Below are 84057 nucleotides of genomic sequence, written 5' to 3'. Positions count from 1 at the left end.
GATATCTACAACGTGGAGCGGCCGCATCATGCGTTGAAATACAGAACCCCCGATGCAGTGCATCGGGGGTTCTGAGTGGAGAAATGCTAGCCGAAAATGTGTAAACCTATTTCAGGACTAGACACTGTTTTTTACGGCTGACCAGAATCGCATGAGAGGTTCAGTTGTTGTTTGTCGATGGAGATTATGGCCTGCCGGTGATCGTTGAGTCTATTAAGCCCCCTCCCTGCTGTTGTTTCACCAGTGGATCAGTCCTACGTCACCTTGTCGGCGTGATGCCCTGCATCTTCAGCCAGAATGCCTCCTGACAGGGATTGTGGAACAGCTTGCGTGACGGCGTGATGGGCATGTGGCTGGTGACAACTCGATAGCTTATCCAGCATTCGGCGCACAGCTGTTCTGAGGGGACCTGGTCCTGCTCTCTCTGATGACAGATGACGACCCCATTGGCGAACCAATAGGTGGTTTGCTGGTGCTGGATCAGGGTGCCACTCTCGTCATTCTCGCTATAGTGCTCACTCTGCTGATGAGTGATGGTTGCTGGCCCAGGTTGCCGATGGATGGCCTTGATATAGGTAATGAGCTGATTCATTGCTGTTCTTGCTTGTGACGGGAGTGGTGGTGTGGGAACGCAGGTCGCAGATGCCGCGAGCTTAGCGCTCGGCGCCGCTGGCGGCAATCCCGACCGGACGGCAGGGTGGCAGGCATGAAGGAGGAAGGTGATGGGGATCCCCAGCAACAAGGCCGGGCTGCTGCTCGCCATCGACACGAATTTTGGCAAGCTGCTCAAGGCGTTGCAGGCCGTCCCCGAGAGCCGGGTGCAGGAGCTGGTGATGGAGGTGCACAGCAAGAGCACCTCCATGAGCGTGGCCAATCTCTGTATTTTCACTACTCATTCCTGTACGCATAACAAGTTCCGGTCCATATCTGGTCCGCTTGGTAAAGCTATGCTTGGGGTGAATGGTGTCACTCGGATGAGTAGATAACAGCGTTCGCCGTCAGGCCATTTCTCCGGTCGCCAGCTCCGGTCTTTGCCGCTGCGCGCATTGGCTATGGTAAGAGCGGAGACAAGACCGGAGAGACGCAATCAGAGGGGATGGCAGACAAGAGCAAGCGCAGACGGCAACCCTGATGCCAAAAGTCACCGAAGCAGAGTTGACCGGATATGTTCAGTGGTGGTCTGGGGGATATCCGGTCGCTTCAATTTTATTTTGGAGGATCAAATTCTATTTCAAACTCTCCTAGTTCTACGCCATTAATTCGAGGAGTTCCTTTTAGGCGAATACGGTAGCCTTTGTAAATGCCGTAACCAATTAATACCGCTATAAGAGACGCGATTAAAGCAATAAGACCAACACTCCCAATAACAGAGGCGCATCTTGCTGTGCATAAAGGGGTGATCGAAGATGCTGACACTTCACCAACGTTCGAGCAGTTTTTAAGGCGCTTCCACAGCTTCGAGTCCACCTCAAGCTTATGGTCAATGAAGCGCACAATAACCTTGTTCTTGTCTTTAATCAGTTCATCCAATCGGTTGTAGAAAGCATCGGTTTCCTCGTATTCCATATAGCGACATTGCATTGCAGTTTCTGATACGTTCATAGCTTAGGGTCCTGTATGGGGCTAAGTCGTAAAGTATCAGTATCTATCTGTTATTCAAACACATATTAAAACCATGTTCATCCAGAACATCAGGCCCTGAGCTAACCACTCAGGGCCTTTTTCATATCCACGATTTAAAGGACAGAGCATGTTTATTCACCAGATTTTGCGAAAACAAGTAGCCGCGATCAGCATCAAGCCAATGAGAGACGGCAGCATTGATTTCACGGTAAAGGGCAGCACCAAGGGAGCAATTAAGGGGGCTATCACCGGAGCTGGCGTAGGTGCCAAAGGCGGTATCCCAGGAGCCGTCGCAGGCACCATCATTGGCGGCACTATCGGCTACATCACCGGCCCAGCAGACTGAGGAGGGAATCGCCATGGACGAGTTCATTCAAGAAGGGAAATACGCTTCCCACGAGACGCTAAAGGGTTATGCCTACAGCTGGCAGACGTTGAGCTTGTTGATGCAGGAGGTCATCACGAATGGAATGTATGTTCCTGAGCTCCTGCCAGATGAAAATCAGCCTGTGCTGCTGGTCGTGATCAAAGAGGCGACCGTCCTCAAGGCCAAGTCCCTGCACAGCGAAGCGCCTGAAGTATTGATTTCGATAGCATCCCATACCGGCGAGTTAGTCAGGGATGACGACAACGGTTACTACGCTGACTATTGGCGGTTAGCAGCGGGAACGATCAAGCTGATCGACTGCGCAGAAGATGCCGTGTTCTGGCTGCCTCTCCCAGAAGTGGAAGCATGGGAGCCCTATCGCTTCACTGGGTACGGTACACCGTTCGATGCCCTGTCAGCTCCACTCCCTGTATTCCAGCATTTGGCTTTCGTTCTAAAACCTGAACAGGCACAGCCCGACTTGGGCACCACCATCTACCTGAAATCCACTATCTGATTTACCCGAGGATCCCAATATGAACAGCAAGACCAACAAGCAAGCTGCCAGCCTGCAGAGCAATGACCAGCCCGAGAACAAGGCAAGCGATAAACCCGCGCTACCTGCCAAGGTTATCTTGACCAGTGGTGTCGCCATGTTGCTCTCGCCAGGCTCAACTACCACTGTGGGCTATGAGATAGGCCATGAACCTGAACAGTCTGAGCTGTTGATCCGTCTGACCGGCAGCAGTGGCGGTGGCCTCTGTTCCAAGGAGTGGTTCGGCTTGGCGCAAGTCGTCGATCTGCTGAACGAGCAACAGCCGGACAAGGCATTTACCTCTGGCCTGTTCAAGGTGATCTGGCACTTCAAAGGTAGTAGCAATAATGCGGGGTTCCTGGCTGCCGTACTACGCCATCTGGAATTGACCAAGGCAGCACCGGAAGTACGGTTCGGACATTTGATTACGGGCAAGCATACCGAGTGGTTTGATAGCCTCAAGACCAAGCTGCCAACCAACTAACCCACATCGACAGCCCGCTCTATTCCATCACTCGAATCCCCACCTTTCACTTCAAGAGAACCAAACATGAAACCTACCCTCGTTATCACGGGCTTGCCTGTGAGGATAAGTCACGACCTGCAAACGCTACTGGAGCAGGCCATCAGTTCAGCGCTGGAGGATTTTCCAGACGAGATCCCGGATGGCTCCACACCTGCAGCCCTGACCCTCAACTACCGAGATCCTGACTACAGCGCAACAACTGGTGGCTATCACCCTGTCGAGATCCGCCTTGAACGCTGGGATGACGGTTGGCATCTGCGCTACGTCACCGACTTTGCCTATGTGGGCCAAGGCTGGTCCACCGAGTTGGCCAAGGAGTTGGATTTCGATTTCAGCATGAGTGAGTACACCCATTCGTTGATGGGTGAAATGTCACTGGCAGAGGTGAATGAATGGTTTGACGTCTGGCAACAGAGCTTTTGCTGCTATGCCCAGATGGACGTATTCGCCCTGGCGGTGACGCCAGACTGACGCCCAAGACCGGATATAGACCGGAAAGCCGTTGGCCGCGAGCTGGTAAACCATCAGCGGCTAACATCACCACCAACAGATAAATCAGTACCACCAGAACGGCACAGGGATCCGACCTCCCTGTGCTGTTTTTTCTTGGGGCAATGCCAGCCCCCGCTCACACCAGTTAACAGGAGTTCAACTATGTCAGATCTCCCATCTCGTTTTCGCTTCACCCAAAAGGCGATTGAAGCGCTGCCACCCAATCCCGCAAATGCAAAATCCACGGAGGCCGAATACAGCGACACCCAGATCTCGGGGCTCAAATGCTTGGTGGGGAAAGGGGAGGGCAATAAGAAGTTCCTGATGCGGTACCTGTGGCATGGCCGCAAGCGGGCTATTGCCATAGGCCGCTTTCCAGACGTAGACCTGAACACGGCCAGAGAGATTGCCACAGACTATAAACGACTGCTGTCACAGGGCATCGACCCCAAGCAATTGAAGGAGGATAAACGGCAAGAGCTCACGTTGCATGAGCTGTTCCAACTGTATTACCTGCCTTATGCCAAGCACCATAAACGTTCTTGGCAGAACGACGAGCAGCGATTCCGGGATCACCTGCAACCGGCGCTGGGCTCTCGGCTGTTATCGGAAATCAATCTGGAGCAAGGGCAAGCATTGCAAACCAGCCTGATGAGCCAGTGCAAGCCAGCGACCAATAACCGGATCACCACGTTGCTCAAGGCGATCCTGACGTGGAGTGTGCGGATGGGGTATCTGGAGCAGAACCCCTTGGTCTATCTGAAGACGCTCCCCGAGAACAACCAGCGAACCCGATTCCTAGATAAGGCTGAGATCCGGCGCTTGTTCATGGCAGCGGATGCTGATGAGAACCGCTATGCAGGGCAGTACGTGAAATTGCTGTTGCTGACGGGCCTGCGCAAAGATGAGTTGAGGCTTGCCAAGTGGGAGCACATCGACAAGGTGCATCAGACGCTGTTCATACCGCACACCAAGAATGGCAAGAGCCGGATCCTGCATATGAATCACATGGCAATGCAGGTTTTGCAGGATACGCCGGTGATAGCGGGAAACGCCTACCTGTTCCCAGGGCAGAAGCCGGGGCAACCACTGAACAACGTCACCAAGCCATTTAATCGGATGCTGAAACGAGCACAAATCGAAGGGCAAGTATGTATTCATACCTGCCGCCATTCGGTGGCTGCGTTGATTGTCTCCAGCGGTGGCACCTTGTATGACGTACAGGCACAGTTGGGCCATTCAAGCAGCCAGTCCAGTCAGCGGTATGCACATCTACACGCCAGCAGATTGCGCCACACCAGTGCACAAGTAGCGAACTGCGTGGAGCAAGCGTTGATCTCTCCAGGTGTTGTCAAAGTGGAGCCGCTTGCGTTGCAACGGGCAGGATAAGCAAGCGAATGCAGGGCGTAGCCCAGTGGCATCGTTGCCTAACTCGCCAGCCTTTGTCTCGGGGGCTGGCGAGTTTTTTGGGCGTGATGGATGTGGCTGTCTCTGGAGAGGCCGAGGTTCTCTGCGTGGCTGAGGAGAGTGGTATGTCGGGGTATACGGGCTGTGCCCGTGGGGCATCAACACATGGCAAGGTAGTTATGGGGATGAAAAGACAAACAAAAATCTAACACTGACTGCCCGGAGGGTGCTCGGCTGTACCAACCCGACAAGGCAGCGGAACGAGGTCTAGTTAGTCAGGCAAGAGGAGATAGCCAAGCCCGTTTCTGAAGCAAAGAAGCAGGAGCCACAGACATGGGCAACGCCATCGAGCCCAAACACCATGGCCCAGAGCAGCAATGCCACACAGTCCTTCTCACAGGGGAGGGAGGGGGCAATAGTTACTCTACCCCAACGTGGATAGGACACCACCCCAGCACTTCATGCGGGGCATGGCCGCCGAAAATCCGAGTCTGCGCGAGCCCCCCATTTTTGCGCATTTTGGGGCAGCCTCTGGCCTCGAACGGTGATCTGTCGCTGGTCATTCTCAGACAGGAAGAGAGGCCGGAGAACCTTGGTTATTAGCAATCGTCACTGAACCTTGCGCACGCAGAGCCACCCGTTTATCAATCTAAAGCAGGATCCCGCTCGCATTATCGGCGTTGCTGCTCCCGTCCAAGTGGGCCGGGGAAAATGCAAAAGCTCGGCCACCAATGCCAACTCTGCTTACCCGTGCCCCCCTCTGTCGTGAAAATCCAAGTCGACACGCCCTGTCGGGCACCTCCGTGACACTTGGATACCTTTGACAACGATGCTCCCCTGGATGGCAGAACACGACACCTTAGCCCAGCGCCTCGGCGTGATCCTGACCAAGCTCAATCACGGACAGCGGTTGGTGATCTCCGAACTGGCTCATGAGTTCAACGTCTCACCACGCACCATACAACGGGATCTGAACGTCAGACTGGCTTACTTGCCATTGGAGCGTGAGGGGCAGACCTATTGGCTTGACCCATCCTATTTCGGTAGAGCATCGACTCCCGCGATCCTTCGGCTGTGTGAGCAAGTTGGGGCCAAGGCGCTGTTCCCGGACGATCACGACGCTCTGCTCAAGCAATGGCTCAACCCCAATGGGTCCCCCGTGTTCGTTCTGTCAGGATTTCAACTCGATGAAGATGACAACCACCACCAATGGTTAAAGCCGCTTGCCAAAGCGATCAGCCAACAGCTCAAAGCCAGGCTGACTTGGGTTGGTGAGCAAACAGAACAAGAGGTTGTGCCATATCGCTTGGTCAATAAGCGGGGCCGCTGGTACTTGGCAGGTGTATCCACGGAAGCACCGTTTATTGAGCCCCTATCCCGAATATCGCTCATCAGGCTGACGGAGGCAGCAGCCACTATCGCAGAACCTCAGCAACAGATACTCCAACGGTTGATCGAGCAAGAGGCCATCCCATCCCATGAAGTCGTTATCAAGGCGGCTTCACCCATCGCCCACGAATTCAAGCTCAGGAACATCCTGCCCGAGCAGGCACTGATCCGAGAACTGGAAGACGGCAGCATCTTGTTGGCAAGCAGGGTATTCGATGGTGCTCAGCTGCTACCCGTGATCAAAACGTATCTGCCGCATCTTGAAGTGATCAGCCCTGCGGGGATCCAGGCTCTGGTCAAGCGTGACCTCAAGACCCTGCTCAGTCGGATGTAAGCCAAATTTCACGTCATTTATTTCAAACCCCGACACCACCTGTCGAGGCCAATCACCACTATCTGTAGTTCAACCAACAAGGAGCAAAACCATGGGATCTCCCACGATAACTACGCTATCTGACCTCGTTCTACGCAGTCATGACGATTATGAGACAGTCTTCGAGCATGTAGCCGCTCACTTGCAAGCAGAGGGTGGCACCATCAAGAAAGTTGATAGGGCCAAGGGAGAGTTGGAAGCATCCTGGAAGTACGGGGTTAACCCGTTTGGCCAACGGGTCACAGTGCATTTCAGCTCACCAGAGGAAGGGATTGTTGAGCTATCGCTGACCGGCTCTTTCGTTGATGCCATTGATACCTTCGGTACGGCCAAGAAGAAAGCCAAAGCGATAGCTGCGGTGATACCCAACCCAATCGATGTGACGGCATGGCCTATTCGTGAACCTTCACCGACACAAACACCAGTCCAATCAGCACCAGCGGGAGGCACCGTTCACCATCGGGGGAAGCGGAAGGTCTTGATGGCCATCTTGATGTTCTTTGGGGGCGGTTTGGGCCTACACAAGTTCTACACCGGCAACTGGGGCTGGGGTCTGATCTATTTGGCTGCCTGCACAACTGGGATCCCCGTTTTACTGTCGGTCATTGAGTTCATCCGTGTGCTCTGCCTTACCCAAGAAGAGTTCGATAAACGCTACAACTATCAAGCAGTGAGGGCATTCCAATGGGTATGGTAAGGGTAAAGAGTCTCGTTCTGGCGGCCAGTGTTTCACTGCTGATGGTCCCTGCTGCTCAAGCTGGATTGCTCAGCAAATGGGACGAGCTGACCGTGAAAGAGGGCGAACTGGATAGCTGCCCAGGCGTGACCTTGGAGCAGCAGGCCGAGAGCTTCTTCAAAGATCCCGATTGGTCGGCAGGTAAAGCCGCCGATGGTCGCAAGTTGGTCAATGTGAGTGGCACATTCACATATGGGGATAGACCTGTACGGGGCATGCTTCAGATGTGGGTTCAAGGTGAGGAATTCAGCGTGGAGGCACTGGAGATAAACGGTCAGCCACAGTCGGAGATCATGATAGATGCACTGCTGAGCAAGATGTGTGAGGCAGCACAGAGCCAGCAGCCCACAGGGCTTCAGGAGTCGGCTCAAGCTCGCGCTGATCTACCATTTGTCGGCAAGCGGCGCTTCAACTTCTCGGGGGGTAGTGGTACCACCAAGTTCATCACGATCCAGAGTAACGGCCATACTGTTGTTGAGAGTTGCGGCTCGGAATGCAGTACTGATTTTGAAGGACCATTCACTAACCCGCTCAAGTCGCGGTACGGGGTCTATCGAGTCGAGGCCAAGCGGATTTTCGAGCTCGACGAGAAGGGGCGGAGCAAGACCTGCCAGAAGGAGCTGGGAGAGCCAAGAGATACAAGGTGCAGCGTCGAGCTGTATGTCGCTCAGTAAGAAGATCAGGCGGGAGCAATCCCGCCTTACTTTTTTCCAGCGTCAGGGCTGCAGTTGAGGTGGAATGAACAGGGGCATGTGCGCGGGATGACAGCTGGAGCAAGAGGCCAGAGCAGATTGCACAGCTCAGATGCCCAAATAGAGAAGAAGGATTGGACCACGAGAAGGACCACGAAAAGATAAACATATTAGTAACATTGGTGTCCCGGAGGGAGCTGGACCCAGCTAGGCAGGAAGGCAAGGCCAGTCAGAGCCAAGTCTGGCTGTCAGATAGGAAACCAAGTGAGTTTTGGCAATTGTGGGGAACCAGCAGGCAACGCTGATAGGGAATGCTGGAGGGGGAATATTGCGATAGCCCAGTTGCAATAGGTACTCAGAGTTAGCATTAGGCGGGCCAAGGCCCTGGTGTGAGAGGGTGGGGCTCCCTCACACCCCCACGGTCATATAACACCATCCAGTCAACCCATGACCCGCATGAACTCCCGAAATGCGCACCTGCGCGTTGCCCCATTTTCGCGCCATTTCAGAGCAATTTATGGCTCCGGTCGGAGCAAATTGGGCCGTTTTGCCCTCTCTACGAGGGGAGCGGCAGAGCTATGAACATTTGGTGTCATTACTCAATTTTTTCAGCGAGGGGGAGCGACCTTGTTATCACCATCATGCGAGTCGTTGCCGTTATCGAGGTGGTGAGACCGGGGTACCACTCAAGGCCAAACTAATGGAGCAGATTCAGGGATGTGCGCAAGAGACGGTGAGAAAATTCAAATTCAATCAACAGATTATAAAGGGGGTAGGAGTTCAGTGGGGGTGGGTGAGCGGATCACACGCTACATCGACGCGATCACCCACCCCTTCCATGATGCAGTTGTCACGATCTGGTTTATTGCTATCAGACGTGAGCAGTCATGGAGGTAACACTGATGCCAATGTTGTTATCTGGATTATTACATTCAGGATGGACAGGCATGTGAGCCCATTTGATGCCACAGTCTGCATCCGGCGTTTGCCATCAGGGTGGTGTACAGGTTGAACATGCTCCTCGCGAATGAAGTGATACTCATCAGTTGCTCATGGTAGGGATGGGGCGGTGGATCTGCCCCATCCCATATTCAGTAGCTACCCCTTGGCTGCCCGCGCGGGGTTCAGCCCCTATGAAACTGCGCAGAACATGTTTTTTGCGCATGGCTAGCTCGTAAATTTTTTTGATGTGTGGCTTGACGACCCAGCCGTCATCACTTACCTTGAGCCCCGTAACCGCGTAGAGGCGCTACAACACAGCAGTAATCCTCTTTTCTTGCGTACTCTTCGCAATCAGGGTTCTCCGTGTCACAGCTTACATCGATATCAAATGTTCCGTTTTGATAACCGCCTTGTCACCTGACAGGGTTCTTTGTAAGCAAGTGCACCAAAGGAGGACCTAATATGTCCCACCGCACAAAAAAGCCCAGTAGTACCAAATTGACCAAGAAAACTGCGTCAGCTACAAGCTGCCTGGCCATGGTTGGTACAGACCTACTCGACCTCAATCTTATCGCATATGTCAGACGATTCAGGTCGCTCTACGATGCCCCTGTGACCTCTGAAGAGGCCCGTCTGCCCAAATATTCTGTTGGCGTTTATGGTTTTGATGACCAGATACTCGTCCATGCGAGGCAGGTTGATGGGGATGAGCAACAACAATTCCTCGACAATCTTCGCTCTGGCTTCGAGTCCCACGGGTTGCTAGACCGGTACATAGCCCTCCCAGAAGGTAGCCTGATCTGGCCTAGTCTGATCAAGCGGGTTAATCATGGTCCAGTTGGTCGTGGTCACGTTGTTCGTTTTTTCGGTACCGACCCCGATGAGGCTTTAGTTGTTTGCCTGCTTGGCTCTGAGGCTGCTGCTGAAGAGTTATTCAGATCGCTGGCCAGCAGATCGGCATCTTCCACGAAGTAACCCCCCCGTCCCCCCCTCTGATTGCTTAGCACGCTTCTTGTCGTGAGGGGGGGCTTTTGTCTTTTAAAAAGGATATTCCATGTTTGAAATAACACGGGTTGAGGGCGTTGTTGCTGACGAGCTTGTGCCAGAGAACGTTCCTTTCAATATCGTTGCCGATGGTGAATTACCCAAACGAAGTAAGGTCTCAATAGCAGTCGCTGGTGGAGATGACTTGTGGATTGGCTTGGATTCTGAATGGGTGCGCCAAGGCGACCGTAACACCGTCCTGAGTTATCAGGTCCATTGCATCAACTCGTCAGGGCAAGCACTTAGCCTGATCTATTACCCTGCACCCGGCAAACGTGACAGCTTCGAGGACCTGATCTCTTGCGCTGTTCAAGATTGTCGAGCAAAAAAACTGATCAAAAAATGGCCCAGACGGATCATCATTTGTGCCCATTTCATACGTGCCGACATGAGCTCGTTTGAGTCTTTTTGGGCTATTAAGGGACGGCTGACGGGGCAAGGTGGCAGCGTAGTCGGTCAAATTATTTCAGATAGCGGTTATGGAGTAGATGAAACCGCTGAACGTAAGCGCCGTGCGCCGCTAAAGCCCGTCATTCTGCGTGATCGCTACCGTAAGCCCCAACAGTCGATCATTCAATTTGTCGACACCCTCTTCTTATCACCCAACAAATCGCCGCTGACAGCGCTGGGCGCAATGCTTGGTTTGCCCAAAGTGGAAATACCTGATGGCTTCAGTATCGAACGCATGGACGAGCTCTTAGCTGGCAACAAGGAAGCGTTTGAACGATATGCTCTGCGGGATGCTGAGATTGCTGTGCGCTATGCCTTGAAGGTACGCGATTTTCTTGGTAGACAGTTTGGCTTGCAGAAGCTTCCCAGGTCATTGGGGGCTGTCGGTGTTTCTGTATTTCGGCGATTACTCAAAGACGCAGACATCGACTACATGACGGCCTTCGGGCTTGAGATCGCCAAGTTGGAGCGGTGGAATGCCGGTACAGGGAAGGTCACGACAACGGCGGTGAAACGCCCCTCTCCTGCTCGTGGACTGTATGAGGATCTCGCCATCCGCTGCTACCACGGTGGTCGTAATGAATCATTCATGATGGGACCTACCCCGATAGGGGATTGGTATGACTGGGACTTGAAGGGTGCTTACACCACGGGGCTCTGTGACCTGTTGGTGCCTGACTACGCCAACATGCATACGAGCTCTGACCCTCAAGATTTTATCGGTCACGTCATGGGCTTTGCTTATGTCGAGTTCGTTTTCCCAACGGGCACACGCTTTCCTTGCTTGCCTGTCCGATCTGAACAATATGGGCTGCGCTTTCCTTTATCAGGGTTGGCGTATGTCACCGCACCTGAAATCGAGTTGGCGTTATCCATGGGGGCTACCATCGCAATCAAGCACGGTGTCATTGTGCCTTGGGTTGCGGGTAGTCAGCCCTTGTTCGAAGATTTCACAAGGCTTATCCAGCGGTTACGTCGCGAGTACCCAAAAAAGAGCCTTGAGGAGGTGATGGTTAAGGAGGTAGGGAACTCGCTTTATGGAAAGCTGGCCCAGGGGCTGAGTGGCAAAAACGCGTTCGATACTGCTACAGGTTTGAGCAAGAAGATCGGCCCCTCGGCTGTGACCAATCCCTACATGGCGGCTCATACAACGGGCCTGATCCGGGCTGTGTGTGGTGAGCTTCTTCACCGGATCCCCTCACATCGCATGGTGGTATCGGTCACTACCGATGGTTTCCTCACTGATGCCCCTTTGGAGGAGCTCGACCAGACGGGCCCCCTGTGTCGTCGTTATCAGGCTTTATGTCAGCGGTTGCATGGTGATGAGAGTGGTGAACCCGTGCCGATGCTGGAATTGAAGCACCATGCTCGCCAGATTGTGTCTATCAAAACGCGGGGGCAATGCACCGCTATCCAAGGTGATACGCCCCCTGTGCTGGCTAAAGCTGGCGTTAAGTGCGCGGGAGCGACAGAGGAGCAGAACGCATGGATCCTGAGACTCTACCTTGACCGTGAGCCGGGACAGAAGATCGACGCCAGTCACCTGATCTCGCTTCGGGAGCAGTGGCTGACGGAAAGCGACCTGATCGAAATCAAGAAGCAGATCAGGCTGCCCTACGAGTTCGACCAGAAGCGGCAGCTGGTGAACCCACGGATGGTTGAGGTTGCCGGTGAAACGCATATTGCTTGCGATACGTTGCCTTGGGGCGATGCTGGCATGGCGGATCATTGCCGTGCCCGTTTCGATGGATGGCGAGAGACCAACTGCCTCAAGACCATGGAAGACTGGGCTAGTTGGGAGGACTACTACGAATCTGCGCTGGCCCTGCAAGGTTCCAAGATGCGGGTCTACGAGGATGGCTCGCTCGGTATCTTGACCCGCATTCTGACCCGCTCACTGGTGCAGAAGAAATGGTTCCGTCATAGCATGGTTAACCGTGAGATAGCAGCCTTGTTGACGTCTGTGGGACTGTCAGTGACGGTCGACACCTGCAAGAACTGTAAGCGGGCCACTCTCTACGAGCATGTTGTACCCGTTACTGACAAGGTGCTGAAGGTGCTGGCTCTGCTGCTACGGCAGCTCCCTGGCTATCCGTTAGCCCCTTTGTTTAAACCTGAGCGCTTGGCTGAGGCTACACGTCGTCTGAAGGAGTTGGAGGTGACCCATGGCTGAACTTCAATATGGTCCACAGATCCTGCTGGAAGCGCAGGCCCTGTATCAAGCCATGAAGGCTGACAAAACCAGCTACAACCCGCGTGCCATCTCTGAACTGATCGAGCAGTATATGCCCAGCCTAGTGGACACTCCTCGTTTTCGGCGTGAGGTATCATCTTTGCTGTTGCAGCGCACTGGGTGGGGCCGAAGGGTCTTCATCAACTTGTTTTTTGACTTGATCTCTGAACACTTCGGGATAGATGCACCTCATGATGTGGCACCGGTCAGTCAATGGGTTGCTGCACCGGCTCCTCCGTTGATAGCGATGGTAGATCATGGAGTCCTTGACCTTGACTTTGATGATCTGGAGATCACATCGCTATCTGGTGCTTCTGACTCATCCCCCTGGGACTGATTAACCGCTGAACCTTATGACAACGCCACAGCTACTCGCTGCGGCGTTCTTTTTTGCTCTCTTCATCGTGCTTTCACTTACCGGCTATTGCGCGCATTCAGGCGTATGCGCCACATCAACATCTTGAATGATCCACTAGATCAAGCTGTTATGGCTCGGGGCGATAGGCCCGATGGGGTGGTATGCGAGACAGCCGCTACCCCAGAAAGCGCATACCTCCCCTAACCTGATATTCGTCTATCGCTCCTGATTACTTTTGTAGCGCCATCCTAACGTTCTTCGCATGCTGTGTCCGATGCATTCAATCATGTTGTCATCACCGCATAAGGTTCAGTCAGGTTCAATATTGATGCCGCTCGGCTGTATGACATTGGTGAAGGTTGGCGAATGATTCTACCTAGAGCGATATGTTGCTCACTTTGCAGATGAAATGACTATCTGCGCAAGTTTTGCTAGTGCAAGCACTGGCTTTGAGCCAAAAAGCTGCTCGTGGATATACGCCTAACGTGTCGTAATGGCGATAAGCAGTTGATAATTAACAGATAAAAAAAGTGGCATGGTCGCTGCTAGAGGTTGAGTCGAGTGCTATCTCATTTAACCAACTTACTTAGGAGCATACACATGCCAACTCCATGTTATATCAGCATCGAAGGTAAAACTCAGGGCAACATCACTGCCGCCGCCTTCACCTCCGATTCCGTCGGCAACATCTTCGTGCAGGGCCATGAAGACGAGATGCTGGTACAAGAGTTCCAACACGTTGTGACCGTACCGACTGACCCGCAATCCGGTCAACCGGCTGGCCAGCGTGTCCACAAGCCGTTCAAATTCACCGTTGCCCTGAACAAGGCCGTGCCGCTGATGTACAACGCCCTGGCCTCCGGTGAAATGCTGCCGAAAGTGACCCTGAAGTGGTATCGCACTTCCGTGGAAGGCAAGCAGGAGCACTTTTTCTCTACCGTGCTGACCGATGCCACCATCGTCGATATCGACTGCCAGATGCCCCACTGCCAGGATCCTGCGAAGTCTGACTTCACCCAGCTTATCCAGGTCTCTCTTGCTTACCGCAAGATTGACTGGGAGCACACTGTTGCCGGCACCTCCGGTTCTGACGACTGGCGTGCCCCTAGCGAGGCATAAGCCTCACTTACCTTGCTATTCCTTGTATGTAATCTCGTATGTTGTGGCCGGTGAGCACCGGCCTTTTATCCCGTCATTTCTCCGGTCGGTCTTTGGCTGCCGGAGCTTTTATGTTTTGCCATCCCCCTGCCCAAAAATTGGTGTCGTGGTAGTGAATGCGGAGTGATGGCAAAGCAATAAGGGGTGTCCTGTTATGCAGACACAATCAATGTCTTACCTGTCATATTACTTATCTTTGGTTGCCACATATGAACCGGAGAGGGCGGTAGCGTGGTGTTTTAACAGGTTTCAGGCCGCGTTTGGAGAGGTACTAGGGAGATATCATGGCTAATCAGACCGGATTGCAGTTCACCGTCAAAGTAGGGGCGCTGCCTGATGCGACGTTTGTGGTGGCGAGTTTCGAGCTTAATGAAGGGTTGAATAGTCCATTTAACCTGAACCTCGAGCTGGCTAGTGCGCAGAGCGATATCGATTTTGGTGCTGTGCTGGACCAACCGTGTGAGCTAATGGTGTGGTATGAAGGTTCGTTGCAACGCCGCCTGAGCGGCGTGGTAGCGCAATTTGCTCAGGGCGATACCGGGTTTCGTCGTACCCGATACAGCATGGCGGTCAAGCCTGCACTGTGGCGGCTCTCTCTACGTACCAATGCCCGTATCTTCCAAGCGCAGAAGCCCGAAGAAATTCTCTCTATCTTGCTGCAAGAGCACGGCATCACCGATTATGCCTTTGCGCTGAAAAACGAACATGCGCAGCGGGAGTACTGTGTGCAGTACCGTGAGAGCGATCTGGCCTTTGTGAATCGTCTTGCAGCAGAAGAAGGTATGTTCTACTTCCATGAGTTTGAAGCAGGTAAGCACCGAGTGGTATTTGCTGATGACGCCGCTGCTCTGCAAGAAGGGCCTGATCTCTTTTTTAATCTGGCCAATCAAGGGTTACAGCAGGGCGCTTTTGTGCGCCGATTTCATTATCAAGAAGCAGTGCGTCCGGCAGAGGTGGAGCTCAAAGACTACAGCTTCAAGACACCAGCTTATGGCCTGTCTCACAAGAAGATGGGGAGCGATCTGGCCCATCAGCGTGATACCTACCAGCACTTCGACTACCCAGGTCGCTTCAAGCAGGACCCGAGCGGCAAGGCGTTTGCCCAGCATCGGCTGGATGCACTGCGAGCAGATGCCGTTACGGGGAGTGGGCGTTCTACAGAAGCGGCCTTGATGCCGGGGCTGAGTTTCACGCTGTCAGAGCATCCTGCTCCTGCGCTCAATATCGTCTGGCAAGTCGTGCATGTCACCCACACCGGCAAGCAGCCCCAAGCATTGGAAGAGGAGGGAGGCAGTGAGCCTACCGTGTACTACAACGATTTTGGGGTGGTGAAGGCCAGTACTACCTGGCGTGCACAGATGCCCCACAAGCCCCTGGTCGACGGGTCGCAGATTGCCCTTGTGGTGGGGCCTGCCGGGGAAGAAATATATTGCGACAAATATGGTCGGATAAAGCTGCAGTTTCCCTGGGACAGATACGGTGCCAGTGATGAACACAGCTCTTGCTGGGTGAGGGTCGGCCAGGCTTGGGCCGGTGGTGGCTATGGCATGATGGCCATTCCACGAATAGGCCATGAGGTCATTGTCTCATTCCTCGAAGGGGACCCCGACCAGCCCATCGTCATTGGCCGAACTTATCACGCGACCAGCCTTCCTCCTGAAGGGTTGCCTGCCAATAAAACCCGCATGTCACTGCGCAGCAACACCCACAAAGGCAAAGGCTTTAACGAGCTGCGCTTCGAAGACAAAGCGGGTCAGGAAGAGGTGTTTATCCATGCCCAGCACGATATGAATACAGTGGTGCTCAACAACCGCTCAACCTCTGTTAATGCCAATCATGGGGAGCAGGTGGGGGGGAGCCAGACTGTCGCAGTTCAGGGTAACCAGACGGTGTCAGTCAAGTTGGACCAAGTGACCGAGGTGCAAGGAGAGCAGACGATAGCGGTCACCAAGAATCGCAGCACCATGGTCAATGACAATGAGTCACTGCAGGTGAAGAACAATATTGCCATCCAATCGCAGGATGGGGACATTCTCATTGCCACTGCAGGTGGTTATATCGCCATCGACAAAGACGGCAACATCTCTATTACCGGCAAGGGCCTGGTTTTGAATGGCACCCGCATTGATTTGAATTAAGGATGTGACATGTATCAGATGAATGAAGGTGCGCTGTTGATACCGCAGCAGTGGCGTGATGAGTCCCTCCATGTGTTTGTATTGCCGGGAGACACCGTCAATCTAGTGGTCAATCGCTCACCGTTCGAGTTTGGATTAGCGCCAGAGACAGTCTATCAACAGACGCTTTCGCAATTTGCGGCTCACCTCAAGGGATATCAGGAATTGGCGAGTTGGGAGGTGCAGCTGGATGGGCAAGTCGCACCAGCTATCGAGTACACCTGGCGCTCAACGGAGGGACCGATGCACCAGGTCGTGGTGATGCAGGTCAGGGGCACGTTGCTGCTGACCTTTACCATCACGGCAGCCGGTACCCTGCAAGACGAGCAGAAACAAGCCTTGCTTGACGTGATTGCCACCTTTAAAGCTGCGAGCTAAGGGAGGGCGCATGCTTGGCGATATCTTAACGCGGGTAGCGCGAGTCGGCGCTATGCATGCGGGGAACCGCCCCTCCCCGCCAGCTGACAGACCCAAACCTGGTGAGGGCAAGCCCCCCACATCACCTGGCAAAATGATTAAGCACAAAAGCTTTTTGGGGGCGTTGGCGGGGGCGATAGCCGGTGCCTTGGTGGCGGCGGCGGTCTTTGCTGTGGCCGCTGCTGTGGTAACGGCGGCTGTTGCATTGACGGGTGTGACTGGTGGGATGGGGCTGGCGTTGGTGGTGGGGGTCGCCAAGCTTGGACTGGGCATTGCTGCCACCATAGGAGCGGGGGACCTTATCGCCAAGGTGTCTGGGAGCGTCTCAGGCATGGTAGATAGCGCTTCCCCGTCCTTCGGCCCGGTCGCCACTGGTTCGGCCAATGTGTTTGCCGAAGGGCTGCCGGTCTCCCGTGCGCTGGTTGATACAGTCGCATGCACCAAACACTCGGTTCCGCCCATCATTGCGCAAGGCAGTGAGTCTGTTTTTGTCAACGACAGCCCTGCCGCGCGAGTAGATGACCAGACGGCCTGTGGCGCCACCATCAAAGAGGGGGCTTCCACCGTGTTCTTTGGCTCAGGTCAGGGAACGTACGCAGAAATAGCAGATGAGTTCAGTTGGTGGGAAAAGGGGCTGCTGATTGCGGTCGAGTTTCTGGTGCCGCCCAGTCGCGGTATGTTCAAGGGGATAGGCAAGCTTTTTACCAAGGGACCGCGCGCAGTATTGCGGGGGGCATTGGTTGGGGCCAAAGTGGCGGTGCGCAAGTTCAAGCGTACTGCGCTTCGCTGTATGAGTCAGGGGTTCAAAAATAACAAAGGGCTGGCTCGTTTCAAGGAAGCCGCCAAGGGGTTTCTTAAGGACCCTGTTTATATCCCCAGTGGTGAGGTGATTGAATCCCGGCTGGATATTGCGCTTGGCCAAACGCTGCCCTTGTGCTTTGAGCGCACCTACCGCACTGCATCTGCCCATACGGGTCTGCTTGGGTTGGGGTGGCATGACAGCTGGAGTGAAGTCGCCAGCGTCAGTCAGCAGGGTCTCGACACGGTCGTGACTATCACCCTGGCACAGGGCTATGACATTGATTTCACTTTCCATCGAGACGTGACCTGCGTCTATTGCCCGCACTATCCCCAATTTACCCTGACGCGAACCGAGCACGGCTTTCTGCTGTGGGACAGAGACAGCCAGCAGACCCGTCACTTTACCCATCAGCAGGGTGCATTGCGACACCTCAGTGGCGTATCGGACAGTCATGGTAATCGCATTGAACTGGTGCGCGACCAGGCAGGCAAACTCAGCCGGGTGCGCCACAGCGATGGCATCGAGCTGGCGCTGGCTTGGCAAGATGGCTATCTGCAGCAGATTGTCCGGGTAGATGGAGGCCAGCAGACACGCTTGGCCAATTATACTCAAAACCGCACCGGTCAACTGGTCGAGGCGGATGCCAGCCATCACTACCACCTGTTTTACGAATACGACAGCCTGGGGCGTCTGACGCGTTGGCATGATAACGACCAGACCTGGGCGCGTTATGAATATGACGCGCAAGGGCGCTGCGTCTATACCACCTGTGCCGATGGCATGCTCACCGCGAGGTTTGACTATCAGCCAGGCAAGGTTGTCATGACTGACGGGTTGGGTCGCCACGAGTATGAGCTTAACGAGCTCGACCTGGTGAGCGCTATTCGTTCCCCCCTCGGGCATGTTACCCGCTTTGACTACGACGAATTTGGTAACCTGCTGCGGGAGATTTCCCCTGCGGGGCGGGTGGTCGAGTTTGACTACCTGAATGACACTGGGCTGGTGACTCGCTTTGTCGACGGTAGCGGCCACGCCTGGCACTACGAGTATGATGACCAGCAGCGGTTGTGCGCAGTCACTGACCCGCTTGGGCGCAGCTGGCAGTGGCGCTTTGATGAGGCAGGCAACCCCGACAGACTGACCGGCCCGGATGCCAGCGAAGTGCATTTTAGCTGGAACCGTCATGGGCTGCTGACGGCGGTGAGCGACCAAAGTGGCAAGGTGCAAACGCGCCTGCAGTATGACCACCGCCAGCGCCTGCTCAGCCAGACTGATGCCGAGGGGCGCACCGAGCAGTGGCGCTATGATGGCCAAGACCGGGTTGCCCAGTGGCAACGTGCCGACGGTGCTCGCTATCAGTTAGGCTATCGCCGCCCCAGCTGGCAACTGCCAGAGCAGCTCAAACGGCCTGATGAGGTAGAAGAGCAGCGGCATTACGACCGTCACAAAAACCTGACCGACTATGTCGATGGTAATGGCCAGCACTGGCGCCAACGCTTCGGTGCCTTTGACCTGCTCCTTGAGCGCACCGATGCTAGTGGCCGCAGTTGGTGCTATCAATACGACCGCGATACCCAACAGCTGATAAAGGTCACTGGGCCAGACCAGCAGGTGTGGCAGTGGTGGCTCGATAACGATGGCCGGGTGGTGCGCGAGCAAGACATGGCGGGCACCCTCACCCACTACCGCTATGACGAAGATGGTCACTGCATCGAAGTCCGCAATGGCGAAGGTCAGGCTCGTCACTTCCTGTTTGATGGCCGGGGTTTGCTGCTACGAGAAACCAGTGACGATGACACCATTCATTATCACTACGACGGTGCTGGCAGGCTGCTGGAAGTGTCATCCAACTCCAGCCATTTGTGCTTTGAATATGACACCCGCGACCGGGTGGTACGTGAAGAGCAAAACGGCGCCACCATCAGTCGCAGCTATGATGAGCAGGCCCGCACCCTGACCCGAACCCTGAGCTGGCCTGAGGGGCACCAAGAGAGTAAGGAAGACGAACCGGCCCCACTGACCACCACCTTTACCGTCAACAACGTCGGCGAATTGACCCGTGTTGGCTTGCCTGATGGGGCCGAGCTGACCCTGGGTCACGACCTGGCTGGCCGGGAGGCGCAGCGCCAGGGCGGTGCTTTTGGTCTGAAGCAAGAGTATGACGCACTGGGCCAACTCACCCGTGCCCAAAGCGGTCAATTGCAAGAGGGGCGCTTGCTGGCGGGGCTCACCCGCGAATACGGTTATGACCGTGCTGGCAACCTGATTGGTGAACGGCGGGGACGCGAGGCGCAGGGCTATCGGCTTGATGCCTGTGGCCGGGTGCTGGAAACCCTCAGCCAGCATCCCAGCTCCGGTCGCCAACGGGAGGCGCAATTTAGCTACACCCGTCAGGGCTTGCCATTAACCGACGGCGAGCACACCCAATGGCAGCAAGGGCGGGTCAGTCAGCGCGGTGATATCTACTACGACTATGACAAGGCGGGCAGGCTTATCAGCAAACGCCAGCTGCGTCCGGGCTTTCGGCCCGAGCAGTGGCACTACCGCTGGGACAGTCGTAACCAGCTTAGGGTAGTCACCACCCCTGACGGGCATAACTGGTTTTACCGCTACGACCCGTTTGGCCGGCGTATCAGCAAACGTTGTGAGCAGAGTGGCGAAGAGGTGCGTTACCTGTGGGATGGTGACCAGATAGCCGAGGTTCGTCATTTCAAGCAGGGACAACTCCAAGCCCGCCGCCACTGGGTCTGGCGCGGCTGGGAATTGCTGGTGCAGCAACGTCAAACGGTGCAGGCACAACCCGCTCTCCAAGCTTGTGCCCCAACGGCCTACATCGAGCAAGGCCCGCAAGCCGCTGCCGAAAGTTGGCAGACCGACTTTGCGGTCAGCCAGCAAAATGGCGAACTGCTGGGGCTATATAACCCGCAGGGAGAGCTGCACTGGCAACCGGCGAAAGCCTCACTGTGGGGCCTGCGGTTAAGCAAGCATGCCGACATCCGTGACCCCGGTTTGGCATTCGCGGGCCAACTGCGTGACGACGAGAGCGGTCTCTGCTATAACCGTTTTCGGTACTACGACCCGCAAGGGGCCTGTTATATCTCTCCCGATCCAATAGGGATCTTGGGCGGGGAAAATAACTATGGGTATGTGCCTAATCCGGTGAATTGGATTGATCCATTTGGGTTGGCGAAGTGTAAGGGACTACCATCCAGTCGTAAGGCTGGAGGTACAGGTGCAAAGTATGACTCTGCGAATGGCCAAGGATTGTATGTATTACATGACGGGAAGAATATTTTATATGTTGGACGAGGAGATGCCGCGTCCCGTTTGAATATTCACGCAAGCACCCCCGGAAAGTCTCACTTGGATCAAATGACTATATTTGATAACAACTTGACCAAAGCTGAAGCTAAGTACTTGGAACAAAAGATCATGGACCTTAATGGTGGCGCCCAATCTACAAGTCAGAAAACTAATTTGCTTAATAAGATTAACTCTTATAGTCCAAACAACCCTAATGCTAGTATATATGATATTGCTGGTCAAAGTAGTAGCTGGGGTAATACAATATTAGATGATGCTCTTTCTATCTTGAGAGGTAATGGTTTATGAAAATAAAATATAGAGAGGGTGACATTTTTGTCATCCCCTTAAGCAATAGTAACTATGCCATTTGTCAGGTTGTTTTTTCACCAAAAAAGAAGTTTAAAAATATAATTTCTTTTTGCGTGCTTTCTATTCAAAATGATAGTTTATTTGTCAATGATGGTCTTTTACCCCCCATCTATGTTGAAAAATTCGGCAAAAAAACACAAGTTTTATTTACTGGAAACCAAAATATTAGTAACGGGATGTGGAAAATAATTGACCATGTTAATTTAACTGAAGAAAAAGAAAAGTTGAAAATATTTAATTATGCAGGTGGTTTGTATAAAGGCGAGGAAGAGATTAGGCGTATTCCTGTTTCTGAGTATCCCAATTACTTAACAATGGGTGTGTCAGGTTTTGAATTGGTGGATAACATATTGACCGCCGCCAGTTCGACTATGGCGGACGGGGCCTGCTGATACGCGAACGCTGTGATGAGGGCACCACCCACTATCACTACGACGCCGCTGGCCGCTGGCCGTTTGACGGATGCCATCGGTGAGACCCATCTGCATTTTGAGTACGATGTCCGTGACCGCGTGGTGAGTGAAAACCAGCAGGGGGCCACCCTCACTCGCCACTACGATGATCCGGCGTAGACCCTCACCCGTACCCTGACGTGGAACCACACGGAAAAGCAAGAAGAGCACCCAGCGGAGAAGCAAGAAGAGGCCGATCAGCAAGGCCCTGCCCCACTCACCACCACCTTTGGCTTTAACGCCCTTGGCGAGCTGACCCACGTTAGCTTGCCTGATGGTGCCGAGCTAACACTGGGCCACGACCTAGTTGGCCGTGAGACTCAGCGCAAGTGCGGCGCCTTTGCCCTGCGCCAAGAGTACGATGCCTTGGGCCAGCTCACCCGCGCCCAAAGTGGTCAGCTGCAAGAGGGACGCTTGCTGGCGGGGCTGACCCGCGAATACGGTTATGACCGGGCGGGCCAAATTGGTGGGTGTCCCAGATTTTCCCCTTCAAAAAATTGGATTTGATATATTTGGAAGCTAAAGGGGATACTATATGGATTGGAAGGAATTTGAAGATGAGTGTTTTGATATCACACTAAGCCTAGTCAATGGCTTGGTTTTTGAAAATAAAGATGATGTAATTTATGCCTTATGTTTATATACCGACAGTAGTGCCATGACTGTGTCACTTAGTGCTAACTCTGAGAAATGTTTTTTCAAATCAATAAATACTAATGAAGACAATGATGATGAGATGAAGAACTACTACAGATGGGCTTTTTCTGAGTGGCTTTATGATGCATATGGAGCAAGTAAATTTTCGGGGGTTAGTAATACTCTAAGAGGCGATACATTGCGAGATATTGATTTTAACTCTTTTTTAAAAAATCTAATCTCCACCTTGATACAGGTTCTTTGCAGAATTAGAGATGAGAAGATTAACGATCTTGATAAGACGGTTTTCTTTGTCTCAATTACAGATGACGACGATTCAGAGGCTATTGAGAATAGCTCAGCAAAAATAATAAATAGTGACATAGTTTGTCGTAAATTCATATCTAGATATGACTGAGCTTCAGATTTATACGTTGTCTTATATATACCTCTTATGTTAGGTTAAAACATGGTGCTTCACGAAGCGAAGCACCATGTTTTAATAAACTCCCCTTCAGTTAGACAATGAGGCGTATCACTGGGTCTGGCGGGGTTGGGAATTGCTGGTGCAGCAGCGTCAGATGACACAAGCTGGCGCGGTGAGTCTGCCTCATACTTCCACTGTCTATATCGAACAAGGCCTGCAAGCCGCCGCCGAAAGTTGGCAGACTGACTTTGCGGTCAGCCAGCAAAACGGTGAACTGCTGGGGCTCTATAACCCGCAAGGGGAACTGCACTGGCAACCGGCAAAAACCAGTCTGTGGGGCCAGCGGTTAAGCAACCATGCCGATAACCGTGACCCCGGTCTGGCATTTGCAGGCCAACTGCGTGACGATGAGAGCGGACTTTGTTATAACCGTTTTCGGTACTACGACCCGCAAGGGGCCTGTTATATCTCTCCCGACCCGATAGGGGTACTGGGCGGTGAGAATAACTATGGGTATGTGCCTAATCCAGTGAACTGGGTTGATCCGCTTGGGTTGGCGGGGTGCGGTGCTAATGAGCCGTTCATATTCTTTAATAAAACGCACAAGGATTCATTACCAAAACCAAAAGGAACTGGCCCTAACGGCGGTCGTTTACAATCGCACCATGGTTTACAACAAGAATGGGCGATCCATAATTTATCAGGGCATGGTTATAACCCTAAGTTAGCACCATCAATCACATTAGAAACAGGTAAAGGATTGCCACACACTGGCATTTCCAATGCTCAAAATATGCGACGAGATCTTCGTGTTGCTAACGGTAATGGCAAATGGTCTTCTTCTCTCCAAGATGAACTGGGGAATATATCATCTGACTTGAAGTCTGCTGGCTTTAATAGTGACACAATACAGAAAGTTCTTGAACAACAGTATAAAATGCTAGATAAGCTAAACGTTCCCTACGATAGGATTAATTTTTTATGACCACTAATTTTTTTAACTTGAATGAAAGGTATAGTTTAGATGCTTATAAGCCTGCATCTACAGTCGATGATATCATTGCACTTCATAATTACTTCTCTGGCATTGATATACCGCAAGAATATATAGATTTTATAACTCAATTAACTGAGGCGGAAATATTAATTCTTGATGAGTCGTATGTACGAATATGGAGTGCGATAGGCTGTATAGAAATGAACTCGGCATGCAATATACAAAAATATATTCCCGGCTCTATAGCTATCGGTGATAATGAAGGTGGCAAGGTTGTTTTTTATGCTAACGGTAAGGAGGGCTTTGGGCTTTATAAAGTGGGGTTCGGTGATTTAGATATTAACGCTGCTGAGTGGATATCCCCCTCTTTAGTTAGTTTTCTTATCGATGGAATTGGGGCTGATTTATTTATATAGAATAATGAGTGAAGTTCAATATCATATCTCGAATATTGGGCTAAACCATAGTTTGGCGCTGAACAAAGTGAGGCCCAACGTCTGCCGAGGCAACATCCCGCTGCGACCGGATAGGCAACCTGATTGGCGAACGGCGCGGGCGCGAGGCGCAGGGCTATCGGCTTGATGACTGTGGCCGGGTGCTGGAGGTCCTCAAGCCCAGCTTTATGTCCGCCATCCGATTGTGCAGAAGGATGATTAGACATCCCGTAAGTTGGCAGCTCTTAATCCAATATTGAAATGAAAAATAATATTCTTATATATATTGATAGTGAACTGTCTAATCCTTGTTTTTTTGATTTTTTAAAAAAAATAAGTATTGATGACGTATTGGACTCACGAGATGCAGATCCTTTTGATGCTCTGTGGATGGAAAATTTCAATAGATTGGAGGCAATTACCTTTTCCAAAGAAGATGTTGAGTTTGTAAATAGACTTCGGGAAAAGTCATTTAAGAACTCTTTTAGGGTTATTAATGATTCTGAAATATCATCCAGAATATCAGATGATATTGAATTGATAGCAAAGGATATGATAATTGGGAATATAAATGAATGGCCAGTGACCAATCTCTGGGCTTCTTATAAGAAGGGTGAGTTCCCGATATAATCTCGTAAGTTGGGGGGGGGCAAACAAGTCTCTGTGGTTCGGGCAGCTGCTGCTTGATTTGGGAAACAACGCCGGGAAAACCTATCGCAATACTGGGACACATGCATGTCTGCCCAAAGTTGAACCAGGGCCTGTCCCACATGTTGGGGGCCCAATTATTGATGCTGGACAGGCTATTGTCACCATTAACGGTGTCCCTGTTGCTGTTGTTGGTGGTAAAGCATCATGTACAGGTGTTGGTGCATCAGATGGGTTGGTTTCGGGGTCATCTATCTTTACCATCCAGGGAAAACCAGTTGTCAGAATGGGAGATGGATGTGCTCATGGTAGAAAAGTTGTGCAGGGTTGGCCGACGATAACCTCTGATTGATTGGCGATACTTTAATTATACAGGTGCTTTTTTATGAAAAAGATCTATCTCAATACTCTGCTTATATCTCTCACTCTATTTTCTGCTCTGGTTAAAAGTGAGGAACCTCAGTGGCTGGAAGGTGTGTATGTCAATGAAGATCATGACGCGCTAGCAAAATCGTTGACCTTTTGTAAGGCGGGGATGGCTCTTTATGATTTTATTAATGCAGGGTATGTTGTTGAAGGAGAAGGGGATGATAGGGTTATTACACTCTATTCCAATGGAGCATTTAAGCTAAAGGTTGCAGAAAATGGAAAAGTTTTGATGCCTGATGATGATTTCACAAAGCAGTGGCTGACAAAAAGTCGTCTTAAACTCGACGCAACACAACCGTATGAATGTAAACCTGGCTTCTGATTATCCTTGCACTGTTTGTACAGATCTCGTTATATCCTGAATCGTGAATTGCTAGGGAAGGAACCGTATCAGCTTTGTGTCCATCAGGCAGTCGTGTAGCATATCTAGTGCCCCATCCGTCACTTTTTCACTCTGCGAAGATTTTCCCCATGACACATAAAGCCTTATGGCTGGCAGTGGCAGCCAGCATGCTTGTAGCCTGCTCTGCCACGACACCACGCACTGACGCCGAGTTATCCCAAGCCGCAAAGCAGGGCGATGGCCGAGCCCAGTATGAGCTGGCTAAACGTCTGGCGAACCAGCCCGATTACCCCAATGCCATGCACTGGATGCAGCAGGCTACAGAGCAGTCAGGGCCCCTGGCCGCCGATCAGAAGATCCGGGCTAACGCTGCTTGGCAAGTGGGTGACTGGTATCAGGCTGGGCTCGGGGAGCCCAAAAATCCAGTGCTGGCCACTCAGTGGTGGCAGCGCTCGGCACGTCTTGGCAACAACAATGCCAGCTATCGGCTGGGACTGATGTGTCAGGAGCTGCATCGAGGCAAACTTGTTAGTGAATGTCTCGATTGGTTTGAGCAGGCTGCCAAACGGGATCATACCGGGGCGCAGTTGATCCTGGCCAAGTGGTACAGCCAACAACCGGGTGCAGATGCGGATGCCATCAAGTGGCTCGAGAAGGCTGCAGAGCTTGGTAACCGCGATGCCCAGTACCTGTTGGGCGAGCGTTATGAGCAAGGCCGAGGGGTAGCCAAACGGCCAGACCTGGCTCAACGCTGGAATGAGAAGGCTGCGGCTCAGCAGCAACCGGACGCCTTGTGGCAGCAAGCTAAACAGGCAGCACCTACTGATGCTTTTGCGGCCTATCAACGAGCAGCTAGTGCTGGTTCTGCCGAGGCTGAACTCTGGCTCGGCATAGCTTATCTGGCGGGAGAAAAGGTCCCCGCAGACCTTGCCTTGGGTCGTTACTGGCTGGAGTTGGCAGCCGGTCACGGTTCCCATGAGGCTGAGTACCAACTGAGCTTGCAGCAGGTAGACCAGGAGCAGCAGATCCACTGGTTAACGCTGGCTGCTGACGGTGGCGTAACCAAGGCACGGTTTGAGTTGGCGCAATTGCAGCAGGATCAAGGGGCACTGGAGCAAGCGAGGGCCAGCTATGCGAAGGCTGCCCAGCAAGGACACACTGCAGCGCAGTACGCCTACGGCGAAATGTTGCGTTTGGGGCAAGGAGGCAAAGAGGACTACGCACAAGCTATCAAGCAGTATCGCTTGGCAGCCCAACAAGGTGACCGCATGGCCCAATACCGGATGGGGACACTACGTGAGGAAGGTCTGGGGGCGCCGCGCAACCGAGTACATGCCTACGCCTGGTTATCCATGGCCGCCACAGAAGGGATGTCTGAAGCAGTACAGGCCCGTGACGAGCTGGAGGCTGCGATGACCAAACCGGAAGTAAAACAGGCTCAAAAGCTGTCGGAACACTGGTTCAGTAAGATCTCATCATCGGTCCGAAAAAGCTAAAAAGGAACAGAGGGGAAGGCACCACAGAGTGGCCGTTTCCTCCATCAATGTTGGGTGTCGGCACCCGATTGCTCGAACTACTTTAAAGTATCTGTGCAGTTGGTAGAACCGCGCACTATTCACTCTGATTTATTGATGCTTATGATGGGGCTTGGTGGCAAAGAAGTGAGCTCTTTGCCCTTGGGTTAGTCTCAGATTGGGCTCATCTCATGAGGTTGCTGAGCGTGGCTTCGATTGAAGTGAGCAATCAGACTGGGTGCCTTTGCCTGTTTTTCACGGCCGTAACTGTGCTCGTCTCGCTATCAATCCCCATGGTCAGCCAACAGATGGTTTGCCGGTGCCGGATCATGGTGTCGTGCTCATCATGCTCGCTATAGTGCTTACATCTTCGGATATGTGTAGCTGTAATTCCGCTCCCGGTAACGGGGTGGGGACGAGGGTGGAGGAGAAGAGCTATGGGGATCCCCCAAGACAAGGCCGAGCTGCTGCTCGCCATCGACACGAATTTTGGCAAGCTGAGCAAGGCGTTGCAGGCGGTACCCGAGAACCGGGCACAGGAGCTGGCCATGGAAGGGCACAGCAAGGGCACCAGTATGAGTGTGGCCAATCTGGTGGCCTACCTCATCGGCTGGAATGAGTTGGTGATCAAGTGGATAGAGCGGGATGCGGCGGGCTTGCCGGTAGATTTTCCCGAGACGGGCTTTAAGTGGAACGAGCTGGGCAGGCTGGCCCAAAAGTTCTATCGGGATTATGAGGTGCTTGCCTATCCGGTACTGCTGGCCCGGCTGATGGCGGCCAGGGCCCGCATCGTCGAGCTGATCGTGACGCGCAGTGACGATGAGCTGTATGGTCGCCCCTGGTATGAGCAGTGGCCCCTGGGGCGGATGATCCAGTTCAATACCGCTTCTCTCTACCACAATGCCAACGGGCGATTGCGCAAGTGGTTGAAGGGGAACTGCATTCGGGTATGAATGTTCCCGGTGTTGCAGATGGCGATGCTGGCTGAGGCGGCCCGTATTCTTTCGCTGACTTGCCCCGGTTGTTATACTCCCGCCCCTCAATTTTCCCGGGTGCCGGGTTTATCTTCCCCCTGGCGTGAGGCGGCTTGCCGTGCTGCCTTGTCTGGCAAGCGGGTGTTTCCTCCTGAGCTCAGTCGCCAGTTCGGCGGGCTGTTCATCCGGATATCACCGGAGTCCTTGTTGCGAGACGAGGGCTCCGGCGTCACGAGTTCAATAATAAAAACAACGATTCACACAGAGACAGTCATCAGGATTGGTATGGAAAATCAAGCAGTTAAAGATTCACATGCAGCACAAAACTCCCTTCGCCGCTGGCTGGAGCCGGTACTGGTACTGGCCATTCTGGGCAGCCTGTTCGGTTACCTCGGCAGCCTGATGGGGCTCTCCGCCCTGGTCAACACCCTGTTCAATACGGCCCATCAGCTGCTGCTCAATACTGTGCTCTTCATCATGGGGATTACAGTGCTATCCGGGGCGCTGAGCCAGCTGCTCAGCGAGTTCGGAGTGATCCGCCTGCTGGAGGTGCTGCTGGCGCCACTGATGAAGCCCATCTTCCGTCTGCCGGGCCGCACCGCCCTGGCGGCTCTGATGACGTTCTTTTCCGATAACCCGGCGGTGATCAGCCTCGCCAAGGACAGTCGCTTTCGCAAGGGCTTCACCCCCTGGCAACTGGTGTCTCTGACCAACTTCGGGACGGCTTTTGGCATGGGGCTGATCGTGGTGACCTTCATGGCCACCCTGCAACTGCCGAGCGGCGAATCCACTGCCAGTGCGGCTTTGATAGGTCTGCTCGGCGCCCTCATCGGCTCAGTGGTCTCGACCCGGCTGATGCAGCGCATGATCAGGCCGCTGGTGGGGGAGACCCTGATTGATGACGAAGTGGTGAGCGTGGGCGCCAAGCCCGGGCTGAGTCAGGAAGCGGCTCCCACCTGGCTCCGGGTGCTCAATGCCCTGCTCGATGGTGGCAAGTCCGGGGTGGAGCTCGGCATGGCGGTGATCCCGGGTGTGCTCATCATCAGTACCTTCGTCATGTTGCTGACCTTTGGTCCTGGCGACAAGGGCTATACCGGCGAGGCCTTCCAGGGGGTGGCACTGCTGCCCGTGCTGGCGGCCAAGGTGGGCTGGTTGTTCGAGATGCTGTTCGGTTTTACCCATGCCGAGCTGGTGGCCTTCCCCGTAACTTCGCTGGGAGCGGTCGGGGCCGCCATGTCGCTGGTGCCTCCTTTCATCGGCAAGGGTTGGATCACCGGCAACGAGGTGGCGGTATTCACCGCCATGGGCATGTGCTGGAGCGGCTTTCTGAGTACTCACACCGCCATGCTGGATGCGCTCGGTTATCGCCATCTCACCTCCCGCGCCATAGTGGCTCATACCATAGGTGGTCTCTGCGCAGGTGTGGCGGCCCATCAGCTCTACCTGCTGCTGGGCTGAGTCGGGTTCAGATAACAAAAGAGGCTCTTCGGAGCCTCTTTGCATTTCTCGTTGCGATCACGCTGGCAGCATCGAGACGGCCAGCCCGGCGTTGTGCTCACTCGACATGGCCAATGACGGTTTGTTCTATCACGGCTCCGGGCATCATCTGTTGTATGCCTTCAATCAGCTTGTTCCCGGCTGCTTGCAAAGCTTCCAGGGGCATTTCGGGCAAGCTCTCCAGAATGAACCACATCATGCTCGATTCCACACTGAGCCTGGTCCTGACCCCCTGTCTCCAGTTCCAGCGTCGGCACGTCACCCCCTTGTCATCCCGCCATACCACTTCGCCGGGTTCTGGAGATTCATGAGCCACTTCGCCGCCCTTCATTGTGTCGAATAGCTCGCTGCCATCGGCAACTACCAACCTTGGTATCCCTTCATAGGTAGTCAGGTTTTCGCCCCCGACCGGTATGGCGTACTCAATGCTGATGGCGTTATAGAGGTCAACGACAGGATCGATACTCGGCAGGCTGCCATCACGGGCTACCCGTTTTCTCAGGGCTTCGGCAGAGCAGGGAGTGCGCTGTGGTTTGGCGCCAAACTTTCTAAAGAGGTCCGCCCAGGCAGAGAGGTGTGCATCGGCCCAGGGTGCATCTTCTCTGGCCATGGCAAGAGAGGCTTGTTCCAGAGCCCGCGTCCCCACAGCGGGGTCTGCAATGGCAGCCGCCTGGACAGTGACACTCAAGGCCCGGAATCCGGGAGCCATATCGGTCACTTCAGGGGTGATTAACGGCTTGAACAACGGCATAGCGACTCCAGGGAATTCATTGATAGAGACGACATTTGATGTCTCGATGGCGCATGGCATCAGCCACATCAAACTCAATTTGAGAGCCATCTTGCTTGGGCGATGGCAATAAGAAAATTTACAAAATCTTAAGGCCAATAAGGATTTGGAATGACAAGCAGCCCGTCAGTGAACGATTGGCATGGGATCTCGATCCAGAAGGAAGCTCTGTCTTTTCGTTGATCTCTCGCGAAATGGGATGAGCCGCTCAGGGGCGCTATCTCTGGTGCTGCTGAACAACATCAACAACAAGGGCGCCGAGGCGCCCGTTTGCTTGAGTGTCAGACTGACGACATTACAGATTGCCCGGTTTGGGAATGGGGATGCCGAGCAGCAAGTTATCCATCATGCCGACCATGCGGCCGAGCTCGGGTTTGGTGATGGTGTCATTGGCCCCCAGCTGCAATGCCTTCTGGCGGTTGTCATCACTCATCAGCGACGAGAACATTATGATGGGGGTGGTCTTGAAGGCGGGGGTGTCCCGCAGCCGTTTGAGCAGGTGCATGCCATCCATGCGGGGCATTTCGACGTCTGTGATGATGCCGCTGACAAACTCGGACACTGGTATCTTCTCCTCCTGTGACAGGCGGTCAAACTCCGTCAGCATCTCCAGCCCTTCTCCTCCGTCCTTGGCCGTCACCACGTTGTAGCCAGCGGTGCGCAACGTGGTCTCTATCATCTTGCGGATGAAGGCCGAGTCGTCGACCACCAGAATGCTCTTGGCTTGGCGCAGTGCCATCATGCGATCGTCGATGATGACCTTGCGATCCTGGGTCACATCGTATTTCTCCATGCTGAGCTCTGGGTTGATGTCGGCGATGATCTTCTCGAAGTCGAGGATCATGATGAGGTTGCCATCGCGTCTGACCACGGCGACCACGCAGTCATTCTCGCCCGCTTCCAGAAACTGGCTGGGGGATTCCACATCCTCCCAGGAGACTCTATGGATCCTGCTGACGCTGTCGATGAGAAAACCGTTCGCCATCTTGTTGAAGTCGGTGACGATAACCACTTTGTTGCTGTTGTCCGGGTTGGTGCGGATCCCGAGCCAGCCCGCCAGATCCACAAGGGGGATCAGCCGTTCACGCAGCGAGAAGACCCCGACCATGTGGCGCTGGGCATTGGGGTAGTCGGTAGTTTCCGGTACCCGGATCACCTCGCGCACTTTGGCGACGTTGATACCGTAATAGGCAATCTTCTCCCTGCCATCGGGCAGATGCTTTTTGAGATGAAACTCGATGATTTCGAGCTCGTTGGTCCCGCTCTCGGTCAGGATGGATTTACGCTCTTCCCCGTTTTTGGACATCATGGCGACTCTCGTGCTTCTGGTTGCGCTTGCAGCACCGGCTGCGGTTTTCCCTCAGTATAGGAATGGATCCGTCCACACCGGAGAGATCCATACAACATAACCCTCATAACTGCTTGATCCCGCAAGTAGGAAGGCACGTAACAGCTTAACAGGGAAACAAAGATGCGATGGAGAAGACCATCACACTCACCACAAACAGGAGCGGAGCATGACAGAGGCTGTGGTTGTGATAGGGGCAGGGGGCGGAATCGGGCAGGCACTGGTGGCGCACTGGCTGGCGGCAGGAGCCAACCCAGTCATTGCGGTCAGCCGACAGCAAGCTCCCGTCGGGTTTGATGATCCCCGCTTGCATTGGCTGCCCTGCGATTACAGCGATCAGCAGATGAGCCGCTGCGTCAGCCATATTGCCGGACTGGCTCCCGGTTTGCGCTATCTGGTGATCTGCAATGGCGTTTTGCATCAGGGGGAGATCAAGCCGGAAAAACGGCTGGAAGCGCTCAATGTCGAGGCCATGACCCGCCTCTACCAGACCAATGCCTTGCTGCCGCTGCGCTGGATCAACCAGCTGCTCCCGCTGTTTGGCACCTCACCTTGTACCCTGGCGGTGCTTAGTGCCCGAGTCGGCAGCATTGGTGACAACCGCGCTGGTGGTTGGTATGGCTATCGCGCTGCCAAGGCCGCTCTCAATATGTTGCTCAAGTGCGCGTCCATCGAGCTCGCCCGGCGAGCCCCGGGCGTCAAGCTGCTGGCGTTTCATCCGGGCACTGTGGATACCCAGCTCTCGCGCCCGTTTCACGCCAATGTGCCGGCCGGCAGTTTGCAGACGCCAGAGCAGGTAGCTCGCCATCTGGTGAGTTTGATAGCGCGACTTGTGCCTGACGGCGAACTCAGCTATCTCGACTGGCAGGGCAAGACTCTCGAGTGGTAGAGGTATCCAACAGGCGAGCCAGCAGGGTTCGCAGCGCCTTGATGATGGCCGGCTTGCCCGCCAGTTGCAGGCTGGCAGCCAGTCGACTCCATTCCGCATATTGCCAGATGGTGGCGATCAGCAGCTGGCACTCGCTTGGCGTCAGGGAGGCCAGTCGCGGCAGATTGCCTGTCAGCCAGCACTGTAGAGTGGATTGGCACAGCTCGAACGGCTTGTGGTGATGGGCGAAGCAATCAAGCTCATCCCGTTCAAACTCATCCAGCTCAGGCACGGCCAGCTCTTGTCCCTTCACACATTGCCACACCAGTTCGGGATCCAGCTCTTTCAACTCCCCGGCCAGCAGGGTAGGTAGCTGTTGTACGAAGCGCTGGCGCCACAGGTCCAGCTCGGCTTGCCACTCGGGTTTCAACGCCTTGAGCAGCAGGGCGGCATGGCTGCCGCTGGCGGCATCCCGCTGCAAACCGATGCGCAGTGTCACCAGCCCGGCCTTGCGCCAGAAGGGCAACAAGTCGGCGCTGGCCGAGAAAGCGGAGCCGAGATAATCGAGCCCTTCCTCCCGGTAGTAGTCCTCCAGCTGGCCGAGCAGTCGTGAGCCGAGCCCGTGGCGATGCAGCGCTGGGTGGATGGCGATGCGCATCACCCGGGCGTAGCTGTGTCCCCCGGCTGTCTTGAAACCTGCGTGGGCAAGCAGGGACTGGGGCAGCAGATGGCCGCGCGGGCGCCGTCGGCCCGCCCAGATAGCCTCGGCGAGTTCGGGGGCGATATTGCCCTCCCGCGCTACCAGCGCGACCCCCAGCAGGTTCTGCGCCTGTTCCAGCAGGTGGATGTCGAGATCCGGACTCTCCAGCAGAGATCTCAGGTCGCTCGGCGTGGTCTGGTAGTGGGCCAGCACCAGCAGGCCGAATACTTGATTCAGCAGTGCCTCATCGGTGGCCAGCGTCCCTTGCCCGATCAGCCGCCAGCTCGGGTTGGTCGGCGGTTGGGGAGCATCTACCTCGGTATTGAGGCCAAGGAGACGAAACACCAGCGGTTCCAGCGGGTCGCGAGTGCTCCAGCGGATGGGCTCGGCCAGGTGGATCTCCTGCCAATCCGGTGTCTGGCGGTCAAGCACTCGCTTGAAACGCAGGTGAAAGCCGCGCCCCGTTCCCTCGTAGCCGTGTTCCGTGGTGGCGAAGACGATGCGACTGTGGCGGGCCAGCATGGCCTCCAGCAGCGGCGTAGGGATGGCGGCGGCTTCATCCACCAGCAACAGATCGGGTTGCAGCGCCTCATGTACCAGTCGATCCGGTGAACAGAACTCTAGGCCCACAAGCTGCTCTTGGGTGGTATCGAGCGCCCGGGCGGCGTGGGCGAACAGGGTGGCGACAGTGGCCTGAGAGGGTGCCGTCACCACTATCTTCAGGTCGGGTTGCTGGCGCAGCAGCGCAGCGGCGGCGAGGCCCAGCAGGCTGCTCTTGCCGCGTCCCCGATCGGCGCTCAGCACCAGGGGGCGGCGGCGATGGCCGTGCAATACCCTGTGGATGGCGGGCAGAGCAAGAGCCTGATCGTCACTCAATGACCGTTGGGGCCCAATCGGTTGCCAAGGCTGTGGGCAAACTGGTGGAGCCAGAGAAAGAGCAGGATCGCCTTCCAGTAGCCGCACCAGCCGTGCGATAAAGCCGTGACTCGCACGGCTTGCCTCCTCCGGCTGGGCCACCAATCTGATCCGGTCGGGATCCGGCCATGCTGGCCACAGCTCTCTGGGCGGTGTCAGCAGCAGCAGCAGGCCGCCCGCCCGCAGTGTGCCTGCCAGGGCGCCAAAGGCGTCGGGATGAAAGCCGCTGAAAGCGTTGAAGACCAGCGTGTCGCACTCCTGACCCAGCCGTTGCAGCGCCTTGGCGGCGTGAACGGGCCCGTGGTGGGCGGGGCCTTCCCCCAGCCAGAAGATGGCACCGTCCAGCAGCGGCTCGGTACGGACGATGCAATCAGCCTCATCCCCTTCCAGCCAGATCAGTCGCCGCTCGCCAGCATGGGCCAGGGTCTGGCGCAGGGCTTTCACCTCGGCAGGGCTCATGAGGCTGAACTGTCGCCCGCTTTGACGCGAGGTTCAAACATGCGATCCCCTGTCTGGTCGATAAAGGTATGAGCCTTTTGCACCATGAAACGCTCCGCATCGGCTGGGTTGGCAAACAGATCGGATCGGATAAATCGATGGGTTTGCAGTATGCCATCCATCTCTTTGGTGATACGGCCCGCCAACCGGTACTGACCCCCTTCCGCCATGGGCTCTGGATAGATGAGATAACCGGCGTATTCGCTGGGAGTGACGTCGACGGCCTGGGCTGGTTGGCCCCCGAACAGCGCTGTGAACAGTTTCTTGAGCATGATGTTTTCCTCTGTGACAGAGGCATTGTCCCCAAGGGGCTGATGGCTGGCAAGCGGGGGATCTTATTACTAATTGTTATTTGCACTACGAACCATTCTCATTTAGATTTCATGGCATTCCAGCATGAGGTAAACATTATGTACGTCTGTTTGTGCCGTGGCATCACAGATACCCAGATCCGCAAGGCGGTACAGGCAGGCAAGAGCGAGTTTCGTCAACTCAAACAGTCGCTGGAGGTAGGTGCCCAGTGTGGCAAGTGCGTGCGCATGACCATGGAGATCATCGCCGCCGAACTCGACAAGGCAGAGCTGGAAACGGCCCCGCTCTACTACGAAGTGGCCTGACCTAGACCCTGGCGTTTTCCAACCCGACCCGGCAGCAGGGTCACCCTTCCTTTCAGGCGAGCAGGCTCGCCAGACCTCTTGTTGTCACTTTTCTGGACTAAGCTCTAACGATCGAAGCCTCAGGCACGAACCAAGGAGCAGAGTCGATGAAAGGAGATCCCAAGATCATTGCCCACCTCAACAAGGTGCTGGCCAATGAGCTGATTGCCATCAACCAATACTTCCTGCATGCCCGCATCTACGATGACTGGGGCCTCAAGGCGCTCGGGCACAAGGAGTATCACGAGTCCATCGATGAGATGAAGCACGCCGACGAGCTGGTCAAACGGGTGTTGTTTCTGGAAGGGCTGCCCAACTTGCAGGATCTGGGCAAGCTGCGCATCGGTGAGACGGTGGAGGAGATGCTGCGCTGTGATTTGTCGCTGGAGATGGACGCCATCCCTGACCTGAAAGTGGCCATCGCCTATGCCGAGTCGGTGCAGGACTATATCAGCCGTGACCTGTTCCAGGACATTCTGGAAGATGAAGAGGAGCACGTAGACTGGCTTGAGACCCAGCTCGATCTCATCGATCGCATCGGGCTGGAGAACTATCAGCAGTCACAGCTGCATCACGGCTCATCCTGAATAGTTATGGCATGAAAAGCTGACTTAAAAACCCGCCAAGGCGGGTTTTTTCATATCCGTTGCATAGCTTTTCATCCGGTTTATCCATATGAAAAATAAGCTTATTTTTGTTAGTCAGGTCGCAAAAATATGTTGAGCAGATGTGCACTATTGGAACCCCTATCGGGGGCACACAATAACAACAGGTTAAAGGACTACACCATGCACTTCTTGCCCAACAAGCTTGCGCTGGCTTGCGCCATCGCACTCTCTCTCGCTGCCTGCAATGACAACAGCTCCAACGCGCCGGCGGATCCCGCCGCTACAAAGGCATCCCTGATGCAAATCATGGACGAAGCCCAGCGTGCGAGTCAGGCGCTGGACCCTTACGGATTTGCCATTGATGCGCCAGGGATCGCCCAGCGCAAGGCGCTCGACGGTTCGCTGCTCACCCGGCTGGATGCCATGGACCCGAGCGTGTTGAGCGAGCGGGACCGACTGTTCTACGACATGATCCGCTGGGATTTGCAGATCAACCTGGCGGGCTACGAGCTGCCTCAATCCCAGATCCCGATCCATCACTTCCGCAATCGGGTGGTGGATCTGGCCGATGAGGTCGGGGCTGCGCCCGCCAGCGGCAAGGCCGCCCGCACAATCAGCAGCGGCTTCGATTACTTCGAGCAGAGCTCGGCCGAGCGAGTCGCGCCGGGAGATGCAGCCTGGCGGCGTGATCTGGACCGTACACCTGCGGGGACGGTTGTAGCCACGCGGGCGAAGGCGGTGACGGCACCGCTGGCCTGGTATCAGGAACACCTCACCTGGCTCAAGGCCTACGACGCCTATCTGGCCGAAGTGAAGCATCAGTTCGAGCTGGGCAGCACCCAGGGCAACACTTTGCCGAATGAGCTGGTGGACAGGCTGCTGGCCCAGCTCGACAGCAAGCTGGACGGTGAAGCCATCTCCGGTGCCTACCTCGGCTGGCAACAGCTGCCAGGGGAGGCCGATGAGGCACTGCGCACCGATTACAAGGCGGTGCTGGACAGCATCAACGGCCGCTATCTGGCACTGCGGGACTATCTGGATTATCAGCATGGCGGCGCTTATGCGGTGCGTCTTGGCAGCGGTGAGTGTGACGATGGTTTCTGCGGCATGACCAATGGCCGTGACTGGTATCGCTGGTTGCTGAAGAAGCACACCACCACCGAGATGACGCCGGAGCAGGTGCATGCGCTGGGGCTGAGCGAGGTGGAGCGGATCTTCGGCGCCATGGTCAAGGTGTGTCATACCGTCGGCAAGTGCGACAGCGAGGAGGTAGCCCAGAGCAAGCAAAGCGGCCAGATCTATGACTTCTTCCGCTATCTCAACGAGCCGGCCTTCTTCTACCAGAATCCGCTGGCTGTCTGGTCTGCCGGTTTGAATCCGAGCAATGCGGCAGGGGCGGCGTTGAGTGAGCCACAACAGCAGGCGCTGGCCGAACATGAGCGGGCACTGCGGGAGTACAACGCCTTCAAGAGCAAGGCAGCGCTGGTGTTGCCGGATTTCTTCGATGCCGAGCGCACCATCCCCAAACTGGATTACGAGGTGGTGCCTGTTTCCTATGAGGATGCGCCCTATGGCGGCGTTGCCTGGTATCAGGACGGCAACCCGCAGACCGGTCGCAAGGGGCAGTTCTTCCTCAATACCTACTATCCCTATGGTTTGCAGAGCTGGAACATCAGCACCCTGCTGGCCCATGAGGCGGCGCCTGGCCACCACTTCCAGATCACCATAGCCCAGGAGCTGGCGGCCAAGGATCCCGACTTCCCGCAGTATGTGGCGAACGCTTCCTATACCGCCTATGCGGAGGGCTGGGCGCTCTACACCGAATACCTGGCGGATCACGACATGGGGCTCTATCAGGGGCGCGGCCTCTACGATCCGGCCGTGGGCGATGTGAAGGTCGAGGGCTCGTCTGCGTTCAACAACCAGCTGCAGTATTTCGGGCGCCTCAACGAGGAGATGCTCAGGGCCATGCGGCTGGTGGTGGATACCGGCATTCACTGGTATGGCTGGAGCCACGACAAGGCCGTCAATTACATGCAGGAGAATTCGGCGTTGGGGGCGGGAGACATAGGATCAGAGGTGCCGCGCTACATGGCCTATACCGGTCAGGCCACGTCTTACAAGGCGGGTCAGCTGGCGCTGATCCGGATGCGCGAATCCGCCGAGCAGGCCCTTGGCAGCCAGTTTGACCTCAAGGCCTTCCACCACCATGTACTGGAATACGGCATGTTGCCCATCTCTGTGCTGGAGCAGAAGAACCGGCAGTGGATTGAACAGTCGAAGTGATCACAGTTACGGCGCCCGGCAAGGCAGCGGGCGCCGCTTTCGATTAGGATACGGCTCTATTTCCATCACAATGCTACGGATGATTTACATGGAACTGATTGCACGTGAGATGGCCCCCCACAAGCGGGTGGCGCTGGTGGCTCACGACAACATGAAGACCCCTTTACTGAACTGGGTGATGCGCCGCAAGGAGGAGCTCAAACTCCACCATCTCTATGCGACCGGCACCACGGGCACCATGCTCGGCAAGCAGGCGCAACTGCCCATTACCTGCCTCTTCTCCGGCCCCATGGGCGGTGACCAGCAGCTCGGTGCCCTGATTGCCGAAGGCAAGATAGACGTGCTGATCTTCTTCTGGGATCCCCTCAATGCGGTACCTCACGATCCGGATGTGAAAGCGCTGCTGCGCCTCGCTGCGGTATGGAACATTCCAGTTGCCACCAACGAGGCGACTGCAGATTTCATCATGGACTGCCCCCATATGCGGCAGGCATTCAGCGTACAGATCCCGGATTATGCCGGCTATTTGAAAGCCAGAACTGAATAAGAGCAGATCCGCCAATCTGTGCTGGTTACTTGAAAGCCAGGACCGAATAAAAACAAACAGATATAACAGATAGCAAAGAGCCGGACACAGTCCGGCTCTTTTATTTGAAAGATGGCAGCAAGTTAACGCTGGAACCCCTTCTGGGCGAATTTGGGTCTGGCGCTCATGATCTGCTCCACCTGCTCGTCGCTCATCTTGCCGCGGGAGAGGCCCAGCACCTTGTAGGTGAGCAGCGGCCGTGCCGGCAGGGCAATCATCAGTGCCCGGATCTGGTTCTCGTCCTCTTTCTCCCGTACCGGCTTGCCATAGGCGTAGGTGAGTACGCCGGCATCCATCAGGTTTTTGACGGCAGGCTCGGTGATCGGCAAATTTATGACGCTTTTGCGTTGCAGCACGAACTCGCGCAGTACCGCTTTCTCGTTGAAGTCGAGGAAAGCAATCATCTGGGCCAGCAGATCCTGTTGGCGGCGGGACTGCCACTCTTCACAGGCCCACTCCCAGGCAATCAGAAATGCCTGACTGCAGAAGTAGGAGATGGCGATCAGCATGCCGACCCCGAGCCAAGCCGCGTGGAGCGTAGCCCACTGGCTGACTGCACCTTTCATCAGACCGGCCGGAAACAGCAATATGATGCTGCAGCAGAGTAACAACCAGACCATGAGCCAGTTGAGGCGGTTCAGTTGATAGAAATGTTGGATCCACCGTTTCATCGTTCATCCTTCCCAAACTATTGTGGACAGTAATCAACTCATAGCAATCGTTGTGCCAAGGCGTGGATACCGGGGGAAAGCGTGGAGATCCGGACGGAGAAATCGAGGGTACTGACCGAGTGGCGAGTTACATTCCCTTACAACTTACTGAGCTAATGATCATTAGTTTGCCTTGTGAGCAGGCCACCGGTTTGGTAAAAAGCCCGCACTGTCATTGGGGAGTAGCAACCCGCCCGTGATCCGGGCAGGGCTCATGTCAACATTCTTGGATCTTCCGATCCATGGCATGGGCGGCGATAGCATCTATCGCTCTGCAAGACCTTTGGCCTCGATACGCAAGCCAGCCGGGCGAGCCGTATCGGGTCCATCGGTTGTTCTGCTCGCCTGGCGGTTGCCTATTATGTTGATCACCCTGCTGTTATTTCTGCTCTCTGCCGTCACCATCTACCTGGCCTGCGAATATTTCGTCAACGGTATCGAATGGACCGGCCATCACTTCAAGTTCTCCCAGAGTGCCACCGGCTCCCTGCTGGCAGCCCTGGGTACGGCCTTGCCCGAATGCATCGTCACCCTGACCGCCTTGCTGATGGGGGATGCTCCCGCCCAGCAACAGATTGGGATTGGCGCCGCCCTCGGTGGTCCTCTGGTTCTCGCCACCATAGGCTATGCCGCCGTCGGCGTGACCCTGCTGCTGTGCATGAGCCGTGCCCATCGAGTCATCGACGGCGAGGTGCAGCGCGAGATAGGTCGGGATCAAGCCTGGTTTGTCGGTATCTTCCTGGTGGCTGTTGCCCTCGGCATGGTGGCTTTCACCGGCAAGGCCTGGCTGGCGCCGCTGTTCGTGCTGGTTTATCTGGTCTATGTGCGGCGCGAGCTGAAGCAGACCGACAGCCACGAGGTCGAGTTGCCCGAGCCCCTCAAGCTGGATCCCGAGGCAGAGATCCCGGCGCTCGGCAAGGTGCTGCTGCAGACCCTGGTGGCGCTGGTGGTGGTGGCGCTGGCTGCCCAGCTGTTTGTGCATCAGCTGGAGAGCATGGGCGAGCTGTTTGGTCTCTCCCCCGTATTGGCGGCCTTGCTGCTGAGCCCGGTGGCGACCGAGATGCCGGAGCTGATGAACGTGCTGATCTGGGTGCGGCAGGGCAAGAGCCGGCTGGCGCTGGCCAATATCTCAGGCGCCATGATGATCCAGGGCACGATCCCCAAGGCATTCTGCCTGCTGTTTACCCCCTGGTTGCTGGACAGCACCATGATGGTTTCCTCGCTGGTGACCCTGCTGGCGGTGGTACTGCTGTGGTGGGGCTTCAGCCGTGCGCAGATGACGGCGGGCAGGCTGGCCTGGGTTGGGCTGGTCTATCTCGGTTTTTGTGGCTGGCTGGTGGTGAGCTGACGGTGCGCTCTATGTGAAGATGACGCCATGAGAAAGGGCAGGATTCCATCCTGCCCTTTTTATTGTCATCAAAATATCTCAGCTGATGCTGAGCCCCGGGATCAGAACTGCTGGAACCAGCGCTGGATCTGGGCCGGATCCTTGCTCTGGGTCAGGGAGAGCATCAGCAGGATGCGTGCCTTCTGCGGGTTCAGGGTGCCGGCTGCCACGAAGCCGTACTTGGCATCGTCGATCTCGGCATCCAGGGTGGTGGCGCCGGTCGGTACGCGGGCGGAACGCACCACGCGGATGCCGTCCTTGCTCGCCTTGGCCAGGGTATCGAACAGTGTGTGGTAGAGGTTGCCGTTGCCCACGCCAGCGCTGACGATACCGTCAAACTTGGCATCCACCATGGCCTTGGCCGGCAGATCGGTGGCGTTGGCATAGCTGTAAACGATGCCCACTTGCGGCAGCTTGTCGAGCTTGCTCACGTCGAATGGTGTCTTGCTTGTGTGCAGACGTGCCGGTGTGCGCTGATAGTCGATTTTGCCGTTGTGGATGTAACCCAGCGGGCCGAAGTTGGGGGCGGCAAAGGTCTGCACCCCTGTGGTGTTGGTCTTGGTGACGTCGCGGGCATCCAGCACTGTATCGTTCATGGCGACCATGACGCCACGGCCCTTGGAGCTGGGGTCGGAGGCGGTGACCACGGCGTTATACAGATTCAGCGGGCCATCGGCACTCATGGCGGTGGAGGGGCGCATGGCACCGACCAGCACCACAGGCTTGTCGCTTTTGACGGTGAGGTTGAGGAAGTAGGCCGTCTCTTCCATGGTGTCGGTGCCGTGGGTGATGACGATGCCATCCACGTCATCCTTGGCCAGCAGCTCGTTGACTCGCTTGGCCAGGGTCAGCCATACCTCGTCGTTCATGTCCTGGGAGCCGATCTTGACCACCTGCTCCCCCTGCACGTCGGCCACGTTTTTCATCTCGGGCACGGCGGAGATCAGGGTTTCGATGGCCACCTTGCCTGCTTCATAGTTGGATTGGGTGGCGGACTGTCCCGCTCCGGCTATGGTGCCACCGGTAGCCAGGATATGAACCTGTGGCAGGGCCATGGCCATCGGAGAGAGGGTCAGGCCAAGTACGGTTGCGATCAGGGTCTTGCGGATAGGGAGAGTCATGCTGCAAATCCTTCTGAGTGATAAAAATTGCAGCAAGTTTGCGCTTTCTGTTGAGGAGGTCTGTGATGACTCTCACCAAAAAACAGCTGGGTACAGAATTTTAACCTGATTTATACCTCTATAGAGATAATTTAACTCGCCAGGAAGCCTTTGGCTTCAATCAGGGCGATCAGCTCCGCCTTGCTCAGATCGCTTTCGATGACGGCCTTGCTGCTGGCGAAATCCACCTGGGCCTGGCTAACAGCGCTCTGGGCCAGCAGGGCGTTTTGCAGGCTGGCGGCGCAGCCACCACAGGACATGCCGGAAATGGTGAGTTCGATGGTCATGGGATCACTCCTCTGTTGATGTGCAGCCAGCCTAAAGCTGCCGCCCGCAGCAAGGTCAAGCCCTAGCGAGCCACCACGGATTCACGCACCATCAGACGACCATGGAACTTCTGTTGCTCGTCGGCGGGGCGCAGGCTCTGCGTCAATTGGGCTTGCAGCACGCGCACACTCTCCTGTGCCAAGCGTTCGCTCGGATATTCGATGCAGGTCAGCGGGGGCGTCAGCTGATCTGCCAGGGCCGATCCTTCCAGGCTGATGACGGAGACATCCTGAGGAATATTGAGGTTGAATTCGCGCAGCAGACGCATGGCATCGGCTGCCTGGGCATCTTGCTGCACCACCAGTGCGGTAAAGGGCAGATAGCGGTTGAGCAAGCCGAGCAACGCCTGCTGGTTGTCGGTACCATCGATCACCAGCTGACTGTTGTAGGGCAGGGATTGCTGCTGAAGTGCCTGCTGATAACCCTGGATGGCACTCTTGCCGGCTGGGGATAGTTTGTCATCCAGCATCAGCACCATCTGACGATGGCCTTTGCCAAGTAAAAAGCGGCAGGCGCTCTCGGTGGCGAAGGTCAGGTCGTAGCAGAGATTGAGGTTGCTCGAATCACTCACCCCATCCAGCTGAAGGAGGCGCTCGTCCTGGTTCATTGACTGCTTGGCACCGATCACCAGCACGCCATCACAACGGCCGCCCAGCAGTTCGTCTACTGCCAGCTGTTGTTGCTGCGCCTCGTCGGCAAAGCGCACCAGCATGCTCTTGCCCGCCTTGGCCAGCGCCCCTTCCAGCAGCGGCAGCATGCTGGCCAGACGGTTGCCGAGCTGGGGGGTGAGAATGATGCCGATGCAGTCCGTCGCCTGAGTCGCCAGCGATCGGGCCGTGGCATTGGGGCGGAAGTTCAGTTGTTCTGCGGCTTGCAGCACAGCCAGCCGACTCTCTTCACGCACGCCGCGGGAGCCGCTCAAGACGCGGGAAACGGTGGCTTTTGATACATTCGCGAGGCGCGACACATCGGTAATATTGGCCATGGCTTCATCAACGGTAACCGGTTAACAGAAGTTCATCCTAACATAGGCCGATACCACCCGGTAAGGTTTGCCTGTTGGGCAGAATGGAAAAGGGTGGCCATCGCCACCCTCTGCCATCTCTGACCCCGTCCATCAGAAGAAGTATTTGAAACGGACCCGGCCGCCGTAACGATCTATGTTGTCCTCTTCGTTGCTGTCGACATTCAGCTGTGACCAATAGGCACCCAGGTAGATGTCAAAGTTGTTCAGATCCAGCACCTTGGGGATCTTGTAGGAGGCATAGACGGTGTTGATGGTGTGCTTGCCGACCATCTTGCCGAAATTGGCGCTGGCATTGCCCAGGTTGGCGCTGCTGATGTCGTTGATGGCGTAGATGTAACCCAGACCGGCGTTGTGCCAGAGCAGGTTGGCGCCCAGGGTTGTATCGGTTTCAGCTTCGGCATCCATGCGGGCGGCATTGACGTTGACCGTCAGGGCATCCTGGGTCCAGCTGGTGGTGAGGCCATAGCCCATGCGGTCGGAAACGGAGACATCATCCGTGGTGACGATGGCATCGTTGATTGCGTTGCCCTCGGCACCCAGCGCTACTTTCAGGTTTTCACCTTTCCAGGCGATGACAGGGCGGACTATGACGGAGTCCTTGGCCTTGGTCAGCGCATAGCCGTGGTACTGCTGGCCTGCGAACAGATTGGTGCGATCCCCCAGCAGGGTGGAGAGTTCCAGATACCAGTTGCCTGCCTCCTTGTTGAGCAGCAGCTGGCCGCCCTTGCCAGCCCGGCCACGGCCCTCTTTGAGCATGTAAACGTAACCATTGCCATCGGAGTAGAGGTCGTTGGCGCTATCCCCCGAGTGTTCGACAAAGATGTCCTGTCCCAGCGGGAACATGTCATAGGCCTCGAAACGACCCACCTTCATCCCCCAGTTGCTGCGCTGGCCGAACCCAAGATATGCATCATCGGCACCGGCACCGCCATTGGTGCCTATGGTGGGCTGGATCTGGATCTGGCCATAGCGGCCATCTTCGAGCTCTCGTACGCCGACGAAGTTCAGCAGCAGGCGACCATCCTCATCCCAGCGATCGGTGCGGGTTTCGCTGGTCTGCCCCAGCACATTGCCACGGGTGGTGTTGGAGGCATTGAGGTTGATCTCCGCATCTCCCCCCAGGCTGAGCCGGCCGAAATCCGTATTGGTTTCGACCACGGCACTGACCATGAAAGGAGCGCTCAGGGCCAGGATGGCAAGGAGCTGGACGGACAGGTTTGTCAGTTTCATTATTATCATTCCTTGAGTTTTATGATTTTGATATATAAGCGTTTATTTATTTGTCTCTCCAAAGAGAGGGCAAATTCGGTCATGCCTGCCCCCCATCGGCCAGGCAATGCGGGATTGGGGATCATGGATTGTTCAGTAGAGGGCCAGGGTGGGTGGCCGCGCTCGACTCAGGGTCTACATCGACAGTCAGGTGCAACGGCGATGGCGCACTGTGGACGATACCCGCCTTGTGCCGGGGGAATCATATTGCCCATGTGGCAATCCCTTCGGCGCAGCGTGGCAGCCAGGCTGCGCCTCGCACGCCACTGCTGTCACCATGGCGGGCGGGCACTATGGGGGTGATGCACCCATCCGAAAACAGATAGGGATCCAGCGCCCGGGGCAGGTCTCGGTAGAGGAGGTCGATGTTGGAGAGACCGCCTCCCAGTACTATGACATCCGGGTCCAGTACGTTGATAAGGCTTGCCACGCTGCGGGCCAGAGCCTGGATGAAGTGGCCATAATGGGCCAGCGCCTGGTGGTCTCCCTCTGCGGCTGCCGTGATGATCCCCCGAGGCGAGAGGCTGCGGCCATGGCGTTCGACAAAGCGGCCCGCAAACCCAGTGCCCGAGATGAAGCGCTCGATGCAGTTATGGCGGCCGCAGTAGCAGGGCTGGCTTGGGCCATCCTGTGCCGGGTCATAGCCGGGCAAGGGGTTGTGTCCCCATTCGCCTGTGATGGCGTTGGGCCCGACGATAAGCTGGCGATTGACCACCAGACCGCCGCCACACCCGGTCCCCAGTATGATGCCAAACACCAGTCGTCCTGCGTCGCCTGCGCCGTCGACGGCTTCTGACAAGGTGAAGCAGTCGGCATCATTGGCCAGCCAGACAGGTTGGCCCAGCACCCGCGTCAGATCCCCCTTGAGATCCTGCCCGTTGAGAAACAGGCAGTTGGCATTCTTGATGCGGCCGGTTTGCGGGCTGATCGCCCCGGGCAGTCCTATGCCGATGGTGAAGGTGCCGTCCAGCTCCTGGCGGATCTCGTTCACCAGGTCGGTGATGGCGGCAAGAAAATCGCGGTACCCTGTAGTCGGGGTCGCAATGCGTTTGCACAGCAGGCTGACACCCTGGCTATCGAGCAATTGAGCCTCGATTTTGGTGCCGCCGATGTCGAGTCCGAGTCGCAACATGGTTATCTTCCTCAGGCGGCCAGCTTGCGATGCAGCTCAATGAGCTCGGTGACCAGCTCCTTGGCGAGCATGGCGGTCATCAGGTGATCCTGGGCATGCACCAGGATCAGCTTGACCGGGATCTTGCCTTCCCCTTCATCCGCTTCAATCAGCCTGGTCTGCACCGCGTGAGCGGCGTTGGCGGCCTCACCGGCCTGGCGCAGCAGATCGTCGGCTTCGGCAAACTGGCCTGCCTTGGCTTGGCGCAGCGCTTCAAAGCAGAGGCTGCGGCTCATGCCGGCATTGATGATAAGACCCATCACTGTCTCTTCCAGATCGAACATATACGCTCCTTGGTCATGAGTGCCGGCCCCTTGTGCCGGCGCAGTGTCTTTAGCGGTCTCGTGACGAGACCATCAGTTGAAGCCGTGTTCGCGGGCTGCGGTCGCAAACCACTGACCGCTCTTCTTGATGCGTCGGGTCTGGCTCTCCAGCTCCAGTTCGATAAAGCCGTAGCGGTTCTTGTAGGCGTTGCTCCACGACCAGTTGTCGATGAAGGTCCAGAGGTGATAACCCCGGCACTGACAGCCTTCTTCCAGCGCCTTGTGCAACCAGATGAGGTGATCCCGTATAAAGCCGATGCGGTAGTCATCCTGGATCTGGCCATCCGGCCCCTTGAACTTGGCCTCGCCTTCGACCCCCATGCCGTTCTCCGAGATGTAGCTCGGGATGTTGCCGTAGTGGTCGCGCAAGTTGACGAGGATGTCGTAGATCCCCTGTTCGTAGATCTCCCAGCCCCGGTGCGGGTTCATCTTGCGACCCGGCATCTCGTAGTAGTCGAAGAACCACTCCGGCATGAAGGGGCTGGCAGGGTTGACCGCATTGCTGCGGGCCTTGACCCGGCGCGGCTGGTAATAGTTGATCCCCAGCAGGTCGATCTTGCCTGCTGCCAACAGTGCCTGATCTCCCGCTTCGCAGGCGGGCAGCTGGTCATACTCCTTGAGCAGTGACACCAGTTCGGCCGGGTACTCTCCCTTGACCGCCGGATCCAGGAAGCTGCGGTTGAACATCAGATCGGCAATGTTGGCCGCCTTCAGATCCGCCGGATGCTGCGAGCGCGGATAGGAGGGCGTCAGGTTGAGAATGATGCCGATCTGGCCATCCTGGCCGAGGGCACGGTAACGCTGCACTGCCATGGCATGGGCCAGCATGGTGTGATAGGCCACTGTGGCGGCGCGGCGAAAATCTACCACGTTCGGGTAGTGGAAGTCGTAGAGGTAACCTCCCTCCACCGGCACTATGGGTTCGTTGAAAGTGAACCAGTGCTTGACCTTGTGACCGAACAATCTGAAGCAGGTCTCGGCAAATTCGGCGTAGGCTGCGACCACCTCCCGACTCTCCCAGCCCCCCAGTGACTGCATGCTCATCGGCATGTCGAAGTGGAACAAGCAGATGAAGGGCTCGATCCCCTCGGCCTTGAGTTCGTCGAGCATGGCGTCATAGAAAGCCACTGCTTCCGGATTGGGCTCTCCCCGCCCTGCCGGGATCAGCCGTGCCCAGGCAATGGAGGTGCGAAAGCTGTTGTGACCGAGCTGGCGCAGCAAGCGAACATCGTCGCGAAAATATTCATAGAAACCGGAGGTCTGAGCTGGGCCAATCTGCTGGTGAAAGCGGTTGGGGGCCTGTTCAAACCAGTGATCCCAGATGGTCGGGGCCTTGCCACCCTGCAGGCTGGCGCCTTCGGCTTGTGCGGCTGAGGAGGCGCTGCCCCACCAGAACGTTTCAGGAAAACGGTATTGCATCTCGTGTTACTCCAATCTTGAAAAAGAGGCCGCCAGGCGGCCCCGGCAGGCAATCAACGGCTGGTGGCGACCGCCAGCGTCGGCGCTTCCTCGTTCTTTTCTTGCTCTTCCTGCTTGAGCAGGGTGCGCTCATAGGCTTTCAGGAAGGGGTAATACATGGCCGCGGCAGAGCACATGCAAAGCAGGCTCAACCCCATGGGGCTGATGGCCCAGTTGGCGGCCCAGGAGGCACCGATGGGGCCCGGTGTAGTCCAGGGGGTGAGGGAGACCACCCGTTCCACCAGACCGAAATCCAGGGCAAACCAGGCCAGGGTGGCGTTGATCATGGGCACCAGGATGAAGGGCAGGAAGAACACGGGGTTCATGACGATGGGCGCACCGAACAGTATGGGTTCGTTGATGTTGAACAGGCCCGGCACTACACCCATCTTGCCGATGGATCTCAGGTGCGCTGCCTTGCTGCGCAGCAGCAGGAAGGCCAGTGGCAGAGTGGAACCGACGCCACCGATCAGCAGGTAGTGATCCCAGAAGCCCTGCAGGAAGATGTGGGGCAAGGCTTCACCTGCCGCCATGGCGGTCTGGTTATTGGCCAGATTGGCCATCCAGAACGGGTTCATGATGCCGGTGACGATGAGGGCGCCGTGGATCCCGGCGAACCAGAGTACCTGGCACACCAGCACAGCCAGCAACATGGCAGGCAGGGAGTCGGAGGCAGCGACCAGCGGCTTGACCAGCGACATGATGGCTTCCGGCAATATCATGCCGGTGCTGTTTTCCAGCAGCAGGTTGAGGGGATGCAGGGTCAGGATGATCACCAGCACGGGGATCAGCACCTCGAACGAGCGGGCAACACCGGTTGGTACCTGGGGGGGCAGCTTGATGGTGATGTTGTTGCGTTTGAGGAAGGCGTACACCTCAGCCGCATAGATGGCGGTGATCAGGGCCGTGAAGATCCCCTGACCGGAGAAGTACTGCATGGAGATGGCGCCATCCTTGACGGGGGCGGCTACCAGCATGAAGGACATCAGGCAGAGCAGGCCTGTGGTGACAGGGTCGAGCCCGTTCTGACGGGCCAGACTGGCACCTATTCCCACCGAGATGAACAGGGTCATCAGGCCCATGCTTAGCTGGAATGGGAGCAGCAACTGGGCTTGGTAGGTGGACGAGAAGTCGAGCCAGGCGCGGGCAAATCCCCACTGGGTCTGGGGTGAGAAGGGGGGGAAGATGAACACCAGCATGAAGCTGCCGACGATCATGAAGGGCAGAGCTGCGATGAAGCCATCACGGATGGCCTGCACATATTTTTGCTGGCCAATTCGCCCGGCCAGCGGACTGACCCGGTTCTCTATGGTACTGACAAAGCGTTCGTATAGGGTGTTCATGAAGGTTTCCTTGTGACATTCACTGGTTGGGGCCTGCGCATCAGCGGATGAGAGAGAGGGCGTGGTCGAGGACCTTGTCACCACGCTGCATGCCGTAATCCATCATGTTGATGGTCTCGACCGGCACGCCGTGAGCCGCCGCTCGCTGCTGCAGTTCGGCCTGCATGTATTTGACCTGTGGCCCCAGCAGCACCACCTGGTAGTGAGGCATCTGCAGATCGAACTCTGCCGCACCGAAGGCTTGTATCTCGGCGCTCACCCCCCGCTTGTCCGCTTCCTCTTTCATCTTCTTGACCAGCAGGCTGGTCGACATGCCCGAGGAGCAGCACAACATGATTTTTTTCATTTCCAGATTCTCCAGTCGTTCGTAACGGATGGCGCATTCTGGATCGATGGATTTAATTTGGAAACCGGTTTCCGTATCATGTCCGTATATGTGTGAACAGGATCGGTAATTTGGGGTTGAAAGCAGTGGAAAATGTGAGCTAGGTAAAGAAACGGCAAAATGGTTGCGGATACTACGGAAACAAAACCACAAAGCCGTCAAAATGGCGTCCAAGCCTCAAGATGACAGGGGCCAACACACAGCGAAGGGACGGAAAATCGAGTGATGAATCTGCAATGGATGGCAATGCTGGTCGGCATGATCGAGCAGCGCATGGTACCGTTTGCCAATTGGTTGACCCGCAGTCGCCATGTGCTCTCATTGCGCGATGGTTTTCAGTTGGCCATGCCTTTCGTCATCGTCGGCAGCCTGCTGGTGCCCATACTGTTTCCCCCCATCGCCCCCGATACCCCCCACGCATTCGGCCAGTGGCTGCACTGGCTGGCCCATGAGCTGCACCCTTTCCTGTTTCCCGTCTATTCCCACACTCTTGGGCTGGTGGCACTGATCATTGCGTTTGGGGCGGCCTCAAGCCTGGCAAAGGCATACGAAATGCCGGAGCGACTGTGCGGCCTGGGGGGGTGCATGGCGTTTTTGATGTTGATCGACTTTCGTTCGCTGCAACCCGGGGTGTTTGGCTATCTGGGTGGGGCAGGGATTTTCACGGCCTTGCTGATGGCGTTCTATTCGGTGGAGGTGACCCGCTTCTTCTATCGGCGTGGCTGGTATATCCATATGCCGGACGAGGTGCCAGTGATGACGAGGCGGGGGTTCCAGCTGATAGTGCCTCTGCTGTTCACCATGCTCTCCCTCAGCCTGATGCGACTCTGGTTGCTGCAGCAGTTCGGGATCAGTCTGCCGGATTTCATGGCTTCCCTGTTCCGGCCATTGATAGTCGGGGCCGACACCTTGCCAGCCCTGCTGATCACCTTGCTGATTGCCCATCTGCTCTGGTTTATGGGGATCCATGGGGCCCTGATAGTGACAGGTTTGCTGTCACCTTTCTGGATGGCCGGCGTGAGTGCCAATCAGGCGGCCTTGATGGCGGGGGAGCCCTTGCCTCATATTTTCCTGCAAGGGTTCTGGGACTATTACCTGCTGATCGGGGGGATTGGGACTACCTTGCCACTGGTGTTTATGGCCATGCGCAGTCGCTCTCACTCGATTCAGTCGGTGGGCAAACTGGGGTTCATCCCGTCCCTGTTCAATATCAATGAGCCACTGCTGTTTGGCTTTCCCATCATCATGAACCCGCTGTTCTTTTTGCCGTTCATCAGCGTGCCGCTGATCAATGCTGTGCTGGCCTGGCAGTTGACCCAGTGGGGTTTTCTAGACCGCTTCATCGCCTTGTTGCCCTGGTCGATGCCCTCGCCGCTGGGGGCCGCATGGGCGGCCAATGGCAGCTGGAGCAATGGCCTTATGAGTCTGGTCTGTATCCTCAACAGCTATGTACTCTATCGCCCCTTCTTTCTGGCCCACGAGAAGATGGTGCTGGAGCAAGAACATGAAAGAGCCTGACCAAATGGATTACCCCATCAACCCCAGATAGTTCATCAGGGCGGCGCCCAGGCTGGTGGTGATGAGCGAGCCCAGCGTGGTGGTGGCTATGATGTTGGCGGCCAGTGCGCTGTCGCCCCCCATGGCGCGGGTCATCACATAGCTGGCGGCAGCAGTGGGGGTGGAACTTATCAAAAACAGTATGCCGAGGGCCTGCTGGCTGAAGCCCAGCGCCCAGGCCCCCAGCACCAGCAACAAGGGAATGCAGAACAACCGGTTGACGGTGGCCCAGCCGGTCAGCATGGCGCCGCCGCGCAGGGCTTTGAGATTGAGACTGGCGCCGGTGCAGAGTAGGGCCAGTGGCAGTGTCATGTTGGCGAAGTAGTTGCCCGTCGTGATGACCAGCTGGGGCAACTCAATGCCGAGCAGGCCAAATGGCATGGCCGAGAGGATGGCGATGATGAGAGGGTTTTTGGCGATCCCGTTAAGAATGGGTTTGATCCCTTTGCCGCCTCCCAGACTGCGGGTGAGGGTGATGACGGCCAGGATGTTGTAGAGCACGGTTACCGAGCCCACCAGCAGGGCGGCGGCGCCGATCCCCTCCGGCCCGTAAGCGTTTTGCACATAGGCCAGCCCCATGATCCCCATGTTGCCGCGAAAGCTGCCCTGCACGAATATGCCGCGCTGACGTCGCTCAGTGATGAAGCGGGCCGCCAGTGCCTCAAGGATCAGAAAGCCGGTGAGGGTGCCGAGCAAGCCGTAGACGATGAGCCAGGGGCTCGGCATGGTGGAAAAATCGGTGCGCACCATGCTGAGAAACAGCAGGGCCGGCAGTGTGACCTGAAACACCAGGCGGGAAGCGGATTCGACGAAGCTGTCTGGCAGCAGACCCAGCTGCTTTAGCCAGATGCCGAGCAGCAGTACCACGCAGATGGGGCCCGTGATGGAGAGGGAGAAGTGCAGACTTGCCAACAGATCCATGATGCGCGTCCTGTGCGATGGCGAGCGGCACGACGTTCGCCGGGGCAAAAAAGGCATTCTAACGCCATGGGCTTGTATTCACAGGGCTTAATCACAACAATGTGGGCAATTCCACCGCCGAGCCCCCTGTGAGCCAATTCATGGACAAGAAACTGACCATCCTCGATATCGCCCGCCTCTCGGGTGTCGGCAAGTCGACCGTCTCCCGGGTGCTCAATCAGGATCCCAAGGTGAAGCAGGCGACCCGCGAGCGGGTGGAGCAGGTCATCGCCGAGCACGGCTTCGTGCCGAGCAAGTCGGCCCGGGCCATGCGCAGCCAGAGCCAGCAGGTGGTGGGGATCATCGTCTCGCGCCTCGATTCCAGCTCGGAGAATCAGGCGGTGCGTGGCATGCTGGAAACCCTCTACCAGCGCGGCTATGACGCCGTGCTGATGGAGAGCAAGTTTTCTCCCGCCAAGGTGCAGGAGCATCTGGCTGTGCTGGAGCGGCGCGGGGTGGATGGCATCATTCTCTTTGCCTTCAACGATCTGGACTACGACGCTATGGCACCGCTCAAGGACAAACTGGTGCTGGTGGCGCGCGAATATCCCGGTTTCTCCTCTGTCTGTTTCGACGATGGGGGGGCGGTGCGCACCATGCTGGCAGAGCTGGCGACCCGTGGAGTAGGCGATATCGCCTATCTGGGGGTGGATACCTCGGATCTCACCACGGGTCAGCGCCGGCTCGATGCCTATCTCGGCTACTGCGCCGAACAGGGATTGAGCCCGCGCAGTGCCCTCGGTGATCTCAGCCTGCAAAGCGGCTACCGGCTGGCTGCCGACTTGCTTACCTCCACCACCCAGGCGCTGGTCTGCGCCAGTGACACCCTCGCCATAGGTGCAGCAAAATACTTGCAAGAACAAGGGCGTAGCGAAGTGCTGGTGACCGGCCTTGGCAACAACCCCATGCTCAGTTTTCTCTTTCCCAATGCCCTTAGCCTAGATCTTGGCTACAAAAGGGCAGGGGAGCAGGCGGCCCGCCAGCTGCTCGGCCAGATTGAGCAGGGCCGCTGTCCGCTGGCGACCATAGCCCCTTGCCACACACTGTGAGCCCCATCACTTAGCCCTGCACAAAAAACACGCTTTTTGTGATGTTGACCACGAAATGGGAACGTTCCCATTTCGGTCTGTTCAAATTGGCTGCATGCTAAATGGGAACGATACCAAAAACGCTCCGGCCGACAGACTGGCCCAAAAGGGCGAGGCAGACCAATATCAATGGAGTCACAGAGGGAAGACTCATGTCCAAGATCAACGCACAGCAGCTTGCCACCCTGATCGACAAGATCGGCGGCAAGGAGAACATCGCCACCGTCAGCCACTGCTTGACCCGATTGCGCTTCGTCCTGAACGATCCGGCGAAAGCAGACAGCAAGGCCATCGAGACCATACCGGCGGTAAAGGGTTGTTTCACCAATGCTGGCCAGTTCCAGGTGGTGATCGGCAACGAGGTGGATGACTGGTACAAGGCGCTCACCGAGGAGATTGGTGTCAGCGGTGGCAGCAAGGATGCCGCCAAGCTGGCTGCCCGTCAGAACATGAATCCGCTGGAGCGCGGCATCTCCCACCTGGCGGAGATCTTCGTGCCTTTGTTGCCCGCCATCATCACAGGCGGTTTGATCCTGGGTTTTCGCAACGTCATCGGCGACATCAAGATGTTCGACGACGGGACCCACACTCTGGTCGAGATCAGCCAGTTTTGGGCTCAGGTGCACGCCTTCCTCTGGCTGCTGGGTGAGGCCATCTTCCATTTCCTGCCGGTGGGCGTCTGCTGGTCCGCGGTCAAGAAGATGGGCGGCTCCGAGATCCTCGGTATTGTGCTGGGTATCACCCTGGTCTCGCCGCAGCTGATGAATGCCTATGGCATCGGCCAGCAGACCCCGGAAGTGTGGGACTTCGGCCTCTTTGTCATCCAGAAGGTGGGTTATCAGGCCCAGGTCATTCCGGCGCTGCTGGCGGGGGTATTCCTTGCCTGGGTTGAAACCAACCTCAAGCGCATCATTCCGGCGTATCTCTATCTGGTGATAGTGCCCTTTATCTCCCTGCTGCTGGCGGTGATAGTGGCGCACGCCTTTATCGGCCCCTTCGGTCGCTGGATTGGTGACGGTGTCGGCTTTGCCGCCAAGGCCGCCATGACCGGCTCCTTCGCGCCCATTGGTGCCGCCCTGTTCGGCTTCCTCTATGCGCCCCTGGTCATCACCGGCATCCACCACACCACCAACGCGGTGGACTTGCAGCTGATGCAGAGCATGGGTGGCACCCCGATATGGCCGCTGATCGCCCTGTCCAATATCGCCCAGGCATCTGCCGTCGTAGGGATCATCCTCATCAGCCGCAAGGAGAACGAGCGGGAGATCTCCGTGCCTGCCGCTATCTCGGCTTACCTGGGGGTGACAGAACCGGCCATGTACGGCATCAACCTCAAGTACAAGTTCCCCATGCTGTGCGCCATGGTGGGCTCGAGCTGCGCGGCCCTCATCTGCGGCTTCGCCGGTGTGATGGCCAACGGCATAGGGGTAGGGGGCCTGCCGGGTATCCTCTCCATCCAGCCGCAATACTGGGCCATCTACGCCATCGCCATGCTGGTGGCGATAGTGGTGCCCCTGGTGCTGACCCTGCTGGTCTACAAGCGTCAACAGGCCTCGGGCAAACTGGCTCAAGCCATCGCTTGAGTGCACTCATCAGGGCGGCCTCGCAAGGGGCCGCCCTCTCCATTTTTTATTCGAGACAAGAGAAAGACCCATGAGCCAAACTCCCTGGTGGCAGAGCGCCGTGATTTACCAGATCTACCCCAAGAGCTTTCAGGATTCGGGTGCCCGTGGCACCGGCGATCTCAAGGGGATCATGGCCCGCCTCGATTATCTCAAGACCCTGGGGGTCGATGCCCTCTGGCTGACCCCGGTTTATGTTTCCCCCCAGGTGGATAACGGCTATGACATTGCCGATTACTACCAGATTGATCCCGCCTACGGCACCATGGCCGATTTCGAGGCGCTGCTGGCGGCAGCCCATGCCCGTGACATTCGTATCGTGATGGACATAGTCGTCAACCACACCTCCACCGAGCACGCCTGGTTCAAATCGGCGCTGGGGGATAAAAACAGCCCCTACCGCGACTACTACATCTGGAAAGATCCGGTGGATGGTTGTGTGCCGAACAACTGGCAATCCAAGTTTGGTGGCAGTGCATGGGAGCTGGATGCCGCCACCGGCCAGTACTATCTGCACCTGTTTGCCCGCGAGCAGGCGGATCTCAACTGGGAAAACCCGGCGGTGCGCGCCGAGGTCAAAAACATCATTCACTTCTGGGCCGGCAAGGGGGTTGATGGCTTCCGCCTTGATGTCATCAACCTGATTTCCAAGGATCAGACTTTCCCGAACGACGACGTGGGCGATGGCCGCCGCTTCTATACCGACGGGCCGCGCATCCACGAATTCCTGCAGGATGTGAGCCGCGACGTATTCGCCCCGGTCGGCGCCATGACGGTGGGTGAGATGTCCTCCACTTCGCTGGCGCACTGCCAGCGCTACGGTGCCCTTGATGGCTCCGAACTCTCCATGGTGTTCAACTTCCACCACCTCAAGGTGGATTACCCCAACGGCGACAAATGGACCAAGGCGCCGTTCGATTTTCTCGAACTCAAGCGTATCTTCAACCATTGGCAGAGCGGCATGCACGGCAAGGGCTGGTCGGCCCTGTTCTGGTGCAACCACGATCAGCCGCGCATCGTCTCCCGCTTCGGGGACGAGGGCGAGCATCGCGTTGCTGCCGCCAAGATGCTGGCCAGCACGCTGCACGGGCTGCAGGGCACCCCCTACATCTATCAGGGGGAGGAGATTGGCATGACCAACCCCGGTTATCAGAGCATTGATGACTATCAGGATGTGGAGAGCCGCAATATCTTCGCCATCAAGCAAGCCGAAGGCATGAACGAAGCCGAGATCCTCGCCATTCTCGGTGCCAAGTCTCGCGACAACTCCCGTACACCCATGCAGTGGAGCACAGCCCTCAATGCCGGCTTCACCCAAGGTTCGCCCTGGCTCAGGCCCGCTGCCAATTACACCGAGATAAACGCCGAAGCGGCACTGGCCGATCAGGGCTCAGTGTTCTGGCACTACCGGAATCTGATCGCGCTTCGCAAGGCGCATCCCATCTTTACGCAGGGGGATTATCAGGAGCAGTTGCCAGGCCATCAGCGCATCTGGGCCTATACCCGCAGTGCCAAGGGTCAGACCCTGCTGGTGGTAAGCAATTTCTACGGTGAGCCTGTGGCCTTCGACTTGCCGCAAGATCTGCAAGAGAGGGAAGGCCGTCTGCTGCTTGGCAACTACCCCGATAGCCCGGCAATGCCGCAATCTTGTATGCTGCGTCCCTATGAATCTCTGATCTGGCTGGTGGCGTAGGTGGTGAGCGAGGTGATGGCAAAAGCAATGGCCCCGGTGCACGGCACCGAGTGGCAAAAGATGGTGGCGGGTCAGCCCTATGATGCGGGCGATCCCGAGCTCAAGGCGGCGCGTGAGCGCTGTCGTTTCCTTTATTACACCTTCAACACCAGTTGGCAGGAGAAACCGGCGCGGGATGTGCTGCTGCGGGAACTGCTCGGCAGCCGGGGCAATGTGTGTGCTATCAACCCGCCTTTCTTCTGCGACTATGGCGCCAATATCCATGTGGGGGAGAACTTCTACGCCAACGTCAACTGCACCATCCTCGACGTGTGCGAGGTGCATATCGGCGACAACGTGCTGTTGGCCCCCGGGGTGCAGATCTACACCGCCGCTCACCCCGTTGCCCTTGTCCCTCGGGTGGCGGGGGTCGAGTTTGGCAAACCAGTGCGCATAGGCAACAACGTCTGGGTCGGCGGCAGCACAGTTATCTGCCCCGGTGTCACCATAGGGGATAACAGCGTGATCGGCGCAGGCTCAGTGGTCACCAGAGACATTCCGGCCAATGTGGTTGCCGTCGGCAATCCTTGCAGGGTCTTGCGGCCCATGACGGCAGAGGAGCTGGCGGGCATCTAAATATCAAGGGGCAGGGGATCCTGCCCTTTATGCAGGAAGTTTCCCCCTCATCCCGGTTCTTATCCCCTCCGAAGTTCAGTGTCAGTTGCACCGTGAGCTGTATCTGAACCTGTGATTTACATCACTGTCAGTTTTTTTGAACATCTAGGCCAGTTTATCTCGCTAACAAAGGTGGGCAGAGGTGTTTAATATTCACTCAACGCTTAGGCAGGAACGCCAGGTGGCCAAATAACAGGTTGTTTCAGGCGATGACACCAGAAACCAGAATGTCAGACGTCGGTGAAAGAACTACATACTATTTGAATAACCTCTTGCAAGGATGCATTGATTCAGGCCGAACCGGCCTTGGCAATGACACAAAAACCAAGAGAGTGAATGAACATGAAAAACGTAATCAAGATGCTGGCCGTTGCAGGCCTGATGACTGCCGGTTTTGCTCAGGCTTCCGTTCCCGCTGACTTCAACGCTGCACCGGGCGTGCTGTTTGTGAACTGGCATGCAACCGCCGCTGTGGATGGCAAAACCAACCCCATGCTGGAAGTGCGCAATGAGTCAGGGGATGTGGTGGCTTCCGTTCACGCCAATCTGATGGGCACCCAGCAGGTACGTATTCCGAGCCGCACTCAGGGCAACCTGACCGTCAGCCTGGGTGAGCAGAGCAGCGACTACCGCATCCCGTTCGGTATCGGCAGCGGCAAGCAGCGCTAAGCCGAGCCACATCAGCCGCGGTTTCTACCCCTGAAAACTGTCCAGACACAACAAAGGCGCCCTGAGGCGCCTTTGTTGTTTGTTGTGTGGATCAGCGGGAGCTGGCCGCTTCGATGACGGGAACCCGGTTCACCGCTTTGCCCAGATAGGCGAGGGTGATGGTCACTATGATGCAGGTGAAGCTGAGCCACATGTAGGGCAGGTAGTCGAGGGTCGCCACCCCCAGTACCCCGGCCATGAAGATACCGTTGTCGCTCCAGGGCACCATGCCGCAGGTGAGGGTACCGCCGAACTCGGCGTTGCGGGAGAGGTTCTTGCGTGCCAGTCCCAGCCGGTCGTAGTTCTTGGCCATGATCTTGGGAGTCAGGATCAGTGACACATACATGGCCGAACCGAATACGTTGGCCAGGAAGGCGGTGCCTATGGTGTGGCTGGTCAGGCTGCCGACACTGTTGATGCGCTTCTCGAAGGCATTGGCGATCACTTCCAGAATACCTACCTTCTCCAGCAGGCCACCAAAGCCCAGACCGAAGATGATGACGGCGACCGAACCCAGCATGGATTCCATGCCGCCGCGCCCTAGTATGTTGTCGATAAAGCCGATGCCTGAGGTAATGGGGAAGGGACTGTAGGCGGAATGCATCGCCTTGACCGGATCCATGTCCTGGAACGCTATGGCCCAGACAAGCCCCAGCAGAGCGCCGAAACTGATCACCGGGAAGGCGGGTTTGCGGTTGGCGAGCAGACCCAGTACCAGTACGACCGGCACTACGGCCAGCGGGGTGATGTTGAACTGGTTGTCGAGCGCCTCCATCACCAGATTGACCTGCTCTAGGCTGACGTTGCCCGAATACTGCATGCCGACCACGGTAAATAGTGCGGCCGTAATGATGTAGGAGAGCAGGCTGATGGGCAGCATCCCCTTGATGTGTTCTACCACGTCGACATTGGACATGGTGGAGGCCAGTACCACTGAGTCGGAGAGGGGGGAGAGCTTGTCACCGAAGTAGACACCGGAGAGCACGGCACCCGCCACCAGTGGCGCAGGGACGCCAAGACTGTGGCCTATCCCCATCATGGCGATGCCGGCGGTGGCGGCAGAGCCCCAGGAGGTACCGGTGGCAAGCGAGGTGAGGGAGCAGATGATCAGCGTTGCCAGCAGGAAGATGGACGGGTGTATTACCTTGAGGCCGAAGTAGATGATGCTGGGGACTATACCGCCTGCGATCCAGGTGCCGACCAGGGCGCCGACGGAGACCAGGATCAGGATGGCCCCCATCCCTTTGGAGACACCGTCAACGGCGGCTTGCTCCAGGGATTTGTAATCATGACCCAGCTTGATGCCGAGCCCCATGATGACGAACCAGGCGATGAACAGTGCCAACTGAATTGGCAGGTCCAGTACGCTGGTGAACGAGAATGCCAGGGCCAGGAAAATGGCCAGACAGCCAAATACCTGCAACATGCCCGGTAATCGAATTTGGTTTTGCTGGTTTTGCATAGATGCTTCCTAAACTCTTGCTCGCCAAGGTCGGTCCCTCTCGTCCTGTGGATACCTGTATCCCGAGGGGCCAACCCAAAAGAGGCCGCAATCTACCACAAACCTAGGGGGGCAAATCCCAACTGATTTAGCAAAAATGCAATTTTGATTGAAAAAATTACAAATTAGTTGATCTCATAACCTGTATTTGAGCGCTCTATTGGCCCGAATGTGACATTCGACACCGATAGCAAAGTCTGATTGCATACTCATAAAATACAAATGATAATCGTTATCAAGTGATGCAAGAGGATATATCACCATGATCTGGATCGTGAGAGTCGTGCTGCTGGTCGGACTGCTGGCCGTGCTGGGCTGGGGTCAGGAAAAGGAGTACGGCATCTGGAGTCTGGGTTTTGTGCTGGCTGCCTGGGTCATGCTGGAACCCAGGCTGAGACCTGTCCTGATACTGCTGCCGGTGGCCGGGATGACAGGCATAGCGGCTTTGCTCTGGCAGCAATCCTGGTTATGACTGGGCTGCGGGGGCGTTCTTGACCTTCTCTTGCGCCTGTTTAAGCGATGCGATGACGTTGTTTTCCATCTCGGTGCGCTTGGCGTCGGTCAGGAAGTAGATCATGTCGACATCGTGGCGAATATAGTGGGAAGGCAGCTGGTTCAGGGTCAGGCAGCAGAGATCGGCCATTTGCTCGCTGTTCAGTTTCTGATTCAGCCCCTGCTTTTCGATCTCCTTGAGCACCAGATGTTCATAGAAGTTGTGAATATCGGTATCCAGTATCATATGTGCTCCTTGGCATGACGATGGGCGGTAAGTTGTCAAAAGCATAGTCATAACAAGGAGTAAAAACAAAAGGCCCATCACTCTCGTGATGGGCCTTTTATATAAGGAATGGTGCGAAGAGAGGGACTCGAACCCTCACATCCGTGGGACACTAACACCTGAAGCTAGCGCGTCTACCAATTCCGCCACCTTCGCACACTGATTTTCTCCAGCTGGTTTTTAAATGCGGTTGGAACGCATTGCTCTGTTTTTACATGTCAGAATCATGGTGCGAAGAGAGGGACTCGAACCCTCACACCCGGGGGGCACTAACACCTGAAGCTAGCGCGTCTACCAATTCCGCCACCTTCGCACATTGTGTTACCAGTTTTGATTTACATGCTGTCTGGAGAAGCATGGTGCGAAGAGAGGGACTCGAACCCTCACATCCGTGGGACACTAACACCTGAAGCTAGCGCGTCTACCAATTCCGCCACCTTCGCACATTGTGTTACCAGTTTTGATTTACATGCTGTCTGGAGAAGCATGGTGCGAAGAGAGGGACTCGAACCCTCACACCCGGGGGGCACTAACACCTGAAGCTAGCGCGTCTACCAATTCCGCCACCTTCGCACATTCGGGTTTTCCAGTTGGATTTACATGCTGCTGAATCAGCATGGCAGTATTGGTGCGAAGAGAGGGACTCGAACCCTCACATCCGTGGGACACTAACACCTGAAGCTAGCGCGTCTACCAATTCCGCCACCTTCGCATCACTGCGGTGGGGGATTCTATAGAGTTTTGGATGAGCGTCAACAGCCAAAGGGGACTTTTTTCGCTGTTGACGTTCAAAGCAGCATCAAGGGCACAAAAGTTCAGCAATGAGCATCACTGCCGGGCCAGTGCATCCTGATACATCTGCTCGTATTGAGTGACCGAATCCGGCCAGTTGAAGCGGGTATTCATGGCATTGCGCTGTACCTGGGCAAACCGCTCGGGATCCTGCAGGTAATAGAGCAGGCTGCGGCGCATGGCATCGAGCAGGATATTGGCGGTTGGATCGTTGAAACAGAAGCCGGTGGCATGCTCGGGTTCCGCATCCCAGTCCACGACAGTGTCCTTGAGGCCACCGACGGCCCGTACCAGCGGCAAGGTGCCGTAGGCGAGGCTGTACATCTGGTTGAGGCCGCAAGGCTCGAACAGAGAGGGCATCAGGAAGAAGTCGGCGCCCGCTTCCACCAGATGGGCCAGTCTGTCGTCATAGGTGTTGAGGAAGGCGAGCTTGTCCGGGTATCGCTGTGCCGTGGCCTGCAACTGGGCGGCGAGGGAGGGATCACCCGACCCCACTATCACCACCTGCACCTTGTGATGCAGGAACTTGTCCAGCACGGGTAGCAGCAGGTGTACCCCTTTCTGCTCGGTCAGGCGGCACACCATGCCGTAGATGGGCAAGTCCGTGACCGGCAGGCCCGCTTCCCGCTGCAGCGTCTGTTTGCAGACCCGTTTGCCAGCGAGGTTGTCCACGTCGTAGGTGGCGGGCAGGAAGTCGTCAAATGCCGGATCCCAATCCTTATAGTCACAGCCATTGAGAATGCCGCGCAAGTCGGCAGCGCGCTGCTGGAAGATATTGGCCATGCCGTGGGCGCCCAGGTGGGTCAGCAATTCACTGGCATAGTTGGGACTGACCGCATTGATCTTGTCGGCATAGAGCACACCGCATTTGAGCAGATTGACGTGACCATAGTCGTAGCTGATGCGCTGTTCATAGTCAGCAATTTCGGGCATGGCCCAGAACTGCTCCCGACCGAATACCCCTTGAAAGGCTGCATTGTGAATGCTGATCACGCTGCGGGTGTGCTGGAAGAAGGGGTTGTGAGCATGGCGGGTCTTGAGCAGCAGCGGCAGCAGACCTGTATGCCAGTCGTTGCAGTGCACTATCTCGGGGGCGAAGTCCAGCTGCTCGCAGGCATGCAGGGCTGCGGCCGAGAAGAAGGCGAACCGCTCACCGTTGTCGCCATAGGCCTGGTTGTTCTCGGCGTAGAGCTGGGGCCGATCGAAATATTGCGGGCAGTCGATCAGATAGACACAGACCCCTTCCAGCGCCATCTGGTAGATGCGATAGCCGATGTCCGGCAGTCCCGGATGGGTTGGCAACCAGCGAGAGGCGATCAGTCTGGCCTCATCACGGCGCTTGATCGTCTTGTAGAAGGGCAAGATGATCCTGACGTCATGGCCCTTCTGGGCCAGATACAATGGCAGGGCTCTGGCTACATCTGCCAGGCCCCCGGTCTTCACAAGCCCCTCAACTTCCGAGGCAACAAACAGGATTTTCAGTGGGTTAATAGCCAACTCTTGCTCCCTTAGGTACCACGACGATACCGCCTTCGGATACGGTAAATCTCTCTCTGTCATGGTCCAGATTTTCACCGATCACGGTGCCGGGTGCAATTTCAACGTTCTTGTCAATGATGGCGCGCCTGATGGAGCAACCTTCGCCTATCTTCACATCCCCGAGCAACACTGACTCGCTGATGTGGCTGCAGGGGCCTATGTTGCAGCGAAATCCCAGTATGGAGCGCTGGATCTGGCTGCCCTGAATGAAGCAGCCGCCGGAGATCAAGGAGTTGGCTATCTTGACCTTGCAGTCATCGGTATCGACGAAGGTGGCGGGTGGCAAGGGCGGGTAGTGAGTGTGCAGTGGCCACTTGCGGTTATAGAGGGAGAAGGGGGCATCGTCGGCGACCAGGTCCATGTGTGCCTGCCAATAAGAGTCAAGCGTGCCCACATCGCGCCAGTAGACGGTGGGTTTCTCGCCCGGGATCACGTTGGTGCTGTAGTCATAGACATAGACGGGGGCGCGGGGGAACATGCTGGGAATGATGTTCTTGCCAAAATCGTGGCTGGAGTTCTCCTCGGCGGCGTCACGCTTCAGCTCGCGATAAAGCGCTTCGGTTTCGAAGATGTAGTTCCCCATCGAGACCAATGCCTGGGTAGGATCCCCCGGAATGTGCTTGGGATGTTTGGGTTTTTCTTCGAAGCCGATCATGCGGCCTTCCTGATCCACTTCTATCACCCCGAAGGCGCTCGCCTCCTCGATGGGCATGCGCAGGGCTGCGACGGTCAGGGCGGCGGCCTTCTGTTTGTGGAAGGTCACCATCTGGCTCACGTCCATCTTGTAGATGTGGTCTGAGCCGAAGATGCAGACGTGCTCCGGGTCCGAGATCTCGATGAAACGCAGGTTCTGATAGATGGCGTCGGCCGTGCCGTCATACCAGCGTTTTCCCATTCGCATCTGGGCTGGAATAGGGTCGATGAAGCGGTCCGTGATGCCGACTATGTTCCAGCCCTTCTTCATGTGCAGATAGAGGGACTGGGACTTGAATTGGGTCAAGACGTAGATGCGCAGGAAGTCCGCGTTGACGAAGTTGTTGAGCACGAAATCGATCAGTCGATAACTGCCACCGAACGGGACAGAGGGCTTGCTGCGGGTGGTGGTAAGCGGCTGGAGACGGGTTCCTTCTCCGCCCGCCAGTATCATGGTGAGTATGCCTGCCATCGTATTTCTCTCCCTGAGTTCATACCGTGAAAAGGTTTTCATGTTACTGCAAAAAAACACCCCTAAAGGGGTGGTTTGCGGTATGACAATTACCTTATCAGATCCCGGATGGGGCTCTCTACCTGTTTCCGGTGACTGGTTACACTTATTTACACTTTGCTCAGATAGACCTTGAATTTGGCATCGCTGCTGATTATGTCGGTCTGTTTGAAGTGCGTTTCCAGTATAGGTTGATATCGCAGGAAGGCGTTGGCGACTATGGTCAGGCCACCATTCGCCGACAGGTATTCAGGTGCCTTGGCGAGGAAGGTTTCGGTGGCCGCATAGAAGGTCTTGAGGCCGGCGTGGAAGGGGGGGTTGGAGACGATGTGGTCAAACTTTCCGCTGATGTCGGAATAGACGTCGGAGGCCTGGACTTGTCCCTGCAAACCGTTGATGGCCAGGGTGCGGCGGCTCGACTCCAGCGCAAGTGCGCTGATATCCACCATCTTGACCTCCAGCCCCGGATTGCGTTTGGCCAGCACAGAGCCAATGACGCCGGCACCACAGCCAAAATCGAGCAACTTGCCGCCCATGGGGGGCAGACTGGCCAGCAGCATCTGGGTACCGAGATCCAGTTCGGCAGCGCTGAAAACGCCGGGCAGGGCCAGCACGGTCAGTTCGGTGTCACCGGCCTTGCACTGGTAGCGGCCAAACCAGCTATCCAGCTCGAACGGGGCGACCGGCTTGCAGAGCTCGCCGTGATAGAGAGAGCAGCGGCGGGCCGAGTCGCGCTTGACTGGCTTGTTGCCATAGGCGGCCAGCAGCTTGTCGGCGCCATTGATGCCGCCGCGATTCTCCCCGGCCAGAAACAGGTCTGCACCCGCCTCCAGCAAGGGGGTCATCATGGCCAGCAGGTATTGGGCCTCTGCCTTGGCCTTGGGCATCAGCAGCAGCAGGGCATCGAAACGGGGGGCACCGCCCAGTTGGTGGTCGAACAGGATAGCGTCACCCAACGTTGCCTGCTGGCTGCGGTAGTAGCAATAATCCGTGGTAAACACAGTCAGGGAACTGGCCAGCTCAGCCAGCTGGCGGGGATAGTCATCCTCCAGGGTGCCGCAGACAAGTAGCCGTTTGCCGACAAAGAGGGCTTGGTTTCGTTCCAGCATCTGGCTGACGGCACTGATAGGGCTGCTCATCGGGTCTCTCCACGCAATTTTGGGCGGCCATTATACATAGCCCCTTTCGCCTTGACATTTATGCCGTGTTCCCGAAATATGCCCAGACACCATTTTTTGACCAGAGATGATGAAATGCGGTCCAACGAGTTGAAACGAAAGCACAAAAAAAGCCTGACATTCGGGCCTGCCGACGTTCGCGCGTAACCTCTCATCCCTGAGAAGATTCAACCCCGGTTGCGCAACCCGTACCGGGGTTTTTTATTAGTATTTTTACCGTATCCAGGAGAAGGAAATCCCATGTTTCAAGGTTCGATAGTTGCCCTGATCACCCCATTTCGACAGGGCCAGCTGGATGAGGCCGCACTGGCCCGCCTGGTGGAGTGGCACATAGAGCAGGGCACTCACGGCATAGTGCCGGTCGGTACGACGGGCGAGAGTCCGACCCTGACCCACGACGAGCATTGCCGCGTGGTGAAGTTGGTGGTCAAGCAGGTAGCCGGCCGGGTGCCAGTGATCGCCGGAGCCGGTTCCAACAACCCGGTCGAGGCCATTGAATATACCCGTCATGCCGAGCAGGCGGGGGCCGATGCCACCCTGCACGTGGCCGGTTATTACAACCGTCCCAATCAGGAGGGACTCTATCACCACTTCAAGGCGGTACACGACGCCACCAGCAAGCCCATCATCGTCTACAACATTCCGCCGCGCGCCATCGTTGACGTGCAACCTGCCACCCTGGCCCGTCTGGCCGAACTGCCGCGCATCGCCGGCGTGAAAGATGCCACCGGTGACTTGGCTCGTCCCTGGACCGAGCGTCAGCTCATCAAGAAGCCGTTTGCCTGGCTCTCAGGTGAAGATGCTACCGCGGTGGCTTACAACATAGGTGGCGGGCAAGGCTGTATCTCTGTTACCGCCAACGTGGCACCCAGACTGGTGGCCGAGGTGCAGAACCTGACCCTGGCCGGCAAGTGGCAGGAAGCGCGTGAACTGCAGGACAAACTCATCCCGCTGCATCAGGCCATGTTTGCCGAGCCGAGTCCGGCAGGTGCCAAGTATGCGGTCTCCCTGCTCGGCTTCTGCAGCGAAGAGTGCCGCCTGCCGGTGATGCCGCTGTCAGAAGCGACCCGCGAGCGCATCCGTAGTGCGATGCAGGCATTGAATTTGTTATAAAAATTGGGCTCTGGATCGCGCTTTTGACTGCCTAGTCAATTAATGTGCAATGTTTGCCGATATACTCGCTTGGATACAACCAAGGATGGCAGGCATGCAGGAATGGGATCCAGAGCACTTCACCAGTTTTGAACACCTCTGTGAAGTGACACTGGCAGCAGTCAGGGAAAAGACAGAAGCCGAACAGATTTACCTGTGGTTGCGGGCGCCCGAGTCCCAACTTTACAGTTTTCAACTGGAGCAGGGGCTGATCTGCCTGAATGCAGAGGCCCTTGCGCCCGCCAAACTCCCCATCATCTTCATCGAACATGCGCTCGACAAGGGTCAGCTGGTGGTGGAGCAGACAGCCCCGACCGCCGATGTCTGGGAAACCGTCGAACCGGAAACGCCGTGCCTGCGTGCCTGCTTCCCGCTCAAGCGCCACAAGGGGCTGGAGGCCGTGGTCTATCTGGAAACCCGCCGTCGTCTCGATCGCCTCTCCCGACGCCAGCAGCAGAGTATCCAATTGCTGATGCACTACTTGGCCGCCGAGCTGGAGAGTCGGTTGCTCGCCAGCCAGATCGATCAGGAGCGGGATCAGCGCAGACACACCCAGGCCGATCTCATCCGCAGCCAGGCGTTGCAGGACTCCTTCCTCAGCATGTTGCAGGCGCTCCATCAGGTGGGGGTCAAGCTTTCCCGCTGCGATAGCGAGCAGCAGCTGCTGCACGATGCGGTGGCGCTGGCGCGCCAGGATCTGCAGTTTGATCGCATCGCCATCTTCCTGGTCGACGCCGAGTTCAAGACCATGCGCGGAACTTGGGGAACCAACGAGGCAGGTGAGCTCATCGACGAGCACCACTTCGTCAGCCCCATCCCGGAGCACCCCACTGTGCAGGAGGCGCTGCGTCGCAAGGATTATGTGCTGGTGCTGGAAGATGCGCCGCTCTACTACGAGAAGCAGGAGGTGGGACGCGGCTGGAATGCCATGGTTTCGCTGTGGGACGGAGACATGCCCATCGGCTGGATCGCTGCCGACAACCTGTTGTGGCGTCGGCCACTCAAGGCCTACCAGAGCGAGATCTTCAAGCAGTACGCCGCCATGCTCTCCCAGCTGTTGATCCGCCAACGCACCCAGGCCGCGCTGGAGCATTTCAACCGGGAACTGGAGCTGAGGGTCAGCGAGCGTACCATGCAGCTGGCAGAAACCAACCGGGCACTGGAGGAGGCCAACAAACGACTGTCCATGCTGTCGCTGGAAGACCCCTTGACCGGCATCGCCAACCGTCGTCACTGGGATCTCACCATGCAACGGGAGTGGGAGTGGGCCCGTCGTCATCAGAGCTTGCTGGCGGTGTTGATGATCGATGTGGATGAGTTCAAGTCCTATAACGATCACTTCGGTCATGCCAAGGGAGACCTGTGTCTGCAACAGGTGGCCAGCCTGCTGCAGGAGGCGGAGCGACGACGCACCAATCTGGTGGCGCGCTACGGCGGGGAGGAGTTTGTGATCCTGCTGTGCGGTCCGCAGCCTGGTGAAGCCGAGCGGTTGGCCGAACAGATTCACCAGGGGCTGAGTGAATTAAAGATCCCGCATCCGGCTTCCCGAGTTGCTGATTTCATTACGGTTAGCATAGGCTTTAGCTATCTGGTTCCCTCGCTGGATGGAACATGGCAGAGCTTGACCGAACAGGCCGATCAGGCGCTCTATCATGCCAAGTCGCAGGGGAGGGCGTGTACGCTAGCCTATCGGTGAGCCCATGCTGTTACGTCGTTACCCCATCTTCAACCGCCGTCTTGCCCTCGTTGCCTATGGCATTGATTACCAGCTTGCCGACCCTGCCGAGTGGACTCTGCTCGCAGCGCAATGCCGTCTGCTGGCCCAGGGGCGTCAATACTTGTTGCCCTTCAGCCATGAACAGCTCGATGAGCAACGTCCCTTGCTGTTTGACCCGGATACCATTCCGCTGGTCGAGGCCTCTGCCGAGCGCCTGCCCGCCTCGTTTCCCGTGCTGACCCAGTGGCGTGACTACCGGCGGCGTCTGGCCGTGCACTGCGCCCAGCGCGAACCACGCTGGCTCAACGCCTGCCGTCTGCTGGTGTTCTGGATGGGAGAGGAGGGGATCAGCCAGCCGACCGAGCACAAGCGAATGGCTCTGGACATCGAGACCTGGGGGGATTTTTTGCCGCTCAAGGAGGCCGGGGTCGATTTCTTCGCCGGCGGTTTTCTTGCTCGTCCCGAACTGGTCAATCAGCGCGCAGCCCAGCCGGACATGAAGCTGGTGCAGGAGATACTGCAAGTCATCTGCCACGAGGAGTTCTCTTTTGCCAGGGTCGCCAGCTTGCTGGAGCAGGACGCCTGGCTGCCGGGCCAGCTGCTTACCTATGTCAATGCTCCCGGCTTTGATCACGTCAGCTCCATTACTTCTGTGCCGAGAGCCCTCTCCTATCTGGGGGAGCAGGAGATCCGCAAGTTCGTCCTCATCTACGGGCTGGCGCGGGTCAGTCATCACATGCCGGAGGCCTGTACCCGCATGGCCATCGCCCGTGGCCGCTTCTGCGAGCTGATTGCCATGACTGCGCTTGGCAAGGATGCCGCCAGCTGGGCCTTTCTGGTGGGATTGGTGCTGGATGGTTCACTGCTCTCCGCCCAGCTCAAGGCTCATCTGCCCAAGGATGTGCAGCGGGCGCTGGAGTTCCATGAGGGGCCACTCTTTCATCTGTTCCAACTGGTGAAAACCTACGAGCAAGGAGACTGGCCGCTGCTTGCCCAACTGGCACCGCACTACCAGCTGGATCCTGCCAGGCTGACCCCCATCTATTTTCAGGCACAAATGTGGGGGCAAGCGTTTCTCGCCACCTAGGTCATGGCGATGAGGAGTGGCTCTGGCTAGAATGGGGACCCATTCTCAGACATAGATCCTGCACCATGACCCTATCCGGATTTCAAGGCCTGGTATTTGACCTCGATGGCACCCTGGTGGACTCAATGCCGCTGCATCTTGCCGCCTGGGAACACACTTCCCGGGAGTTTGGCTTTCGTTTCGATGCTGACTGGTTCTATGAGCTGGGCGGCATGCCGAGTCGGAAAATTGCCCTGCTGGTTGCCGAGCAGCAGCAGATCGCTCTGGATCCCGTGGTCGTGACCCGTTGCAAGACAGAGCACTATGTGGCCAATCTGCACAAGGTGGCCGTCTTTCCGGCCATGCTGGAGCTGGTCCAGCGTTATCACGGCCAGATCCCCATGGGGATAGGCACAGGGTCGCCGCGTATCAACGCGCAAGCCGTGTTGCGCAATACCGGACTGGATCGCTACTTCTCCGTGGTGGTGACCGCTGACGATGTGGAGTTGCATAAGCCCCACCCAGATACTTTCCTGCTGGTAGCGAGTCGTTTAGGACTTGAACCGACGACCTGTCTGGTATTCGAGGATACGGGAATTGGCGTGCAGGCCGGTCAGGCTGCCGGGATGCAGACCTGCATGGTCAGGGATGGCAAGCCGGTCGACTTGCAGTACTGAAGAGAAAGCGGTGAGGGAGAGACGCGAGCGGGCCAAGCATAGAGTCCATTCTCATACGGGACAGACATAATCAATGAGAATGGACTCGGTCACCCTTTGACTCAGCAATGGTCTCGGGGTGATTCAGGCAAGCCAGTTACTGCTCGCTGCTGCCGCCCTGATTGTCGTCGTAACGACTCGGGGCTCCGTGGGGGCGCGGCGCCATGGAGACGCGTGGCTTGCGGGCGCGCTGTATGCTGACCTGGGGACGGCCGGAATGCATGGCGATGGTGGAGATCTTGGCCTTGTAGACCAGCTGCTGGTTACCATGGGCATCGGTCAACAGTACGCTGTACTGGTCGAAGCCGCTGATGGTTCCTTCCAGCTTGATGCCGCTCACCAGGAAGATGGCGACCTGACTGCGATTTTTACGCAACCAGTTGAGGGCAGAATCTTGCCCGTTCCCGAGGGAGAAGGCTTGCTCAATCGTGGAGTAGCTTGGGGATTCAGTTGTCATAAATTATTGTCCCGCGGAAAAAAGTGGCGTTTGATTGTGCTAAATGGCTACTGGCTTGTCAAAGTCATTCTCACGCCCATCCCGTATGGTGTAACGACAGTACTGGTCGGCGGGGGCCGCGGCTGTAATAATTGGCGCCTCTGGCCCGTGGCGGGCCTCATCTTGGGGTTTCATCTTGCATCCGGTTTCAAACCTACATAAACCCACCTATACCCACGACGCGACCGCATGTGAAGAGTGTGACCTGCTGGTACCGGCCACAGTGCTGGCCGTGGGGGAGAAGAGCAGCTGTCCGCGCTGTGGTCATGTCCTGAGCGTCCATCTGCCGGAGCAGGAACGCAGGCCCATCTCCTATGGCTTTGCGGCCATCATCATGTTTGTCCTCTCCAACTCCTTCACCTTTATGTCCTTCTCAGCCAAAGGGGTAGGGCAGGAGATGACGTTTCTGCAGTGCATCACCACTCTGGTGGATCAGGGCTACCTGTTTCTTGGGGCTGTGCTGAGTTTGACGCTTATCGGCCTGCCGCTGGTCTATGTGGGCTCCATCATGCTGGTGCTGTGGCGGGTCGACAAGGATCTGCACAGCAATTCCCTGCGTGCGCTAGGCCGTCTGCTTTGCCGGATAAAGCCTTGGCTGATGGTGGATGTGTTCCTCATCGGGGTGCTCATTTCGCTGGTCAAACTGATGGGGATGGCTGACATCAAGATGGGGCTGTCGTTCTGGGCCTTCGTCGGTTACACGGTACTGCTCATCAAGACGATCTCGTCGCTGGATCGCATGTGGCTGTGGCAGCGGCTGTTCGGGCCGACCGAACCCCGCGAGCTCGATGCTGATGCCGAGGCCAGCGCCATGGCATCCGGGCTGGTGGGGTGCCACATCTGCGGCGCTCTGGGTGAGGTGGGGGAGCATAGCTGCAAGCGTTGCGGTGAGCACCTGCACAGCCGCAAGCCGGGTGGCATCAACCGGACCTGGGCCCTGCTCTTCACCTCTGTGATCCTCTACGTACCGGCCAACCTTTATCCCATTATGGATACCGTCTTCCTCGGGGATGACAGCCCTTCCACTATCATGGGCGGGGTGGTTTTGTTGTGGGCCATGGGGTCTTACCCCATAGCTGCAGTGATCTTCATCGCCAGCGTTGTGGTGCCGCTGGTGAAAATCCTGGCGCTGCTGTGGCTTTGCTATATGGTACAGCGCGGCCACGGGGCCTCACCCCTTGGCAAGCTCAAGCTCTATCGCATGACTGAATTTGTGGGACGCTGGTCGATGATCGACGTCTTCGTGGTGGCCATATTGGCGGGCCTGATCCGGCTCGACAACCTGATGACTGTCTATCCGGGCCCTGCAGCCGTTGCATTTGCGGGTGTGGTGTTGATCACCATGGTAGCTGCCATGAGTTTCGACTCCCGCCTGATCTGGGATTTACAACAAGGAGAGCGCGAACGTGAGTGAGCGTAAGAAAAGGTGGAAACCCGGCTCTGATTTTCTGAGCTCGGCCGCTGCAATCTGGATGGTGCCTCTGCTGGCGCTGTTCATCGGGGTCTGGATGCTGTTCCAGCATTGGTATTCGCAAGGTCCCAGCTTCACCCTGACAGTGGCTACCGCCGAAGGGATAGTGGCGGGCAAGACGGTGATCCGCTCCCGCGAGGTGGAAGTGGGTCGTATCGAGGCAGTGGAACTCAGTGAAGATTACAGCCATGCGGTGCTAAAGGCTCGCCTGACCAACGCTGCTGCCGGCATGCTCAAGAAAGACAGTCAATTCTGGGTGGTCAAGCCCAGGGTTGGCCGGGAAGGGGTCTCCGGTCTCAGCACGCTGCTTTCCGGTGCCTATATCGAGCTGGCGCCTGGCAGAAAGGGCAAGCCCCTGGACGAATACGCCATGCTGGACAAGCCGCCACTGGCCTCCCAGGATGCCAAGGGGCTGCGGCTCTCCCTGAGCAGCCGTGATACCCGTGCGCTCGGGGTGGGGTCACCCATCAACTATCAGGGCTTTACCATAGGCCAGGTGGAAGAGGCGAAATTCCTGCCCGAGAAGAGCGAGATGCAGTACCAGATCTTCATCAACACCCCCTATGACGTGCTGGTGAGCGGCAACTCCCGCTTCTGGATGACCCCGGGTTTCGAGGTCTCCATGAGCAGCGAGGGGATGAAGGTGAAGATGGACTCTCTGGAGAGTCTGCTCGACGGTGGCATCACAATGGGGTTGCCGCCCGGCTGGGCCCCCGGTGAGCCGGTCAAGCAGATGGATGGTTTCACACTCTTCCAGGATGAAGCCAGTGTGCTTGCCGGTAGTCTGGATCAGTTCATCGATTACGTGTTTCTGTTTGAAGACAGTGTCGGTGGCCTGCATCCGGGGGCGGCGGTGGAATATCGCGGCATCCGGGTCGGTACCGTCATCTCGGCCCCCTACCTCATCGACGAGAAAGGGGTACAGATGTTCCAAAGCCGACAGATACCGGTACTGGCGCGCATCGAGGTGCAACGGCTCTCTCACCGCTATGCCAATGCTGAGAAGGAGCAGTGGCGTGCCCTGTTCGGCAAGCAGTTCAAGGAAGGATTGCGGGCGACGCTCAAGACCTCCAGCCTGCTGACCGGGGGCAAGGTGGTGGATCTGAACTTCTATCCGGATGCACCCAAGTATCAGGCCGTCAAGCTGGCCGGCTATCAGGTGTTCCCGACGGTTCAGGCCGGGCTGGATCAGATCGAGCGCAAGGTGAACCAGATCCTCGACAAGTTCGTCGACATGGACACGGCCAAGACGCTGACGCAGGTCAACAGCACCCTGGCCACGCTGGATCAGACCCTCAAGAGCATCAGTGCCGTGAGTACCAATCTGAACAAGTTTACCGGTCAGCGCTCGACCCAGCAGTTGCCAGCGTCCCTGAACGACAGCCTGAAGCAGCTGCAGAGCACGTTGCAAGAGTACGATGCCAACTCCCAGACCAATCAGGATCTGCGCCAGTCGGTACAGTCGCTCAATCAGTTGATGCGTGAGTTGCAGCCTCTGGTGCATTCACTCAACGAACAACCGAGTTCGTTGATCTTTGATCGCGCCCGTCCCCGTGATCCTGAGCCCAAGCGAGGTCAATGATGAAAAAACAGATAATGACACTGGCCTTGCTGGGCCTGCTGGCGGGTTGCAGTTCGGCCCCGACGGCGCTGCACTACTACTCTCTCGATGCCGAGGCACAGCCGGCGGCCGCGGTGACGGCGCAACCCCAGCATCAACTGGTGTTGCGTCCGGTTGCGCTGTCGGGCCAGCTGGACAGGGTCAGTCTGGTCTATCAGCTGGAAGGCAATGAGCTGCACTTCGCCGAGTATCATCGCTGGGCAGGTTTTCTCGATGCCCAGCTCAATCAGCTGACCCTGAGTGGCTTGTCCAGCCGCCTGCCCGGCTGGGTGGTGCGTCAGGACGGTGCCCGCAAGGGTCCTGTCCTGAGCATCTCGGTCGAACGTTTTCAGGGGCGCCACGATGGACGTGCCGTGCTGAGCGGCCGCTGGCGCTTGTTGACGGAAGAGGGCACAGTCTTGCGTGATGTTCCCTTCCAGCAGGTGCGAGTGCTGCCAGCCGACGGCTATGGTTCTCTGGTCAGCGAGCTGGGACAAGGCTGGCAACAGCTGCTTGACCAGATTGCGGCAGAGGTGCGCAAAGGCGCCTGAGTCTGACGTGAATGAAAACGGGAGGCTGATGCCTCCCGTTTTTTACCGTGGCGCCACCAGAGTGGCGTCATGAGACTATTGCTGAACTTCCGATACTCCCTCCACCTTGACCTCGACCCGGCGATCCGGGGCCAGGCAGACGATCAGCTCATGCTTGGATTTGCTGGTGCAGCTGTCGCCGGTGACAGGGGACCCTTTGCCACGCCCCTCCACGTTGACCTTGCCCGCTGGCAGGCCTTTGCCGACGAGATAGTCGGCGACCGTCTGGGCACGTTGCTCCGAGAGCCGCTGGTTATAGGCATCCGAGCCGATGCGGTCGGTATAGCCGATCACGGTAGCGACGCCATCCGTGGGCCGGGCTGCCTCAATCTCACCGTAGAGGGTATCCAGCGCCTGCCCGCCTTCCGGTTTGAGGGTCGCCTTGTTGAAGTCAAACAGTACGTCCGAGCTCAGGGTGAATTGCTTCTCGACCATGACGGGCTCCGGGGCCGGTGTAGGCGCCGGGGCTGCTACCACAGGGGCGACCTGGCCGAAGCGATAAACCACGGCGACGGCCAGCAGACCATTGTCCATGCGCAAACCCGTATCTTCGCGGTCGCCGTATGGCGAGCTGTATTGGTATTCGAGGCGGGCGGCCCAATCCAGATTAAAGGCGTATTCTGCGCCGAGTGCCCCGACGAAGTTGAATCGCCCGTCGTTATCCAGCTTGTCACTGCTGGCCCAACCATATCCGCCGCCAAGGCGACCGTATAGGTCCAGATTCTCTGCCACCGGGAAGCCGAGTTTGAGGGTCAGCTGAGCCAGCTGAGCCTCTACTTTATCGTTGAAGGCCGCGCCGCTACGGGTACCGCTGTACTTGTAGTTGCCCAGGTAGTCGTAACCCAGCTCGATCCCCAGATTCTGGTTTATCTGATAACCGGCGAAAGCACCGGCACCCACTTCATCGTTGTCTTCATCGAGCAGGGTGGTGATGTTGTTTTCATCGACACCGTAGAAGTTGGACCAACCCAATTTGGCACCGCCATACCAGGTGTTGTCTTGTCCGGCTGCGTGGGCGTTGGCCGCAAGCAAGCCTGAAACCAGTAAGGTAATCAGTGATTTATTCATGTTGAGCCTCTGCAATTGCATGTTGGGTGAGGGGGGATCTGGTGTCGCCTCTCCTCTATGGGTCGGGGCTTGTAGCACAGCCACAACAGATTAACAGTAGTCCCTTTCCTCAGGTTCTCAAGCAACTGATATAAAACATATTGTGATTATTATTCCCACAGCCGGTTGGCGTGATTTGATCTCTGGGGCGGGGCAGCAATAGTTAAGCGAGGCAGGATCACACCGAGGTGGAGATGAACGGCAAATGGATATGGCTGTGCTGGTCGCTGTGGTTGGCCCCGGGTTGGGCCGTCGAAACCTTGCATGTGGTGACCGAGGATTATGCACCTTACAACTATCTGGAGGAGGCCGAGATCAAGGGGCTGGGCACAGAGGTGGTGGAGGCCATGCTGGAGGAAGCGGGGTTTGAGTACAATCTGGATATCTACCCCTGGGCGAGAGCCATTTCATTGGCTCGCAGTCGGCCCAATGTGCTTATTTACAGCATCAGTCGCTTCCCCGAGCGTGAGGCGCAATTTCAGTGGATAGGTGTGATCGCCAAGATCAACTTTCATGTGTTTGCCCTGGCCAAGCGTGACGACATAAAGCCATTCAGCGAGTTGTCGCAGGCGCGAACCTGGTCCATCGGGACTGTGCGTAATGACGCGCTGGAGCAGTACCTGATGGGGCGCAACTTTTCCAACCTGCAGCGCAACAACAATAACGAGGCCAATATGTTGAAGCTGTTGATGGGGCGGATAGACCTCTGGCCCGTGTCGCAGGAGTCGGCAAATTACTATGTGCGTCAGGCGGGCTACGATCCCAGCACCCTCAAGATAGTGCACGACATCGAGGACTTTACCGGAGGAGAACTCTATGTGGCAGCGAGCCTGGAGACGGCGCCGGAGGTGATCAAGCGGCTGCAGGAGGCGCTGGCCACCATCAGGCAGAACGGCATCTATGACGGTATCGTGAAACGTTACCGTTGACCCTATAGGGGAGCGAAGGAACAAAAAGAAAGGGCCGACCATGTGTCGGCCCCTTGTCATCAGTGGGCGAGGAACTCGTACTGGTTCTCGATGAAGGTGGCGGCGCGCTCGCTCAGGGCGGCGTGCACGACAGTGGTCGGGTGGACCTGATCCCAGAACATCTTGCCCTCACAGTTGAGGGGGCTGGCGCTGCGGCGGGCCATAGGACTGGCAACGGCCTGAGCCAGCAGCGGGTTGCCGGCGATGGCGAGGCGTTCCTGCGGACTGAAGGCGGAGAGCTGGCGGTCGGTGCTGGCGCTGCGGGTGGCAAACGGCTTCCACACATAGCCGCCGTCGTAGCAGGGGTTCTCGACGTCGCTCAGGCCGAAATTCTGCGGATCACGCAGCATCTCGGCAAATTGCTTGTCGATCTCGAACAGCTTTACCATGCCGGTGGGGGCCAGCTGGCGTGCCAGGTTCAGCAGCAGCTGGTTGTGATAGGCGGAGACATGGCTGACCGCCTCGACCACCTTCTGACTGCGGGCTGACGGGTTCTGGCCCAGATCCGGCAGGTTGAACAGCAGTATCTGCTTGGCACCGTTCAGTACCATGCGGTTGGCCGCATCGCTGATGGCATCGCGAACCCGCTTGGCATCCTGCTCCGTATTCCAGCCATAGGCCAGATAGTCATTGGCACCGACCCAGAGGATCACCAGATCGTCCGGCTTGAAGCTGTCTTTCTGCAAGAACTGGGTGACCTCGTAGTCCAGGTTGTTGATGACCTGATACTTGGGATTCCAGGAGATCTTGTTGTAAGCCACGGCAGTGGCACCGCCTTCCGCTTCGTTGGCGATGGTCAGACCCGGGAACTGTTTGGTCAGCTGCTCCAGCCAGACGGGTCCGTTGGAGAAGCGGCCCTCATAGTAGGGCGGGCTGGAGGGAAGGTAACCGCGCATCTTGCTGTACATTTTGCCGGTATCGGAGAGGCTGTCGCCGAACATCACGATCCGGGAGAAGGCGGGGCGACTGTCGGCTGCCTGAACTGTCAGCGCGATCAGCCCCAATAAACACACAAACCATTTTTTCATCTTGTTGTTCTCATTGATGTGAAGCAGGTGGTGCCTGCAGGCTTTTCCTCGATAGGGCAAGCTGGGCTGGGAACCCGTTTTGCCATTTTGCAGCGTAACCAGCCGAATTAAATTTCGCAGCAGGTGGGGTTGATTAAATCGATTACGGTCACATGCCTTTCACCCAGATGGGGAGGCTTCACGTTTGTTTCACGCACCAGGCCTCACACTCATCTCGTACCCAATCACAGGAGCATGAAATGAACAAGGCAAGCGTAATCGGTCTGTTGACCCTGATGTCCATCTCTTCTTTCACCATGGCGGCCTTCACAGGTCCGCAGGAGCAGAACAAGGTATCCGTTGCCCAGTTGAAGGATCTGGCTGATGACAGCTGGGCCACCCTGGAAGGTAACCTGGTCAAACACCTGGGCGGCGAGAACTATATGTTCCGCGATGCCAGTGGCGAAGTGGAAGTGGAAGTGGATCAGGATGTGTGGCGCGGCACCGAAGTGGGCCCGGACGATCTGATCCGTATCCGTGGTGAAGTGGATCACAGCTGGAACAAGACCGAAGTGGAAGTGGAGAGCCTGGAGAAGGTAGGCGCCACACCGCAGAGCAAGGGCGGGTTTATCGCCAAGTAAGGCACAACCGCAGCACAGGTCATATGTAAAAAGGGCGCCTCCAAAGAGGCGCCCTTCTGTTTTGACCGCTAGCCGGTGCGGGCCAGCGAGCGCTTGAACCCTTTTTCGGCCTGATTGACCTTGTAGAGGTAGCGGCGCGCTTCCGCCTTGGGATGCTGCTCTGTCAGGATCTGGTAGACCACCTCTGGCGAGAGCCGGTTGATCTTGCCGGGCGCTGCCTTGCGATCGCTGGAGAAGGTATTCAGCACCCCGCCTGCGCCACCGTTGTAGGCCGATATGACCGCATAGCGACGTGAGAGCGGGTCCTGGATATCCGCCAGATAGACGGTCTGCAACAGATGCAGGTAGGCGGTTCCCACGTCTATGTTGTAGGCCGGATTGAACAGATCATCCCGGGTTGGCTGGCCATTCTTGCCCTTGACCCTTACATAGACATCCCGTCCTGCGGTGGCCGGGATCACCTGCATCAGGCCGTAGGCGTTGGCGTGGCTGACCGCATAGGGGTTGAAACTGCTCTCTGTCTTGATCACCGCATAGATCAGGCTCTCTGCCACCCCGTACTTGCGGGACGCTTGACGAATGATGCTGGCGTACTTGTAACCCCGCTTGTCTTCATGGTTGGCCACCATGGGAATATCGACGAAGAAGATGGTACGGATCCCTAGAGTGCGTTTTTTCATCGCCGTACTGATCAGGTAGTCGGCGTAACGCTCGGCGCGCCAGTCGAATCGGATCGGCTGCCCCTGGTTGTCCAGCACCTGACCATAGAGGAAGGGCTCGCCACCGGGCAGGATTTCCCGATCGGAGTACAGATCCACCTCAGCCGGATCGTCCGGGGTCAGCAGTGTCTCTATGATGGCGCGGCGCAGGTGAGCCTGGGGGTCGAGTCCAGAGACCGTCTCCACCATGATGTGGCCGCTGGAGAAGTCGATGTGGGCACGGCTCTTGTACTGATCCGTGTATTTGACATAGTCAAATTTGCCCGCAAACAGCGCTTCACGCCCCCATATCTCGTTCACGTTATGGGAGAGCGCGCTGATCATGTGTTCGAAACCGCGAATGTCCTTGCCGTTGACCAGGGTGTCATCCTCGCTCCCGCTGGGCTTGGGGGAAGATGAGCAGGCAGAGAGAAACAGCAGGGTGCAAAGCAGCCAAAAAATTCGGCCCATAGGATCCTCAAACAGGGCGGCGAAGCCGCCCGTCATTCATTGGCTGTGAGCTAAGAGATGCATAACCGTCGCTGGCTCACAGGTACAACTCATTGGCTGGGAGGGGTATAACCATCGATGGCCACTTCACCCGCTTCAAACAGGTAGCTCACCATCTCTTTTTCCAGCAGCTGACGATGCTCCAGGTTCATCATGTTCAGCTTCTTCTCGTTGATCAGCATCACCTGTTTCTTCTGCCATTCGGTCCAGGCTTCCTTGCTGATGTTGTCAAAAATCCGCTTGCCGAGTTCACCGGGGTAGAGTTGGAAATCCAGGCCCGGGCCCTCTTTTTTCAGGCGTTGGCAAAATACAGTACGGCTCATGTTGACCTCTATGGTTGTAAGTCCGGGTAGGCAAGCAGGCGGGCCGTGGCGGCTGCCAGTCCCACTTCTGCAGGATGGCGTAAGTTATACCAGAGTCGGTTATCCGCTTCCATGAGCTGGGGGGCCGGTGGTGCATCCATTTCAATCAGAAAAGGCTGAATATCGAGATGGAAGTGGCTGAATGTATGCCTAAATCCGCTCAGCTCCCGATAATCGTGGCCGCTCAGTCCGAGCCGCTGCAAGAGTTCGTCGATTTCGGCTGGTGACTCCACCTGCGGGAAGCAGTAGAGCCCGCCCCAGATCCCCTGCGGCGGCCGCTTCTCCAGTAGCAGCTCGTCGCCGTGACGAATGAGCAGCATGATGCCGGTGCGGGCCGGAATGCTCTTCTTCGGCTTTGAGTTGGGGTAGGCAGTGGGCTTGCCCTGCGACAGCCCCTGGCAATCGGCCTGCACCGGGCAGCGGTCACAGGCGGGCTTGCTGCGGGTGCAGACGGTGGCGCCCATATCCATCATGGCCTGGTTGTAGTGGGCCACGCCGAGTTTTGGGGTGAGGCGGATGGCGAGCTCCCACAGATCGTTCTCCACCTGTTTCTGGCCGGGCCAGCCCGGCAGCGCCAGCCAGCGGGTGAGTACCCGCTTCACGTTGCCATCCAGAATGGCGTGGGGCTGCCCAAGGGACAGGGAGAGCACGGCACCTGCGGTGGAGCGGCCAATGCCGGGCAGGGCCATCACCTCTTCCAGCCGCTCAGGAAACAGGCCGTCATGCAGATCGCGGATCTGCTGTGCCGCTTTGTGCAGGTTGCGGGCGCGGGCGTAATAGCCGAGCCCGGTCCAGTGGTGCAGCACCTCGTCGATGGGGGCGTCGGCCAGGGCCTGCACGTCAGGGAAGCGGGCCATGAAGCGCTGGTAATAGGGGATCACGGTGGCGACCTGGGTCTGCTGCAGCATGATCTCGGAGACCCAGACCCGATAGGGGGTCTTGTCCTGCTGCCAGGGCAGTGTCTTGCGGCCATGGACCTGATACCAGTCGAGGATCCGGGTGGCGAAGGTCGTGTTGTCTGAGTTGTTCACATTATGCTCATGTTATTGATTAAAAAGGGGAGCTCTCGGGCTCCCTCTTGAAATTGACATCAGGTCAGCGGGGCTGCCCCGGTTTTTGGATAACGATTGGATCAGCCGCGCCAATCCTGCAGTGCCTTGAGGCTGGCGTTCTGACCCGCCACCTGCAATATGATGTAGTCCTGTGCTATGGCGATCAGGGTCACCCCGGAGGCGACCTCGCTCCCCTCGCGAAACTCACGTCCGTTCAGCATCACGGCCCGTTTGGCCGGATTGGAAGAGAAGACGTGGGAGCCGTAGGAGAGGGCGGGGATCCGTTGCTTCAGCTCCAGCGGCAGGGCGCTGATCGGCATGGCCTGCGCCTCGGGTTGGGCCTGCGGTACAGCCTCTTCCATCAGCGGCGTGTTGTTGAGGGCATTCATGATGCGCTCGGCCAGCCCCTGACTGCTGTTGGCAGCCGGCGTTTTGTTCTCGGGCACCGCTCTGGGACGGACCACGGGTTCAGGCAGCGGCGGGGGCAGCGGGCGTGTGATCATGGGCCTGGGCTCGATGCGCACGAAGGGGGGGGTGACCACCTCTTTCACTTCGATTGTCTTCTCGATGGGGCGGTTGTTGAGCAGGTGCCAGCCATAGTTGGCGCCAGCGCCCATCAGCAACGCAAGCGGGGCCAGCAGCCACCAGATCCAGCGCCGGTTCTGTTCCTCTTCCTGGGTGACGGGCAACCCCATCGCCGGAATATGCGAGGTGAACTGGGGCTGATCGGCCCGGCGCAGCGCCTTGAGCAGGGTAGACATCAGGAAGCCTCCTCGGACAGTGTGACCATGGACTCGTCGTCCATGGCATCCAGTTTGGCCGGCGTGCCGGTGCGCTTGGACTCATCTTCCAGTCTGGGCATGGGTTCACCGGCCATCACGTTGAGGCGCAGCAGGGTATTGCTGCCGGCGATGCCGTCCGGATTGAGCCCTTGCTCGCGCTGGAACTGCTGCAACTTGCTCTTGAGCTCGGTATCGAAGCGCCGCACCTTGCGATCCGGTTGCTGCAGGGCGCGGCTGAGAGCATTGTCCAGCCACTGTACCTGGGTCGCGCCGGCATTGTTGCCGATCAGGGCAACGCCACCCTTGGGCATGCGCCACAGCAGGGTATAGCTGCCGCCCCAGAAATCGGACAGCCATTGCCTGTCTACCTGCCAGCTCTGGTTGCCGATGAGCAGGTTGGCTTTGTCCGGCCCCAGGCTCACCAGAGTCGCGTAGTAGATGCCGCCGGTTTCGTCGGTCAGGCTGATGAGGGCCGGGTGTTGCAGGGCCTGCAGCTCCGCCAGCGAGGCGTCGCCCTCCTGGCAGCGCAAGCCGGCGCGCGGTGCGTTGTCGCAGGTCGCCTCCTCCAGCTCGGTCTGGTAGCCCCACACCTTGTAGAGATTCTGCATGGCGCTATCCGGCTCCAGTGCCTGATTGATGGCGCGGGTCAGCTGCTCCTGCTGCTCAGGGGTGTCGTCTACCTTGACCGGCACCTCTACCTTGATCACGGGGCGCTCGGGGAAGAAGCCGAAGAACTGCCAGCCCCACCAGCCGGTGGCGACCAGCAAGGCCCCCGCCAGAGCGACCATGAGGCCGGACTGCCAGGTGCCCTCGTCGCGAATGCCGCTCACCTCATAGGCCGCCAGGCTGATGTCGCCGTGAACTATCTTGTGGCTGCCACGGGCGAAGGCGGCGATCAGGGCGCGATCGCAGATAAGGTTGATGAGGCGGGGAATGCCGCCGGAGAGGCGGTGCAGGGTCTGAGTCGCCTTGGGAGTAAAGATGGGCTGAACACAGCCTGCGACCTGCAGCCGGAAGCGCACGTAGGCATCCACGTCCTGATGCGAAAGGGGCAACAGGTGGTAACGGGCCGTGATGCGCTGGGCCAGTTGGCGCAGCAGGGGCTGGCGCAGCATCTGTTGCAGCTCGGGCTGGCCGATGAGCACCACTTGCAGCAGCTTCTTCTCGTCGGTTTCCAGATTGGTGAGCAGACGCAGCTGCTCAAGCACACCGGGCAGCAGATGCTGGGCTTCATCCACCAGCACAACGCTGCGCTTGCCTGCCGCCAGGTTGACCAGCAGGTGATCGCGAATGAGATCGAACAGCAGCTTGAGGCCGGCGTCCTTGTCGTATGGCAGCTGGAACTCGTCGCAGATGGCCGCCAGCAGGTCGCGCTCGGTCAGGGATGGATTGAGGATGTAGGCGATCTCGGTCTCGGCCGGCAACTGCTGCAACAGGCAGCGGGAGACGGTGGTTTTACCTGTTCCCACTTCCCCGGTCAGCAGCACGAAGCCGCCGCCATCCTGCAACCCGTAGTTGAGATGGGCCAAGGCTTCCCCGTGACGTTCACTCATATAGAGATATTTGGGGTTGGGCGAGATGGAGAACGGGGGCTCCGACAGACCGAAGAACTGTGTGTACATAAGGATCCATTCCATTGTTATGGGCGGCAGGTTAAAGCCTCCCCACTGGGATGTCAAAGACCCGGATGCCATAAGGGGGGCTGGCGCCTGCCTTGCTCCACTTCGGCATTTTTGATCGGGGCCAAGGGACCGAAAGTGCCGCCATTGTGTGAGCCGGGAGGTCAGTGCATCTGCTGGCGAAAGCTGTAGTTTGCAGCACGGCAGGGTTATCGCCGGCGAGGCGGGGAGCAGGCATAGTCTCTGTTGGCTAAACCGGTATAATCGGGGCAGGTTTATCAAAGGAGACGCAGATTGCAGACTTATCTGGTTGGGGGCGCAGTGCGGGATCGCCTGTTGGGATTGCCGCAAGGGGATCGAGATCACCTGGTGGTGGGGGCGACCGTAGAGCAGATGCTGGCGCTGGGGTTCACTCAGGTTGGCAGGGATTTCCCCGTGTTTCTCCATCCCAAGACCCAGCAGGAGTACGCGCTTGCCCGCACCGAGCGCAAGCAGGGCCGCGGTTACACAGGGTTTGTCTGCCACGCATCCCCCGAGGTGACGCTGGAGCAGGATCTGCTGCGCCGGGATCTCACCATCAATGCCATCGCCGAGGATGAAGAGGGCCGGCTGCACGACCCCTACGGCGGTATCCAGGATCTGGAACAGCGTATGCTGCGTCACGTCTCCCCGGCCTTTGCCGAGGATCCGCTGCGCATCCTGCGGGTCGCCCGCTTCGCCGCACGCTTTCACGCCCAGGGCTTCGTGGTGGCCCCCGAGACGCTGGCGCTGATGCGCGAGATGACCAACGCCGGTGAGCTGGCCCACCTGACCCCGGAGCGGGTCTGGAAGGAGCTGGAAAAGGTGCTGCTGGGGCAGACCCCTCAGGTCTTCTTCGAGGTGCTGCGCGAATGTGGCGCCCTCAAGGCGCTGTTCCCCGAGCTGGACGCCCTGTTCGGTGTGCCGGCGCCCGCCAAGTGGCATCCGGAGATAGACACTGGTATCCATACGCTTATGGTGCTGGCGCAGGCGTGTCGCCTCTCACCTGAGCTGGCGGTGCGCTTCGCCGCCCTGTGCCATGACTTTGGCAAGGGACTGACTCCGCCTGCATTCTGGCCGAGTCATCATGGGCATGGCCAGAAGGGACTGCCGCTCATCCGCGACTTTTGCGAGCGCTTTCGGGTGCCGAACGACTGCCGCGATCTGGCGTTGCTGGTGAGTGATCTGCACACCCATATCCACATCGCCTTCGAACTCAAGCCCGCGACCCTGCTCAAGGTGTTCGACAAGGCGGATGCCTGGCGCAGACCCGAGCGTTTCGCCCAGCTGCTGGACGCCTGCCGCGCCGACTTCCACGGTCGTACCGGCTTCGAGGAGCGGGTCTATGCCGAGCCCGACTATGTGGCACAGGCGCTCGGCGCGGCCCAGGCCATGCCCGTGAAGGAGATAGTGGCAGCCGGTTTCAAGGGGGAGGCCATTCGTGAGCAGCTCGCCAAGCGCCGGCTCGATGCCATCAGTCGGGTGCGCGACGAGTGGACTTTTATCGACGAGGAGTAGCCTGTGTCCCGTCCTGAATATGGTTTACACCTTTCCCCCACATAAACGGAGAGCCCGATGGGACAAGGTGTGAAACGGACACAGCGCGATTACTCGCTGACTTTTAAACTGGCACTGGTCGAGCAGATTGA

General features: G+C 57.1%; 79 protein-coding genes, 5 tRNA genes and 1 riboswitch. Of the genes, 49 read left to right on the top strand and 35 right to left on the bottom strand.

Annotated features, from left to right (window positions below; genetic code table 11):
* Positions 1-259: 259 nt before the first annotated feature.
* A complete protein-coding gene (locus tag GWQ27_RS18025; RefSeq protein WP_275907952.1) occupies positions 260-592 on the bottom strand; it encodes a hypothetical protein in 333 nt (110 codons plus the stop codon).
* Between the two features lie 130 nt (positions 593-722).
* On the opposite strand from GWQ27_RS18025, the gene GWQ27_RS18020 reads away from it, so the two are divergent.
* Positions 723-986 (top strand): hypothetical protein, encoded by a 264-nt coding sequence (locus GWQ27_RS18020; protein WP_275907951.1) that lies wholly within the window; start codon positions 723-725, stop codon positions 984-986.
* 220 nt (positions 987-1206) lie between these two features.
* Here the strand turns inward: GWQ27_RS18020 and GWQ27_RS18015 are convergent, their stop codons facing one another.
* Positions 1207-1602 (bottom strand): hypothetical protein, encoded by a 396-nt coding sequence (locus GWQ27_RS18015; RefSeq protein ID WP_275907950.1) that lies wholly within the window; start codon positions 1600-1602, stop codon positions 1207-1209.
* A 148-nt stretch (positions 1603-1750) separates the two neighbouring features.
* Here GWQ27_RS18015 and GWQ27_RS18010 point away from each other — a divergent pair, with 148 nt between their 5' ends.
* The 25 genes from GWQ27_RS18010 (at position 1751) to GWQ27_RS17885 (ending at position 29708) form a co-directional block, all read left to right on the top strand.
* On the top strand, positions 1751-1969 hold the full coding sequence (locus GWQ27_RS18010) for a hypothetical protein (RefSeq protein WP_069528337.1): 219 nt from the start codon (positions 1751-1753) through the stop codon (positions 1967-1969).
* Between the two features lie 13 nt (positions 1970-1982).
* A complete protein-coding gene (locus GWQ27_RS18005; RefSeq protein ID WP_275907949.1) occupies positions 1983-2507 on the top strand; it encodes a hypothetical protein in 525 nt (174 codons plus the stop codon).
* A gap of 19 nt (positions 2508-2526) precedes the next feature.
* The gene (locus tag GWQ27_RS18000; RefSeq protein WP_275907948.1) at positions 2527-3009 is read left to right on the top strand and encodes a hypothetical protein; all 483 of its coding nucleotides are present in this window, start codon (positions 2527-2529) and stop codon (positions 3007-3009) included.
* A 66-nt stretch (positions 3010-3075) separates the two neighbouring features.
* Complete coding sequence (locus GWQ27_RS17995) at positions 3076-3522, top strand: DUF2787 family protein (RefSeq protein WP_275907947.1); 447 nt, start codon at positions 3076-3078, stop codon at positions 3520-3522.
* Positions 3523-3705: 183 nt separating this feature from the next.
* Complete coding sequence (locus tag GWQ27_RS17990) at positions 3706-4932, top strand: site-specific integrase (RefSeq protein ID WP_275907946.1); 1227 nt, start codon at positions 3706-3708, stop codon at positions 4930-4932.
* An 859-nt stretch (positions 4933-5791) separates the two neighbouring features.
* Positions 5792-6673 (top strand): WYL domain-containing protein, encoded by an 882-nt coding sequence (locus GWQ27_RS17985; RefSeq protein WP_275907945.1) that lies wholly within the window; start codon positions 5792-5794, stop codon positions 6671-6673.
* A gap of 91 nt (positions 6674-6764) precedes the next feature.
* On the top strand, positions 6765-7409 hold the full coding sequence (locus GWQ27_RS17980; RefSeq protein WP_275907944.1) for a TM2 domain-containing protein: 645 nt from the start codon (positions 6765-6767) through the stop codon (positions 7407-7409).
* A complete protein-coding gene (locus GWQ27_RS17975; RefSeq protein WP_275907943.1) occupies positions 7397-8122 on the top strand; it encodes a hypothetical protein in 726 nt (241 codons plus the stop codon). Before GWQ27_RS17980 ends, GWQ27_RS17975 begins: the two co-directional genes overlap by 13 nt.
* 1422 nt (positions 8123-9544) lie before the next feature.
* Complete coding sequence (locus GWQ27_RS17970) at positions 9545-10057, top strand: hypothetical protein (RefSeq protein ID WP_275907942.1); 513 nt, start codon at positions 9545-9547, stop codon at positions 10055-10057.
* A gap of 79 nt (positions 10058-10136) precedes the next feature.
* The gene (locus GWQ27_RS17965; RefSeq protein WP_275907941.1) at positions 10137-12749 is read left to right on the top strand and encodes a hypothetical protein; all 2613 of its coding nucleotides are present in this window, start codon (positions 10137-10139) and stop codon (positions 12747-12749) included.
* Entirely contained in the window at positions 12742-13146 is a 405-nt protein-coding gene (locus GWQ27_RS17960; protein ID WP_275907940.1) for a hypothetical protein, read from the top strand. The genes GWQ27_RS17965 and GWQ27_RS17960 overlap by 8 nt, the downstream gene beginning before the upstream one ends.
* Positions 13147-13767: 621 nt before the next feature.
* Complete coding sequence (gene hcp1, locus GWQ27_RS17955; protein WP_087755220.1) at positions 13768-14286, top strand: type VI secretion system effector Hcp1; 519 nt, start codon at positions 13768-13770, stop codon at positions 14284-14286.
* Between the two features lie 323 nt (positions 14287-14609).
* A complete protein-coding gene (gene tssI, locus GWQ27_RS17950; RefSeq protein WP_155604159.1) occupies positions 14610-16463 on the top strand; it encodes a type VI secretion system tip protein VgrG in 1854 nt (617 codons plus the stop codon).
* Between the two features lie 9 nt (positions 16464-16472).
* A complete protein-coding gene (locus GWQ27_RS17945; protein WP_275907939.1) occupies positions 16473-16880 on the top strand; it encodes a DUF1795 domain-containing protein in 408 nt (135 codons plus the stop codon).
* Between the two features lie 133 nt (positions 16881-17013).
* Positions 17014-21333: an RHS repeat-associated core domain-containing protein gene (locus GWQ27_RS17940; RefSeq protein ID WP_275907938.1), complete on the top strand. Its 4320-nt coding sequence runs from the start codon at positions 17014-17016 to the stop codon at positions 21331-21333.
* The gene (locus GWQ27_RS17935) at positions 21330-21788 is read left to right on the top strand and encodes an Imm26 family immunity protein (RefSeq protein ID WP_275907937.1); all 459 of its coding nucleotides are present in this window, start codon (positions 21330-21332) and stop codon (positions 21786-21788) included. Before GWQ27_RS17940 ends, GWQ27_RS17935 begins: the two co-directional genes overlap by 4 nt.
* 15 nt (positions 21789-21803) lie before the next feature.
* Positions 21804-21968, top strand: coding sequence for a hypothetical protein (locus GWQ27_RS17930; protein WP_275907936.1), 165 nt, complete (start codon positions 21804-21806; stop codon positions 21966-21968).
* Between the two features lie 415 nt (positions 21969-22383).
* Complete coding sequence (locus GWQ27_RS17925; protein ID WP_275907935.1) at positions 22384-22902, top strand: DUF4303 domain-containing protein; 519 nt, start codon at positions 22384-22386, stop codon at positions 22900-22902.
* A 148-nt stretch (positions 22903-23050) separates the two neighbouring features.
* Positions 23051-23896 carry an RHS repeat-associated core domain-containing protein gene (locus GWQ27_RS22270; RefSeq protein WP_345893576.1) on the top strand — a complete coding sequence of 282 codons (846 nt, stop codon included), beginning with the start codon at positions 23051-23053 and terminating at the stop codon, positions 23894-23896.
* Positions 23893-24324, top strand: a complete 432-nt coding sequence (locus GWQ27_RS17910) for an SMI1/KNR4 family protein (RefSeq protein WP_275907934.1) — start codon at positions 23893-23895, stop codon at positions 24322-24324. The genes GWQ27_RS22270 and GWQ27_RS17910 overlap by 4 nt, the downstream gene beginning before the upstream one ends.
* Before the next feature lie 279 nt (positions 24325-24603).
* The gene (locus GWQ27_RS17905; protein WP_275907933.1) at positions 24604-24972 is read left to right on the top strand and encodes a hypothetical protein; all 369 of its coding nucleotides are present in this window, start codon (positions 24604-24606) and stop codon (positions 24970-24972) included.
* Positions 24973-25375: 403 nt separating this feature from the next.
* A complete protein-coding gene (locus GWQ27_RS17900; protein WP_275907932.1) occupies positions 25376-25741 on the top strand; it encodes a hypothetical protein in 366 nt (121 codons plus the stop codon).
* A 149-nt stretch (positions 25742-25890) separates the two neighbouring features.
* Positions 25891-27258 (top strand): tetratricopeptide repeat protein, encoded by a 1368-nt coding sequence (locus GWQ27_RS17895; RefSeq protein ID WP_275907931.1) that lies wholly within the window; start codon positions 25891-25893, stop codon positions 27256-27258.
* A 455-nt stretch (positions 27259-27713) separates the two neighbouring features.
* On the top strand, positions 27714-28229 hold the full coding sequence (locus GWQ27_RS17890) for a ClbS/DfsB family four-helix bundle protein (RefSeq protein ID WP_275907930.1): 516 nt from the start codon (positions 27714-27716) through the stop codon (positions 28227-28229).
* A 306-nt stretch (positions 28230-28535) separates the two neighbouring features.
* Positions 28536-29708 carry a nucleoside recognition domain-containing protein gene (locus tag GWQ27_RS17885; protein WP_059169258.1) on the top strand — a complete coding sequence of 391 codons (1173 nt, stop codon included), beginning with the start codon at positions 28536-28538 and terminating at the stop codon, positions 29706-29708.
* 97 nt (positions 29709-29805) lie between these two features.
* Here the strand turns inward: GWQ27_RS17885 and GWQ27_RS17880 are convergent, their stop codons facing one another.
* Both GWQ27_RS17880 and GWQ27_RS17875 read right to left on the bottom strand, forming a co-directional pair.
* Positions 29806-30498: a B3/4 domain-containing protein gene (locus GWQ27_RS17880; RefSeq protein WP_275907929.1), complete on the bottom strand. Its 693-nt coding sequence runs from the start codon at positions 30496-30498 to the stop codon at positions 29806-29808.
* A 334-nt stretch (positions 30499-30832) separates the two neighbouring features.
* On the bottom strand, positions 30833-31846 hold the full coding sequence (locus GWQ27_RS17875) for a chemotaxis protein (RefSeq protein ID WP_005314079.1): 1014 nt from the start codon (positions 31844-31846) through the stop codon (positions 30833-30835).
* Between the two features lie 208 nt (positions 31847-32054).
* Between GWQ27_RS17875 and GWQ27_RS17870 the strand changes: the two genes are divergently transcribed.
* Positions 32055-32774 (top strand): SDR family NAD(P)-dependent oxidoreductase, encoded by a 720-nt coding sequence (locus tag GWQ27_RS17870; RefSeq protein ID WP_275907928.1) that lies wholly within the window; start codon positions 32055-32057, stop codon positions 32772-32774.
* Here the strand turns inward: GWQ27_RS17870 and GWQ27_RS17865 are convergent.
* Positions 32734-34827 (bottom strand): GNAT family N-acetyltransferase, encoded by a 2094-nt coding sequence (locus GWQ27_RS17865; RefSeq protein ID WP_275907927.1) that lies wholly within the window; start codon positions 34825-34827, stop codon positions 32734-32736. The two genes, GWQ27_RS17870 and GWQ27_RS17865, sit on opposite strands and share 41 nt — an antisense overlap.
* On the bottom strand, positions 34824-35138 hold the full coding sequence (locus GWQ27_RS17860; RefSeq protein WP_265434780.1) for an HlyU family transcriptional regulator: 315 nt from the start codon (positions 35136-35138) through the stop codon (positions 34824-34826). Before GWQ27_RS17860 ends, GWQ27_RS17865 begins: the two co-directional genes overlap by 4 nt.
* 138 nt (positions 35139-35276) lie before the next feature.
* On the opposite strand from GWQ27_RS17860, the gene GWQ27_RS17855 reads away from it, so the two are divergent.
* The 4 genes from GWQ27_RS17855 (at position 35277) to GWQ27_RS17840 (ending at position 38963) form a co-directional block, all read left to right on the top strand.
* Positions 35277-35483 carry a bacterioferritin-associated ferredoxin gene (locus GWQ27_RS17855; RefSeq protein ID WP_005314070.1) on the top strand — a complete coding sequence of 69 codons (207 nt, stop codon included), beginning with the start codon at positions 35277-35279 and terminating at the stop codon, positions 35481-35483.
* 146 nt (positions 35484-35629) lie between these two features.
* Positions 35630-36109 carry a bacterioferritin gene (gene bfr / locus GWQ27_RS17850; RefSeq protein WP_005314068.1) on the top strand — a complete coding sequence of 160 codons (480 nt, stop codon included), beginning with the start codon at positions 35630-35632 and terminating at the stop codon, positions 36107-36109.
* Positions 36110-36310: 201 nt separating this feature from the next.
* The gene (locus GWQ27_RS17845; protein ID WP_275907926.1) at positions 36311-38416 is read left to right on the top strand and encodes a DUF885 domain-containing protein; all 2106 of its coding nucleotides are present in this window, start codon (positions 36311-36313) and stop codon (positions 38414-38416) included.
* 88 nt (positions 38417-38504) lie between these two features.
* Positions 38505-38963, top strand: coding sequence for a methylglyoxal synthase (locus GWQ27_RS17840; RefSeq protein ID WP_021139003.1), 459 nt, complete (start codon positions 38505-38507; stop codon positions 38961-38963).
* Between the two features lie 122 nt (positions 38964-39085).
* On the opposite strand, the gene GWQ27_RS17835 is transcribed toward GWQ27_RS17840, so the two are convergent.
* Positions 39086-39673, bottom strand: coding sequence for a superinfection exclusion B family protein (locus GWQ27_RS17835; RefSeq protein WP_017412541.1), 588 nt, complete (start codon positions 39671-39673; stop codon positions 39086-39088).
* Positions 39674-39877: 204 nt separating this feature from the next.
* Positions 39878-39984, top strand: a riboswitch (yybP-ykoY riboswitch).
* 89 nt (positions 39985-40073) lie between these two features.
* On the opposite strand from GWQ27_RS17835, the gene GWQ27_RS17830 reads away from it, so the two are divergent.
* A complete protein-coding gene (locus GWQ27_RS17830) occupies positions 40074-41060 on the top strand; it encodes a hypothetical protein (RefSeq protein ID WP_021139002.1) in 987 nt (328 codons plus the stop codon).
* A 101-nt stretch (positions 41061-41161) separates the two neighbouring features.
* Here GWQ27_RS17830 and ansB read toward each other — a convergent pair whose 3' ends face one another.
* The 9 genes from ansB to GWQ27_RS17785 form a co-directional block, all read right to left on the bottom strand.
* Positions 41162-42220, bottom strand: a complete 1059-nt coding sequence (gene ansB / locus GWQ27_RS17825) for an L-asparaginase 2 (RefSeq protein ID WP_275907925.1) — start codon at positions 42218-42220, stop codon at positions 41162-41164.
* A 131-nt stretch (positions 42221-42351) separates the two neighbouring features.
* Entirely contained in the window at positions 42352-42546 is a 195-nt protein-coding gene (locus GWQ27_RS17820) for a heavy metal-associated domain-containing protein (protein WP_113720839.1), read from the bottom strand.
* A 62-nt stretch (positions 42547-42608) separates the two neighbouring features.
* Positions 42609-43571: a LacI family DNA-binding transcriptional regulator gene (locus tag GWQ27_RS17815; RefSeq protein WP_275907924.1), complete on the bottom strand. Its 963-nt coding sequence runs from the start codon at positions 43569-43571 to the stop codon at positions 42609-42611.
* Between the two features lie 132 nt (positions 43572-43703).
* Positions 43704-44843 carry a carbohydrate porin gene (locus GWQ27_RS17810; protein ID WP_275907923.1) on the bottom strand — a complete coding sequence of 380 codons (1140 nt, stop codon included), beginning with the start codon at positions 44841-44843 and terminating at the stop codon, positions 43704-43706.
* Positions 44844-45084: 241 nt separating this feature from the next.
* Positions 45085-46014 (bottom strand): ROK family protein, encoded by a 930-nt coding sequence (locus GWQ27_RS17805; protein ID WP_275907922.1) that lies wholly within the window; start codon positions 46012-46014, stop codon positions 45085-45087.
* Positions 46015-46025: 11 nt separating this feature from the next.
* A complete protein-coding gene (gene chbA, locus GWQ27_RS17800; RefSeq protein WP_021138996.1) occupies positions 46026-46337 on the bottom strand; it encodes a PTS N,N'-diacetylchitobiose transporter subunit IIA in 312 nt (103 codons plus the stop codon).
* A 72-nt stretch (positions 46338-46409) separates the two neighbouring features.
* Complete coding sequence (locus tag GWQ27_RS17795) at positions 46410-47795, bottom strand: glycoside hydrolase family 1 protein (protein ID WP_096117976.1); 1386 nt, start codon at positions 47793-47795, stop codon at positions 46410-46412.
* A 53-nt stretch (positions 47796-47848) separates the two neighbouring features.
* The gene (locus tag GWQ27_RS17790) at positions 47849-49177 is read right to left on the bottom strand and encodes a PTS sugar transporter subunit IIC (protein ID WP_275907921.1); all 1329 of its coding nucleotides are present in this window, start codon (positions 49175-49177) and stop codon (positions 47849-47851) included.
* A 40-nt stretch (positions 49178-49217) separates the two neighbouring features.
* Positions 49218-49523: a PTS sugar transporter subunit IIB gene (locus tag GWQ27_RS17785; protein WP_042467706.1), complete on the bottom strand. Its 306-nt coding sequence runs from the start codon at positions 49521-49523 to the stop codon at positions 49218-49220.
* A 264-nt stretch (positions 49524-49787) separates the two neighbouring features.
* On the opposite strand from GWQ27_RS17785, the gene GWQ27_RS17780 reads away from it, so the two are divergent.
* Entirely contained in the window at positions 49788-51080 is a 1293-nt protein-coding gene (locus GWQ27_RS17780; protein ID WP_275907920.1) for a PTS transporter subunit EIIC, read from the top strand.
* A gap of 9 nt (positions 51081-51089) precedes the next feature.
* Here the strand turns inward: GWQ27_RS17780 and GWQ27_RS17775 are convergent, their stop codons facing one another.
* Positions 51090-52040, bottom strand: coding sequence for an AEC family transporter (locus GWQ27_RS17775; protein ID WP_275907919.1), 951 nt, complete (start codon positions 52038-52040; stop codon positions 51090-51092).
* 140 nt (positions 52041-52180) lie between these two features.
* On the opposite strand from GWQ27_RS17775, the gene treR reads away from it, so the two are divergent.
* From treR to GWQ27_RS17750, 5 genes are all read left to right on the top strand, one after another.
* Positions 52181-53128, top strand: coding sequence for a trehalose operon repressor TreR (treR, locus tag GWQ27_RS17770; protein WP_275907918.1), 948 nt, complete (start codon positions 52181-52183; stop codon positions 53126-53128).
* A gap of 191 nt (positions 53129-53319) precedes the next feature.
* Positions 53320-54750: a PTS trehalose transporter subunit IIBC gene (treB, locus tag GWQ27_RS17765; protein ID WP_011898304.1), complete on the top strand. Its 1431-nt coding sequence runs from the start codon at positions 53320-53322 to the stop codon at positions 54748-54750.
* A gap of 70 nt (positions 54751-54820) precedes the next feature.
* Entirely contained in the window at positions 54821-56482 is a 1662-nt protein-coding gene (gene treC, locus GWQ27_RS17760) for an alpha,alpha-phosphotrehalase (RefSeq protein ID WP_275907917.1), read from the top strand.
* Positions 56483-56485: 3 nt separating this feature from the next.
* A complete protein-coding gene (locus tag GWQ27_RS17755) occupies positions 56486-57097 on the top strand; it encodes a sugar O-acetyltransferase (protein ID WP_275907916.1) in 612 nt (203 codons plus the stop codon).
* Positions 57098-57472: 375 nt separating this feature from the next.
* A complete protein-coding gene (locus GWQ27_RS17750; protein WP_017412399.1) occupies positions 57473-57805 on the top strand; it encodes a hypothetical protein in 333 nt (110 codons plus the stop codon).
* Positions 57806-57896: 91 nt separating this feature from the next.
* On the opposite strand, the gene nhaC is transcribed toward GWQ27_RS17750, so the two are convergent.
* The gene (nhaC, locus tag GWQ27_RS17745) at positions 57897-59306 is read right to left on the bottom strand and encodes a Na+/H+ antiporter NhaC (protein ID WP_256685910.1); all 1410 of its coding nucleotides are present in this window, start codon (positions 59304-59306) and stop codon (positions 57897-57899) included.
* 301 nt (positions 59307-59607) lie between these two features.
* On the opposite strand from nhaC, the gene GWQ27_RS17740 reads away from it, so the two are divergent.
* Positions 59608-59817, top strand: coding sequence for a hypothetical protein (locus GWQ27_RS17740; RefSeq protein WP_265462593.1), 210 nt, complete (start codon positions 59608-59610; stop codon positions 59815-59817).
* Here GWQ27_RS17740 and GWQ27_RS17735 read toward each other — a convergent pair.
* The 9 genes from GWQ27_RS17735 to rsmC form a co-directional block, all read right to left on the bottom strand.
* On the bottom strand, positions 59812-60084 hold the full coding sequence (locus tag GWQ27_RS17735) for a late competence development ComFB family protein (protein WP_059111923.1): 273 nt from the start codon (positions 60082-60084) through the stop codon (positions 59812-59814). The two genes, GWQ27_RS17740 and GWQ27_RS17735, sit on opposite strands and share 6 nt — an antisense overlap.
* Before the next feature lie 109 nt (positions 60085-60193).
* Positions 60194-60279 (bottom strand) — tRNA-Leu (locus tag GWQ27_RS17730).
* A gap of 71 nt (positions 60280-60350) precedes the next feature.
* Positions 60351-60436 (bottom strand) — tRNA-Leu (locus tag GWQ27_RS17725).
* Between the two features lie 44 nt (positions 60437-60480).
* Positions 60481-60566: transfer RNA gene (locus GWQ27_RS17720), tRNA-Leu, on the bottom strand.
* 44 nt (positions 60567-60610) lie between these two features.
* Positions 60611-60696: transfer RNA gene (locus GWQ27_RS17715), tRNA-Leu, on the bottom strand.
* A gap of 53 nt (positions 60697-60749) precedes the next feature.
* Positions 60750-60835 (bottom strand) — tRNA-Leu (locus GWQ27_RS17710).
* A 116-nt stretch (positions 60836-60951) separates the two neighbouring features.
* Positions 60952-62412, bottom strand: coding sequence for a glycogen synthase GlgA (gene glgA / locus GWQ27_RS17705; RefSeq protein ID WP_265433576.1), 1461 nt, complete (start codon positions 62410-62412; stop codon positions 60952-60954).
* Complete coding sequence (gene glgC, locus GWQ27_RS17700) at positions 62402-63619, bottom strand: glucose-1-phosphate adenylyltransferase (protein WP_058394546.1); 1218 nt, start codon at positions 63617-63619, stop codon at positions 62402-62404. Before glgC ends, glgA begins: the two co-directional genes overlap by 11 nt.
* 149 nt (positions 63620-63768) lie before the next feature.
* Positions 63769-64797, bottom strand: coding sequence for a 16S rRNA (guanine(1207)-N(2))-methyltransferase RsmC (gene rsmC / locus GWQ27_RS17695; RefSeq protein WP_265433575.1), 1029 nt, complete (start codon positions 64795-64797; stop codon positions 63769-63771).
* Positions 64798-65076: 279 nt separating this feature from the next.
* Between rsmC and dapA the strand changes: the two genes are divergently transcribed.
* The 4 genes from dapA to GWQ27_RS17675 all read left to right on the top strand — a co-directional run bounded on the left by dapA (position 65077) and on the right by GWQ27_RS17675 (position 69448).
* Positions 65077-65949 (top strand): 4-hydroxy-tetrahydrodipicolinate synthase, encoded by an 873-nt coding sequence (gene dapA, locus GWQ27_RS17690; RefSeq protein WP_111588866.1) that lies wholly within the window; start codon positions 65077-65079, stop codon positions 65947-65949.
* A gap of 94 nt (positions 65950-66043) precedes the next feature.
* The gene (locus GWQ27_RS17685; protein WP_275907915.1) at positions 66044-67684 is read left to right on the top strand and encodes a GGDEF domain-containing protein; all 1641 of its coding nucleotides are present in this window, start codon (positions 66044-66046) and stop codon (positions 67682-67684) included.
* A gap of 4 nt (positions 67685-67688) precedes the next feature.
* Positions 67689-68792 carry an HDOD domain-containing protein gene (locus GWQ27_RS17680; RefSeq protein WP_219593081.1) on the top strand — a complete coding sequence of 368 codons (1104 nt, stop codon included), beginning with the start codon at positions 67689-67691 and terminating at the stop codon, positions 68790-68792.
* A 65-nt stretch (positions 68793-68857) separates the two neighbouring features.
* A complete protein-coding gene (locus tag GWQ27_RS17675) occupies positions 68858-69448 on the top strand; it encodes a beta-phosphoglucomutase family hydrolase (RefSeq protein ID WP_219597933.1) in 591 nt (196 codons plus the stop codon).
* Between the two features lie 136 nt (positions 69449-69584).
* Here the strand turns inward: GWQ27_RS17675 and hfq are convergent, their stop codons facing one another.
* Positions 69585-69944 (bottom strand): RNA chaperone Hfq, encoded by a 360-nt coding sequence (hfq, locus tag GWQ27_RS17670; protein WP_005313994.1) that lies wholly within the window; start codon positions 69942-69944, stop codon positions 69585-69587.
* Positions 69945-70119: 175 nt separating this feature from the next.
* Between hfq and GWQ27_RS17665 the strand changes: the two genes are divergently transcribed.
* From GWQ27_RS17665 to GWQ27_RS17655, 3 genes are read left to right on the top strand one after another with little or no spacing between them, the layout of a single operon-like run.
* On the top strand, positions 70120-71397 hold the full coding sequence (locus tag GWQ27_RS17665) for a paraquat-inducible protein A (protein ID WP_111588862.1): 1278 nt from the start codon (positions 70120-70122) through the stop codon (positions 71395-71397).
* Complete coding sequence (pqiB, locus tag GWQ27_RS17660) at positions 71390-73036, top strand: intermembrane transport protein PqiB (protein ID WP_111588861.1); 1647 nt, start codon at positions 71390-71392, stop codon at positions 73034-73036. The genes GWQ27_RS17665 and pqiB overlap by 8 nt, the downstream gene beginning before the upstream one ends.
* The gene (locus GWQ27_RS17655) at positions 73036-73605 is read left to right on the top strand and encodes a PqiC family protein (RefSeq protein WP_131731584.1); all 570 of its coding nucleotides are present in this window, start codon (positions 73036-73038) and stop codon (positions 73603-73605) included. Before pqiB ends, GWQ27_RS17655 begins: the two co-directional genes overlap by 1 nt.
* A 75-nt stretch (positions 73606-73680) precedes the next feature.
* Here GWQ27_RS17655 and ompA read toward each other — a convergent pair whose 3' ends face one another.
* Positions 73681-74712: a porin OmpA gene (gene ompA, locus GWQ27_RS17650; protein ID WP_005313988.1), complete on the bottom strand. Its 1032-nt coding sequence runs from the start codon at positions 74710-74712 to the stop codon at positions 73681-73683.
* A gap of 233 nt (positions 74713-74945) precedes the next feature.
* On the opposite strand from ompA, the gene GWQ27_RS17645 reads away from it, so the two are divergent.
* Positions 74946-75680, top strand: a complete 735-nt coding sequence (locus GWQ27_RS17645; protein ID WP_181455304.1) for a transporter substrate-binding domain-containing protein — start codon at positions 74946-74948, stop codon at positions 75678-75680.
* 59 nt (positions 75681-75739) lie between these two features.
* Here the strand turns inward: GWQ27_RS17645 and GWQ27_RS17640 are convergent, their stop codons facing one another.
* Positions 75740-76747 (bottom strand): SGNH/GDSL hydrolase family protein, encoded by a 1008-nt coding sequence (locus GWQ27_RS17640; protein ID WP_087756602.1) that lies wholly within the window; start codon positions 76745-76747, stop codon positions 75740-75742.
* Positions 76748-76986: 239 nt separating this feature from the next.
* On the opposite strand from GWQ27_RS17640, the gene GWQ27_RS17635 reads away from it, so the two are divergent.
* Entirely contained in the window at positions 76987-77367 is a 381-nt protein-coding gene (locus GWQ27_RS17635) for a NirD/YgiW/YdeI family stress tolerance protein (RefSeq protein WP_005313975.1), read from the top strand.
* A gap of 68 nt (positions 77368-77435) precedes the next feature.
* On the opposite strand, the gene mltC is transcribed toward GWQ27_RS17635, so the two are convergent.
* From mltC to GWQ27_RS17610, 5 genes are all read right to left on the bottom strand, one after another.
* The gene (gene mltC / locus GWQ27_RS17630; RefSeq protein ID WP_275907914.1) at positions 77436-78536 is read right to left on the bottom strand and encodes a membrane-bound lytic murein transglycosylase MltC; all 1101 of its coding nucleotides are present in this window, start codon (positions 78534-78536) and stop codon (positions 77436-77438) included.
* 89 nt (positions 78537-78625) lie between these two features.
* Positions 78626-78898 carry an oxidative damage protection protein gene (locus GWQ27_RS17625; protein WP_005313967.1) on the bottom strand — a complete coding sequence of 91 codons (273 nt, stop codon included), beginning with the start codon at positions 78896-78898 and terminating at the stop codon, positions 78626-78628.
* Positions 78899-78906: 8 nt separating this feature from the next.
* Positions 78907-79968, bottom strand: a complete 1062-nt coding sequence (mutY, locus tag GWQ27_RS17620; RefSeq protein ID WP_275907913.1) for an A/G-specific adenine glycosylase — start codon at positions 79966-79968, stop codon at positions 78907-78909.
* Between the two features lie 101 nt (positions 79969-80069).
* Positions 80070-80750, bottom strand: coding sequence for a GspB family T2SS assembly factor variant ExeB (gene exeB / locus GWQ27_RS17615; RefSeq protein WP_021140562.1), 681 nt, complete (start codon positions 80748-80750; stop codon positions 80070-80072).
* The gene (locus tag GWQ27_RS17610; protein ID WP_275907912.1) at positions 80750-82393 is read right to left on the bottom strand and encodes an ExeA family protein; all 1644 of its coding nucleotides are present in this window, start codon (positions 82391-82393) and stop codon (positions 80750-80752) included. The genes exeB and GWQ27_RS17610 overlap by 1 nt, the downstream gene beginning before the upstream one ends.
* Before the next feature lie 291 nt (positions 82394-82684).
* On the opposite strand from GWQ27_RS17610, the gene GWQ27_RS17605 reads away from it, so the two are divergent.
* On the top strand, positions 82685-83926 hold the full coding sequence (locus GWQ27_RS17605; protein WP_275907911.1) for a multifunctional CCA addition/repair protein: 1242 nt from the start codon (positions 82685-82687) through the stop codon (positions 83924-83926).
* The last annotated feature ends 131 nt before the right edge of the window (positions 83927-84057 follow it).

Origin of the sequence: Aeromonas sp. 5HA1 (assembly GCF_029237245.1) — a bacterium.
In the GTDB taxonomy this organism is placed as follows: Bacteria; Pseudomonadota; Gammaproteobacteria; order Enterobacterales; family Aeromonadaceae; genus Aeromonas; species Aeromonas salmonicida.
Note: the sequence above shows the minus strand (reverse complement) of the source record. Positions and strands in the feature narration are given on the sequence as shown.

Bases quoted from the DNA above. Each gene is read 5' to 3' on its own strand.
- GWQ27_RS17610 (WP_275907912.1), bottom strand. From the start codon at position 82,393: ATGTACACACAGTTCTTCGGTCTGTCGGAGCCCCCGTTCTCCATCTCG.
- hcp1 (WP_087755220.1), top strand. From the start codon at position 13,768: ATGCCAACTCCATGTTATATCAGCATCGAAGGTAAAACTCAGGGCAAC.
- mltC (WP_275907914.1), bottom strand. From the start codon at position 78,536: ATGGGCCGAATTTTTTGGCTGCTTTGCACCCTGCTGTTTCTCTCTGCC.
- GWQ27_RS17655 (WP_131731584.1), top strand. From the start codon at position 73,036: ATGAAAAAACAGATAATGACACTGGCCTTGCTGGGCCTGCTGGCGGGT.
- GWQ27_RS18015 (WP_275907950.1), bottom strand. From the start codon at position 1,602: ATGAACGTATCAGAAACTGCAATGCAATGTCGCTATATGGAATACGAG.
- GWQ27_RS17970 (WP_275907942.1), top strand. From the start codon at position 9,545: ATGTCCCACCGCACAAAAAAGCCCAGTAGTACCAAATTGACCAAGAAA.
- GWQ27_RS17995 (WP_275907947.1), top strand. From the start codon at position 3,076: ATGAAACCTACCCTCGTTATCACGGGCTTGCCTGTGAGGATAAGTCAC.
- GWQ27_RS17845 (WP_275907926.1), top strand. From the start codon at position 36,311: ATGCACTTCTTGCCCAACAAGCTTGCGCTGGCTTGCGCCATCGCACTC.
- GWQ27_RS17870 (WP_275907928.1), top strand. From the start codon at position 32,055: ATGACAGAGGCTGTGGTTGTGATAGGGGCAGGGGGCGGAATCGGGCAG.
- GWQ27_RS17810 (WP_275907923.1), bottom strand. From the start codon at position 44,843: ATGAAACTGACAAACCTGTCCGTCCAGCTCCTTGCCATCCTGGCCCTG.
- GWQ27_RS18020 (WP_275907951.1), top strand. From the start codon at position 723: ATGGGGATCCCCAGCAACAAGGCCGGGCTGCTGCTCGCCATCGACACG.
- GWQ27_RS17685 (WP_275907915.1), top strand. From the start codon at position 66,044: ATGCAGGAATGGGATCCAGAGCACTTCACCAGTTTTGAACACCTCTGT.
- GWQ27_RS17890 (WP_275907930.1), top strand. From the start codon at position 27,714: ATGGGGATCCCCCAAGACAAGGCCGAGCTGCTGCTCGCCATCGACACG.
- GWQ27_RS17680 (WP_219593081.1), top strand. From the start codon at position 67,689: ATGCTGTTACGTCGTTACCCCATCTTCAACCGCCGTCTTGCCCTCGTT.
- tssI (WP_155604159.1), top strand. From the start codon at position 14,610: ATGGCTAATCAGACCGGATTGCAGTTCACCGTCAAAGTAGGGGCGCTG.
- hfq (WP_005313994.1), bottom strand. From the start codon at position 69,944: ATGACAACTGAATCCCCAAGCTACTCCACGATTGAGCAAGCCTTCTCC.
- exeB (WP_021140562.1), bottom strand. From the start codon at position 80,750: ATGTCTACCCTGCTCAAGGCGCTGCGCCGGGCCGATCAGCCCCAGTTC.
- glgC (WP_058394546.1), bottom strand. From the start codon at position 63,619: ATGGCAGGCATACTCACCATGATACTGGCGGGCGGAGAAGGAACCCGT.
- GWQ27_RS17740 (WP_265462593.1), top strand. From the start codon at position 59,608: ATGATCTGGATCGTGAGAGTCGTGCTGCTGGTCGGACTGCTGGCCGTG.
- GWQ27_RS17855 (WP_005314070.1), top strand. From the start codon at position 35,277: ATGTACGTCTGTTTGTGCCGTGGCATCACAGATACCCAGATCCGCAAG.
- GWQ27_RS17780 (WP_275907920.1), top strand. From the start codon at position 49,788: ATGAATCTGCAATGGATGGCAATGCTGGTCGGCATGATCGAGCAGCGC.
- GWQ27_RS17865 (WP_275907927.1), bottom strand. From the start codon at position 34,827: ATGAGCCCTGCCGAGGTGAAAGCCCTGCGCCAGACCCTGGCCCATGCT.
- GWQ27_RS18010 (WP_069528337.1), top strand. From the start codon at position 1,751: ATGTTTATTCACCAGATTTTGCGAAAACAAGTAGCCGCGATCAGCATC.
- rsmC (WP_265433575.1), bottom strand. From the start codon at position 64,797: ATGAGCAGCCCTATCAGTGCCGTCAGCCAGATGCTGGAACGAAACCAA.
- GWQ27_RS17805 (WP_275907922.1), bottom strand. From the start codon at position 46,014: ATGTTGCGACTCGGACTCGACATCGGCGGCACCAAAATCGAGGCTCAA.
- treB (WP_011898304.1), top strand. From the start codon at position 53,320: ATGTCCAAGATCAACGCACAGCAGCTTGCCACCCTGATCGACAAGATC.
- GWQ27_RS17815 (WP_275907924.1), bottom strand. From the start codon at position 43,571: ATGGCCAATATTACCGATGTGTCGCGCCTCGCGAATGTATCAAAAGCC.
- GWQ27_RS17860 (WP_265434780.1), bottom strand. From the start codon at position 35,138: ATGCTCAAGAAACTGTTCACAGCGCTGTTCGGGGGCCAACCAGCCCAG.
- ansB (WP_275907925.1), bottom strand. From the start codon at position 42,220: ATGACTCTCCCTATCCGCAAGACCCTGATCGCAACCGTACTTGGCCTG.
- GWQ27_RS18005 (WP_275907949.1), top strand. From the start codon at position 1,983: ATGGACGAGTTCATTCAAGAAGGGAAATACGCTTCCCACGAGACGCTA.
- GWQ27_RS17875 (WP_005314079.1), bottom strand. From the start codon at position 31,846: ATGATGTCCAAAAACGGGGAAGAGCGTAAATCCATCCTGACCGAGAGC.
- ompA (WP_005313988.1), bottom strand. From the start codon at position 74,712: ATGAATAAATCACTGATTACCTTACTGGTTTCAGGCTTGCTTGCGGCC.
- GWQ27_RS17905 (WP_275907933.1), top strand. From the start codon at position 24,604: ATGAAAAATAATATTCTTATATATATTGATAGTGAACTGTCTAATCCT.
- GWQ27_RS17750 (WP_017412399.1), top strand. From the start codon at position 57,473: ATGAACATGAAAAACGTAATCAAGATGCTGGCCGTTGCAGGCCTGATG.
- GWQ27_RS17840 (WP_021139003.1), top strand. From the start codon at position 38,505: ATGGAACTGATTGCACGTGAGATGGCCCCCCACAAGCGGGTGGCGCTG.
- GWQ27_RS17790 (WP_275907921.1), bottom strand. From the start codon at position 49,177: ATGAACACCCTATACGAACGCTTTGTCAGTACCATAGAGAACCGGGTC.
- GWQ27_RS17835 (WP_017412541.1), bottom strand. From the start codon at position 39,673: ATGAAACGGTGGATCCAACATTTCTATCAACTGAACCGCCTCAACTGG.
- GWQ27_RS17895 (WP_275907931.1), top strand. From the start codon at position 25,891: ATGACACATAAAGCCTTATGGCTGGCAGTGGCAGCCAGCATGCTTGTA.
- GWQ27_RS17940 (WP_275907938.1), top strand. From the start codon at position 17,014: ATGATTAAGCACAAAAGCTTTTTGGGGGCGTTGGCGGGGGCGATAGCC.
- GWQ27_RS17625 (WP_005313967.1), bottom strand. From the start codon at position 78,898: ATGAGCCGTACTGTATTTTGCCAACGCCTGAAAAAAGAGGGCCCGGGC.
- nhaC (WP_256685910.1), bottom strand. From the start codon at position 59,306: ATGCAAAACCAGCAAAACCAAATTCGATTACCGGGCATGTTGCAGGTA.
- GWQ27_RS17675 (WP_219597933.1), top strand. From the start codon at position 68,858: ATGACCCTATCCGGATTTCAAGGCCTGGTATTTGACCTCGATGGCACC.
- GWQ27_RS17975 (WP_275907943.1), top strand. From the start codon at position 7,397: ATGGGTATGGTAAGGGTAAAGAGTCTCGTTCTGGCGGCCAGTGTTTCA.
- bfr (WP_005314068.1), top strand. From the start codon at position 35,630: ATGAAAGGAGATCCCAAGATCATTGCCCACCTCAACAAGGTGCTGGCC.
- GWQ27_RS17945 (WP_275907939.1), top strand. From the start codon at position 16,473: ATGTATCAGATGAATGAAGGTGCGCTGTTGATACCGCAGCAGTGGCGT.
- GWQ27_RS17830 (WP_021139002.1), top strand. From the start codon at position 40,074: ATGTTGATCACCCTGCTGTTATTTCTGCTCTCTGCCGTCACCATCTAC.
- GWQ27_RS17775 (WP_275907919.1), bottom strand. From the start codon at position 52,040: ATGGATCTGTTGGCAAGTCTGCACTTCTCCCTCTCCATCACGGGCCCC.
- GWQ27_RS17985 (WP_275907945.1), top strand. From the start codon at position 5,792: ATGGCAGAACACGACACCTTAGCCCAGCGCCTCGGCGTGATCCTGACC.
- GWQ27_RS18025 (WP_275907952.1), bottom strand. From the start codon at position 592: ATGAATCAGCTCATTACCTATATCAAGGCCATCCATCGGCAACCTGGG.
- GWQ27_RS17900 (WP_275907932.1), top strand. From the start codon at position 25,376: ATGAAAAAGATCTATCTCAATACTCTGCTTATATCTCTCACTCTATTT.
- GWQ27_RS17925 (WP_275907935.1), top strand. From the start codon at position 22,384: ATGGATTGGAAGGAATTTGAAGATGAGTGTTTTGATATCACACTAAGC.
- dapA (WP_111588866.1), top strand. From the start codon at position 65,077: ATGTTTCAAGGTTCGATAGTTGCCCTGATCACCCCATTTCGACAGGGC.
- treR (WP_275907918.1), top strand. From the start codon at position 52,181: ATGGACAAGAAACTGACCATCCTCGATATCGCCCGCCTCTCGGGTGTC.
- GWQ27_RS17910 (WP_275907934.1), top strand. From the start codon at position 23,893: ATGACCACTAATTTTTTTAACTTGAATGAAAGGTATAGTTTAGATGCT.
- treC (WP_275907917.1), top strand. From the start codon at position 54,821: ATGAGCCAAACTCCCTGGTGGCAGAGCGCCGTGATTTACCAGATCTAC.
- GWQ27_RS17880 (WP_275907929.1), bottom strand. From the start codon at position 30,498: ATGCCGTTGTTCAAGCCGTTAATCACCCCTGAAGTGACCGATATGGCT.
- GWQ27_RS17930 (WP_275907936.1), top strand. From the start codon at position 21,804: ATGAGGGCACCACCCACTATCACTACGACGCCGCTGGCCGCTGGCCGT.
- GWQ27_RS17645 (WP_181455304.1), top strand. From the start codon at position 74,946: ATGAACGGCAAATGGATATGGCTGTGCTGGTCGCTGTGGTTGGCCCCG.
- GWQ27_RS17980 (WP_275907944.1), top strand. From the start codon at position 6,765: ATGGGATCTCCCACGATAACTACGCTATCTGACCTCGTTCTACGCAGT.
- GWQ27_RS17960 (WP_275907940.1), top strand. From the start codon at position 12,742: ATGGCTGAACTTCAATATGGTCCACAGATCCTGCTGGAAGCGCAGGCC.
- GWQ27_RS17820 (WP_113720839.1), bottom strand. From the start codon at position 42,546: ATGACCATCGAACTCACCATTTCCGGCATGTCCTGTGGTGGCTGCGCC.
- GWQ27_RS17935 (WP_275907937.1), top strand. From the start codon at position 21,330: ATGAAAATAAAATATAGAGAGGGTGACATTTTTGTCATCCCCTTAAGC.
- chbA (WP_021138996.1), bottom strand. From the start codon at position 46,337: ATGTTCGATCTGGAAGAGACAGTGATGGGTCTTATCATCAATGCCGGC.
- GWQ27_RS17885 (WP_059169258.1), top strand. From the start codon at position 28,536: ATGGAAAATCAAGCAGTTAAAGATTCACATGCAGCACAAAACTCCCTT.
- GWQ27_RS17795 (WP_096117976.1), bottom strand. From the start codon at position 47,795: ATGCAATACCGTTTTCCTGAAACGTTCTGGTGGGGCAGCGCCTCCTCA.
- GWQ27_RS17640 (WP_087756602.1), bottom strand. From the start codon at position 76,747: ATGAAAAAATGGTTTGTGTGTTTATTGGGGCTGATCGCGCTGACAGTT.
- GWQ27_RS17785 (WP_042467706.1), bottom strand. From the start codon at position 49,523: ATGAAAAAAATCATGTTGTGCTGCTCCTCGGGCATGTCGACCAGCCTG.
- GWQ27_RS17990 (WP_275907946.1), top strand. From the start codon at position 3,706: ATGTCAGATCTCCCATCTCGTTTTCGCTTCACCCAAAAGGCGATTGAA.
- GWQ27_RS17635 (WP_005313975.1), top strand. From the start codon at position 76,987: ATGAACAAGGCAAGCGTAATCGGTCTGTTGACCCTGATGTCCATCTCT.
- GWQ27_RS17735 (WP_059111923.1), bottom strand. From the start codon at position 60,084: ATGATACTGGATACCGATATTCACAACTTCTATGAACATCTGGTGCTC.
- GWQ27_RS17965 (WP_275907941.1), top strand. From the start codon at position 10,137: ATGTTTGAAATAACACGGGTTGAGGGCGTTGTTGCTGACGAGCTTGTG.
- GWQ27_RS18000 (WP_275907948.1), top strand. From the start codon at position 2,527: ATGAACAGCAAGACCAACAAGCAAGCTGCCAGCCTGCAGAGCAATGAC.